This window comes from Marinobacter shengliensis (assembly GCF_003007715.1).
GTDB lineage: Bacteria > Pseudomonadota > Gammaproteobacteria > Pseudomonadales > Oleiphilaceae > Marinobacter > Marinobacter shengliensis.
The window spans coordinates 230,218-343,885 of record NZ_PXNO01000021.1 but is presented as its reverse complement, the minus strand read 5'-3'; the positions used below and the strand labels follow the sequence as shown (position 1 = coordinate 343,885).

Genomic DNA, 113,668 nt, shown 5'->3' with positions numbered 1-113,668 from the left:
CCCTGACCGGCGATTTTGGCGAGAGTTATTTCTGGAAGCAGCCGGTGGTACAGCTGATTGTGGACCATGCCCCGGTCACCATCACCCTGGCACTGGCGTCGCTGTGCGTCACCGTGCTGATCGCCCTGCCGCTGGGCATCAGCGCCGCCCTGAAACCCAACAGTTGGGTGGACCGCTTTGCCCTGTCAACAGCCGTTTCAGCCCAGGCCATCCCGAACTTCTGGCTGGGGCTGATGCTGATCATCCTGTTGGCGGTAACCTTCCCGATTTTCCCGGTATCGGGTGACGCTACCTGGCGCCACTTTGTGCTGCCCTCGCTGGTTCTGGGCGCCAGCTCTGTGCCAGCGGTCATGCGCCTGACTCGCACCGGTCTGCTCGACGTGCTGTCTTCCGACTATATTCGCACGGCCCGGGCCAAGGGCTTCACCGGCTACCGGCTGATTGTCCAGCAGGCCATGCGCAACGCTCTGTTGCCCATTGTCAGTGTGCTGGCCGTGCAGCTCGGCAACAAACTGGGAGGGTCGGTGGTCACCGAATCGGTATTCAGCATGAATGGCCTTGGCCGGCTAGCCGTTGAGTCCATATTCAATTCCGATATCCCGACCGTTCAGTCACTGATCCTGATTTTTGTTTTGACCTTTGTATTGCTCACGCTGGCGGCTGACCTTATCAACGCCTGGCTTGACCCGCGGATCCGGATGGGGTGAACGATGACGACCAATCAAGCAATCAATGAATCCGGCCTTACACCAACCACCGCCGTTCAGGAAGACAACAGCCTCGGCCTGAGCCCCACCATGGCCGCCCTGAAACGCGCGCGCAGCCATTACGGACTGAAGATCGGCCTGGGCATTCTGCTGGTGATGGCGATCTTTGCCCTGTTCGCACCCTGGCTGGCACCTCACGACCCTTACATGCAGAACCTGCCAATGCGCATGTTGCCACCGGTCTGGGGGGAAGGCGGTCAATGGCAATACCTGCTTGGCACCGACCATCTGGGTCGTGATTACCTGAGCCGACTGATCTACGGCGCGAGAATCTCCATGACCATCGGAATCGGTGCCGCCACAGTCGGCATGATCATTGGCGTCACGCTCGGCCTGATTGCCGGCTACTATGGCGGCTGGCTGGATCAAGCGGTCAATTTCCTGGTGACCTGCCAGCTCGCCGTTCCCAGCCTGCTGCTGATCATGGCTCTGGTGTTTGTGATCGGCCAGTCCGTCACCGTGGTGATCTTCGTGATCGGCGCCACCCACTGGGTGTTCTATCTGGTGGTCACCCGCTCTGCCACCCTGCGCCTGCGGGAAATGGACTTTGTCGCCGCCGCCCATGCCATGGGCTGCAGCAAGTTCCAGATCGCTGTGAAAGAAGTGCTGCCGAATCTGGCGAACCAGATCATGGTGATTTTCACCCTGGAAGTGGCGGTGGCCATCCTCAATGAAGCCACCCTGTCGTTCCTTGGTCTGGGTATTCCGTCGCCAATTCCGTCCTGGGGGCTGATGATTGCTGAAGGCAAACAGGCCATGTTCTTCCAGCCCTGGCTGGTGGTTCTGCCGGGGATCGCCCTGTTCGTTCTCGTGATTGCCATCAACCTGCTGGGCGATGGGGTTCGGGACGTGACCGTGACCAATCGGAGAAACTGATATGGGTACTGATATGAGCGGCGCATCCATACTGGACATCCAGAATCTGGCGGTCGAAATCCCCACCGACTCCAGCACCCTGCGGGCGGTCCGTAACATCAGTCTTGAGCTGAAACGGGGCCAAACCCTGGGCATTGTGGGCGAATCCGGTTCCGGCAAATCCATGACCGCCCTGGCGCTGATGAACCTGCTGCCGCCTGCGGCAAAGCGCTCGGCGGCCTGCATCAATTTTGACGGCGCCGACCTGACCCACGCCACCGAACAGGAGCTGGCCAGCAAGATTCGCGGGCAGCGGATTGGCATGATCTTCCAGGAGCCAATGACCAGCCTCAACCCGGTCTACTCCATCGGCCGCCAACTGCGGGAAACCATGACCCTGCACCGCAAGGTGTCCGACGCCGACGCCCAGAAGCGCGCCATCTACCTGCTGGAAAAGGTTGGCCTGCCTGACCCGGCCAGCCGGCTGAAGCAATACCCCCACGAGCTTTCCGGCGGACAACGCCAGCGGGTGATGATCGCCATGGCCCTGATGAACGAGCCGGAACTGTTGATCGCCGACGAACCCACCACGGCATTGGACGTAACCATTCAGGCCCAGATTCTGCATTTGCTGCAGGATCTGCAGAAAGAATTCGGTATGTCGATGATTCTGATCACCCACGACCTGGGCGTGGTCTCCCGGGCGGCCGACCAGATTGCGGTGATGTACGCCGGTGACATTGTGGAGTCGGGCAAAACCGCTGATGTGCTGAAAAACCCGAGGCACCCTTACACTCAGGGCCTGCTGGAATGTATCCCGGGTTACCAGGGCGCCGCCCGGAAACGCCTCGGCGCCATTCCCGGCATCGTGCCGTCAATGACCGGTCGGATCTCCGGCTGCGCCTTTGCCTCCCGTTGCCCCCGTGCCGCGGATGTGTGCAAAACCGATACACCGCCCACCAGGGAGCTCCATCCCGGGCGGTATTTCGTGTGCCACGAACCGGAGGCAAACGCCGTTGAAAAAGCCGGGGCACCAGACCTGGCCGGAGTGCATGCAAGGCCCTTCAGCGGCCAACCGGTTCTGACCGTTGAGAATGTCAGCATCCGCTTTTCCGTCCGGCGAGGGCTGTTTGGCAAGCGGCGCCCCTTACAGGCACTCGATAATGTCAGCCTGACCCTGAACAAGGGGGAGGTACTGGCCCTGGTCGGGGAATCCGGCTGCGGCAAAACCACCCTGACGCGCTCCATCATGGGGCTTCAGCAGCCTGACACCGGCTCGGTCACTCTGAACGGCCGGCACATCGGTCAATTGCCGCCCATGGAACGGGCACGGATGATTCAGCCAATCTTCCAGGACCCCTATTCCTCTCTGAATCCCCGCAAAACCATTGGTGAGATCATCACCAAACCGCTGGCCGTTCATAAGCTGGGTGCCCGCCAGGAACAGCGAGAAAAAGCCAGGCGAATGATGGAACTGGTCGGGCTGCCCTTGCGGGTATTCAACAGCTACCCCGATCAGCTCTCCGGAGGGCAGCGCCAGCGTGCCGCCATCGCCCGGGCGCTGGTACTGAACCCGGAAGTGATCATCTGCGACGAACCCACCTCGGCACTGGACGTGTCCGTGCAGGCCCAGATTCTGAACCTGCTTCTGGATCTGCGGGACGAGCTGGACCTGACCTACCTGTTTGTGACCCACGATCTGTCCGTGGTGCAGCACATGGCCGACAGGGTGGCCGTGATGTACCTGGGCGAAATTGTGGAATGCGGCAACCGTGACCAGGTGATGTCCGCACCGAAACACCCCTACACCCACGCGCTGATGAACTCGGCACTGAGTATTTCGCCCGGCGAGTCCATACCCGATCCCGGCTTGTCCGGTGATTTCCCGAATCCGATGAACCGGCCCAGTGGATGCCCGTTTCACCCACGTTGCCCGATCGCCAATCAGCAATGCCGTGAACAGGCGCCTGGCCCAGAAATCATCGACAACACGCTGGTTCAGTGCTGGAAGGCGAAAACCGCCGGCAGCCAGCTCAAATCCTGACCCAAACAAAAACACAGAGGGCTAGCGCCATGAAACTCATCGCCATTCTGCTTGCAGGGCTGCTGTCAGCCCTCTCCGGCTGTGCCTCGGTGCAACCGGGTAATGCGGCACTCAGTGAGGACGACGAATCCAACCTTTTCAAGCTCCCAACGTTTGAACGTTACGGGTCTTTGGTTGTACCGGCCGGTACCGAAGCAAAGCCCATTAACATGCGGCTGTGGTACTCCGCCCCCGATCAGATCACCCCTGACACACCGGTTGTCATGGTCATGCACGGCGGCCGCCGCGATGCCGACCAATACCGGGATTACTGGGGCAGCTACGCCAGGAAATACGGCGCTCTGATCGTTTCGCCGGAAATATCCAGGAAGGACTTCCCCACCGGATGGGGCTACCAGGCCGGCAACTGGGTCACTCCAGATTCCAGCTCCACAGACGCAACCAAAGGCCAGCGGGTACCCGTAGAAGAAACCTCGTTTGCCGCCCTCGAGCGAGCGTTTGACCAACTCAAAGAGCGCTTTGACCTGAACGCTGACACCTACGACATCTGGGGCCACGGCAGCGGTGCCCAGTTTGTCTCCCGCATGGTCATGTTGTATCCGCAAGCGCGCATTGGCACAGCCATCGCCGCCAACGCCGGCACCTACACCTTTCCGGACTGGACCCTGCCCCTGCGTTACGGACTCAAGAACACCGGTGTACAACCGGAAGACCTGAAAGCCGCCTATCAACATCACCTGGTCATCATGCTGGGCACGGAAGACAACGACACCTCCCATCGCCTGCTGAGTCAGCTCGACATCGCCAAAGCGCAGGGCGAGCACCGCGTGGCAAAAGGCAGGAACTTCTTTCAGGCAAACAAGGCCCAGGCAGAAAAGCTGAACACCCCTTACAACTGGGAACTGCAGACGGTCTATGGCATTGGCCACAGTGGCCGGCGAATGTCGAAGGCGGGTGCCGAGTACCTGCTGGAGGGGAAAACCGAACAGCCCCTGTTCACCAACGACATGGAAGTGAGCGAGCCCTATCGCCGGTCCGGCAAGCCGGGAAAAACCAACGATTTACTAAAAGGTTCGGACGACGGTGAAGCGTCACCCTTCTAGGGAAAGGCGCCTCCATCTCTGGACCACTCAACCATGAGCGAGTCAAACATCATGAAACAGCCAATCCCCCGGTCGATTGTCCGCCTCGCGCATGGTCGACTCAGCTATCTACACCGCGGCAGCGGAACACCGGTGCTCTTTCTTCACGGCCTCAACGGCAATGGCTCTAGCTGGGTCGACCAGCTGTCAGCGCTGGCCCCATTCATGGAAATGTGGGCCTGGGACGCTCCCGGCTACGGTGAATCCGATGTGGCGGGTAGTTCGGTCACGGCGTTGGCGCGAGTTGCCATCGAGTTTTTATCGCACTGTCATCAAGGACCGGTCAATGTCGTCGGCCACTCCATGGGCGGGCTGGTCGCCATGAAAATAGCCATTCTGAGGCCGGATCTGGTGAACCGCCTGATACTCTCGTGCACCCATCCCGGCCACGGCCTTACCGACGGAGCCAACGAGCGATATCAAAGACGGTTGCGGGAACTGGCGGACTTGCCGAAAGCAGAATATGGAAAGCGGCGGGCCACCGGGATGCTGCCCGAGGGTACCGATGATACGATTTTCCAACGCGTCGCTGACATTGCAGCGGAATCAAGGCAGGAGGGTGTAGCAAATGCTGCCCTTGCCATTCAAACCGCCAACCTGATACCGGAGCTCGCGCGAATTCAGGCCCCGACACAGGTGATTACCTGCGACCGGGATTCCGTCGCACCACTGACAAAAGCCCAACCGCTGTTGGACCATATACCTGACGTACACCATTTGGAGCTCAGGGGCCTGGGCCACGCGCCTTACCTCGAAGACGCAAAACAGTTCAATTCTGCGGTATCCAGCTTCCTGCTGGGCTGATCAGCCAGACCCGATCGCAATGGCCGACATTGCGACAATCAGGTTGAAGGCCATATGCATCATGATGGGCGACACCAGCCGCTGGTGACGTTCAAAAAAGTATCCGAAACAAATACTGGGAACAATCACACCTGCCGCGAGGAGCAGCCCACCTCGCGGCAAGTGTGCGATGGCGAACAGTGACGAGGTAACAATGTTGGCCAGGGTAATGGGCCCGTAGCACCGCCGTCCTATCGACGTTTTGAGCAGCCCGCGCTGCATCATCCCCCGAAAGACGAATTCCTCCAGAAACGGAAAAACAACCACGAATACGACCAGTGGTAGTACACCGGCGTCGAAAACCCCTGCCGTTGGCTCTATCCACCATACCCACAGAAAGCCGATGGGGATTGCAACACTCATGGCTGCCTGAAACTGCCAATCCCTTAGTATGTCGATACTGGACCACGCCACGCTGGTTTGACGGCCTTCTCCGCTACGTTGCATTAAGTTCCTGCCTTGCGTTCATTCAATCGCATCATGCCACACCATCACTGCCCGGGCTGAAAAGATCAGCGCATTCCCCCTGCCGGGCACAAAAAAAAAGCTCCCTGCCGACGACAGGGAGCAAAGATGACGGCCGGACTGATCGTCAGGCGTTAGTCCGCCGCGCACCCCTCGCCAAACCGATCAAAGCCATCAATACCAGCATGGGCAGCACAGGGTCCTGACCGCCACCCAGGCTGCAACCGAATGAACTACCGCTGCTTTGACTGCCAAGCTCTGAGCGATTAAGACGGGTATAGACTGCGGACTGTATCTCTGACACCGCTTGCCCGTCTGACGCCAACGCCCGGAGCTCTGTTGTCTCGATTAACTCGATGGTCTCCCCAGGCTGCAACGCCAGGCTGCTGGTATCCGGATCAGAACCGTCTGTGGTGATATACAGCGTGGTCCCCGGGCGGCCGTTCACGGTGACGACCAGCCTGTCCAGGAAACTCTGACCGCCGTCCGGGCTGAAGGTAGGTCTGGCAAGCGTCAAGGCCGATAACTGTACGTCATCCACGAACACGGTACGGACCATACCGCTATCCGGAGCGCCACTGCCGCCGGACTGATCGCGGACGCTGAGGGTAAGACGCATGGAACCGCTGCCAGCAATGCTATCGGCATCGATATCGTCCGTGGTCCTGATGAATAGCCACTGCCGGGGATCCGCCGTGATCTCCAGCTCCCCTTCGAGGTCATCCAGGGTGTCCTCATTGACACAGGCATCGTCCGTGAAGAACTCCGCACGTAAGGCGGCCATCAACCCAACAGCAGGTTCATCGCTTGAGACATTGACCGACGGCTGGAGTACACCGGACGGGATATCATCCCGGCTGATGCACTGAACCAGTCTGGCATCCTCGTATTCGCCGGTCAGACGCTTGAAGTAAAGGCCATTATCACCACTCAGCGCAAAAGGAAGGGGACCCGCCGAAGCCAGCGGAGTGATGCTGTTACGGGGTGACAATGCCAGCTGCCAGCCACTGGCATCGGCTGTTACGAAGTCTCCATCCTTAAGGGCCGGATGGCTGAAATCGTTATTGATCAGCACATTTTCGCCATTCTGCTCCACCCGAATATCGTCCAGCCAGATTCGCACTTCCTCGGGATCACTGACGGCATTAAGGCTAAAGGGGCGAATGGACAGGCGAACCGCCTTTGCTCCTTCCGAAATCTGGTCGGCGGGGTGAACCATCGGGCCGGTTGTCTCGCGATTCGCCTCCTCGACGAACGCCCATTGATTTTGCTCAACACCACCATCACCAAGGTGAAATCTGCGGTTTACATCAAACTCACCGTCCGTTAACCGGTTGTCGGTGCTGTTGGCTTGTATGTCCCTGTTGCAGGTTTCCAGATCACTGTAAAAGTTGGTGTTCAGCTGAACCCGGAGACTGTTGTTGACCGCACTACGATTAGTGAACACCCAGTAGCTGAACTTGATGTCAAGGTTCTCATCAATGGCGACACACTGCTCCAGTCTGTTGGCATCGAAATCATTGGTTATTTGCTCAAAGGAGAACACGCCCGTGCCCGATACCGGTACTGGTGAGTCGGTGATGACAGACCCCTCTACAGACACGGTCGCGGATGGATCTCGGGTAGCGAGAGTCAGGTCCCTCAGGAAGGTCCAGGACGGAAGAAAACCAAGGCCAACATCGCCGCCGATGTCCACCACCTCAAAATTGGTATCTTCCGGGAAGGGGGTTACGTCTGAAAAATCACCGTTAGGTGCAGCCAGTGCCAGACTCGACAGACCAGCAGTCGCTAAAATGAACAAGCCTTTAAGGGGGGGATGCATAATCACGCTCCACTTTTTTGTTTTCGTAAGGTCTCCTCGGTAGATGTCACCTTTTATCTTCAGCAGACTTGACTACTATCCCGGTAACAAATCTGGCTCAATTGGCGCGGTCTACCCCCTATTTGTCCGCCATTACCAATACCAAAGTAAATTGAAATAATACGATATACCTATGCATATTTTGCATTGAAATCGAAAAGCCACAACATATCAGGACACTGGGAAGGTGTCGGGGGCTAGGACAAAATCGGCAAACAGAACACAGGAAACGCCACGCTCAGAGAACCAGCCAACCGCCACCTCGTCACATTGCCGGACAATATGACATTTTTTTGAAACTTTTCCTGCTCCCCTTCGTATCAATAGGTAGTGGTCGCATAGACCACTGCATGCCAAACAAATACAAGATAAGGGAGCATACGATGAATAGAACAAAAATCGGGTTTTACAGGGGCGTCCCCATTTTGTTGGGCGCTGCCTATCTTTCAGCCTGCGGCGGTGACGGCGCTGAATCGGGCAATACCGCCGACACACGCACCGAAGCGCCAGCAGTCGCGGACGCGGCTCAACCGTCGCCCAGGCCTCTGCCCGCCATCCCGGAGAATTACTCACCTATCGGTGTGTTCAGCGCACCGTTCGCCGAACCCACCATCGTGGTAGATGGTGAAGTGGTCGAAACCGACGAAAAATGCATCACCACCGAAGACGGTCTGCAGGAATGCAAGCCAGCCGCCGGCACCATGGCGCTGCTTCCTGACGACCGCCTTCTTTACCTGAATGCGCTGGAGGGAACCGAAAACGTTGAGTTGTCCATTGTTGCAGAATTCGGCGAGGTATCGGTAAACGACCAGACCCGTGTGCTGTCACTGGGTAACGACGATCGCCCCGACTGGCTGAAACCCTCTCCGCTACGCGGTGGTGCCAACCCGGACGGCAACGACAGTGAGACGTTGCTTGGCGGAACGCCGCTGGACGGTTTGCTGGACACCGCCGACAACACCAACCGGAATGATGGCGCCCTGTTCTGCTCTGACGTGATCGGGCTCGCGGATGGCAGTGTCATGGCCGTAGGCGGCACCGACTATTATTCCGAGCCGGGCATTGATGGCTTACCCCTGGGGGTAGCTGAGCTGGAAGGCATCAAGAATTCCCGGATCTTTGATCCGACCACCAATACCTGGCGACAAACGGGAGACATGAACTTCGGCCGCTGGTATCCCTCCATGGTCACGCTGCCAGACAGCAAAATCTTTGTTGCCAGTGGCGTCACCAAACTGCTGAAGCCGGTTTATCCCGAGGAGCCCATCAACTCCGGCCGCAACGTGGTGCAAACGGAAACGTTCAACCCCTGCACCGGCGTGTGGACCCAGAACCCCAGCACCGCTGATCGTTCTCTGCCTTTGTACCCCCGCTTGCACCTGCTGCCCAACGGCCACGTGCTCTACAATGCCGGCGGCCAGGCCTTCAATCCGTTTGGCCAGGGTTATGACCAGGCACTCTGGAACATTGTCGCCACCTTTGACCCTGCCAGCCAGCGTTGGAATGACATTGGCTATGCCGGCCTGCCGTTGCGGCTGGACGAAGTCGGGTTGGGACAACTTGCCAGCACGCTCAATCTGACCAACCTGACCGAAGAGCAGCTCCGGTTGTTTACCGAAGACCTGTTATCCAGCACGGATGGACTGATCAGCTCCGTCACGGATCTGCTGACCAGCCCGGACGATTCGCTCCTGACAACTGACACGCTGATCAAAGCCATCGGCGGTGGTATGCGGGGCTCCACCTCCTCGACCATGCTGCCGTTAAAGCCGGACGAAAATGGCGAGTACAACAACGTTGAACTGCTCACAGCCGGTGGCGTGCCCAGCTATGCACTGCTGACCAGCCCTGGCGGCTACCTGCCGACCGATCAGAGCCGGATTGACCGGATTGAAACCAACGGCGACCAGATTGGCTATGAATCACGGCTGACCGGCGCCCTGAACCAGCCCCGCTGGTATGGCACCAATGTGGTGATGCCTGACGGCAGCGTGATGGTATTCAGTGGTGGCACCCGAGACGGCGTTGTCTTACCGGGGCTTGAAGGCGCCATCATGACCGCGGAGCGATTTGATCCGGACACCGAAACCTGGACCGAAATGGCCAGCGGCCATCGCCCAAGAACCTATCACAACACCGCCGTGTTGATGGCCGATGGCCGGGTCATGATTGGCGGGCACGCTCCGATCAACACAGCGTATTTGTCTCACATCAGCCTGGAAGACTTCGGACTGGCCCCGAACGATGGCCGGGACCCAAGCTTCGAGATCTACACACCGCCCTACGCCATGCGTAATGATCGGCCCACCATACTGTCTGCACCCGAGCAGCTCAGTGTTGGCGATAGCTTTACCATTCAGGTGGACCAGGCCCTGGACATCGACAAGGTGCTGCTGATCCGAAGAACGGTGATGACTCACCTGATTGATGGCGATCAGCGGGCGATTGAGCTGCCGGTCAAGGCTCGCAACGGCCGCAACCTGCAACTGGAAATGCCCGGAAAACAGAGCGTTGTGCCCGCCGGGCAGTATATGTTGTTCGTCAGCAAATCCACGCCGGAAGGGCGGGTACCCTCGGTTTCTGCGCCAATTGCGGTGGTAAACGAAGCGTTCCAGTGCCAGGGCGATGCCACCATGGCGCAGCTGGACCAGGACATGCTTGAGCTGTTGACTGGTGCATCCGGCTAAGGAGGCGATCATGCAGATGACGAAAAAGGCGCGGACATTGGCTGAGGCCGCTGTGTTTGCACTGCTAGGCACAGCTTTACCCTCAACCTTGCTGGCGCACGGAGCCGTTGAGGTAGACAACGCGCCCGAGCACATCCTGCAGGCGAGCATCAGCCAGCCTGCAGCGATCCCCGGGCTGTCTGCGGTTATCCTGGATGCGCCACAACCGGGCATACTGGTGTCTTACCGTGGGAGCAGTGTTCTTACCGTGGAGGACACAGAAGGCGAGGGGCTGCTGAGGTTCGGCCCGGAAGGTGTGATGGCGAACCGTTCGAGCGCGGACTGGCCCGGCCTGAGCGAGGCAAGACCGGGTATGGTCAACAGCCACAACAAGGACAGTTCCTGGGTAAAGGTGTCTGCGACGCCAAGCTTTGGCTGGCTGGATCCACGCCTGGGTGTTGAAAACGGGGAGGGACTCTGGCGAATTCCCGTCATTACAGATTCGGGCGCTCAGTCTGAGATCAGGGGGCGCCTAACCAGAAACCCACTACCCAAGGATGACCACCACTGATCCGCACAAAATAAAACAGCCCCTTTATGAGGGGCTGTTTTATTCATCCAAACATTCTCAAGCCGAATTACTGGCTCTCATCAATGATGTGCTCAATAGCAGCAACGATTTCCTCATCGGAGCAGCTGGCACAGCCGCCTTTGGCCGGCATGGCGTTGAAGCCGTTAATGGCATGATCAATCAGAGTATCCATGCCCTTGTCAATGCGAGGCGCCCACTGGTCGGCGTTGCCGATAACCGGAGCACCGGCGGCACCGGTGGTGTGGCAAGCCATACAGGCTGCATCGTAAACTTCGCTACCGGAGCGAGGGCCAGAGCTGGCGGCGGCCGGAGCAGCTGCTGCTTCACCACACTCCTCACCCTGCAGGCACACTTCGCCCACTGGTTTGATGCGGTTACGGATCTCATCTTCAACACTTGCCAGTGCAGCACCAGCGGCCAGGCCAAAACCCAGAACAACAACAGCCAGGACTCTCTTCATCTTCACAATGCACCTCGCATTTGAGCGTTATAATCTTTCGGTGGCAGCATTATAGCGATTGAGCCCCCGCAAAAAAACCAAAGGTCAGAAACAGAATTTGATTTCAACCATTTTAGTGACAGTTTCGTAGACTATAACGGAACTGAAGCTATTTCCGGTTACCATACCTGCTGGCCGTGTGGTTTAACATTATTCCGGCAGAACAGGGAGTCATATGTCCGACAACAACCCCCACCGCCTGCGCAAACCGCTATTGATCGTCGAGTTCTCCAGCCTCGCGATTCTGTTGGTTTCGATGGCCTGGTTTGGCAACCAGTCCACTGCTGAGACGCCGATGAGCGCGGCTTGGCTGCTTGTTCCAGCGGTGGCCAGCCTGGGCGTATTCCTGAGTTTTATCGGCCTGATGTATCTGCGCTGGGTTGCGTCTGCCAGCAACGAAGGCAACGCCCGGCACAAGCTGATTTTCCTCCTGCTGGCCCTGAGCCTGCTGGGGATCTGGATTTACAGTATTGCCAATACCTGGCTCAGCCTGACCGCCACCAATTGAGAGGATTCGATGAAAGGAAATCACAGCGGTTTGCCGGCCAAGGTGCTGGCCATGATTTTGGTGGCTACAAGCAGTGCTGCGCCGGCCGATGAGCGCACCCCATCCGATCAGAGCGCTGTTAACTGCGCCCTGATTCGAGACGGCATACAGCGCTTGGCCTGCTACGACGCCCAGAACGACCCGGGGGCAGCAAGAGAGGCGGCTGACGAGGAGGCATTAGAACAGGCCGACGAGGAAGCTGCCGAACTGGTGGCAGATGACGCCACCCGCGAGGATATGGTTGGTGATGCCCTGGGAGATGATCCGGATGCCGGCGTGATGGCAGCTTTGGTTGATAATTATCTGACCGCAGAAAAAGCAATCTTCTCATTCACCGGCAGCTTTGTTACCCATCGGCCCAACTATATCCTGCCGATTACTTACGTAGACGACCCGAATCCAAGGCCCGTCAGCCCGCGATTGGGCACCGGTGGTTATGACTACGGTCTGGAGCAGGAGGAAGCGAAATACCAGATCAGTTTCAAGATACCGTTGCTGACCGGCATTTTTGATGATCGCACAACCTTCTGGTTCGGTTACACCCAGCAGTCCTACTGGCAGGTTTATAACACCAAAGAATCCGCGCCTTTCCGGGAAACCAACTACGAGCCTGAGATTTTCTTTCGGCAGCGACTGGATTGGAAGGTGGGGCCAGGAACCCTAAGTGGTGTCTCTATCGGGCTCAATCACCAGTCAAATGGTCAATCAGACCCCCGTTCACGAAGCTGGAACAGGATAAAGGGCGGGCTGGCTTACAGCTATGACCGCTGGCTGTTTATGGCAAACCCCTGGTACCGGCTGCCGGAGAGCAGCAGCGATGACGACAACTCGGATATCGAGAAATATCTGGGGTATGGCAGTTACCATGCCGTCTATAAGCTGACAGAGGACCGGACGTTCTCGCTGAAGCTTTTGAATAATATGCGGTCTACCAATCGGACGTCGGTTGAGTTTGGGTACAGTTTCCCGATGGGGGATACGTTGAAGGGCTTTTTCCAGTACTACAACGGGTATGGGGAGAGTCTGATTGATTATAATGAGCGTATTGAGCGCTTTGGGGTGGGTATTATGCTGAATAACTGGCTGTAGTAAATATAGTGCAAGACCGGGGTAAGGGGGAGGGCTTCCAAAACGGAAACCGTGGCTTTCCTGATAGTTTTGGAAGCCCTCCCCCTTACCCCGATCCCGAAGCCCATCCGTGGTTTCAACTCACAGTCTTAATTCTTGTTCAGTCTGTCCATTTCCTGCAGTAAGTCTTCCGTTTTCGCCTCCATCAACGCTTTGTCTGCCCTGGATTCCACGTTCAGGCGAACCACCGGTTCGGTGTTGGACATCCGGAGGTTGAAGCGCCAGTTGTCGAATTCGACGCTCAGGCCGTCTACGAAGCTGACGCTCTTGGCTCCCACGGAGTATTTGGCTTCGATGGCGGCGATGACCTTGGGGGGATCGTTGATGGTGCGGTTGATTTCGCCGCTGGCGGGGTAGGCTTCGATTCTGGCGTCGATCAAAGAAGACAGCGTCTGGCCGGACTGGCACAGGCGCTCGGCGATCAATAGCCAGGGAATCATGCCGCTGTCGCAATAGGCGAAGTCGCGGAAGTAGTGATGGGCGCTCATTTCGCCGCCGTAGACGGCGTCTTCGTCGCGCATTCTCTGCTTGATAAAGGCGTGGCCGGTTTTGCTTTCGATGGCTTCGCCGCCGGCGGCTTTGACCAGGTCCAGGGTGTTCCAGGTGAGGCGGGGGTCGTGGATGACTTTGCCACCGCCGGTTTTGCGCAGGAACTGGTCAGCCAGCAAGCCCACCACGTAATAACCCTCTATGAACCGGCCATTTTCGTCGAAGAAGAAGCAGCGGTCGTAGTCGCCATCCCAGGCGATGCCCATGGCGGCACCGTGTTCGATCACGGCATCTGCGGTGGCGGTGCGGTTCTCCGGCAGGATCGGATTGGGTACGCCGTTGGGGAAATGGCCATTCGGCTGGTGGTGCACTTTCACGAATTCGAATGGCAGGTGCTGTTCCAGCTCGTCAATTACCAGGCCGGCACCACCGTTGCCGGCGTTGCAGACAATGGTCATGGGCTTGAGGCTGGCCGCATCGATGTAGCCCAGCAGGTGGTCTACGTAGGCACTCATCACTTCCAGCGTCTCGTAACGGCCCTGCTCCGGCGCATTGGCGAAGGGCTCCAGAACCCGATCCCGAATGTCGTTCAGGCCGTTGTCGGAGCTGATCGGCCGTGACTGGGGGCCAACCATTTTCATGCCGTTGTGGTCTTTCGGGTTGTGACTGGCAGTCACCATGATGCCGCCGTCCATGCCGTAGTGGCTGGTGGCAAAATACACCTGCTCGGTGCCACACAGGCCGATGTCATATACATCCGCGCCGGCGGCCATCAGGCCGGAGCTCAAGGCTTCTGTGATTTCCGGGCTCGAGAGCCGGATGTCGTAACCCACGATGACTTTTTTTGCGCCGGTAATGGCCACGTAGGCCCGGCCAATCTTTTCAGCCAGCGTGGGGTTAAGCTGGTCCGGCACCCGACCGCGAAGGTCGTAGGCCTTGAAACAGGACAGGTCCATTGTCAGTGCTTACTCCGCTGCAGAAGATTGAAGCTGAATGTAATTCTGGATACCCATCTGCGAAATCATTTCCAGTTGGGTTTCCAGCCAGTCGATGTGCTCTTCTTCGCTATCGAGGATGCTGCGGAACAGTTCACGGCTGGTAAAGTCCTGCACCTGCTCGCAATAGAGGATGGCTTCTTTCAGATCGGTGTGGGCAATGTGCTCGAGTTTCAGATCGCACTCGATCATTTCCTGGACGTTTTCGCCGATCAGCAGCTTATTCAGGTCTTGCAGGTTGGGCAGGCCTTCGAGGAACAGAATGCGCTCGATCAGCTGATCGGCGTGTTTCATTTCATCGATGGATTCTTCATATTCCTTGGCCGCCAGCTTGGTAATACCCCAGTCCTTGTACATGCGCGAGTGCAGAAAGTACTGGTTGATCGCCGTCAGCTCGTTGGCGAGCACTTTATTCAGGAACTGAATGACCTTTTTATCGCCTTTCATAGCCGGAGTCCTTTGATTTGCTGAGTTGTCAGCTAGTCAGGATAGCCGGTTTGTAGCCGATAAAAAATGTCTGTGGCATTTTTAAGAGGGTTTCGCGCCCCAAGATGAGGAGTCTGGCGCCCGCCAGTGTCAGGCGGGCTGGGCCAGCATGTTGGCAAGGGTCAGGTAGTCAGGAGAACGTGCTTCTTTCAGGATTTCCCGGGCCGTACAGGCGCAACGACCACACTGGCGACCAACACCCAACTCCTTGCCCAACTGACGCATGGAGCTGATACCGTTATCTGCCGCTTCGCGGATTTCTCTGTCTGTTACCCCGACACACAGGCATACATACATAGGAGACACTCACCAACTGAAAAACGTTAGTGATAATTATTGTCATTACAAACGAGAATTGCAACCATTTGTACTTAACTTTTTGCTAATAAATGTATCAGATCATCCAGAAGGCCAGCGGCAGGAACAACGCCGTGAATACGCCCGTCAGCCCCATCCCCAGAGAAGCAAAGGCGCCGGCAGTATGACTGATCTCAAACGCACGGGCCGTGCCAATGGCGTGACCATTGAGGCCAAGGGCAAAACCGATGATGCGGTCGTCGGTAATCCGAAGCCAGCGGGCGCACCAGTCCACGAACAGAGAGGCCAGCACACCGGTGATCAGCAGCCCGCCCAGTGTGAGCGACACCGACCCGCCCAACTCCTCAGTGATACCCATGGCAATGGGTGCGGTAACCGACTTGGGCGCCAGCGATGCCAGAACCATGGGCGCCGCTCCCATCAACCAGGCAATAGCCAGGGCATAGAACGCCGCCAGGCTTGCGGCCAGGGGCAGCGTCACCATAATCGGCCGCCACAGCGCCCGGATGTGATGCATTTGTTGATACAGGGGAATACCAAGCGCAACCGTTGCCGGCCCCAGCAGCACCGTTAGCCAACGCGCACCCGCCTCGTAACGTTCAAAGCCCAGGCCACTGGCGGCCACCACCGCCGCCAGCAACAGCGCTGCAATCATCACCGGCGGCAACCACAACGGGCGCCGCAGCCTGGCAAACAGCCACTGGGCCACGATAAAGGCGCCCAGGGTCAGACCGATGGACAACATGGGGCCAGCCGTCCATGCCGCCAGCAAAGCGTTGAATCCGCCCGGTTGATCAGTCATGTTGATCACCTCGGGCTTGCTCGGTCGTCAGTTTCTTCATCAACAGCAACGTGGTGAATACACTCATCAAGGTGCCTAAAACCAACGCCACCACCACGGCTGTCCAGTGTCCGGCAAACTGATCCGCAATAAAAAACACACCAACAACACCGGGCGTGATCAGTAACACCAGAACCGATATCAGCCCCTGGCTGGCTGCCGCCAGCTCGTCGGTTACCCGCCCGCGAAGCATCAGGGTAAAGGTTGCCATCACCATACCCAGAACACCACCGCTGATGGGCAGCCCCACCAGTACACGCACCGCTTCACCCAGCAGAAAAAACACCACCAGAACCAGAAAACCCCGCAACACCACCATGCCGCTATGCCCTGCCAAGTCAAAATTGCTCTACACTATTGCCCTGCCACCCAAAACACAGGACGCTCAATGGCACTGAAAGCCACTATCTTCAAAGCCATACTCCATATCGCGGATATGGACCGGCATTACTACGCCGACCACCACCTGACCATCGCGCGCCACCCGTCAGAAACCGACGAGCGAATGATGATCCGGCTGCTGGCCTTTGCCCTGAACGCCACAGATACGCTGGAGTTTACCAAAGGCCTGAGCACCGATGACGAACCGGAGCTGTGGCAGAAATCCCTGACCGACGACATCGAACTCTGGGTAGAGCTGGGCCTGCCAGACGAAGACCGGGTTCGCAAAGCCTGCAACCGGTCCCAGCAGGTCATTCTGTATACCTATGGCGGCCGCGCCGTGCCGGTGTGGTGGGAGAAACACCATAACAAGCTGGAACGATTTGGCAACCTGACCATCGTCGACCTTCCCGCCGAAAACACCGCAGCGCTGGCCCGCCTGGTGGAACGCTCCATGACCTTCCAGGTGTCGATGCAGGACGGCGAAGTCACCTTCAGCAATGACACCGATTTGGTCAGCATCACCCCGGAACAGAAACTGCCAAAGGTATGAAAACAGAGTTACCGCAAGGGGCTGGACAGACGCCCCCGGCGCACGTAAGATTGCGCACTCGAAATTGACGAGCAATCCGCAGTTTCGAATGCGCCCGTAGCTCAGCTGGATAGAGCGCTGCCCTCCGGAGGCAGAGGTCAGAGGTTCGAATCCTCTCGGGCGCGCCATATTCAATAAAAAAGCCCACCTCGCGTGGGCTTTTTTTGTGGAACTCTGGTTCACCCGAGGGCCGATGCAGAACTTTCGTTCGCCCCTCCCCCTCACGCGTTATAAACCACCCGCCCCAACTCACTGATGTCATACCCCCCCAACGCCTCTGCCCGCTGACCAAAACGCTCGCATCGGGCGAACGCCAGCAAGCGCTGCATGGCGGGCTCAAAGTAGTGACGCCGGCGCATGGCGAGATCAAAATGCTCCTGCTGCAGAGGAATAAACGCCAAGCCCTGGCGGCGTGCTGCCGCTTCGATACCCAGACCAATATCCGCTTCGCCCTGGCGAATGGCCAGCGCTAGGTCGTCCTCGCTGAGTGACGGGTGAACAGCCCATCTGAGTTGTTTCGCGTCAATACGGTGGCGAGCGAGTAAACTCTGCAGCAGGTGGCTGACGCCGGCGTCGGGCTGGCGATGGGCAACCCGGATGCCGGGGCGGGCGATGTCCTCTAGCCGTACCAAGTGGTGGGGGTTGTCGGCGGCCAGTAAAAGCCCCTGCTGACGTTTTGCCCAGCGGATCAGCACCAGGTCGCGCATGCCGCTCAGGCCCAGGGTGGTCGGGTCGTTGTAACACTGGCTGTCTTCGTGCCAGATATGCATACCGGCGAGCATGGCACGCCCGTCAACCAACCTCTGCACACCATCGCCACTACCCTGGCACAGCATCGCCAGTTCCGCGCCACTTTCCTTAACCGCCCATTCCAGCAGCGGGTCCTGGCTGCCCGCCAGGACGGGCGGGATCGGCGTGCTGACGGCGTCGTCACCCTCCAGGTGGTTCATCAACCAAAGATCCAGCCGCTGGCGTGGGAAGAGAAGCTTGCCTGTCACCCGGACACAGGGAATCACGCCCTGGCTGACCAGGTCGTAAACCTTGCGCTCTTTAAGCCGCAAATACTCGGCGGCTTCAGCGGTGGTGAGATAAGCAGGAAGGGGCATCATTCTCTCCAACTGCGCGGGGAAAGCACAGGACTGTTTCAGGCTGCATGAATTCCGGAAGGCTGTGCAAAGCGTAGTTAAAAACGCCACGATGCTCAAATAATAAGGAGACGCAGCAGTGGAAAATAATGCGTTCTATGTGGCGTTGTCGTTGCTGTTAAGCCTAGACGCCTCGCTCATCCAGATCGTCGCGCTCTCGCTACAGGTGTCGCTTCTGGCCGTGCTGATTGCAGCGGTGCTGGGGTTTCCGCTTGGCGCTGCAGTGGCGCTGTGGCGCTTCCCGGGGCGCGGCGCCGTGGTCGTGATGCTCAATGCATTAATGGGGCTGCCACCGGTGGTGGCCGGGCTGATGGTGTATTTGCTGCTCTCCCGCGCCGGGCCCCTCGGTGAGTGGGGACTTCTGTTTACTCCCGGCGCCATGGTGATCGCCCAGGTGGTGCTGGTGCTGCCCATACTGGCGGCGCTCTCACGCCAGAAAGTGGAAGAGATGCTGGGCGAGTACCGGGAACAGTTCGTGTCTCTCGGGATGTCTCGGGCACGCATGATGCCCACCCTGCTTTGGGATGCCCGTTTTGCGCTGTTGACGGTACTGCTCGCCGGGTTTGGCCGGGCCAGTGCCGAAGTGGGTGCGGTGATGATGGTTGGCGGCAATATTGATGGGGTCACCCGGGTCATGACCACCGCCATCGTGCTGGAAACTGGCAAAGGCAATCTGCCCCTGGCGCTCGGGCTCGGCATTGTGCTTTTGACGCTGGTCATGCTGATCAACGCCGGCGCCTATCTTGTGGGTGAACTGAGCAGGAGGCGGACAGGATGACCTCACTGAACGCCCCCTACTTTTACAAATCCATCCTGCTTCCACCACCGGCCCTGTCCTTTCAGGGTGTCGCCTTCCATCACGAGGAAAAGACATTGCTGGGCCCCTGTTCCTTCACTCTCGACGGCCCCGGCCCTACCCTGGTGATGGGCCCCAACGGCGCCGGCAAAAGCCTCCTGCTGCGACTGGCCCACGGGCTGCTATCGCCAACCCAGGGCCGGATTATCTGGTCGGATGAGGGCACTCCCCGCCAGGCCATGGTATTCCAGCAACCGGTGCTTCTGCGCCGCTCGGCGGTGGCTAATCTGAGGCACGCGCTGGCGGTCAACAGCGTCCCCCGCCGGGCACGGGCGAAACTGGCACTGGATGCCCTCGAGCGCTTCGGCCTGGCTGCCAGTGCCCACAAACCCGCGCGGGTGCTGTCGGGTGGCCAGCAACAGCGCCTTGCGTTGGCGCGGGCCTGGGTGCTTTCACCACAGGTGTTATTTCTTGACGAACCCACCTCGGCGCTTGACCCGGCCGCGATCAAGGCCGTTGAGGCCGCCGTGCTGGATTTTCACCAGCGAGGTACACGCATTGTGATGACCACCCACGACCTGCACCAGGCCCGGCGGCTGGCCGGAGACGTTCTGTTCCTGTCTGGAGGCAAAGTGCGCGAACACACTGCTGCTGACGCCTTCTTCAGCAAACCCGTGTCTCGCGAGGCACAGGCATTTGTTAGCGGAGAACTGGTGGAATAGCTCCGTTATCAGGATTCGGATAGGAAGTGATCTGAAAGACGCTCCCAGTGCACGCAAGGAACAACAAGATGAAAAAGGCCCTGAACCTGCTGTTTGCAAGTGTGCTGGCGGTGGGCATGCTGCCCACTGCGCACGCCGGGGAATACATCATTCTCGCGTCTACCACCTCAACGGAAAGCTCGGGGCTTTTTGACACTATCCTGCCAACATTCCGAAACGCCACCGGCATCGATGTGCGGGTTGTAGCCGTTGGCACCGGCCAGGCCTTTGAGCTTGCCCGCCGAGGCGACGCCGACAGTCTGCTGGTGCACGACACCACCGGCGAACAGCGATTTATTGAGAATGGCCACGCCACCGGGCGAGCGGATGTCATGTTCAACGACTTCGTGCTGATTGGTCCAGCAAGCGACCCCGCCAATGCCCGCAACGCCAGAACCGCCGCCGAGGCCTTCGCAGCCATCGCCAGTGCCCGGGCCCCGTTCACATCACGGGGTGATGACAGCGGCACCAACCGCGCCGAGTTGCGCCTTTGGGAAAACGCCGGCGTTGAGCCCGATGGCGACTGGTACCGGGAGCTTGGCAGCGGCATGGGGCCAACGCTCAACACCGCCGCGGCCATGGACGCCTACGTGTTGTCGGATCGCGCCACCTGGGTAGCGTTCGGCAACCGCCAGAACCTGACCCTGCTGTTTGAAGGCGACGACGTGTTATTCAACCAGTACGGCAGCTTGTTGCTCTCGGAACAGAAGCATCCGCACCTTAAACACAATCTCGCCCGACAGTGGCACAACTGGCTGATTTCCGAAGAGGGCCAGCAAGCGATTGCTGACTTTAAAGTGAATGGACAACAGCTGTTTTTCCCGAATGCCAAATAGGCTAATCTCTGGCTATGTCCGTAAATAATGCGGTATGCGGAATCCCTGAAAGAGCCAGAATAACAATGACGATTGATTCCATACTTCCCGATCCTAAAGATCCCAGATTGTCCCGGGCAGTCGAAGGCGTTGATGAAACCGGCCAACCCAAGTCCATCAGTGTTATCGAAGAGCGCCCCCTGACCATTTACCTGAACAGCCAGGAAATCGTCACCGCCATGACCATTGGCGATCACCCGGAATACCTGGCCCTCGGTTTCCTGTTGAATCAGGGCATGCTGAAAGAGACCGATCAGGTTACCGGGATTGATTTCGACGAGGAGCTGGAAGTGGCCGTGGTACGCACGGCCGGCATCACGGATGTTGAGGACAAACTGGAAAAGAAAACCCGAACCTCCGGCTGCGCCGTGGGTACGGTGTTTGGTGACATGATGGCAGGGCTGGACGGGCTTTCACTGCCAGACACCCCGGTACACACCAGTACCTTTTACGACCTGTCCTACCAGATCAACCATACCCCCAGCCTGTATATGGAAACCGGCGCCATCCATGGCACCGCGCTGTGCCAGGGCCGCAGGATTCTGGCGTACATGGAAGATGTCGGACGCCATAACGCGGTCGACAAGATCGCTGGCTGGATGCATCAGAACAAAGTGCCCGCGGACGATAAGGTGCTCTACACCACCGGCCGTTTAACCTCCGAAATGGTGATCAAAACGTCCCTGATGGGCATCCCGACCCTGATCAGCCGGTCCGGTTTCACCGCCTGGGGCGTGGATATTGCCCGGCAAGTGGGGCTAACCCTGATCGGTCGGATGCGGGGCAAGAAATTCACCTGCCTCAGTGGCCAGCACCGCCTGGTGTTTGATCAGGACCTGTCTCAGGTTCCGGATGAGGACAAGAAAATGCGTCGTAAAGGGGCTGAGCATGACTGAGTGCGCCGTGATTCTGGCCGGGGGCCAGGCCAACCGTATGGGTGGTGGCGATAAAGGCCGGTTGATGCTGGGGAGTCATTCCCTGATTCATCGGGTTATCGAGCGGATAACACCGCAGGTAGACGCCGTGGTACTGAATGCCAATGGCGACCTTTCCCGGTTCGATGATCTGGGGTTACCGGTGGTTGCCGACTCCATACCGGACTATGCCGGCCCCCTGGCCGGCATTCTGGCGGGCATGGACTGGGCGGCGGAACAGGGCCATGAGTGGCTGATCAGCGTTGCGGCGGATACCCCATCGTTCCCCCTGAACATGGTAGAGCGCCTGTCCGCATCTGGCGCCCCGGTGGTGCTGGCAGCCACCCCGGACCCAGAGCGGGGGCGGATTCCCCAGCCCACCTTTGGCCGCTGGCAAGTCGCGCTGCGGCATGACCTGAGAGCCGCCCTGAACGACGGCGTGCGCAAGATTCGCCAATGGACGCTGGCCAAGGGTGAAACCCTGGTGATGTTCGAGGAGGCCGACTTCTTCAACATCAATACACCGGAAGACCTGGCTTGGGCGGAGCAGCATCTGACGTGAACGTGATAGGTATCGTAGGCTGGAAGAATTCGGGCAAGACCACCCTGGCCAGCGCCGTGATTCACGAGTTGTCCAGCAGAGGTTTGACCGTTAACGCCATCAAACACGCCCATCACCTGGTGGACATAGACCAACCCGGAACCGACAGCTACAAGCACCGGGAGGCTGGCGCTCAGGAAGTCATCCTCGCGGGCGGCCAACGCTTTGCGATCATGCATGAACTCCGGGGCGCCCGGGAGCCAACCCTGGATGAGTTGCTGGCCAGGCTGGGCCCCTGCGACTGGGTCGTGGTTGAGGGATTCAAAACCAACGCCCATCCCAAAATTGAAGTTCACCGGCAGGACAGCTCCCACGCCCCCCTGTACCCGCAGGACCCAAGCATTGTGGCGGTGGCGGCAGACTATGCCGCGGATTTCCCGGGCCCGGTCTTCGACATCAACGATGTCACCGGCATCACTGACTTTATTCTGAAGCGTGAACAACCATGAGCAACGCCGCCAATAACGGGAGCCCCACGAAACCGCTCCGTAACGACTGCTTTGCCCTGCCTCCCGGGGTGAACTGGACACCGGTGGACGAAGCGCTGGCGCGGCTGCGTTCCCGCCTGCACCCGGTGGTGGGGGTGGAGCAAGACGTCCCGCTGTCTCAGCTCAACGGCCGAATACTGGCTAAAGATGTCCATGCACCCAGAGCCCACCCGCCAAGCAGCAATTCCGCCGTCGATGGGTATGCCCTTGCCGGCCCTCTAACCGAGGTTCCTTGTGTGCTGCCACTGGCCGATGGCCGCAGTGCTGCCGGTGAACCTTACACCGGGCAGGTTCCCGAGGGATACGCCATCCGCATACTCACCGGCGCAGTGATGCCGGCAGGCACAGACACCGTAGTGCTGGAAGAAGACTGCGAGGTCATCGATGGCCAGCTGCACCTGAACGGCACGTTAAAGGCGGGTGCCAACCGGCGCAAAGCCGGCGAGGATATCCAGGTACAGGATTGCATTCTGACCGCCGGTACCCGGCTGACACCTACCCAGATTTCGGTACTCGCCAGTGTCGGCATCGAATCGGTGGATGTTTACCAGCGGCTGCGTGTTGGCGTGTTGTCGACAGGAGACGAAGTAAAGCCCGTCGGTGCCCCGGTGACCGACTGGCAGATTTACGACGCCAACCGCCCGATGCTCAGCGCCATGGTGACGCAACTGGGCTATGAACTGGTCGACCTGGGCCATGCGCTGGACCGGGCTGAGGACGTTAAAGCAGCACTGGAGCGCGGTGCGGACCAATGCGACTTGATCCTCACCAGCGGCGGCGTTTCCGCCGGGGATGAAGACCATGTCTCGAAAACCCTGAAAGCCCACGGTGACATCAGCAACTGGCGCATTGCCATCAAACCGGGCCGCCCCCTGGCGCTGGCCATGTTCAAGGGCACGCCCGTGGTGGGTCTGCCGGGCAACCCGGTGGCGGCCTGGGTCTGCGCATTGCGCTTTGGGGTTCCGGCCATGGCACTGCTGGCCGGGGGTGAGTGGTTTGAACCAACGAGTTACCTGATTCCCGCCAACTTTTCCAAGAACAAAAAACCGGGGCGCAGTGAGATGTTGCGGGCACGGGTGCGGGACGGGCAGGTTGAAGTGTTTGGTTCCGAAGGCTCCGGGCGGGTGACCGGCCTGGCCTGGTCTGAAGGTCTGGTGGAGCTGGACGAGAGCGCCCAGGAGATCGAGCCGGGAACGCCCGTTCGCTTTATACCTTATGGCAGCTTCGGGCTGTAATCACTCAACGCTGCCGTGCACGGCGAAGGCTTCCAGTGAGGCATCCTGCGGGGCCCGGGAACGGTAGGTTTCCTCAACCCCCAGTTCGGTCAGGGTTCGGCTGACCATCAGCAGGGTATTGTCCTCGAAGTCCTCACACATGCTGCGCATCTGGTCGATTTCTTCGCAAGCCACGGGGTAGGCCGCCTCTATGTCTGGCGCCCCGTATTGCTCGACAAAGGTTTGCGCCAGGGTCCGGCGCAACCCCTCCAGTTCGGTTTCGGTAATGTCACACACACCCACGAAACTGGCTCGACCGCCGGATTCGATGCTGTACCAACCATTACTGAAGGCCTGCCGGGCTTTGCCCTTCAGCTCCGCGTCGGTCCAGTTGGAGAACTCGAATCCGCCCGAAATAGCCCATTCGCCGCTCGGCGCCGGATTCTCGAACACATTGTCATCAGACACATCCAGTCGCAGGCTTCGGGCCAGTTTCATAGGTGCTCCGCGAATTCAATCAGGCTTACGGTTTCTGTCATCACATCTTCCCGTAACAACATCCGGCCTTTGTCATCCAGGCCAACGAAGAGTCCCGGCCTCGGGTAGTCAATCTGCATGCCAAGGGTGTCGCAACGTGGTCGCCAGTCGGTATGTATGCGCTCGAATCCGCTATCCAGAAAGTAGGTCAGCCAGAGCAATGTGTGCTTGGACCAGCTTTCCAGCAGCGACATGGGGGTGATATCCACACAGCCTTCTTCACACAGGCAGGTTTCGTCCGGATTGTCACCGGGTTCGTTGCCGGCCATGGTGAACGGCACATGAATACCGATCACCAGCCAGTTCGGGTACGCCTTCGGGTCTGACACATCCGCGGCAAAGCGAACACCGCCGCACACGGCACCATTCACCTTGATACGATCCGGCCACTGGAAATGAACCGGCACCTCTGGCGGCGCCAGCGCACCCAGGCTCTCAGCCAAGCCGATCTGGGCCACGTAGACAGCCTGAATGGCCTCTTCCAGTGGCGTTTCCGGTGCCAACACAAGCGCGGCACGCAAGGTATCCTCCCCTTGCGAGTAGAAGATGGTGCCAGAATCGACCCCGGCGATGGCACGGCTGACCGCCTTGTCAAAAGGGTCGGTATGTCTGGGCACTACTTCGCCCGTCAGCAGTGGCGGGAATTGAGGAGCAGGCAGATTCATAGCACGGCCCGGGCGTACACATCGGAAGCCACAATTTCATCGGCGATTCGCTGAAAGGCCCTGGCCTGGGGGCTTTCCGGTTTCGACACCACAATCGGCACACCTCCGTCCGAGCCGATACGGATATCCAGGTCCAATGGGATTTCACCCAGGAAAGGCGCTCCAAGCTTTTCCGCTTCCGCCCTGGCGCCGCCAGAGCCGAAGGGATGATGTTCTTTGCCACAACCGTCACAGACGAACGAGGCCATGTTCTCGATCAGGCCAAACAGCGGCACATCCATGCGGTTGAACATGTCGATGCCCTTGCGCGCGTCCATCAGGGCAATGTCCTGGGGCGTCGACACCACGACGGCGCCGGCCACAAAGAATTTCTGGCTCAGGGTCATCTGGACATCGCCGGTGCCGGGGGGCAGATCCACCAGCAACACGTCCAGCCTGCCCCAGTCCACCTGGTTCATCATCTGTTCCAGGGCGCCCATCAGCATCGGCCCACGCCACACGATCGCTTCGTCTTCCGTGGTCATCAGGCCCAGTGACATCAGTGTTACGCCATGATTGCGCAAGGGCAGAATGGTGTGCCCGTCCGGGCTGGACGGGCGGCCGGAAACCCCCAGCATACGGGGCTGGCTGGGCCCGTAGACGTCCGCATCAAGCAGCCCCACTTTGAGCCCTTTCGATGCCAGTGCCACCGCCAGGTTGGAGGCCACGGTGGATTTGCCAACACCGCCCTTGCCCGAGGCAATGGCGATAATCCGGCTGATGCCTCTCGGATTCTTGTCCTGCGGCCGGGGCGCATCGGTTCCGATCAGATTGCTTTTGTCGGCATTAACGTATTGAACCATACAATGTCCCGATCAGATTTAGTGGTCGCGATAGTCATCACTGGTGCGAACCCGGGGCCGCTCACCGCTGGCCATGGGCGCACTGTCGCCATGGAACTGGGCCTTTACCCGGCAATCGTCGCACATCTTGATAAGCTGGACGTTGTCAGACTTGGTGTACATCCAGTGTTGGTTTTCCAGCTTCTCAACAATCCGGTTAATGGTGCTGGCAACACCGAAGGGTTTACCACACTGGATACATTCGAAGGGATCTTCACCGTGCAGGGCGCGGGCGCTCAGCGCCGCCTTGGACAGGTCCAGCTGTGGCTTCAGAGTGATGGCGGTTTCCGGACAGGTGCTTTCGCAGACGCCGCACTGCACACAGGCGTTTTCGGTGAACTGGACTTCCGGCCTGTCCGGGTGATCGCCAAGCGCGCCGGTTGGGCACAGGGATACACAGGCAAGGCACAACGTGCACTTGTCTGAATCAATTTCGATGGCGCCGTAGGGCGCGCCCGCCGGCAGGGGAATGGGCCCATCAATCTTGTCTGCCATCGCGGTGGCGGCAACTCTGGTGATATCCCGGCGGCCGCCCACCAGCAACACAGGTTCACTCAGGCGGCCGGCATTGTCACCGGCTTCGCCGAGATGTTCCGCGGCAATAACCCGAATCCGGCTGGGGGAATTGTGGGTACCCACCAGCATGGCCTGGGCCAGTTCCACTTCGGCAGCGACAGCCCGCCGATCCAGTTCGTTATCTGCCAGCATCAGCACTTCGGCGTAGCCCGCACCAAAGGCCGCCAGTATCTCTGCATGGCCTATGCGGTCAATCTGCTCCAGGCCAAACGGAATCAGGTCGTCCGCCAGCCCGTCGTGATACCTGGCCAGGTAGGCAATGGCCTCGGCGCCCGCACCCAGGGAATGAAACACCAGCCGTGGTGCCTCGCCCGAGTGCTCCCGGTAGGTCCTGGCCATCACATCCAGAGCTTTGGTAATCGACTCAAAGGGGGTTTCGTTCATGGTGATGGCGGAGGTCGGACAAACCGCCGCACAAGTCCCGCAACCGGCGCAGATATCGGAATCAATCTGAATGTGGTCGCCGGCGGAAAAGATTGCCTCGGTGGAACAGACATCCAGGCAACGGGTACAACCGGGCTGGTTCGCCCGCGAGTGGGCGCACAGGGATTCTTCCAGCCGGAAATACACGGTTTTCTCAAACTCACCCACCCGCTCTCTGGCGGTCAGGGCAATGCGCTCCAGCTCACCGTTTTTGGCAGGATCAGCCCAGAAATAGCCGTTGCGCTTCTGGTAGTGTGGAAATGCCGGGGCACCGCCCCGCAGATCGATAAAAATGTCGCACTCGCTGCGGGCCGTGGCCTTTGCGTCACCATAGGCCGGTGCACCCCGGCCCGCCGGATTCAGCATTTGCAGCTGGGCAAATTCCAGCTCGAAGTTGCCCAGCGCCCCTTTGGCCGAGGTCAGTTTACCCCTGGCTACGTCGTACCTGGCGGAGGGTAACTGGACAGGGCCGGCATCACTCACAACGCAGGTAACGCCAAGCTCATCCTGCACCAGTTCCGCCATCCGGATGGCCTGGTCGGTTGGGCCAACGATACAGCAGACGCCACTGGACTGGATGAGCTTTGCCGGCGCCATGGCCGCCGGCAGCTGCGCCCCGGCCATCAACGCGGCCTGCTTGGCATGCAGACGTTTGGGATTGGCATCCGGCGCGCTCCAGCCGGCACGGTCCCGGATATCGATGGTGCTCAACGGCGCGGACTGGCCCACTTCCGCCTGCACATCCTCACCCAGGCGCTCGAATAACGCCGCTTGCTGGCCGCAGGCAATGAGCACTTCACCAGTACCGCTCAAGTGTTCGGCGGCCGTAGCCATGTCCTTGCCACACAACTCATCCACAACAATCACCTGCCCGGCCGCCGAAGCCGCTTTCAACGCTTCAGGGCTGACGGACTGCGTTTTTTCGCAGGTGCATAAAAGAAGGGTTTTAGTTGGTGTCATCAGGAAAATTACTCTTTTAGTTATTTTTGTACGTATTGATTTCAACCGTGGCTCTTCGAGCATGCCACAGCTGTTTGGCCTTGGACAATCGGATAATTGGATAATTGCTCTGGCTCTGCTAGCTTCAAGAGATAATAAGAAAGAGAAACATCATGAGCAGTCGTACGGACAGTTGGAAACGAGAATTGCCGGTCGGCGCGGTGGTTCGGCGTACCCCCGGGGTCACCCGCTGGGCCCGACATATCTGGACACCGGTTGCGGTTATACCTGGTGCACCGGAGGCTTTCTGGAAAGAAATGGTCCGGGAGGGCGAGGTGGTGGATTACCACGCCGGCACGGTGACCATGCAGCTGTATCGTGCCGACGCAGAGGCCTACCTTGTCTCCCTGAACATGATCACCCCGTCTGTCTGGGTCATCCTTGATCGGGACCAATCCGGACAATCTCCGTCAGGGTGGTTTGTCAGTGATATCACCGCCAGCGCCTATGAGGCGCAGGATGCTTTGGACAGCGGCGAGAGCATTGTTGAACCCGTGCCCATTCCCGAGTCACTGGCCGCCTGGATCAAGGAATTTATCGATCTGCACTACATTGAGGAACCGTTCAAGAAGCGCCGTCGCGACAAGAAAAGCGTCGATGGCAAAGAAGACGGCAAAGGCGACCCACGAATCCGCCAGCAGAGCGACGTTTACCGCGCACCCACCAACCTCAAAAAACGGAGGGTGCCGTAATGACAGAGTCACGCCTGCAACGATGGTCGCGCAAAAAAGCTGAGCACAGTCACAAGACTGAAGCCTCTCCCGCTTTACCAGTGGAAAACGAACCGTCCGCTGAAGAGCAGGAGCTTGCGATCAATCAGACCCTGCCCGAGCATGAGGTTCTGGCGAAATATGGATTACCCGATCCGGATGCAATCCAATTGGGCACCGACGTTACCGGCTTCATGCGCAAAGAGATCCCGGAACTATTGCGCCGCAAAGCCCTGCGTGCACTCTGGAGATCGAACCCCGTCCTGGCCGTGCTTGATGGTCTGAACGACTACGACGAGGATTACACGAACGCTGCCACCGCCGGCCAAACCGTCAAGACCCTGTATAAGGTCGGCCAGGGCATGTTCGACAAAACCGCAAAGAAGGCTGAGCAAGCAAAGCCGCCTGCCAAGAGTCACTCTGGAATTGCGGAGCTCGTGGAACCCGTTGACCCCGTTGAACCTCCGGAACCGGCAGCACTAACCGAACAGCCGCACATTCAGAATACGGCTGAGCCACCGAGCGCGCCACGACAGCCGCTGCCTGAAGCGGAGGTGGAAGAGGCAGAACCCGCTCCGCTCTACCGACCGAGGATGCGATTCGAGTAGAAGCGACCATAAATCCGACATGTCTCGAGACTGGTTGCGCCTTTGCCTTTTCGGGACTATAAATCTGAATAGCACAAAAATTAAACAACAACGTAAAGGAACGAGACTTGGTCAACACCGCTGAAAGCCTATGTCCTCGCTCGATCACTGAAGAGGATCGCGCCAGGGCCCAGATTTACCAGTTGCTCGGCAGCCTGCTGAGCAACCCGCCTTCGGCTGAGCTACTCAAGGGTTTGGCAACGCTTCAGGGCGACGATACGCCCATCGGGTCGGCCTCACGGAACCTCGCTGCTCTGGCACAACGCACCAGGGCCGAGGACGCCGAGCGTGAGTTCAACAATCTGTTCGTGGGGCTCACCCGCGGGGAGCTGCTGCCCTACGCCAGCTATTACCTCACCGGATTCCTGAACGAAAAGCCCCTGGCAAATTTACGCAGCGATCTTTTATCCAGGGGCATCAGCACCCGTAACGACGTAAAGGAGCCCGAAGACCACATGGGCATCCTGTGCGAGATCATGGCAGGCATTATCAGTGGCGAGTTTGGTGGTGCGAGCGACGTAACCTCGCAAAAAGCCTTTTTTGAAGCCCATCTGGCAAAGTGGGCGCGATTATTTTTTACCGATCTGGAGGAAGCGCAAAACGCCATCTTCTACGCACCGGTGGGCTCGCTGGGTCGAGCCTTTATGACCGTAGAAGAAGAAGCCTTTGCAATCCAGTAACCGGGATCGCTCTGATCCCTCAAAACAGGTGGAGATGTCCTATGGACAACCAAAATGAGCAAAACAGCCGCCGCCAGTTTCTGCGAATGGCGGTCGTTGCAGCCCCGGCTGCAGTCGCGATGGCCGTTGCACCGAACGCTGCGGCCGATGTGGTCAAGGACGCCCCGAAGAGCAACGGACTGCGCGATACAGATCACACACGCAAGTACTTCGAAACAGCTCGCTTTTAACGAATCTGCACGCCATTCAAGGTTGCGAAAGGCTCTTGAATGACCGCACCTTCTGAAAACGAGAACAATAAAAGAGAGAGGTATTCGACATGTTAAGGAAGAGAACCAACGGGGTAGCGAAAGGCCCCCGTGCTGGATCTTTACTTTCATCCCTCGCTACCAAAACCATGGACCGTCGTAGCTTCCTGGCGGCCTCGGGCATCACGGTAGGTGGACTGGCAGCACTATCACTGCCAACAACCCGGGTAGAAGCGTCAACGCCCTCAACGGGAGGCGGCGAAGTCGTTCGTAAAAAATCCGTCTGTACCCACTGCTCGGTCGGCTGCACGGTTGAAGCCGAAGTCCAGAATGGCGTCTGGACCGGGCAGGAGCCCGGCTGGGACAGCCCGTTTAACCTGGGCGCCCACTGCGCCAAAGGTGCGGCGGTTCGTGAGCACGCCCACGGCGAGCGTCGCCTGAAGTCGCCCATGAAAATGGTCAACGGTGAGTGGCGTAAGATCTCCTGGGAAGACGCCATCAACGAAATCGGCGACAAGATGCTGCAAATCCGCGAGGAAAGCGGCCCCGATTCCGTGTACTGGCTCGGCAGCGCCAAGCACAACAACGAACAAGCCTACCTGTTCCGCAAGTTCGCCGCTTACTGGGGCACCAATAACGTTGATCACCAGGCCCGAATCTGTCATTCCACCACGGTTGCTGGCGTAGCCAACACCTGGGGTTACGGTGCCATGACCAATTCCTACAACGACATCCACAAGTCCAAGGCGATCTTCCTGATCGGTGGCAACCCGGCGGAAGCGCACCCGGTGTCTTTGCTGCATATTCTGAAGGCCAAGGAAGAGAACAACGCACCGCTGATTGTGTGTGATCCGCGCTTTACCCGCACCGCCGCCCACGCAGACGAGTACGTGCGCTTCCGTCCGGGTTCGGACGTTGCCCTGATCTGGGGCATCCTGTGGCACATCTTCGAAAACGGCTGGGAAGACCGGGAATTCATCCGCACCCGCGTTTACGGCATGGAGGACATCCGCGCCGAAGTGGCGAAGTGGAATCCGGAGGAGGTTGAACGCGTCACCGGTACTCCGGGCGCGCAACTTGAGCGCGTTGCCCGCACCCTGGCCAACAACCGCCCGGGTACCGTAATCTGGTGTATGGGTGGCACCCAGCACACCAATGGCAACAACAACACCCGCGCTTACTGCATCCTGCAACTGGCCCTGGGCAACATGGGGGTTACCGGTGGCGGCACCAATATCTTCCGTGGCCACGACAACGTGCAGGGCGCTACCGACTTCGGCGTAGTCGCCGACAGTCTGCCAGGCTATTACGGCGTTGCCGCCGGTTCCTGGGCACACTGGGCGCGGGTCTGGGAAGAGGACCTGGACTGGCTGAAAGGTCGTTTTGCCACCTGGGACAAAGACGGAAAATCCCGCGCCATGATGTATGAAAAAGGCATTCCAGTGTCTCGCTGGATTGACGGCGTTCTGGAAGCAAAGGAGAACCTGGAACAACCGGACAACACCCGAGCCATGGTGTTGTGGGGCCACGCACCCAACTCACAGACCCGTATGCTGGAAATGAAGGAAGCCATGGAGAAACTCGACCTGCTGGTTGTGGTGGATCCTTTCCCGACCGTGTCTGCCGTATTGCATGACCGGACAGACGGCGCCTACCTGCTGCCGACAACCACGCAGTTCGAAACGACGGGTTCGGTCACCGCCTCCAACCGTTCATTGCAATGGCGTGAGAAAGTGATGGAGCCGCTGTTCGACTCCAAGGTGGATCATGAAATCATCAAACTGTTTGCGGACAAGTTTGGCTTCACTGATCGTATGTTCCGCAACATCGCCATTGAAGGCGACGAGCCGGTAATTGAAGACATCACCCGCGAGTTCAACCGTGGCATGTGGACCATCGGGTATACCGGCCAGTCTCCTGAGCGGCTCAAGCTGCATATGGCCAATCAACATCACTTTGACAAAACCACCCTGCGCGCAGTGGGTGGGCCCTGCGATGGTGATTACTATGGTTTGCCATGGCCGTGCTGGGGTACCCCGGAGATGAACCATCCGGGCACCGCCAACCTGTACGATATGTCGTTGCCGGTATCCAAGGGCGGCCTGACCTTCCGGGCCCGATTTGGTGTTGAGCGTAACGGTGAGAACCTGCTGGCTGAAGGGGTTTACTCCAAGGATTCGGAAATCAAGGACGGCTACCCGGAATTCACCATGCAGATGCTGATGGACCTTGGCTGGGACGGCGATCTAACTGCCGAAGAGCGTGCGGCCATCGACGCGGTTGGCGGACCGGAAGCCAACTGGAAAACCGATCTGTCTGGCGGTATCCAGCGTGTGGCGATCAAGCACGAGTGCGCACCCTTCGGTAACGCCAAGGCCCGCGCCATTGTCTGGAACTTCCCGGACCCGGTGCCACTGCACCGCGAACCGCTTTACACCAACCGTCGCGACCTGGTGGAAGACTACCCGACTTACGCCGACAAGACCTTCTGGCGTGTGCCGACCATGTACGAGTCGATTCAGAAGAACGACTTCAGCAAGGACTTCCCCATCATTCTGACTTCTGGCCGACTGGTGGAATACGAAGGTGGCGGCGACGAAACCCGGTCAAACCCCTGGCTGGCAGAACTCCAGCAAGACATGTTCATAGAGGTGAATCCACGCGACGCCAATAACTTGAACATTCGCGATGGCAGGGATGTCTGGGTGTCTGGCCCGGAGGGCGCGCGCATCAAGGTAAAAGCAATGGTTACCGAAAGGGTTGGCGAAGGCGTGGCCTTCATGCCGTTCCACTTCGGCGGTCACCTGCAAGGCGAGGATCGTCGGCATAAATACCCTGAGGGTGCCGATCCGATCGTGTTGGGTGAATCCACAAACACCGTTCAGACATACGGGTACGACTCGGTCACGCAGATGCAAGAGACCAAGTGCACCCTGTGTGCCATCGAACCAGCATAACAAGAGGTGTAGACCATGGCACTTGAAGGACAAGCAAGAGCAAAATTCCTTTGTGACGCCGAGCGCTGCATCGAATGTAATGCTTGCGTGACAGCCTGTAAGAACGAGCACGAAGTCCCCTGGGGCATCAACCGCCGCCGCGTGGTCACCATCGAGGATGGCAAGCCAGGCGAGCGTTCCATCTCGGTAGCTTGCATGCACTGTTCAGACGCGCCGTGTATGGCCGTTTGCCCAACCGACTGCTTCTACCAGACGGCGGACGGCATCGTGCTGCACTCCAAAGACCTGTGCATCGGGTGTGGCTACTGCTTTTACGCCTGCCCCTTCGGCGCGCCCCAGTTCCCCCAGGCGGGTAACTTTGGCAGCCGGGGCAAGATGGACAAGTGTACGTTCTGTGCAGGTGGTCCTGAGGAAGACCATTCAACAACGGAGTTCAACAAATACGGTCGCAACCGTATTGCAGAGGGCAAGTTGCCGCTCTGTGCGGAAATGTGCTCAACCAAAGCCCTGTTGGCCGGTGATGGCAACACGGTTTCGGACATCTATCGCCAGCGAGTGGTGAACCGCGGTTTCGGTTCCGGCGCCTGGGGATGGGGCACAGCTTACGAGAAGAAGGGCGCTTAAGCTCACCCGTGGATTCCGGAGCCTCAGGGCTCCGGAATCGATCGGGATAACTTATTCTTTTTGTTCATTCCGCTGGAGCGCTCTCATGAACCGAAAACTATTGGGTGCCGCCCTGCTTGCAATGGCGACACTGCTTTTTAATCCTGCCTGGGCAAGCGATGCCCCGGCGGTTGATCGAACCGCGACCGGGGGCGCGCAAACCCTCGAAGATATCATGGCTCGCCAGCAACAGCTGAAAATGGACGAGTCGTTCCGTTCTGAAAACCTCGGCAACCCGGCCAACGCCAAACCGATCACGGAGCAACTGGGCACCCGGGGCGGCGTGTCAGACTCCGATGTCTGGCGGGGCATCCGCTACAACCAGAGCGATATCAAAACCCAGGCCAGGGGCCCGGGGGCTGATGTGCTGATTCAGGACGGCGGCATGCCCTGGTACAAGCTCCGGGAAGGCCCCATGATCACTTACGGCGGTGGCGCCCTTCTGGGCATCATTCTGCTGCTGGTAGTGTTCTACTTTGTTCGCGGCAAAATCATGATCGATGGCGGCCCTTCCGGCACCAAGATCGAACGATTCAAAGCCATCGAGCGCTTTGGCCACTGGTTATTGGCGGGGTCGTTTATCGCCCTGGCGCTGACCGGCCTGATCACGCTGATGGGGCGAAGTTTCCTGATTCCCGTGATTGGGCACGAGGCCTATTCAACCCTCGCCGTGGGTTCCAAGTGGTTGCACAATAATGTCGCCTGGGCCTTTATGCTGGGCCTGGTCATGACCTTCGTCATGTGGGTCGCGCACAACATACCCAACAAGCTCGACTGGCAGTGGATCAAGGCGGGCGGTGGCATCTTCACCAAGTCCCACCCCTCCTCCAAGAAGTTCAATGCCGGCCAGAAGATCATTTTCTGGACGGTGATGCTGCTGGGCGTCTCGGTGTCCCTGTCGGGCCTGTCGCTGCTGTTCCCGTTTGAAATGCCCATGTTCGCTGGCACCTTCAGCGTTATTAACAGTGTTATCGGTACCGACTTCCCGACTGCGCTGACGCCCCATGAAGAGATGCAGTACGCCAACATCTGGCACTCTATCGTTGCGTTCGCCATGATGGTGGCCATCATCGCCCACATCTACATCGGCTCTGTCGGTATGGAAGGCGCGTTTGATGCCATGGGCAACGGCCAGGTTGACCGCGAATGGGCCCGCCAGCATCACGACCTGTGGGTAGAAGAGGTTGAGGCGAAACAAGGCAAAGGGGGTTCATCATGAAAGTTATGGCAGCCGCGTTTGTCGTGGCCCTGGTCATTGCCTTTTGTGCGCCCGTGGTACTGAACCAGTTTGGCTGGTCCTCTGCGGAACAAGGCAGTTCCACGAGTGTGCGCCTTGACTGACCAGGCAGAGGTATACCGGATCGACGCTGTCGGTCTGGTATGCCCGCTTCCGGTTTTGCGCTTCAAGAAACGCACCCAGGGGCTGCCCAGTGGCACCCGGGTGGAATTCCTGGCGGATGACGTCAGTGGCCGCCGCGATTTGCAGGCCCTGTGCGAGATCACCGGCCACCAGATTGAATCGGTCCACGAAGAAGATAACGGCGTCATTCGTTATCGTATTTGCCTGGCCTGAAGCAAAGCGCCCAATACCTCTGGCCACAGATCATGTTTGCGATGCACTACGACGTCGATATTGGTCCGGTGTAACGCCAAACCACCGCTTGAATGCCCGCCGGAAATTCGCGCTGTCGTGATAATTCAGCAACTCCGCAATGGCCTCGACGGACACCGAGCTGTCCCGCAGATAGCCTATCGCCTGCTGCGACAAAATGCCGTCTCTCAATTGCCGAAAACTGGCGCCTTCCGCTTTCAATCTTCTCGCCAACGTGCGCTTGCAGATAAACAGCGCGGCGGCGGCCTCTTCTTCAGTCAACACCCCGGGCGGATGAGACAGCATCATTTTCTGTACCCGGTATTTGCAGCTCTCACGGTCGGACTGCAATTGCGCCAGCATGCATTCACACTGCTTCAGCGCCATCATGTAGTTCTCATGGTTGGCGGACGCATTGGGCACCTTGCACACGTCGAGCGGAATGTTCAGCGCGAGTGAGGTTGCGCCAAACGTTATCGAACCCGGAATGTAGTCCGCGTAGCAATGGCTGTACCCAGGCTCCTTGTGCAGAAACCCGCATACCACCTCCCCCACCGGTCGGCCCACAATAAATTCCGCACAATCAAAGAAGATCACCGCAAAGCTCTCACTCAGAACCTTTAAAAGTGATTCCGACAATTCCACATGAAAGCGGCAAGTCACCTCCAACCAGTTGTCCCTGGCGGCCATCTCAAGGCGGGCCAGGTTCATGCGGGTTGGCAGGAAGACCTGAAAAGCCCGAATGGCAGTCAGCAGGTCCGGGCTGCTGTTGACCAGAAACCCCATGGCACCGTGGGTAGGCGACGTCAGCCGCCGGCCCAGGCGCAATCCGAAGGTATCGTCATTAGCCAGCTGCAAACTGTTATCCAGTATCTGCAATTGCTGTTGCGGGGTCAGCAGAGTGTCCTCCTGCAGAAACTGATCCACTGTCAGCTGGGTCATCGCCAGCAAATCCGGGACATCGCGGGTTTGTAAAGCCAACTCCCGGGCAATCAGTCGGCTGTAATTGGAGGGAATACACGGCTGGCTCAGGTCAATGTCGCGCATCATTATTCTTGTGTCCTTGAGTGAGCGCCTGAAGACCGGCGCACACCTTGAGTGTCTTTAAATGACCCCTCGCTGTCAATTAATGACCTGCCACCCGAACATCGCTGATCGTAATCTGGCTTCCACTGAAACCACTCCAAAAACAACAGAGGTGAAACGCGTATGGGTCAGATTACATTTATTGAACACAACGGTGCCGCACATGTGGTCGAGATTGCCGCAGGCCAAACGCTGATGCAGACCGCCGTTGATAACGGCATCCCGGGAATAGACGCGGATTGTGGCGGCGCCTGCGCCTGTGGCACCTGCCATGTAATTGTTGATCACGACTGGATTCAGGCCACCGGCAACATCAACGCCGATGAGCAGGGCATGCTGGGTCTCACGCCCGAAAAAGCCGATACCTCACGCCTGTCTTGTCAGATCACCGTCTCGGAGGCCCTGGATGGCCTGATCGTGCGCCTGCCCGAGTTTCAGATGTAATCCACAAGAACTCTGCTGCATGTCGGCTTACCCGCGCCGGCAATAACGAAACAACTGTGTTAACCGAGGTATCCTATGAACCTGCTGAATTCACTGATTGAGCCTGCCCTGAAGCCGGTTATGGATAAGGCTGCGGCGGTTATTCCTGTTCATTGGCAAGTCCGTGGCGCTCATGCTATTCAGAGCATCAAGCAGCGTACCGGCAGGAGCCGCGAAGTGCCGGTGTTCAATGAAGTCCCATTACCCGATGTATCCACTCTTGCGTTACAAGACATCGACCTGAGCAATCCGTTTCTGTACCGGCAAGGCCTCTGGGTTTCCTATTTCAAGCGGTTGCGGGATGAGTGCCCGGTGCACTTCCAGAAACAGAGCCCGTTCGGCCCGTTCTGGTCGATCACCCGCTACGAGGACATCATGTTTGTGGATACCCGCCATGACCTGTTCTCCGCCGAGCCCATCATTTCCATTGGCCCCCAGCCTGAAGGGCTGGAAATCGAAACCTTTATTGCCATGGACCCACCCAGGCACGATGCCCAGCGCCAGGCTGTGCAGGGTGTGGTAGCACCGAAAAACCTGGCGCAAATGGAGGCGCTGATTCGCAGCCGCACAGCCGATGTGCTGGACCAGCTGCCGGTGGACGAACCCTTTGACTGGGTACAACGGGTATCGGTTGAACTCACTTCCCGTATGCTGGCCACCCTGTTCGATTTCCCCTTCGAGCTACGTCACAAACTCGCTTACTGGTCGGATGTGGCCTCCGGCGCCCCGGAATCCACCGGAGGGCACGCCAACCGTGACGAGTTTTTCCGGGCGGCCGCCGATATGGCGCAGCAGATGTCGTTGTTGTGGCGAGAAAAGGAGGCACGGAAAGCGGCCGGCGAAGAAACCGGATTCGATCTGATCAGCTTGCTGCTGGCCAACGAGGACACCCGAGATATGATCAATCGCCCCATGGAGTTTATGGGCAATATGGTGCTGCTGATCATTGGCGGCAACGACACCACCCGTAATTCCATGACCGGCGGCGTGCTGGCGCTTAACCAGTTTCCGGACGAGTTCACAAAACTCAAACAGAATCCCGAGCTGATTCCCAATATGGTGTCGGAAATCATCCGCTGGCAAACACCCCTGGCCTACATGCGCCGAGTGGCCAAACAGGACGTAACACTCAACGGCCAGACCATCAAACAGGGTGACAAGGTGGTTATGTGGTACGCCTCGGGCAATCGGGATGAGCGGGCCTTCGAGCAAGACCCGGACCAGTTCATTATTGATCGGAAAAACGTGCGTAAGCATCTTTCCTTCGGTTTCGGCGTGCACCGCTGCATGGGTAACCGCCTGGCAGAATTGCAGCTCAGGATCTTATGGGAGGAAATACTGAAACGCTTTGACCGTATTGAAGTTTTGGCAGAGCCCGAGTACGTTCAGTCCAATTTTGTACGCGGCTACAGTGCGATGACGGTAAAACTCTCCGCCAAGCCCTGACCAGGAGGGTTAACACCGGATGGGCATCACCTGTTAAACTGCTTTCGGAGCAGGCCCGCAGGGCGTGCAGTACGCAATCAGGTTTAAAGCTTGTCGGAACGGTTTCAGGGCGAGCGGGGTTTATTGAACGATGGCAAAGCAACAGGCATTCACTCCAACTCACAAGGTGCTGCTTGGCATCACCGTGCTCATGGTGTTGATCGCCAGCTTCTGGTCCACACAAAGCTCATCCGCGAAGATACCCGCCCTTCCGGTTGAGCCCCTGGTTACCCCTACAGATCCCTCTGCCAGCGTTGAGACGCTGCCCGATACGCTTGCCGAATCCCGTTCAGATACCCGCACCCAGCACCACGAAGTTCAGCCCGGCGATACCCTGAGCAGTATTTTCAGCCGCTACGGGGCACCCACGTCTGATCTGTACAGAATCATGGAAACGGATGTGGAATACCTGGCCCTGGAAACCCTGCAACCCGGCACCCAGCTGCGGCTGACCTTTGACGATCAGGACAGGTTCACCGAGCTTGCCCTTGTGCTTGATTCCGCCCGCACCGTTTTCTACACCCGCACAGACGATGACCAGTTCGAATACCGCCGGATGGAAGCAGACACTCACTGGGTGTCTGAAGTGCTAAGAGGTTCCATTGAAGGCAGCTTCTACGTTTCTGCGGTAAAAGCCGGGCTCACCGCGCACCAGATTGCCTCGGTCAACCAGTTGCTTGAACACCGCCTGAATTTCCGGCGGGATTTACGTGCCGGCGACCAGTTTGCCGTAATCATCAGCCATGAAATGACCGATGATCAAAGCACCGGTAAAACCCGGGTTGAAGCGGTTTCGCTGAAGCGGGGGAGCCGCACACACACCGCATTCCGGTTTGAGGACGGCAATTACTACGACCAAAACGGCAAAAGTGTGCTGCCCGCGTTTCGCCGCTGGCCCACCCAGACGCCTTACCGGGTCAGTTCCCACTTCAATCCGAACCGCAAGCACCCGGTCACCAAGCGAATCGCCCCACACAACGGCGTTGATCTGGCCACCCCCGTTGGCACCCCCATTTTCAGTACCGGCGATGGCATTGTGCAGCGCGTAGGTAACCATCCTTTCGCAGGCAAGTACATCGACATCGACCACGGCAACGCTTACAAAACCCGTTACCTGCATCTGCACAAGATTCTGGTCAAGAAAGGGCAGTCCATTCAGCGGGGTGAGAGAATTGCGCTGTCTGGCAACACCGGGCGCAGCACCGGCCCTCACCTGCATTTTGAGCTGCATGTGAATGGACGGCCAGTGAATCCTCTGAAGGCAGATATACCTACCGCAGCGGACATCCCCAGTGAACACGCCAAAGCGTTCAAAGAGGACGCTTCCTACAAACTCGCTGTTATGGAGCGGGCGGGTAGCCGTTCGAATCTGATGTTGGCGGGTGCTCGGGTTTCGTTTGAGTGAACCCGACCATTCAGCACGGGTAACCATCAACCGCTTATAGCCCAAGGATACTAGCTATGCCCGAGAGCCTGGCCTGGTTTCCAGACAACCTCAGCCTGCCGGAGTCGGCCTTACCACTGCTAATCAGCACCACACTCCTGATCCTTGGTGTGATTGCCCTGAGGGTTGTCATCGCAGGGGTTATCCGGCGCAACGTGGCGTCATCTGAGCTGCGTGGCCGGCTCTTGGTCAATTCCCGAAATGCACTGGTGTTACTGGCGGTGTTCGGCCTGGTCTTTATCTGGGGCGAGCAGCTTCGTTCCCTGGCGCTGTCGATCGTCGCCATCGCGGTAGCGTTTGTGGTGGCCACCAAGGAACTGATTCTTTGTGTGTCCGGCTCCATTCTCAAAGGCGGTGCCGGCTCATTCAGCATTGGCGATCGTATTCAGGTAAAGGATTTTCGGGGTGATGTGATCGACCAGACCCTGCTGACCACCACACTGCTGGAAGTTGGGCCCGGCAAGGCCAGCCATCAGCGCACCGGGCGCATGATCGTGTTGCCCAATGCGTTGTTTGTATCGGAGCCAGTCACCAATGAGAGCTTCACCGACCACTGGGATTTCCACGTTTTTACTGTGCCGTTCAAACGTGAAGACAACTGGCCAGCGGCCCGGGAGGCCCTGTTAAATGCCGCAAACCGCCACTGCGAGTCGTACCTGGATACCGCTCGCAAATACATGAGCAAAGTGGGTACGGCCCGAGGACTGGAAGTGCCCTCTGTCGATCCCAGAGTCACTATCCAGGCTCCCGCCGCCGGAGAGATTCACCTAACCGTCCGATTACCCACCCGCACTGGGCAACGCAGTTATATCGAGCAGGCCATTCTGTCAGAGGTTTTTCTGAACAATGATTTTTCTGCCAAGAAAGCTGAGCCCGAACCAAGCGAACCCACGAAGGAATAATTGAACCTTCCAGTTGTCAAAAGTAGTCGAACCTTATCGTTTTGATCTGCTCGCAGTTGTTGCGTCTGCTGGTCAGATCCTCGCAACTACCTTCATACCCCGTTCGCATCCCCCCAGATAACCGGCACCAAACAGGTTGTAGTGATTCAGGTAATGGTAGAGGTTGTAGATCTCGCGCTTGGTGGTATAGACCTCCGAGCGAGGATAAACACTGTCATAAGCGCGATAGAAGGCCGCACCGAAGCCGCCAAACATTTCTGTCATTGCGATATCCGCTTCCCGGTCACCCTGATAGACCGCAGGGTCAATCAGCCAGGGGCCGTCGTGATCGAACAACACATTGCCACGCCACAAATCACCATGCAGAAGGCTGGGGTGCTTGCAGTGACTGTCCAGCCAGCGGGTAAGCGCAGCGCTACTTTGGTCAACAACGCGTTGAAATCTTTCTCTAATAACCGGATCAGCAATCCGGCTGACCTGGTACCGGAGTCGATAGTCGACAAAGAACTGCCCCCAGGATTCCGTTAGCCCGTTGGGCTGTGGTGACAGACCGATATAATTATCCCGGCCCCAGCCGTAGTGTTCCCGCTCTTGCTGGTGAAGTCGGGCCAGGCCCTCACCGAGCAGGGCCTGGCCCCTTTCGTCCGGAGCAACCGACACGATCTGGGTCATCACCAGCTTGTACTGATCGACCTCAGCCACTTGCGGAATTCTCAGATGCTCCACACCAACCTGCACCAACACTTCGCGAAGGCTTTCCAGCCCCTCCGCCTCACAGGTTAATGCATCGGCAAAGCCGGTGGTGTTGGTTTTGACAAACATAACGTCGCCCTATTGCTGCTGGCGCAGCAAGGCATTCACAGTAAAGGTATACGGCGCATCCACACCCAGTTGCGCACACCGGCGCAGCACGGCCCCGGCGATGCTGTCCAGCTCCAGCGGACGGCCTTTTTCGTTGTCCACCAGCATGGAGGTTTTGATGGCGTTGAAGTTGCTGATCAGCTCGAACATGTCATCCAGGTCTTGCCGTGTCAGGTTCACCCCGTCTGCTTCCGATGCCTTAACCGTTTCCGCCATCATGCCGTAGACCACTTTGCCGAACTCCGGGTGATGAGTCAGGCTGCGGGTATCCAGATGAGTGAGCGCTGACAACGGATTAACTCCATTGTTGATGACCAGCTTGCGCCAGAGTTCGTACCGGATGTTTTCCGATACGGTGGTGGGAATGCCCGCCTCGTTAAAAGCCAACGCCAAAGTCTTGAGCAGTTCCACTCGTAGGTCGTCAGTTTTTGGTATGGGCCAGGCGCCCATCACGATCTGGGCCACGCCTTCGGCGAACACCTTGCCCGGCTCGGTTATGTGGCCGCCAATGCGCACCGCAAGGCCGCCGAGCACACGTTCTTCGCCCACCACCTCGGCAATCAGGGGTTCATTATCAATACCATTCTGGAGAGACAGCACCGGAACGGAGCCTGCACACAGCCAGTCAGAAAGCTCCGTCATCAAGGCACCGGTCGCCGTCGATTTGAGGGCAATGGCAACCAGATCAAAATCATTCGGGTGGTAATCCCGAATGAGCTCCTGATGATCGCAGGCCGGGAGGCGATGCTGGAGAACCTGCCCTTGATAATCTACGGTCAGGCCTTTTGCTCTCAATGCCTCAAGGTGATCGCCACGGGCCGTCAGCACAACCTGGTGACCGGCGTCAGCCAACCTTGCGGCGTAGTAACCTCCGATGCCACCAGCACCGATCATCAGAATCTTCAAAGCAACCACGGCAACCTCGATCAGTCAGGGCGTTGGTCAGAGAGCGTTCAGGGACAGCAGCCCAGAGTATATCAGGCCCGCAGCGCCGTCAGCTCGCGAGGACCTCCGCTGCAGAAAGGGCGCATTCAATGTCCTCATCTTCACTGCCACCAGATACCCCAATGCCGCCTACCAGAACGCCTTCCCAGTACAGCGGCACGCCGCCGCCAATCACGGTGAATTCACCGGCCTTGGTGAGGCCTTCAAGCACTCTCGCGGGAGCCGACGCGAGCATATTTTCCAGATCAACCGTGTTAACGCCCATACCTGCGGCCGTGGTGGCTTTTTTCCGAGCCAGTTCGGAGGACACCAGGAACGACCCGGCCATTTTAATGAACGCCAACTGGCGCCCGGACGTATCCACAATTGATACCGTCGCCTTGATGCCCAGCCCACTCGCCTTGTTGACGGCAGCCTGGAGCAGGCTTAACGACGCTTGCTCAGTCATAGAAAACGAGGGTTGTACGAGTGTGAATTGCTGATTGTCATTCATGGTTGCTATCTCATCCAGCCAAATCCGGACAGCATCTGTGCCGCATTGTTCATTCCACTGCTGAACATCCGTTGGGGAAACTGCGAGCCCCCCAGGGTAAACGCGGCATTGAGCAGGCACACCGTCGGGTCATCCAGGCGATTATTCTGGGCGGAGCCCGCAGCATCTCCCTTGAATGACATCACGGCCCCCCACTGCTGATCCTGTGCCCAGGCGTTGAGTAGCTCCCGTAAATGCCGGTCATGCAGGGAAATACCGTCCGCTTCTCTATGGCAGGCCTTGTCATCAAGGCAGATTAAAAGGACATCCTGTTCCCGAAGCACCTCCAGACAACGTCCGACTCGCCGGTATTCAAGCTCACTCATACCGGTATTAAGGATCAGCTCCGTTAACTCCCCGGGCTCCTCTGCCAGAAGCACCCGGAACAACTGGTGCCGGCTCGAGACATCCCGTGAATGCACTTCCGGCTCAAAACCCTGGTCTGAGAGCAGGACCTTTATCCTGCCAGCGGTGCCTCCGTGGCCTTTAAGCTGCAGGATTTCCGGGGCTTTTTGATCGGCACGGGAGCTGATCACCACCACGCTTTTGTACTGCTTGCCCCAGATCATCCGGGCAGGCCCGGAACAGGTCTGTTCCCGGGACCGGATGCTGTCAGCGTCACAGGAGACAAATAACACCGGAAGTTTTGTCATGTGTCTTCTCCTAATAAGACGGCGGAATTGCCGGGGCTTATCGCCCCAGCTTTTTTGCTGACTGCCCGCCGATGCCGAAATGTTGCTTGGGCATTTCGTTGAGAATGACACGAACACTTTCAACCGGCGCTCCGAGAGAGCGGACAATGGCGTCTGTCACCTCGTGGATCAGCATCTCCTTCTGCTCGTCCGTACGGCCTTCCAGAATGTTGATTTGAGCAACGGGCATAAAACCTCCTTATGCGAACCGGGCCGTGACTGTTCCCAGGCCCTGGTACCGAACGCTGATGTTGTCACCGGCTTCCACCGTAATCGCCGCGGTGATGCCTCCTGTCATGATGAAGGTACCGGCCGGGATGTGCTCACCGCGCTCAGCCAGCAGGTTGGCCAGCATGGCCACGCTGGAGGCGGGATGACCCAGGACCGCAGCGCCGGCGCCGACGTCGACAATCTCACCGTTCTTTTCAACCACAACACCCAGGGTTTTCAGGTCCAGGTCGGCAATATTCGACATGGTTCCGCCGGTGATAAACCGGCTGGAGGAAGCGTTGTCAGCGACCACGCTCACCAGGTCAAACTTGAAGTTCTCGTAGCGGGAATCGATCACTTCCACCGCCGGAATCACAAAGTCGGTGGCAGCCAGGACGTCACCGATGTGACAACCCGGGCCGTGCAGAGGCGCCTTGGTCACAAAGGCGATCTCGGCTTCGATTTTCGGGTGGATCAGCTCCTTGGTGTTGACCACACCGCCGTCCGGCACGCTGAAGTAATCCGCCAGGAATCCGTAGATGGGGGTTTCCACGCCCATCTGGGCCATCTTGGCCCAGGAGGTCAGGCCCATCTTCATGCCGACCACCTTGTTACCACGGGCCTCCTTGCGACGGCGGATTTCCCACTGCACGTCGTAGGCGTCTTCAAAGGTCATATCCGGGTAATCGTTGGTGACCTTGGTGATGTCGTGGGCGTTCAATTCGGCGTTTTCTACGTGCTCGGCCAGGGCCAGCATCTGGTCATTGCTCAGGGTCTTGCTCATGCTTTTTGCTCCTCTTGCGCCTTCAGCAGGTCCAGCGCCACGTCCACGATCATGTCTTCCTGGCCACCCACCATTCGGCGCTTGCCCAGTTCAACGAGAATATCCACGGTCTTCAGGCCATACTTCTGTGCAGCCACTTCGGAATGGCGCAGGAAGCTGGAGTACACGCCGGCATAGCCCAGCGCCAGGGTTTCACGGTCCACACGCACCGGGCGGTCCTGCAACGGGCGCACGATGTCATCAGCCGCGTCCATCAGGGCGTACACGTCGGTGCCGTGATTCCAGCCCAGCTTGTCGAAGGCGGCAATGCACACTTCCAGCGGCGCGTTACCGGCGCCGGCACCCATGCCGGAGAGGCTGGCGTCGATGCGGTCACATCCTTCTTCCACGGCGACCATGGAGTTGGCCACACCCAGGGCCAGGTTGTGGTGGGCGTGGATACCGGTCTGGGTTTCCGGCTTGAGTACGTCTTTCAGGGCGCGGAAGCGGTCACGAATATCGTTCATGTTCATGGCACCGCCGGAGTCGACCACATAGAGGCAGGTGGCGCCGTAGTCTTCCATCAGTTTTGCCTGTTCGGCCAGGCCCTGCGGGGTCTGCATATGGCTCATCATCAGGAAGCCGACGGTGTCCATGCCCAGCTTTCTGGCGTGCTCGATATGCTGTTTGGAGACATCCGCTTCGGTGCAGTGAGTTGCCACGCGTACGATGCGGGCGCCCGCCTTGTAGGCGTTGTCCAGGTCGTGAACGGTACCGATGCCGGGCAGCAGCAGGGTCGCGATCTGGGCATGCTCGATCACTTCTGCCACGGCTTCGATCCACTCCAGGTCGGTGTGGGCGCCGAAGCCGTAGTTGAAGCTGGAACCTTGCAGGCCATCGCCGTGGGCGACTTCGATGGAATCCACCTTGGCCTTGTCCAGGGCGCGGGCGATGTCTTGCACGTTCTTGATCGAGTACTGGTGGCGGATGGCGTGGCTGCCGTCGCGCAGGGTCACGTCGGAGATGTAGAGTTTTTTACCAGGGTTAAAGGTCATGATTCAGTCTCCTCACTTGACCAGCGATTCGGCGATGCGCTCGGCGGTACCGAGGGCGGCGGAGGTCATGATGTCCAGGTTGCCGGCGTAGGCCGGGAGGTAATGAGCAGCGCCTACCACTTCCAGGAAGATGGAGGTTTTCAGGCCACTGAAGCGGCCCAGGCCGGGCACGTTCATGGGCTGGTCTTCGGGAATTACGTCGAACTGCACTTTCTGCTTGAGGCGGTAGCCGGGTACGTAGGACGACACGGCTTTCACCATTTCTTCTACCGAGGCTTCCACCTCGGCCTGGTCAGCGGCCTCAGACAGCACATACACGGTGTCGCGCATCAGCAGCGGCGGTTCAGCCGGGTTCAGGATGATGATGGCTTTGCCCTTCTGGGCGCCACCGACCACTTCAATGGCCTTGGAGGTGGTTTCGGTGAACTCGTCGATGTTGGCGCGGGTGCCGGGGCCGGCAGACTTACTGGAAATCGAGGCCACGATTTCGGCGTAGTGCACCTTGGCGACGCGAGATACCGCCGCCACCATCGGGATGGTGGCCTGGCCACCGCAGGTGACCATGTTGACGTTGCCCTCACTCAGATTCTGCTCCAGGTTCACCACCGGGACGCAGTAGGGGCCGATGGCTGCCGGCGTCAGGTCGATGACCTTCAGGCTTTCCTTATGGCCACGCAGGAACACTTCGTTGTGCATGTGGGCGCCAGCTGAGGTGGCATCGAATACGATGTCGATGTCGGCGAATTCCGGCATCTTCACCAGGCCGTCCACGCCTTCGTGGGTGGTGGCTACGCCCATGCGGTTGGCGCGGGCCAGGCCGTCGGATTCCGGGTCGATACCGACCATGGCACCCATTTCGATGTGCTGGCCGTTACGCAGGATCTTGATCATCAGGTCGGTGCCGATGTTGCCCGAGCCGATGATGGCGGCTTTCAGTTTCTTGCTCATAATCTTGTCCTCATTCGGGCCGGATCAGACAAAGCGCACAGACGCGCTGCCAATCCCGCCAATGTCCACACGCATGGTGTCACCGGCTTTCACCGGCTCCAGCGGTACCAGGGAGCCCGACAGGATGACTTCACCTGCCTTCAGGGAAATACCGAACTCGCCCAGGGTGTTGGCCAGCCAGGCCACGCAGTTCACCGGGGAACTCAACGCCGCTGCGCCGGCGCCGGTGCTGATGATGGAACCGTTCTTCTCCACCACCATGCCGCAGGTCACCAGATCGATATCCCGGGGAGAGACTGCTTTGTCGCCCAACACAAACAGGCCACAGGAGGCGTTGTCGGCGATGGTGTCCTGAATGGCGATCTTCCAGTCCTGGATGCGGGAATCGACAATCTCGAAACAGGGCATCACACACTCGGTGGCCGCCAGCACGTCTGCGTTGGTCACGCCCGGACCGGTCAGGTCCTTCTTCAGGATGAAGGCGATTTCGCCTTCGGCACGTGGGGCAATCAGGCGGTCGCTGATGGGCACCACTTCACCGCTGTTGAACACCATGTCGTCGGTCAGGTAACCGAAATCCGGCTGGTGTACGTTCAGCATGTTCATCACCGCTTTGCTGGTGACACCGATCTTCTTGCCGATGATCCGGGCACCGGCCTGTTGCCGGCGCTCGAGCATGCGCAGTGAGATGTGGTAGGCGTCGTCAATGCTGATGTCTTCGCCACGGCTGGTCAGGGGCGAAACAGCTTCCCGCTTGACCATGGCTTCATAGAGTTCGTCGCCGAACTGCTGGATCTTCTGCTTATCCATTACTTGTCTCCGGCAGCGGCCTGATCCGCTTCGTTCAGGAAATCGTTGACCAACCGGGCGAACCGGTCGGCGTGTTCAATCTGGGTCCAGTGGCCGCAACGGCCGAACACGTGCAGCTGGGCACGGTCAATCAGTTCAGCCAGCTTGTAGGAGGCGTCCAGTGGAATGACTTCGTCTTCGCGGCCGTGGATGATCAGGGTTTCGTGTTGCAGGGCACGGATATCGTCCTCGTTGCTGGCCAGTCCATCCACCCAGCGCTGGCGAGGTGCCGGGAACATGGCCGCAAAAGATTCCTGGAAGCCGGGGCGAACGCTGGCCTGATACCGCATTTCCGCCAGCTCGTCGGTCAGCAGCCCCTTATTGAAGGCAAACACATCCATCAACCGACGCATGGCGTCCAGTGACGGCTGGTAACCCCAGACTTCGTCCAAACCCTTGGTGATCGAAAAGCTGACACCTACAGACCCCATCAACACCAGCCGGCGAACCCGTTGCGGGTGTTCGATAGCGAGGGCCAGAGCGAGACCACCACCAAAGGAGTTACCCACCAGGTCCACCTGTTCCAGGCCCAGTTCATCCAGCACACCGTTGGCGTGTTTAACCCAGCGTTCACGGTTGTAGACCTGGTCTTCGGGGCGTTCGCTGTAGCCGAAGCCCAGCATGTCCGGGGCGATCACCCGGCGATGCTTGGCCAGCTCGGGAATCACCAGGCGCCAGTTGGCCCAGGCGGTCACGCCGGGGCCGGAGCCGTGGATCATCATCAGCGGAAATCCGCCTTTGCCGTGATCATGCAGGTTGGTCCGGTAGCCGGCGGCGGTAATCTCGCGCCCGATTTCCGGGCTGTCTACAGGTGCGTTCATGGCTACCTCACAGTTTGATGCATACGTTCTTCATTTCGGTGTAGAACTCCAGGGAGTGCACACCGCCCTCGCGGCCAATACCAGACTGCTTGCTGCCACCAAACGGTGTGCGCAAGTCCCGCAGGAACCAGCTGTTCACCCAGATGATGCCCGCCTCAATCTGACCCGCCACACGGTGGGCACGGCTCACGTTCTCGGTCCAGATGGCAGAGGCCAGGCCGTAAGGAAGGCTGTTGGCCAACTCAATCGCTTCTTCTTCGCTGTCGAACGGGCGAATGTGGCAGCAGGGGCCGAAGATTTCGTCGGTAATTACCGCTGAATCGTCCGGAAGGCCGGTCCAGATGGTGGGCTGCACCCAAGCGCCACCGGCATACTCTTCCGGCATATCGGGAACACCGCCGCCAGTCACCACCGTAGCGCCGTCGTCCACCGCTTTCTGGTAGTAGGACAGCACTTTCTCGCGGTGCTTCAGGCTCACCAGCGGGCCGAAGTTGGCTTTGTCATCATCGGGCGGGCCAATGCGCAGTTGTTCCGCTTCGGCTTTCAGGCGAGCCACGAACTCGTCGAAGATGGAACGTTCCACGTACACCCGCTCAGTACCCAGGCATACCTGGCCACAGTTGACGAACGCAGAACGCATGGTGCCTTCGATGGCCTTGTCCATATCGCAGTCGGCAAACACCAGGCCGGCGTTCTTGCCACCCAGTTCCAGGGAGATATCCCGGATACCTTTGGCGGCCGCTTTCATGATCACTTCGCCGGTGCCGGTTTCACCGGTGAAGGTGAAGCCGTCTACGTCCGGGTGGGCCGTGAGGAAAGCGCCGGCGGAATCGCCACCGAAGCCGTGCACCACGTTGTACACGCCATCCGGCACGCCGGCTTCCTTCATCACTTCGCCCAGCAGAGCGGTGGTGGTCGGGGTTTCTTCCGACGGCTTGACCACCACGGTGTTACCACAGGCCAATGCAGGGCCCACTTTCCAGGTCATCAGCAGCAACGGCAGGTTCCAGGGACTGATCACACCAATCACACCCTTGGGACGGCGCACGGCGTAGTTCAGCGCACCGCTGCCATCAGGTGTGGCCATTTCAAAGGATTCCGCCGGCACGTTCTTGACCATGTCGGCGAAGACTTTGAAGTTGGCGGCACCCCGGGGGATGTCGATGTGGCTGGCCATGGACTTGGGCTTACCGGTGTCCAGGCACTCCGCCTCCAGAAACTCGTCAAAGCGGTCGTTAATGCCGTCGGCCACCTTGTGCAGAATCCGGGTGCGCTCGTCCAGGGTCATCTTGCCCCAAGGGCCTTTCAAAGCGGCTCTGGCCGCTTTGACGGCCGCATCCACTTCATCGCGGCCAGCCTCGTGAACCTTGGCAATCACCTTGCCGTTCACCGGGTTGACGTTGTCAAACAGCTTTCCGTTGGCAGAGCCGACGTATTGGCCGTTGATGTAGTGTTTGATCTCTTTCATTGCTGCCTAGTCCTGTAAAGTTGAATCCTGTTTGGGCGTTCTCAGATCAGGTCAACACCGTCAAGAAACGCTCGTTCAGTACCCGGTCGTGGTAGAAAATGGCCTTACCAAGTTGTTCGGCCTGCCAGGTCACTGGTTTGTGGTCCGGGTAGAAGTAATCGCCGCCACAGAACACTTCGTTGCGGTTGCCGGACGGGTCAAAGAAGTAAATGGTCTTGCCGTGGGTCAGACCGTGACGGGTCGGGCCGATATCGATGGAGGTGTCGGTCATGGAGATCAGGTCCGCCGCCCGCAGCACGTCTTCCCAGGTTTCCAGGAAGAAAGACGCGTGGTGGAACTTGCCCTTCTCTTCATGGTGAATGAAGGCAATGTCGTGCTCTTTCATGGACACGGTCAGGAACTGCGCTATCCGGGTGCCCTCAGGGTCCAGGACTTGTTCGGCCAGATCGAAGCCCAGAACATTCACGAAGATGTCGTAAACGGCGGCAAGCTCCGGTCCGTAGAACAGGCAATGGTCGAAGCGCACGGCCTTCATCCCTTGCAGGCCGCGAGGCCAGGCTTCCGGGTTGACGCTGGAAACACCCCACTTGCCGGTGTACTTCTTGTCGGCATAGAGTTCAAAAGCGTGGCCGGAAGGCACGGTGAAACGAACGCGGCGGCCGCAATCCTTCAGTTCTTCCGCCGGCACCTGCTCCACCTCAACACCGTAGGCCACCAGGTCTTTTTCCAGGGTGACCAGGGTGTCTTCGTCCACCACCTTGAAGCCCATGAAGTCGCAGCCCGGCTCATCTGCCTCACGCAGTACCAGGGAGAACTTGTCTACCTCGGTCCAGGCTTTCAGGTACACCCGGCCCTGGTCATCACGATCGGTTTCGATCATGCCCAGCAGCTCGGTGTAGTGTTTGACGGCTTCGCCCATATCGAGAACCCGGATCTGAACGTGGCCGGGACGCATTACACCTTTTTTCATGACAATCACCTCAACGGTTTTGTTGTTGTTTGCTTCGCAAGCGCCGCCTCAGGCAGAGGCACACACTCGATGATCAAATCGGTCCTCGGGTAGATCCGGCAAGCCAGGACCTCCCCTTTTTCAACGGCTTCAGGAGGGGCATGCGCCTTGCTCATCTTGCCGCACTCGAAATCCCCCTCCAGAACCCGGATCTTGCAAAAGCCGCAGCCACCGCCCCGGCAGCCCACGGGCACACACTTCATACCCAGCTGTTCCATAGCCTTGAGCACGCTCTGGCCTTCCTGGCAGGTGAAGTGGTCACCCGTTGTGCGGTTGAACACCTGGAACCCGGCCATACCGCCTCCCGGTCAGATCTTCTTGAACAGGGCTGAACGCTGGGTGTCTTCCGCACCGTCGGCCGCTGTCAGGAATTTCTCCATGAAGATGTCCCGCTCGAACAACCGGCCTTGCATCAGGGCGGTGATCGCTGCATCAATCATCGGAGGTGGGCCACACAGGTAAGCCTTGTTACCGGAAAACCGGCCATCAAAGTGCTCCTTGGCGGCGTCGTGCACGTAACCCCGGAAGCCCTGCCAGTCGGCATCGTCTTCGGCCTGGCTCAGGGCCGGCACGTAGGTAAAGTTGTCGTGGTCGCGATCCAGTGCCTCGAACAATTCACGGTTGTACAGTTCGGCCAGGTTGCGGGCGCCCTGGAACAGCACAATCTTGCGTTCGTCGTTCTGCTCCAACAGGTCGAGAATCATTGATTGCGGGCTGGAAAGCCCTGAACCACCCGCAATGAAGATCAGGTCGCCAGGCTGGGAACTGCGCACAAAGAACTGCCCATAGGGGCCGGACAGGTTGAGATCATCGCCCGCTTTCAGCTGTTCGTGGATGTAGGTGGTTGCAGCGCCACCCTCCACCAGGCGGATGTGCAGTTCCACTTCATCGGGTTTGCCCGGCGGGTTTGCCAGGGAAAATGCACGGGCACCCTCAACTCCGGGCACTTCAATGTTGATGTACTGGCCGGCCTGGAAGGTCATCGGCCGGTCCAGTTTCAGGTGCAGACCCTTGATGGTGGGCGACAGCTCAACAATGTCCGTTACTGTTGCCACGTAATCCTCCACCGGGTAACCCTCGAAATCCGGGTCGACATCAATGTCGGCTTCGATGGTGACATCACTTTCCACCGTGGCGCAGCAGGCCAGTACCTTGCCTTCATCCCGCTCTACATCCATCAGGGCAAAGGGGGAAGCGTCGCCAATTTCAACATCGCCTTCCAGAACCTGAACCTTGCAGGTAGCGCAGGTGCCGTGACCGCAGGCAAAGGGCAACCACACGCCCTGGCGCAGGGCCGCCTGTAGAATGGTCTGGCCATCTTCCACTTCAATCTGCTCGCCAATCGGCTCGATAGTAACGGTATGACTCATCGCTCTGCCCTCAGTATCCGGCGTTCGCCATGCCTTTCAGGCCCGGCGTGGTGACCGTCAGCATGCTCTTGTGATCAATGCCCTGGTCTTTCAGGCTGGCGTCAGCCTTGGGCGTGAACGGCTCATCGTTCAGCACCCACTCGGCATTGAGGAAATCGGCCTTGACGGAATCCGGATGCGCGGCCGTGGCAGGCTTGAGGATGTCGTCCACCAGGGCACGGAAGGTCATGTCCGGCTGCACCAGCAACGCAAACGGTGCGCAGAACAGCAGATGGTCGGGCCAGTAGACATACAGCAGCTGCATGCCGTGGAAGTTTTCAACCTTGTCTTTCGGTTCAAACTTGTAATCGTAAAGTGCGTTTACACTCATGATGGTCACCTTGTTGTTTTTGTGGGTGTGTCACCCGGCGCCAATGGCCGCCGGGTAACTCCCGAGTCAATATCAGGCGGCGTCCTGGTTGTCGTCCGCAGGCTTCTGGCCCTTGATGGTCATCCAGTGCTTGTGGTCCGGAGACCCGAGGTACTCGAAATTGTCCTCGCCGATGTTAATGTGGTAGTACTTCTGCACCACGGTCTCCACATCCGCACCTTCACAGTTGCCCTGATAGATCTGATGTACTGGCAACCAGGCCTGGACGTACTTCTCCGGCTCATGCTCGAAGATCTCGCAGCAGGCCTCAGAGCAGAAGTGGTAACGCTCGCCCTCATGCACCACCTGGCGATGGCTCAGCTTGGTGGGAGCGCCCATTTCGGTGAACAGCGTCGGTACCTGGCACACCTGGCACAGCTGCGGCAGGGTGTTGTTGTAGAAGCGATGGCCAGCGGCGGCTTCTTTCGCCAGGTACTCGTAACGCGGGCGGTAATACTTGTCGAAAGACTCCGGGTACTTCTCGGACATCCAGTCCATCTCTTGCTTCTCCGGAATCCAGGTGTGGAAGTTGGTGGCCTGGCTATACTGATAGAAAGTGGTCCACAGCTGATGGCTCAGGTGATGCTTGGCATCGTTAGCCACGTCCTGGTACTTGGGCGGGCGAATGCCGTAGCGCTCAAGATCCTTGAACAGGGCACCACCGTTCTGCTCGTAATACACTTCCCAGGCCTCGGCCCAGCTCATCACCTTGTTCGGCAGCATGTAGTCCATCATCATGCTGACCAGGCTGAGCAGGCGGAAACCACGCCAGAACCACTTGTCGATCCAGCGCTGAACGATGGGCACGTTGTCTTCGTGCTGCTCGAGGATGAATTTGATCACCTCCAGGCCCAGGGTCATGTGGCGGGCTTCGTCTGACTGGGCGGAGAAACCGAAAGTGACGGTGGCCATGTCGCCGTTGTAGGCGGCACCGGACATGAACGGAACGAACAACAGGTTGGTCAGCACGTACTCGAACGAGAACGAAATCGCCGTCAGGAACTCGAACGGGCCGGCGGTGCGGGCATCGTCAAAGAACGACTTGGGAACGGACAGGAACCACACCCGGTCGTGCATGTGCGGGGCATCGTGCAGGCCGTTGAAGTGCTTGTTGTAGTGGCTCATGGCGTGCTGCTGGGTCTGGGAATGACGCAGCTCGTCAATCGCCTGCATCTGGCAGGCCACCCGGGCACCGGCACCACTGAACTGGCGGCCAACCTTCGCATACCCCTGGAAGGCAGCGTGCTCGAGTGGGGAAACACCGCTGAGGAACAGTTTCAGGGCGTTCACGTAACGGGCATCGGAAATGTTCTGGTGGCCGTTGTTCTGGGCAAAGGCGTCGAAGATGGCGTACAGCTTCTTCTCTTTCTCGGCCTGGTACTTCCAGTAAGCGTCCATGGTCAGGCGGAACGGGTCTTCCCACTGGGACCAATCCACAATCTTGATGCCTTCAAACCGCTCGTCCGGATAGATGTCTTCCATCTTCTGGTAAGTCGGCTCCCAGGCCATATCCCGGGTCAGGTACTGGTATTTGTCTTTAAGGTTCAGCTTTTTGTTTTTAACAGCCATGGTCATTCTCCCGATTATTTCCACTCAAGGATGAAGTGGTCATCGTCTTCGTCGACGTTGCCGCCAATACTGATGACATCGATAAGCATTTCCTGAACGTCCCAGTCACGCCCCAGTTTCTCTTCCATGGTTTCCCGGTTGATCACCAGGCGCTTCTCAGCCTGGATCCGGATCATGGCGGGCTGGTGCTGAATCTCAGCCTCAGGGTTATCTTCCATCACGGCTTCCGCCAGATAACGGGCGTTATCGTTGTCCTGAAATACAATGAATACGAGCTGGCTCATGCGGATACTCCCCGGCTCTGCAGTCCGACTTTCTTCAGGCGGGTAGACAGTTCCGCCCGGGCTTCGTCCAGTGCTTCAACGCCAACCGAGGCCTCTGCCAGGGGTTTAAGCGCGCTGTAAACCTGAGGCTCCCAGTGGTCGACCCACTGCTGGAGTTGTGCAACGTTGGCGTCGCTTTCACCGGCCACGGCTTTCATCATGGCGTTGGTCCAGCGCAGGGTGTCCTTGTACCAGTCGCGCATGAATTCGGTGAGCATCGAAACATCTTCGGCGCCCTGGCTTTCCAGCCACTCGTCCATCTTGTGGTACACCAGCGGGAACATCAGGCCGTCCATCAGGATGTTCTGGAGCAGGGTCAGTTCGAACCAGTCCTGCACCACCAGTGAGTCTTCCACCAGTTTGCGCATGGGCTGCCACAGCTCGTCGTCCATCCAGTAACCCTTGGATTCGTCCAGGGCGGTGCCGGTGCTGCCATCAATCATCAACGCGATGCGGGACAGGTACTGGCCAATGCCCAGTCGGTCCATGGCCTGATAGATGTGCATCTGGGACACGGTGGTGGCGGTGGCTTCGCCGGCAATCTTGCTGTTGTTCATGTTGGCGCCCAGTTCCACATGGCGCAGGGGCACCATCAGGCGCAGCAACAGCTTCTGGGTTTCTTCCGGCAGGCGGGTCAGCAGGTTGCGCTTGTCACAGAAGCCGTAGCTGGTTTCAGCCTGCTCCTGCATCTTGGCGCGGTTGCCCACATAGGCGCCGTAGTAGAACTGGCGGGGGTCAGACACCGCATACCAATCTTCCATCCGGATGGCGGTGCGGCGCTCGTCGTTGAGCTCGTAGTTCGCATCCCACTGCGGGCGATAATGGAAGTTGGTTTTCGCTTCCAGGTCGTAGCTGGCTTCCTGGTAACGGGTAGCCGGCTTCTCGCCAAAACGACGGGCGATGTGGCTGTATGTCTGGCGAATAGGTTCCACCGAGGTGGTTTTGATTTCGATACTCATATCAACCTTTCCGTTTTGTTTTTGTGGATCAGATCGTGGGTGTTGCTGTTGTTCAGTAACGCTGACCGCGCTCGCCGAAGCGCCACTTGATCATGTCTTCGTCGATCTCACGGATCATGTCCGAATCCATATGGACCACGTTGTTGTGCTTGCAGAAGATCTCGAAGGCTTCCCGTGGCAGCACAAGCTCAACGAACAGCTCCGGATAACCAATCGCAAAATCGAATTCCACGAATTTGTCACCTGGCTCGCTGCGGACCCGGATATAGCGGGTCATTTCGTTAAAGGTCTTGGCTTCTGGCTGGTTCGTCATAGTGAGCCCCGTTTATGTTTGTGGTCGGCTTGCAGTGTACTGAGCAACGGCTGTGCCACTTCGGGGAAACGATCATGATAGGAGACCTAGAAGACTGTTTTGGATGGATTTTTTCAGGCGAATACAAGCGCCTTGAGCGGGCAAGGCGAGCCAGCCCCCAGCTTGAGAAGGGCTCTTTTTTTCACCAAATGATCAAAATCACGGGTGATCTGACCAAATGCTCAGACCAAGACCCAATTCAACGATTACCTCCATTTTTTTACTATTTGGTTGATTTTTGACTTTGATCAGGTGTTAGATGATCAATTAATGAGCTCCGAATGAGCTGTTCCCCGCCTACAACTATAAAAGGGGTCTCCGACCATGGCTGTCAGTTACAAGCCACAACTGAACTACACCGATTTCAAGGATCTGACGGAGCAGATTCATTTCCAAAGCTCGGAAGGCAAGATCTGGTTTGGCGAGCAGCGGATGCTGCTGATGAACCTCACCTCACTGGGTGCGTTTCGCCGTGAGATCGTCAACAGCATGGGCGCAGAGAGAGCCAAGGGGTTCTTTCTGCGGCTGGGTTATCTGTCTGGTCTGAAAGATGCCGAGCTGGCCCGCAAACTTCGCCCGCATTGCAGTGAGCTGGACATTTTCCTGGCAGGCCCCCAGCTACATTCGCTCAAAGGCATGGTCAAGGTGATCCCGCTGGAAATCGATCTGGACCAGGAAACCGGCGATTTCTATGGCCGCTTTGAATGGATTGACTCCTGGGAAGTGGAAATCTGCAAAACCGAACTGGGTCAAATGAGCGAGCCGGCCTGCTGGGTGTTGCTGGGGTACGCCTGCGCCTATACATCGTCATTCATGGGGCGGGAAATCATCTTCCGGGAGGTGAGTTGCCGGGGTTGTGGCGACGAGAAATGCATTATTGAAGGCAAACCGGCAGAGGAATGGCCGGATGCAAAAGAATTTTCCCGCCACTTCAAAGCAGACCCGATCATTGAAGAGCTTTACGACCTGCAGGAGCAACTGAACTCCCTGCGCAGTACCCTGCAGCGACAGCAGGGCCAGTACTACGGCATCGGCCAGTCGGCCTCCTATAACAGAGTGTGCAAGATGATCGACAAGGCAGCCCAGGGCAAGGTGTCTGTGCTGCTGCTCGGTGAAACCGGCGTTGGTAAGGAAGTCATCGCCAAGAGTGTTCACCTGCGCAGCGAGCGGGCTGACGGCCCGTTCATTGCCGTCAACTGCGCCGCCATTCCGCCAGACCTGATTGAAGCCGAATTGTTCGGGGTGGAAAAAGGCGCCTATACCGGTGCCAACCAGGCCCGTGAGGGCCGCTTCGAACGCGCCCACGGCGGCACGATTTTTCTGGACGAAGTGATTGAGCTGACCCCTCGGGCCCAGGCAACCCTGTTAAGGGTTCTGCAGGAGGGCGAGCTGGAGCGGGTAGGCGACAACCGTACCCGCAAGGTCAATGTCCGGGTGATCGCCGCGACCAACGAAAGCCTAGAGCAAGCAGTCGAGCAAGGCCGGTTCCGGGCTGACCTGTTTTATCGCCTCAATGTATTCCCGGTACAGATTCCCGCCCTGAGGGATCGCATCGAAGACCTCCCGCTGCTGGCCGGGCACTTTCTTGAGAAGTTCCATGCCCAGTATGAGAAGCGCACGCTTGGCCTGTCCGACAAGGCGTTGTCGCTGTGCATGAGCTACCACTGGCCGGGCAATATCCGGGAACTGGAAAACGTGATTGAGCGGGGCGTAATACTGACCGACAACAACGAAACCATCAGTCAGGATGCCCTCTTTGTGACTCCGCCCGCGACGGACAAACAGCCCGGTGAGCGTATTGATGAAGAAGGCAATATGCGTTCCGGCAGACCGGAAGGCGGCACGGGCAGCTGGTCCGATACCATTCTGGGTTCCGGAATTAGCCTTGATGAAGTGGAAGAAACCCTGATGCGCCAGGCAATGGAACAAGCCAATCAGAACGTTTCCAAAGCCGCCAGACTCCTGGGCCTAACCCGCCCGGCCCTGGCCTATCGCCTGAAGAAATCCGGCATTCTTGCCGAAAGCTGATCAGCAACCTGATTCATCCAGCAACAGGGATGTTGCACCACCTTTCCGTCGCCTTACGAAATGGACAACCCGCCAGATCACTTGATCATTTGATTAAAATCAAACCCTGACACCCCCCCTCTGCTTTTGCCTCCAACCCTTCTAGAAACAAAATATTTACATATTATTCAATGCGTTAATTAATCACCATTCCAAATGGCACAGCCGTTGCTGATGGCATTGTCAGTCGCTTTTCACAACAACAAAGACGGTGACAAAACAATGCAAAACGCTTTCCTGCGCTCGAAGCGCAAAACGGCGGTGGCTGTCGCGATGGTCGGCGCATCGTCGCTCATCCTGACCGGGTGCGAAGCACCGCTGAATCTCGAATCCGTCAGGGCGGTTTCAGAGCAATCCTCAAAACGCACAGATTTCTACCAGGCCATGGCCAGCAACCACCAGGTGATTGTGGTGTCTGGCAATGATGGGGTTCTCCTGGCCAGTGATGACCAAGGCGATACCTGGAAGCGGCTACCGGTCGGCGCCGCCAGCAGTTTCCTGGCCATGGATGTGTGCCCAGATAACTCCTTTGTCGCGCTGGCCTTCGACAACCACATCTGGCACGGCACAGCCGATGCATCCGAGTGGACAGCCCACGCCATGCCCAGCCAGGAGCAGATGATGACCGCGGCCTGCGGGCCCGATGGTAGCTGGCTCGCCGCAGGCAGCTTTACCACCGTTCAGTTCAGCACCGATCAAGGCGAAAGCTGGGACGAAACCTCCCTCTACGAAGACGCCATCATCAACAATCTCCAGTTTGTCAGTGACGAGCAGGTGATCGCCACCGGCGAATACGGGCTGGTTCTGCGCAGCGACGACAGTGGCATGAACTGGGAAATCGCCGGCCGTGCTCCGGACGAGTTCTACATTCACGCCAGTTACTTCGCATCTGAGTCTGAAGGCTGGGTAGGTGGCCTGAACGGCTTCATCTATCACACCACGGACGGCGGTGAGAGCTGGGATCAGGTGCCGGCCGAAACCTCCGCACCGGTGTTTGGCTTCATTCCGGGTGCAGGTGCCGTCTACGCCCTGGCCGATAACGCCACGGTACTGAAACTGGGCGATGCCGGCTGGAGAAAGATCTCGGAATCCAGCCAACCACTCTACCTGAGAGCCGGGCTGGCTCTGCCAGACCATCGCCTGTTGGTGGCCGGTGGCCGGGGCCTGCTCTTCGACCTTGAACTCCCCACGGCCCTTGCCGCCAGTAAAGACTGAGGATTCCCACCATGTCCCAACTGCATCGTTTCACGCATTTGCTGCACCTGTTGGAAGTGTGGATCTTCAACAATCCACGCAAGGTGTTGTCGTTAATTGCCATTCTCACCCTGGTGTTTGCCCTGCGCATTCCGGGGCTCAAGATTTTCACCGATTTCGCGGACCTGTTGCCGCAACAGCACCCCTACATTGAGCTGCACAACAGCATCAAAGACAGCTTTGGCGGTGCCAACGTGTTGGTTGTCGGTGTTGAGTTCGAAGAGGGGGATATTTTCACCAACGAGAACCTGGCGCGGATTGATCGCATTACCCAGGCGGTGGACAGCCTGCCGGGGGTCAACCACAACCTGGTGTCCAGCGTTACCCACCGCAATTCCCGGAAGGTGTGGCTGACGGAAGTCGGCAGCATCAACTCCGAGCCTTACTACGATTCCACCCGGGGCCTGTACTCACCGGAGGCTCTTGAAGCCATGCGTGCGGATGTGGCTGCCAACCCGCGGGTTTACGGCCCCCTGGTGTCACCGGACCTGAAGATGGCCCTGGTGAAAGCTCAGCTGATTGAAGGCCAGCTGGACTACGAAACAACCTTCGCTCAACTCCAGCAGCTTCGGGCCAATGAAGCCGCCGAAGGCATCAATATCTACGCCACCGGCCAACCAGTCTTGGTGGGCTGGGCCTATACCTACATGGATCAGATCCTGCAGATCTTTATTTTCACCGTGCTGACCATGCTGGCCCTTCTGATCTTCCATTTCCGTAAAGCGTACGGTGTGCTCATCCCCCTTGGAGGCGTTCTGGTCTCAACGATTTGGGGGCTTGGGATTATCAGCCTGCTGGGCTACAACCTTGACCCCCTTGGGCTGGTAATCCCCTTTTTGATCGCCGCACGGGCCATGAGCCACGGGGTGCAGCTGGTCGAGCGCTACTACGCCGAAACCCTGGTACTGGGCAGTGGCCCCAAGGCGGCAAAAGCCACCTTCGACAGCCTGTTCCGCCCCGGCTCACTGGGCGTGGTGTCAGATGCCATCGGCCTGTCCCTGATTGCCATTGGCTCGATTCCCCTGAACACCCACCTGGGCATTTACGCGTCCCTGTGGGCTATCACCGTGGTGTTCACGGTGTTGATTGGTGTGCCGCTGCTGCTCTCCATTCTGCCCACCCCGAAAAATCCGGAAATCCGGGAAACCGCATTGCGTCACATTGGTTCCACCTGCTCCCGTACGGTCACCAAACCGGGGGCGGCACGGTTGATACTGGCGTTCGCCGCGGTCGCCATGCTCGGTGGCTTGCTGGCGTCTTCCAATGTGCAGATTGGTGACTCCGAACCGGGCTCTCCCATTCTGTATCCGGACCACGATTACAACCTCTCTTCCAGAATCGTTAACGACCGCTTTCCGGGTTCCGAGGAACTGTACATCGTTGCCGAAACCAGCGAGAACGGCGGTCTGAAGCGGCCGGAAGTGCTGGCGGCACTGTCCGATCTGCAAGCTCACATGCTGCTCGACCCGGAAGTAGGCGGCACCAAGGGCCTGCCAGACCTGATCAAGCAGGTTAACCGCCTGATGCACAACGACGACCCCCGCTGGTACCAGATTCCCCACGATGCCGGCTACGTGGGCGGATTGATGTTCACTTACATGGCTTCCAGCCCGGTTCCCGGAGCCCTGGACGAATTCAACGATACCGACGACCGCATCGCCAACCTGGTGTTCTATTACAAGGACCGCCAGGGCGAGACCATCCGCCGCGCCATTCATATGGCCAAGGAGTGGATTGACGCGCACGGCGACAGCGTGGAAGGCCTGACCATCCGCCTCGCCGGTGGCACCCTGGGTGTGGCTGCCGCCATGAACGAGTCCGCGTTCGAAACCAACGTGATCGTACTGCCACTGGTGTTCCTGCTGATTTTCATCTTCGTGATGCTGTTCTACACCTCCTGGCACGCCGGGCTGATGATGCTGTTGTCGATGCTGTTCGCCACCACGCTGACCTACGCCTACATGGGCATCAAGGGGCTGAGCATTGATATCAACACGGTACCGGTGATTGCCGTTGGCATTGGTGTGGGTATCGATTACTCCATCTACATGATGGATCGCATCCGGGAAGAAATGGCCAAGTGCCAGGATCTTCGCGAGGCGGTGCGTCGCGCAATATCCACCACCGGTATGGCCATCAGCTTTACCGCCCTCACCCTGATGGCCGGCATCGTGATGTGGGTGATCTTCTCTGACCTGCGCTTCCAGTCCGATGCCGCGTTGCTGCTGTGCGTGATGATCGTGATCAACGGCCTGGCCGCCATGCTGCTGGTGCCTTCCTGGGTGCTGAGTTTCCGCCCCCGCTTCATCACCGATGTGTACGCCGATGAAGACGGCATCCTGCATTCCGACCACAGAACCCCGAAATCAACTCCCTCTGCTGCTCCAGCCATGAAGCAGGAAGACGGATTTGTGCCAGGAGAACCGTACCGGGCCTGAGCCAGGTACCAACTCCCAAAAACCTGTAACGAGGACAAGCCATGCAAATAAAAACAAGAGGCCTGAGATTCTGGTGCTACACCCTGGCGGGTGGGGCCAGCCTGGCGCTGCTACCAATGACCACCACCGTGGCCGCGGAAGACACCCGCTTTAACGGCTACGTGGAGAACGCAACCTACGGGCGGGAGGGCGTTGGCCTTTCCAAGTTCCGTAACACCCTTCAGTTAGAGGCTCAGAAACGCGCTGGCGACATGGGCATCTTCAGTAACGTTCGCTTCAACGCCATCCTGCGGGGTAGTTACGATGGTGTTTATGATCTGAATGATGACGAGTATGGCCGTAACGCCGGCGGGCCGATTCAATTACAGGATCTTGCCCAGGGCTCCGTACCCCATGGCAGCGGTGTTGGCAGTCCTGCCAGCGCGATCCCCTTGCCGCCGGGAAACACCTTCGGCTTTGACACTACCCAAAACCCGAACGACGGCATGGTGGTACTGGGCGAACACCTGCACGGGCAGGACAACGGCGTAGCCTTTGGTGTTCCCGTCCGGCCCTGCGACAAAGACGACCGGGGCTGTATCCAGGGCTACCTGGATAAAGATTCAAACGAGATGAGGTTCCAGGAATTCAACGACCGGGCCGACTTCATCCGTGAACTCTACGCCGATTTCGACATTAACTTCTCCAACGGTAATATCCTGAGTACTCGTGTGGGTAAACAGCAGGTGATCTGGGGCCGAACCGACCTGTTCCGGGTGCTCGATGTGATCAACCCGGTCGACTTCTCCCGCAACAACATCTACGACGAACTGGAAGATATCCGGATTCCGATGTGGATGGTTCGTACCGACTACCGCATGGGGCCCACCGAAGTCTTCGACGGCCTGGCGTTCGATGATCTGAACTTCCAGGTGGTCTGGAACTTCGACAAGTTCCGGCCCCATGACATTGGCCAGTGTGGCCAGCCAAATGTGATTCTGGATGCCGGCTGCTTTTTCCGGGGCATGAATAACCTCTGGGAGAATGGTGGCACCGTGGCCAACTTCGCGGGCGCCACACCTGACGGGGGGCTGGCAACAGACTTTGGCCCTGGCCAGATCGGTATCCGCAAGGCGCACATGCCCAGCTGGAGCCTGTCCAACACCCAGCTTGGTCTGAAGATGGAAGGGGTCTACGGCGATCTTGGCTTCTCGCTGAACGCGTTGACCTACCGGTCGCAATTGCCTTCGCTCCGCGGCGGCATTCCCGCCCAGAACGCGTTCACAGGCGAAACCGGCGTTTGGCCAAGCCTGATTGCGTTCGACATTCACTTCCCACGGGTCAACCTGGTGGGCGGCTCCCTCGATTACTACTCGCAAGGCATCGACACCGTATTCCGGGTCGAAACCGCCTATACCTCCGGTGAGGAGTTCGCCAACACCCTCCGTGAACGGCTCTACTCCGAATCCGATGTTCTGCGTTACGTGATCGGTGCAGACAAGAACGTCTTCATCCCGGCGCTGAACGAAAGCCAGGCGTTCCTGTTCTCAGGCCAGATCTTTGGTCAGCACATTCTGGATCACGAACGTGAGCAGCGCACCTATGGCGAGGCCGGTATCCCCGACTGGGAACACAACTGGACCGCGACGCTTCTGATCAAGGGCTTCTACATGAATGGCCGGCTCAGCCCCCAGCTCATCACCGCCCACGATTTCCGTGCCCAGGCCACCGCCCTGGCACCGTCGATTGAATGGCTGGTGACCGATCGCTTCAAGCTCACCGCCGGCGGCAACTTCAAGGTCGGCACGGGCGCCCGCAAGTTTGACGACTGCCGCTCCTGCAACCCCTGGGATCCGTTCACACAAACCCCGGGCGTTGTCGGACACCAACCGGGTGAATCCGCAGGTCTCTCCGGCTATGAACCCCTCGGTCGTTTCCAGTCTGGCCCCATCGGCATGGCCCAGAAAGAAGACGAAATTCAGCTGACCGCCCGTTACAGCTTCTGATAACAAGAGGACAGAACCATGAAAACCACAACCAAACCAACGCTGCTTTCCCGGTGCCTGGCCGCTGGCCTGGCCACCGGCATGCTGGCCTCACTGGCCCATGCCAGTGACGACGTTATTGAGAATTCCTTTTTCCCATATAACGATTCGGTTCCCACGAAAGAGGGCCTGAACACCGGCCTGGTGATCGACCAGTCTAACGTGGCCGAATTCAAAGACGTGATTGACCCGGCCTTCTACACGTTTATCGAGAATGGCTGGACCTCCATCACCGTGGGTGACACCACCTCCTTTGGCCTGAACGAAGGCTACATCGAGGCCACCCGCGCCACCCTTGGCCAGGTATCGCTGGGTGACCAGGTGGGTGAGATCAACGGCTGGCAAGCCGGCCGCCCGTTCCCGGAAGAGCCGGATGCCAACGACCCGCGCGCTGGCGAGAAGCTGGCGTGGAACTACAAGTACGGTTACAACTGGGGCGACAGCGCCGCCATTTACCCGTTCTACTGGAAGTACCGGGACATGAACTCCGGCAAGCTGGAGCGCACCATCAAGTTCAACTTCCACTTCCTGAACTTCAAGGGTCGGGTAAACCAGGAACCGACGCCGGAAATCACCCCCAACCCGTCTGACCTGTTCCGTGCCATCTACGTGCAGGTACTGGACCCGGCCGATGTGCGCAACACCCAGTTGCTGATTCACCGCGCCGCAGATGACCTCAAGCGCGACAACTCCTGGCTGTACCTGGGCTTCCAGCGCCGGGTTCGTCGCCTGGCCACCGGCCAGGTAACCGATGCCTTCCTCGGCTCAGACCTGATGATCGAGGACTTTGAGGGCTACAACGGCCGAATTTCAGACATGAACTGGACCTACAAAGGCACCCGGAACATGCTGATGCCGTTCTACAACCACAACGACCTGGAACTGGATACCGAGACCCACCAGGACAGCGATGGCTACCAGGTTGTGGCCTTCGGCGGCCAGGGTGGCTGCTTCCCAAACATCACCTGGCAGCTGCGCAAGGTCTACGAAGTGGAATCGGTGCCGGTGGATGACAGCCACCCGCTGTCGCGCCGGGTTCACTACATGGACGCCCAGACCTTCACTATCCCGCGCACGGTGTCTTATGACCGCAAGGGCAGCATGTGGAAAACCTTCACCATTGGTCAGGCGCATCCGGACCATCACCTGCCCAAGAACAAGGGCAGCGGCGTGTCTATCGATGACAGCTTTAGCATGATCGATGTTCAGGCCAGCCACTGCACCACCGGCCAGTTCAAGGGCCAGGTTGACCCGGAGATGTCACCGCCACAAATGTTCAACGTGCAACACATGCGCGCAACAGGCAGCTGATCGGCAAGTCGTAGTTGCTCTCCTTTGGGCCCGCTGTGCGGGCCCCTTTTTCATTTCGGAGGATGAAAAAAGATGTCCCGATATGAACCATTACCAGGGAACGCGCAGGACCAGGATCAACTTCTGGTACTGACCGATGACAAAGGCAGAATTACCTACGCAAGCAGTGCTTTTTGCCGGCTGTGCGGCTTTGATGAAGACACGCTGAAAGCCGAAGGGTTCAGCCAGCTTCGACACCCGAACATGCCCAAAGGCCCACTGAATGATCTGTGGGAAACCCTGGGGCGGAATGACTCCTGGATGGGTATGATCCGGAACCGCAACGCCCGCGGCAACGATCTCTGGCTCGATGCCTTTGTCACTCCAATCTCGGACGAGCACGGTCGGGTCGTCGAATACCAGGCCATTTATCAGGTACCGGACGGTGCCACGGTTCAGCGCACCCAGCAGGTTTACCAGGCCCGGGCCAGGGGCAAACAACCACTGGCCCTGAAGCTTCCCGGGCTGGCGCCGGCCACTCAGCAATGGCTTCTGGCAACGCTGTTGTTCAGCCCCCTGTTGATAGCCGGGCTGATGGCCCAACCCGCACTGTTCGCCGTTCTGTTTACCCTCAGCAGCGCCCTGTGTGGCCTGGCGCTTTTCCTGCTGAACCGCCCCTTACAAGCGCTGTCCCGGTACTGTCAGGGCATTGTAGACCACCCCATCAAACAACTGGTGTACACCGGCCAGGCCGGCACCGTCGGCAAGATCCAACTGGCCATGCGACTGGTGGAAACCCGGCTGAACGTGATGATCGCCCGGGTACGGGACAGCGGCAGCCAGATCGAAGGCTATGTCGGCGAGGCCAATACACTGTTGCAGGCCAGCACCCGAGCGTCTGAACAGCAGCTCTCCGGCTTGGGTACCGTCGCGGCCTCGGTGGAAGAGTTCAGTGCCACCATCCGGGAGGTGTCCGAAAGCACCCATCAGGCCGCCCATCTGAGCACCCGCAACCGGGAATCCGGTGACGACAGTGCCCGCTCCGCCGCAGCCGCACAGGAAAGTATTCGCACCCTGGCCCGGGAACTGGAAGAGGCCGGCGATATTGTCCAGGAGCTGGACCAGAACAGTCAGGCCATCGGGCGTATACTGGATGTGATCAATGCCATCGCCGAACAAACCAACCTTCTGGCGCTGAATGCGGCGATTGAAGCCGCCAGGGCCGGTGAAAACGGGCGAGGGTTTGCGGTGGTTGCCGACGAGGTTCGATCCCTGGCCAAACGAACCCAGCAATCCACCGATGAAGTTCGCGAGATGATCAGCGCCCTGCAGGAAGGGTCTGCCCGGGTGGTTGAATCCATGGAAAAAGGCAAGCGCCAGTCGGCGGCCAGTGTTGAACAAGTGTCCGCCAGCGCCGAAGCGCTTCAAGCCATTGTCGCCGGCATTAACGAAAGCGATGGCCTGAACCAGCAGATTGCCGCCGCCACCGAACAGCAGAGCCAGACCGTCAGCCAGCTGAGCCAGGAGATCCACACCATTCACCAGCTGGCCAGCCAGACCTGTCACCAACTGGCAGATACGGTAAACGCCGGTGAATCCGTTGGCCACCATGTGTTCCGCCAGAAGTTTCTGATCAAACACCTGATGCCCGCCAGCGCCAGCAATGCTCGGCAAGTACAGCTCAAGGAGAAGGTATCGTGACAACGCACACCAACCAGGACACCCACACTCCCCTCACGGTGGTGGTTTCCCGCCGGGTAAAAATAGGTGAGGAATCGGCCTTTGAGCAACTCAGCAGCCAGATGACCGAAAGGGCCGCCAGCTTCCCGGGTTATCTGGGTGCCACCATGTTCCGGCCCTCCTCGCCGGATGACCCGGAATACCGGATTGTCTTCAAGTTCCGGGACCGGGACACCCTGACCGCCTGGGAAGACTCCCCCGAAAGAGCCGAACTGCTTGAGCAGATTGAAGCGCTGCTGGCAAAACCCAGTGAGCGGGAAGTCACCTCTGGCATTGTCACCTGGTTTACCCTGCCCGGTCAGAATCCGGTCAAACCGCCACCCAAGTGGAAAATGACCTTCGTCAGCTGGCTGGCCCTGTATCCCGCCGTCACCCTGGTGTTCCTGCTCTTTGGCGACCTGCTGGCACAGATCCCGCTGCTGCTGCGCACCATGGCGGTCACCATCGTGGTCATGCTGCTGATGAGCTACGTGCTGATGCCACGGATGACCCGCTGGTTTGCCTTCTGGCTGTTTCCGAAAAAGAACCACGATGTTCGTTAACGGCAAGAAGGATCTTACCCGGCAATGACCAACCTGCCTGTTAACCGGTCCCAGCGGCTCGCGCTGGCCCTGATTCCGTTGTTGTCTACAGGGTTGCTGCTCAGCCCGGTGGCGGGCTGGTTTGAAGGCCCGCAACTTCTATCAGCTTTGCTGGTGATGGCCGGGCTTGTGCTGTTCGCCACCGGCGCCGTGCCGGAGTTTGTCACTGCCCTGCTGGTGCTGACCCTGGCCATGCTGTTGTCACTGGCCCCGGCCGAGGTGGTGTTTTCTGGGCTCACCTCAACCGCCTGCTGGCTGATTGTGTCCGGGCTGGTGATCGGCATTGCCATCTCGGAAACCGGCCTGGCCCAGCGGGTGTCAGACCTGTTTACCCGCCACCTGGATAACAGCTATACCCGGTTGATCGCCGGCATCGTGGTGATCGGTATTGTGCTGGGCTTTGTCATGCCATCCTCGGTGGGGCGTATTGTTCTGTTTATCCCCATCGCGCTGGCCATCGCCCACAGTTGTGGCTTCGAGCCTGGCAGCAACGGCCAGAAAGCCGTCGGGCTGGCGGCGGCCTTTGGCAGCCATCTGCCCACCTTTGCCATTCTACCCGCCAATGTCCCGAACATGATCATGATCGGCTCTGCCGAGAAGATTCATGGCTGGAGCCCGATGTTCGGGGAATACCTGATGCTGCACTTTCCGGTGCTGGGCATCCTCAAGGCCATCCTTCTGGTGGTTGTGCTGGTGCGGTTGTACCCGGACAGCCCGAAACCTGTTCCGCAAGCGGGCCCAAGCCGGCCGTTCGATTTCACGGAATCGCGGCTGATGGTGATCCTTCTGGTGACCCTCGGGTTCTGGCTGACCGACACCTGGCACCAGATCTCGGCTGCGTGGATTGGCCTGGCGGCAGCCACCCTGCTGCTGATGCCCGGTATTGGCATGATCTCCACCCAGAGCTTCAACCAGAAAGTGAATATCAGCTCGATTCTGGTGGTGGCCGGCCTGCTGGGCATTGCCGGGCTGATCAACCATCAGAACATCAGCGGCATTCTGGGCAGCCATGTACTGGCCTGGCTGCCGCTGGAGCCGGGGCGGGATTTCGCCAACTTTCTTACCTTGTCACTGACGGCGACCGCGACCGGGATGGTGACCACCCTGGCCGGCATTCCGGCAACGCTCACGCCCCTGGCCGGCGCCATGAGCGAGATGACCGGTTTCAGCCTGGAAGCGGTACTGATGACCCAGGTTCTGGGCTTCTCCACCATCATCTTCACCTACCAGTCCGTACCCTTGATGATGGCCATGCCCCTGGCCGGCATTCCCATGCGCCATGCCGCCCGGTTGTGCCTGATACTGGCCGCCCTCACCATCGTGATTCTGTTTCCGCTGGATTACCTGTGGTGGAAATGGCTGGGGTGGATCTGAGGCGACGGAGCGCCCCAGCCCCGGTTCTGGTTGTCCCTACAGGTGGTTCATCAGCGCCCGCAATTGCGCGTTATCGGGGTATTGTTGCAACAAGGCCTGGGTCACTTGCCGGGCTTTGTCCTTCTGGTCCAGCTGGAACAGTGCAACCGCGTACCGGTAGCCAAACAGCCACTGGCCGGGCGCCAGTGCATGGGCCCGTTCCAGATCCGCCAGCGCCGCCGGATAGTCTTGCAGGCGAATGCGGATCAGCCCCCGCAGGTGAATCAGCTGGGGTTCGTCAGGGCTGTGTTCCAGGGTTTGATCAATGGCCCGGACCGCTTCCAGGTTACGGTCGCCGGAACGGAGAATATCGGTCAGCAGGATGGTGGCGGGCACATAGCCCCGGTCTTTGGCCAGTGCACGTTTGAGTTGTTGCTCAGCCTTGTAGACATAATCCCCGGCCATCAGGTATCGGGCTTTCAGCACACTGCCCGCGGGCAGGTCTGACTGCATATCAACATAGTGCTCGTATTCCCGCTTGACCCCGGCCCAGCGTTCGGAGTCCGGCAGGCTGCCGCTCCACACCATGGATTCAAAGGCCGCCAGCCTGACCGCCAGTGATTCATCAGCCAACCCCTGCTCGGCAAGGCTCCGGACCCGGCCCGTCTCGCCATGCCTGAGCACACGATAGGCGCTCTCGCGGATCACCGCATGATCGCTCTGGGCCAGACGCGCCACCACCGACATGTGCCGGGCCACGAGGGCGTCCCCGTGCTGTTCCAGCAGCGTTGCCCGGCGAATGGCAGGCTCGCCCTCATCGGCCAGATAGGCCAGAACCTCTGCCAGGTTACGTTGCTGAACGTGATGCCAGGTGTCCGGCTGGTAAAGATCCGGATACCAGATCCCGACGGTGTCCATCGACCAGGCACGATCCCGGTCTGTGTGGCACGCCAGGCAAACATCAGGGCTGCCGGATGCCTTCGACACATCTGGCCGGGGCACCATGAAACTGTGCTCCCGCCGGTCATCGATTCTCATAAACGTGGCTTCGGGCATGTGGCAGCTTACGCACTGCGCACCCTCGCTGTTGCGGGGGTGATGGTGGTGATCCGGGGTATCGTAGTCACCGGCGTTGTGGCACTGGGCACAGACACCGTTGCCTTCAATCTTGAGCTTGCCGGTATGGGGGTTATGGCAGTCGCTACAGACAACACCAGCCTGGAACATCTTGCTTTGTTCAAAGGAGCCCAGCACAAATACCTCTTCCCGGACTCGCCCATCAGAGTAATACAGCGGTTGATCCAGCCGGCTCAGGCTGAACTGGTCGTGTACCTGGCCACCGGCGGAATCCGTCAGGCTGGTGCGCAGGGAATGGCACTGGCCGCAGGTGGCCACCTGTTTGGAACCAGGCTTGGCCCCTTTCAGGCGAGGTGGCTGTTTTCCTTCGCTCACCAGCCAGGCCCCCACCGCCGCCAGCTGCACGCCGGCGGCCAGGGAGTCTCCGCTACTCTGGGCAGAGGCATGGTCCAGAGCCGCATCATGGCACGCGGTGCAACTCACGGCCACGTGCTGCCACTCGGTGTGGTAGCGGTCTTCCACCGGGTCGTAATGACGCTCCAGCCCGGTGGAATGGCAATCGGCGCATTGGTTGTTCCAGTTCTGGTAAATGCCGGTCCAGTGCATGGCATCACCGGGCCGGTTCTGCCCCGGTTCATCCAACCGGAACCAGCGCTGACCGCCGTCGGACTTGCTGCGGGTATCCCAGGCAATGTTGAAAGCCTGAAGGCGGCCATCGCCAATATCAATCAGGTACTGTTGCAGCGGGTAAACCCCGAAGGTGTAGCGGACGGTCCACTGGCGTTTTTCGTCACCCTCCCGGGTGTGAATAAGAAATTGCCCGTCTTTCTCCAGGAATTGAACGGCGAGCTCTGAGTCTTGAAAGCGGGCGCCGGAGAAATCACCGGCCACCGCCTCCGGGCTGGCTTCCGCCATGGCGACGGCATGCTGGGAGCGGGACCATTCGGCCACTTCCCCTTCATGGCAATCCACACAAACAGAAGGGTCGGCCACGGCCGTGCCGCCGGCCAGCACCAGCAGGCAAATGGCTAATAGCCTGCAGCCTCGCTTCATCATATCGTTCAATTCCATGTTACTTCAGCACCCATTTCACCAGATCATAAACCCGAATTCCCGGAATATCCTGCGACCACCCCTGTAAGCCCACGACTTGCAAAGGCTGGCCCAACTTTCGGGATGTGGCCTGCCGCTTGCTTGATCTATGATAAAGATCGCTAAGATCCCGTTGGCTGAACACACAAAAACAACGACTCCGCCATGAACGAAAAACAGGTTCCATTCCGATACAACGTGGGTGTGCGCTCTCCCGATTTTGAGGAGGCAAAGGCCTTTATCAATGCCCACATTGAAGACCGCGAGGTTACCCCTCTGTCTCACAGCGGCCGGGCCGAGAACCTGCTAACCTTACAGCCCGTGGGCAGCAGCTCGCTGTTCGGCGCCATGTGGTCCGAGAAGGTTCACATTCAGTCCGAAACCCAGCAGACCTTTCACGCGGTTCTGGTGCTGTCCGGCAACATCTATTGCAAATCCCTGGATACCAACGTGCCAGCCGACAGCCTGGTGTTGACGGCACCGGGCAAGCAGGCAGACCTGGTCTGGGAAAAAGGCACCCGGGCCGTGGTGATGAGCCTGGCGCGCCAGAAACTGATCGACACCCTGGGTGTTCCGGACCTCAGCTTTCTCAGGGAAACCAACGCCTTTATCCCCGGTAATCATCAAGACGCCCTGGTGTTGAGAAACGCCATTACCTGCCTGGCGCAACAACACGAAATCTGTCTGGGGCGGATCGACCCGGCGGTTCAGTCCCAGTGGGAAGGTTTGCTACTGGCCCAGTTTGCCAACCAGTTGCATCGGGAGGGTCTGGAAAACCCGTCGATCCTTCCTGGCCGGATTCGTTTGGCAACGGAATGGATACTGGCGCATATTCGTGACCCCATCTCGGTGTGCGACCTGCTGCGGATCACCGGCGCTAGCCGTCGGTCCCTGGAATCCGGGTTTCGTACCTACCTCCACACCACGCCGGCAAAGTTTATTCTGTGCCACAAACTCAAAGGCGTTCGGGAGTTACTCCGAACCAGCCCCGACATCAATATCGGCGACGCGGCGTTTTCCTACGGATTCAACCACCTGAGCCACTTTACCCGCCAGTACCACGAAGCCTTTGGCGAGCTGCCTTCGGAAACCCTGCGGCAGTGCCGTGCATCCCGGGTTGTGGTCAGTAAAAAGGCCCGGCTCGATTCGGTTTAATGCCGAATCTCCCCGGGCAAGACGCTTTCAGAGTCAGAAGGTTAGGTTAAAGCCAACGGCGTAGTTGGTATCGGTCACGAGCGCCCCTTGCGGGCTGACAACCGGCTTATCGTATTGGCCGGTTTCTGCCCATACCTTCACCTGAGGGGTGATTCGCTGCTCGAGCTTCAGGGTGTAAACGGAGTTGTCCGCCGCCGAGTAATCGTGATCCTTTTCCTTGTAGCCCACCGCTATGCCAGCACCGCCTTCGGTGATGTACTGGGCGGAGACACCGTAGGAATCAAAATCGGCCTTGCCTTGCGGATCCAGGGGGTATGGGGAATTGCGGTTGTTTTCCCAGACCGCACCCAGGGCCAGGCCACCCAGCTGATAGCTCAGACCAGCCGCGGTGATCAGGTAATCATCCGTGGCAAACGGCGGCAGTTGCTCTTGCACCAATTGAGTGGTGCCGATGGCAAATCCGAGGTTGTCGCCCTTGTGCACCAGCCGCACCGAGCGACCATCGGCATCTTTGCCGTTGCTGTCATTCAGGGTGATGGCTGCAAACACCAGCTTGGTCTTCATAAACCATGGGGTGTGATAGGCAAAGGTACCGGAGGTCCGATCCGGCTGGGCGAAGATACCATCGGGCCGTGGGTCCGCCCGGGACACGTTGTATTCGTAGTGGTTGATTGGCCCGTAGATTTCTACCCACTGGCCACTGGTACCCCGGGGCGCCGCCACGAACAGGCCATAACGGGTCGGCAGCCAGAATTTGGCCTCTTTCACATGCACATCGGCTTCACCGTCCCGGCCGGTGGTGGGGTCATCGGCACTGTTGGCGGCCCAGGCAAGGTCCACCTCAACGGCGTAGTTCAGGTTCAGGCCTTGATCGATGGCCGCTTTGCCTTGCACCCCGAGTTCAAGTTCAAACGCTTCTGCTTCCGCGTCTTTTCCTTCGATCTTCAGGGCACCGGCATTCAGGTTTCCGTAGAAGTTCGGTTTATCCAGCTCGACCGCGAGGGCCGGGGTGGCGGCGACTGCGCATATCGCAGCCGCAAGAAGTGTCTGTTTCAGTTTCATGGCGTATCTCCTGTTTTCTGACATGGGGTCGGGTTACTCAACACACTTGCCGTACAGGCAGGTGGTGAAGCTGTATCCAACTCTCCGCATGTCGGCAGGGTCAGCTGCGATCACGCCATTGCGCTTGACGTACTTGTCCCACTCAGCCAGCAGTTGTTTCAGCTTTTCAGGTTCCTTGCTGGCCAGGTCCGTGGTTTCAGTAGGATCAACAGCCAGATTAAAAAGCTGCCATTCGCCCGGGCCATAAGGTGGCTCCATCAGTCGAATTTTCCAGTCACCCATGCGCACCGCGGAACGGCCATAGAGTTCCCATCCAACAACCCGGTTTTCCGGAGCCTTGCCGTTCAGGCCGGGCACCATCGAAATGCCTTGAACCTCGAACACTTCCCGGCCTTTGTAAGGGCTGGTAGGAACATCAATACCCGCCAGTTCCAGGAACGTTGGCATGATGTCCATCACATGGAAAAACTCGTGGTTGATTTCACCGTTGGCGTCTTTGCCCGGCAGGCTGAGGATAGCCGGCACCAGAAAACCACCCTGGGTTGGGTAGCCTTTCCACATCGGCCAGGGCGTGGCACTTACCTGTCCCCACTGGGCGCCATACCAGATGTAAGAGTCACGACGGCCCATGTTCTCGAAGCTGTTGTCGTACTCAGCAGCAATCCATTCCTTGTTGCGGGGCAGCACTTCCGGGCTGTTGCCGTCAGCACCGTTATCGGACATGAACATGACCACGGTATTGTCGAGCTTGCCCGCCTTTTCCAGATGGGCGATAACCCGGCCGATGTTCTCGTCCATGTTGTCCACCATGGCGGCGTAGATTTCCATCTTTCGGGCTTCGATCCTGCGCTGCTCATCGGTCAGCTCATCCCAGGTCGGCAGCTGGTCAAAAGGGACGTTGGCCGCCAGTTCATGCCCAACCAGCCCCATGTCTTTCATCTTGCCCAGACGCTGCTGGCGAATGGCTTCATAGCCTTCGTCGTAACGACCCTCGTATTTCTTGATGTAGGAATCCGGCGCCTGCAGTGGCCAATGGGGTGCTGTGAACGAGAGCACGTGGAAGAACGGTTTGTCGCCGGCCGCGTTAACGTACTCGATGGCCTTGTCGGCGTAGAAGTCGGAAGAGAAGAAGCCCTTGGGCACTTCTACCTGCTTGCCGTTCTCCAGGTAGATAGCTTTCGGATCGACACCGATAATCGCCCGGCCATCATCAAAGTGGCTGGCGCCACCCTGCACCAGCACCCAGGATTCGTCGAACCCACGCGCATTGGGGCTCAGCGCCTCAGTCCGGCCAAGATGCCATTTACCGGTGGTGGATGTGTGGTACCCGTTATCCCGCAGTACCTCAGGCAGAGTCACCACCAGATCATTCAGGTGGCCCTCGTAGCCTGGCTGCCCTTTCTGTTCCGGCGTCAGCAGCTCGGCCATGTTGCCGATACCGGCGCGGTGGTTATCGGTGCCGGAAAACAGCATGGACCGGGTCGGGGAACAGGTGGGAGCGGTGTGGAAGTTGGTCATCCGGATGCCTTCATTGGCCAGGGCATCCAGGCTCGGGGTTTCAATCTCGCCCCCGAACGCGCCGATGTCTGAATAGCCCAGGTCATCGGCGATAATCAGCAGGAAGTTGGGTTTTTCAGCCTGGTTGGCCGATGCCAGCGTAGACGCTGCCACCAACCCCATGGCCAGCCCCAACCGACGAAGCAGCGTGTTGTTTTTGTACATGCTATGCCCTCAATCAGTTCGTTGTTGTGCCACCAGTGTGTGGTCAACACCATTCTGCTGAGGGTTTGTGGGCAGGGGTTATCCCGTATGCGCAGGCGTTGTCATAAATGCGCAACATTCTCTGAGACGCAAAATACCCGACTACAATACATAATGGTGATATTCGTCCGCCTTGCACGAGGAGTCTTCATGGAACTGCCCGCCTACCTGAAAGTCATGGCCGACAAGGGCGCCTCTGACCTTTTATTTTCTACCGGTTCACCGGTGATGATGAAGGTTGAGGGGAAAACCGGCCCAATCACCCAGAACCCCCTGGCCTCTGGCGCGGTCCGGCAACTGGCCTATTCGGTGATGAACGACAAGCAGCGGGCCGAGTTCGAGAAGAACCTGGAACTGGACATGGCGGTCGGGGTGAACGAGGTTGGACGCTTCCGGGTGAATGTGTTCTGGCAGCGCGGCGAAGTCAGTATGGTGGTGCGCCATCTGCGCAACGACATTCCCTCCATTGAGAGTCTTGGCCTGCCAGCGGTGCTGAAAGAGCTGATCATGGAACCCCGTGGATTGATACTGGTGGTGGGCTCCACCGGCTCCGGCAAATCCACCACCCTGGCCTCGATGATTGACCACCGCAACGGCAAACAGTCTGGCCACATTCTGACGGTGGAAGACCCCATCGAATACACCCACAACCACAGGAAAAGTGTGGTTAACCAGCGGGAGGTGGGGGTAGACACCCGCTCCTATAACGAAGCGTTGCGCCGGGCCATGCGGGAAGCGCCCGATGTGATCATGATCGGCGAGATCCGCGACCGAGACACCATGAAGCATGCGCTCACCTATGCGGAAACCGGCCACCTGTGCATCTCAACCCTGCACGCCAGCAACGTGGACCATACCATGCGCCGGATTGTAAACTTCTTTCCCGAACACGCCCACAAGGAGCTGTTCATGGATATGAGCATGCACTTGAAAGCGGTGGTGGCCCAGCGTCTGCTGAAGGGCAAAGACGGCAAACGGGTGGTGGCCGTGGAAGTGATGCTTGCCAGCCCCTACATTCGGGATTTGATCTCCAAGGGTGAGATAGATGGGATTGCCGACATCATGACTCGGGGCGGCGAACAGGGCATGAAAACCTTCGATCAGGCCATTCTCGAACTCTACAACGCGGGTAGGATTACCCGGGAAGAGGCTCTCAGCAACGCCAACTCCAGGCACAACCTGGAAGTCAAGATTCGCCTGGCCAGCGGTGGCCTGCAATTGCCCAGCGACCTGCTGAGCATTGACGAAAGCTGACCCCTGTTTGAGTCAGCAGGACAGTGACAATGTCACTGACCCTATACCTACGAAGCTCTATATTGAGCGGTGAAAACCTCACTCAAGGAGCTCAACCAATGACCAATATTCTCAAACTTTTCACCCTGGCCGTTCTGGTGACACTGGCACCGATGCACGCGATGGCCGCCAGCCACGGAAACAAAGGCAGCGCCGTAGAAGAAGTTCTGGTGATTCTGTCCAGCGACTCCCTCCAGACCCAGGGCATGGCCATGGTGCTGGCCAATACCATGGCGGAAAAAGGCGCCAAGGTTAACGTGCTGCTGTGTGATGAGGCCGGAGACCTGGCCCTGAAATCCTATGAGGGTGAAGCTCTGGCACCGCGCAACGTGACGCCTGGGCAAATGCTGCGCGGCCTGCTGAAAGCGGGTGGTACCGCCAGCGTTTGTGCTCTCTACTTGCCGAACAACGACAACAGCAAAGACGACCTGATTGACGGTGTTGGTGTCGCCATGCCGCCGCAGATGGCCGACCAGATGCTGAATCGCAATATGCGTGTCTTCACGTTCTGAAATGACAAGGACTTCGGGTGCCTTCCGCGGCAGGCACCCGAATAATCAAGGACGATAGATTTTTTCGGGGTTTGCCTTGGTGGTCCAGGGCATACCGGAGTTCTGCCAACCGTTCTGCAGCCGCATGCCCTTCTGGGGGCCTTCTTTCAGAGAGTCACCCTGGAAGCCGTGGTCCACGTACTTCACGTTGCTGAATCCACGCTCCATCAGATACTCGGCACTGGGCTTTCCTCGCGCAGAGCCGGAACGACACATGGTGATGATTAACGCATTCCGGTCCAGCCCCTTTTCAGCCAGCGCGGCATCCACCTCGGCAACAAAATTTTCGTTGATATCCATGGCGAAGACGGCTTTGTCTTCGTTGAACCGGGTGCGGTCCACCACCTGGAACGGAATGTTCAGGTCCACCGCATCGGTAAAGCCGATGAACATGATTTCCACCGGGTCCCGCACGTCAATGAACAACACCTGATCGCCCTGCTCCTGGACCATGTCGTGGGTTTCCTGTGGCGTGACTGACAGCGCTTCCTCTGCCTGGGCCGTTGTCACCAGGACAAAACTGAACAGCAACATCACGAGTAACGATTTCATGGCAATCTCCTGTTTTGGATCTGGACTTTATCTTTGAGCATAACGATATAACTGATCATTTGACACCCGCCAAACCGCTTCGTTCAGCGGCGAAATGTCGCAGCTAACCCTGAATATCCCCGACAAAAAGTGAAAATTGACAGACATCAATTATGACGCCAACTCTGACCGGTTTTCCGTGAAGTTCCCGGTGCGTTTGTTAACTTTGGTTCAGAGAGACCAGACCTGTCTCATAAGGAGAGTGAACCATGATGAAACGTCCGTTAACCAAAGCCCTGATTCTGAGTCTGGGCGTAATGGCGGGTTCTGCCGCCGCAGATGACCTGCTGGACCGGGCCAGAAGCACCTTCGAGCCGATTCCCAAATATCCACCTGTGATCGACGGCAACGAGCTGACCCAATCCAAGGTGGAACTGGGCAAGATGCTGTTCTTCGAACCGCGCCTGTCTTCCAGCCATCTGATCAGCTGTAACACCTGCCACAACGTCGGTTTAGGCGGAGATGATTACCTGCCGCTGTCCATTGGTCACGGCTGGCAGAAAGGCCCCCGGAACTCCCCGACGGTATTCAACGCGGTGTTCAACGCAGCGCAGTTCTGGGATGGCCGGGCAGCAGACCTTGCCGAGCAGGCCAAGGGCCCGGTTCAGGCGGGCGTGGAAATGAGCAGCACTCCGGAGCGGGTGGTTTCTACCCTGAAGAGCATGCCGGAGTATGTTGAACGCTTCGGCGATGCCTTTCCGGGGCAGGATGATCCGGTGACATTCGACAACATGGCCGTAGCCATCGAAGTTTTCGAGGCAACGTTGATCACTCCAGACTCTGAATTCGACAAGTACCTGCGTGGCAACACGGCCGCTCTGAATGACAAAGAAAAGGAAGGTCTGGCCCTGTTCATGGACAGAGGCTGCGCCGCTTGTCACAGCGGTGTGAACCTCGGTGGCCAGGAATACTACCCGTTCGGTTTGGTCGAGCGTCCGGGCGGTGCCATTCTGCCTGAGGGCGACCGCGGCCGCTTTGAGGTCACCCAGACAGCCTCCGATGAATATGTATTCCGTGCCTCTCCGCTGCGGAACATTGAGCTGACAGCCCCCTACTTCCACTCTGGCGCCGTCTGGAGCCTTGAGGAAGCGGTTGCGGTTATGGGTACTGCGCAGCTGGGTACAGAGCTGAACGACAGCGAAGTCCAGTCCATTGTTGCCTTCCTCAAGACCCTGACTGGCAACATTCCGGAAATCCGCTACCCGATTATGCCGCCGAGCACAGCCACCACACCTCGCCCCACCGACATGGTGCCTTGATCACCTGACCGGCAGGTGTCTTTAGCAGCGCGCCTCAGGGCGCGCTGTTTCGTTGAGCACCAGGACCATACGAACAAATCCCCACCTTTGTCCTGTTGTGCCAATCCTGATAAGCAAGCTATCGTCTGTTTTTACCTGCAGCAGACGAGGCCCTATGAATCCGACCATCGAACTCCTGAAATCCCATCGCTCCATCCGGAAATTCAAGGATCAGAAGATTCCGCGGGAACTGTTTGAAGACCTGATCCGTGCCGGGCAATGCGCAGCCACCTCCAACCATGTCCAGGCCTACACCATTATTCATGTGGTCAATCCGGAAAACCGTCGGAAACTCGCAGAACTGGCAGGCGGGCAAATCTACGTGGAGACCTGCTCGGATTTCCTGGTGTTCTGTGCCGACATGAAGCGGGCGACCGAATCGGCAGCGAAAGCCGGTGCGGAGGTGATTCGAGGCATGACTGAGCAACTTCTGGTGGCCAGCATTGATACCGCCCTGATTGCGCAGAATGTGGTGGTAGCGGCTGAATCGGAAGGACTGGGCATCTGCTACATTGGCGGTATTCGCAACAACCCGCAGGAAGTGAGCGATCTGCTCAAATTACCGGAACATGTGTATCCGGTATTTGGCCTGTGCCTTGGCTATCCGGACCAGCAACCGGAGGTGAAGCCGCGCCTGCCCCTGGCAGCCATTCTCAAGGAAGACAGCTACAACGATTCCAGTGACGAGCAACTGGTGGCCAGCTTCGACGACACCATGGCGCGCTATTACCGCGAGCGTGCCGGCGGCAACAAGGACACCAACTGGTCCGAGCAGCTGAAGCCGCTGTTTACCAGCAAGCTCCGGCCTCACATGAAGGAGTTCCTGAACAAGCGAGGGTTCGGGGTCAAGTAACCCCGCCCTCAGGCGTCCTCAAGGATGAGAACCACCAGCTCTTTCGGGCCATGGGCACCGTAAGCCAGCACCTGCTCGATATCCGCAGTCTTGGACGGGCCGGAGACCAGCAACAGGTTCGTGGGCAAACCCGCGGACCAGTTGTGTTTTTGCATCATTCCGTACAGGTTATCTTCCACCTTACTGGCCTTGAGCAGGGCTATGTGCAACGGCGGCAGCAGGCTCATCAGGCGCGGTTCATGACGGTCCGGCCAGAGCACCAGGGACCCGGTGGCTGCAATGCCGCCCACAGTACCGGTTATGCTGGCATCCACCTTCCAGAACAACTCATCTTTCCATTCCTCGATGGGCCGGTCGTAGACCATCAACTGAACTTTCGCACAGCTCCTCTGCCAGTGCACCGCCAGCTGTCTGCCATGGCCGGTGCCTGGGGCATATAGCAGGTTGCCCAGACCTCGGCTCTCCAGCAATTCCTGCACTTTGGCAGGCCACTGGGCGCTGGTGACCTGATGAACCTCGGTGTGTACCGCTTCCATCAAAGTGCGCAGGCGGGTAATCCGGTCTTCCGCGGCGTACTGCCAGGGAGTTGTAACCAGACCCTCGTCAAAATCATCAGGCCGGGGCGTGGTGCCGGCCAGGCCGGCACGAAGTTTGTTCAGAATATTGCTGCGAGCGCTCATCACCGATCCCCCTGATTCAGATGGGCTTTGGCCAGATCGTGCAACGACCGGCGGGCCGGCACCGGTGCTGAGTGGTTCTCAGTCCATGGGCCGACGTTTTTCGGTGCCAGCTTGCGCAAGCGGGTCGCGCCCCACAGGAACAACCGGTAGAACACCGGCGACGTGTTCAGTCTTGCCCAGAAGCGCCAGATCGCCCGCTCCTTGCGGGAGTATTTGGCACCGCCATCTTTCACTTTCGGCTGCTCCGCCGGGCTTTTCACGTTTTCCTGCCGCAATCGCTGCAGCATTTCCGGAATCGGAATCTTCACCGGGCACACTTCGCCACAGGCACCACACAATGACGACGCGCTGGGATGATCCGGAACCTTGTGCAGGCCCACCATGTGCGGCGTAATGATCTTGCCGATCGGCCCCGGATACACCTCACCGTAGGTATGGCCGCCCACCCGGGTATACACCGGGCAATGGTTCATACAGGCGCCACAACGGATACAGTTCAGGGTCTGGCGCAACTGGGCATCGGCAAAGGCGCCGCTGCGGCCATTATCCAGCAGCACCAGGTGGACTTCTTCCGGGCCATCCAGCTCATCCGCCTTGCGGGGGCCGGAGATCATGTTCACGTAAGTGGTGATGGGTTGGCCCAAGGCGGAACGGGTCAGCAATGACAACAAAGGCACCACGTCCCGCAGGTTTTCCACCACCTTTTCAATGCCGGTCACGGCAATGTGCACCGGCGGCGCAGTGGTACTCATGCGGCCATTGCCCTCGTTCTCCACCAGCAGCAGGGTGCCGGTTTCGGCAATGGCGAAGTTCACGCCGGAGACACCGACATCCGCTTCAAGGAATTTCTGGCGCAGGGTGCGCCGGCCGATCTGGATCAGCTCGTTCACATCCTCGGTTTCCTCCACGCCCAGCTTGTCGTGGAACAGCTTGGATACCTGAAAGCGGTTTTTGTGAATGGCCGGCATGATGATGTGGGAGGGCTTCTCACCATCCAACTGGACAATGTATTCGCCCATATCGGACTCCAGGCACTCGATGTTGCGCTCGGCCAGGTAGTCGTTCATCTCCATTTCTTCGCTGACCATGGATTTGCCCTTCACCACCTGAGCGCCTTTCTTTGCCTCGATGATGGAATGGACAATCCGGTTGGCTTCTTCGGTGGTTTCCGCCCAGTGGACCTTCACACCATTGTCGGTCAGTTTGGCTTCCAGCTGCTCCAGTAAATCCGGCAACCGAGACAGGGCCCGGGCCTTGATGTGGTTACCCAGTTCCCGCAAGCCTTCGCGCTCGTCTTCATCCGGGAAAGCATCGGCGCGCTTTTTCATCAGCGAATCCATAGCCACCCGGAAGTTGGTGCGCAGCTGGTCGTCCGCCAGGGCACCCACGGCGCGGCCACGGAAGCTGTCGGTCAGCTCCTTAATGGGTATGCGCTGGCTCATGGCGTCACCTCACCGCTGACCCGCTCCCACAGGAAGCTGGCCAGGTGCCGGCCCCGGAAGGCCTGTTGCTGTTTTTCCAGCGAACCATTGATGTTGAGCAGGCAGCCACCATCGGCGGTGACCATTTCCGCCGCGCCGGACTCCCGTAGCGAACGGGTTTTGTCCAGCACCATGGCGCCGGAGACTTCCGGCATGCGCACCGAGAAAGTGCCGCCGAAACCACAGCACTCGCTTTCATGGTCGTGGTCCAGTCGCTGCACGTTGGATAGCTTGCCCAGCAGTTCCCGGGCGTGCAGGTGGGTGTTCATTTCCCGGCGGGCAGAACAGGAGGTGTGCAGGGCAATCTGCGTGGGCTGGCCCAGGTCCTGCCAGTCCACTTTACAGACGTGCAACAGGAATTCGGTCAGCTCGAAAGTGCGCTCGGCCAGGCTTTCAACACGCTCGAGGGTATCCGGCTCTTCGGCAAACACTTCCTGATAGTGCTGGCGGAACATACCGGCACAGGAACCCGAGGGCACCACCACCGGCATGCCGTTATCCAGCAGGTTGAGCTGTGCCCGCGCCACCTCCCGGGCCTCATTCACGTAACCAGAGGTCCAGGCCGGCTGGCCGCAGCAAGACTGCGCCTGCGGAAAATGTACGCGAATACCCTCCCGTTCCAGCAGGCGGATGGCGTCCAGCCCAGCCTCGGGGAAGAACAAGTCCACCACGCAGGTGCCAAACAGCGTGACCTCGGCCGGCTTTGCCGGGTAGGTCCGGGGCTTGGGGCGCTCCGGAGCCACACGGGTGGCATTGGGGGCGGCATCGTAGAACAGCTCACTCATCAGTCATTGCCTCCGGGCGATACGGCCACCGGCCGCCCGCCCGTCATCGTTATGTCAGCGTTACCGGCCCATTAACGGGTCCATCACACCCAGGCCATAGGCCGCCAGCAATGCAATCAAACCGGTCGCCAAGAGGTAGTATAGGGTCGGCCACACGGTCTTGCGCAGGGTCTGTCCTTCACGGCCCAACAGCCCCACCGTGGCTGAGGCGGCCACCACGTTATGAATGGCCACCATGTTACCGGCAGCGGCACCCACGGCCTGCACCGCCACCATCAGGGCGGTGGACAGGCCGAGGCTTTCAGCGACACCAAACTGGAACTGACTGAACATCATGTTGGATACGGTGTTGGAACCCGCCAGAAAGGCACCCAGCGCACCCACGGTCGGTGCCAGCAGCGGATAGATACCACCCACGGCATCGGCGGCCCAGGTGGCCATGGCCAGCGGCATACTGGGCAAATCGGACATGTTAACGCCCGAGTTGATCAGGATCCGCACCATCGGCACCGTAAACAGAAGAACAAAGCCTGCGCTCAACAGCACACCACTGGATTCCTTGACGGCATTCCCAAGGGCACGAGCGCTCATGCGGTGAATGAAGAAGGTTGCCAGAACAACCATCACCAGGATACCGCCCGGCAGGTACAGAGGCTGAACACCGGCATTGATGCCTGCCTCACCCAGAATATTCGAGAACGATACACCAACGCTGGTGAAGGCCTGTTTGATCGGGTCGACGGTCCGGCTCAGCACCAGCACGACGCCCACCAGTACATAGGGCACCCAGGCGCGGAAACCGCTCATGGGCTTGGCCGCGATGTCTTCGAGCTTCATCTCGATACTGCCCAGCCACTCCGAGGGCCAGTCCTTGCGGTCGGCAAAATCCCAGGCGTTTTTGGGCATCAGGAAGCCCTTCTTCGCCGCCATGGTCACGATCGCCAGGCCAATCAGGCCACCCAGCAGAGACGGGAATTCCGGCCCCAGAATCACACCGGTCAGCGCGTAGGGAACCACAAAGGCAACACCTGCAAACAGGGCAAACGGCAGCACCTCCAACCCTTCTTTCCAGCTTTTGTTCTTGCCGAAGAAGCGGGTCATCATGGTCACCATCAGCAACGGCATAACCACACCGACAACGGCGTGGGTGATGGCCACTTCCGAGGTGATCAGCTGCAGGTACGCATCCCAGTTGGAGCCCAGAGCCTCCAGTCGCTCGGTAATCGTGGCACGGTCGAGACCCGTGGTTACACCAACCACCACCGGGGTGCCCACGGCACCAAAGGACACCGGCGTGCTCTGCACCATCATGCCCAGCATCACAGCCGCCATGGCCGGGAAGCCCACAGCCACCAGCAGAGGCGCGGCAATGGCCGCCGGCGTGCCGAAGCCGGAGGCGCCTTCGATGAAGCTGCCGAACAGCCAGACAATGATAATCGCCTGAATACGGCGGTCCGGGGTGATGTTGGTAAAGCCCGCCCGAATGGTGGTGATGGCCCCCGAATGTTTCAGCGTGTTCAGCAGTAAAATAGCGCCGAAGATAATCCACAGCAGTCCAATGGTAATCACCAGACCCTGCAGGGTGGAGGCAAGAATACGGTTCAGGGTCATATCCCAGGCGCTGTAACCGATCAGCGCAGTGACCAGGAACACCACGGGCATGGCGCGGCGGGCAGGCCAACGCAGGCCAATCAGAAGGATTCCGGCCAGCAGAATCGGGGCAAATGCCAACAGGGCGAGCAATCCGGACGACATGATTTTCTCCAGAGTATTGTTGTTGGATACTATTTTTGGATAATTGGTAATACCAATTTACAAGTCTGTCCAAGTACGTTATTTGAACACCCTTTGGGCTGTCAAAAGCAGGGCGTTCGACATTCGTCTAATTGCCTATGGGTTTTACTGGGAAAACAAGAACAAAGCAGGCTAATATTTATTGGTAAGACCAATTTATTTATCAACCGGAGCCGTACATGGCCATCAATCAGGTGGCGCCCAGGCGCCTCGCCGACACCATCGTTGAGCAACTGGAAACCATGATTCTGGAAGGCACATTGCAACCCGGCCAGCGGTTACCTCCGGAGCGGGTGCTGGCAGAGCAATTCGGTGTGTCCCGACCATCGTTGAGAGAAGCAATCCAGAAACTGGCCGCCAAAGGCCTGCTCCACAGCCGCCAGGGAGGGGGCAACTTTGTCACCGAAACGCTGGGTGCCAGTTTCAGTGACCCACTGATCAAGTTGCTGGAGACGCACCCGGAAGCCCATCGCGACCTGCTGGAATTTCGCCGCACGCTGGAAGCAGACTGTGCCTTTTACGCAGCGCAAAGAGCCACCGAAGTTGACCGCCAGTACCTCACTCAAGCCTGGACCGCACTGGATGCCTGTTACCGCGACAGCTCCGGCAACAACCTGGAAGCCGAAGGCGCAGCGGACGCCCGCTTCCACATGGCCATCGCCGAGGCCAGCCATAATGTGGTGCTGATGCACACCATGCGTAACCTGTTCAACATGCTCAAGAACAACATTGTGACCAACATCGGCGGCATGTATGCCAGAGCCGCCAAAACCCGGCAGGGCCTGGTAGACCAGCATTCCCGGCTGTTTCAGGCAATCATGGAAGGAAGGGCCGAGGATGCCCGGGCCATTGCCGGCCACCACATCGAATTTGTCCAGCAGACCATCTCGGAACACTCGGAAAACGAACGGCGCAAACAGAGGGCCTTGCGCCGGGAACGGCACAACGCTGACGAACAGGCATAAAAAAGCCGGGGGAGTTCCCCGGCCAAAGTATTCACACGATGCACCAACACAATGCGTGTCGTCCTGATGAGTCTTTAAATTAGCACCCGAACATGACCGTTCAGTGACAGCGCTCGTCAGGCCGGCAACTTTTCCCAGATAGTCAGTTCGGAAAAGCTGTGCTGGAATTTGTTGCGGGTTTCCCGGATCACGAACGGCAGGCTTCTGGGCTCGCCCAGCAGCCTGAAATGAGGCGCCAGCATGTTCTTCAGGCCATCGAGCGTGGTGAAAGGCTCACCATTTTTCAGGTAACCGCCCACCCACTCGGATTTCGGCGTGTAGTCTTCCAGCCAGGTGTAAGGTGATGCGATCACCAGCAAACCCAGATCATTGATCCGCTCGTGGATGGTTTCAAGAAACAGGGACGGCTTGTATAACCGGTCGATCAGGTTACCCGCCAGCACCAGATCATAATCCCGGTAGTCCTGCCCCAGATCGCAGGCATCGCCCTGGTGGAAAGCGACGCGTTGAGCCGCTTCTGCCAGACCCAGTGCCGCCAGTGAGCGCTCCTGATAACTGACCAGCTCACCCTCTTCCGGCCTGGCGTAGCGGGCCCTACCGCTGGCCACAACATCCCGGCAGGTGTTCACAAAGGTCTGGGAAAAATCGACGCCATCGACATGATCAAAATGGCGGGCCAGTTCCAGCGTGGTTCGCCCCACCGCACAGCCGATATCCAGCGCCCGACAGGTTTCACGGCCATTCAGTGCCTCCAGGGCGGCCTCCGCCAGCTCTTTCGGGAAATTCGCCTCGCCATGCCAGGATTCACCAAAGTGAAACTCCAGATACTGGGCCAGGGTGGTATCGTTTTCATAGTAATCGCTGGGATTGTTCACCTATTTCTCCTCTGCTCGGTTCGCATAGCACGGTTTCACTGTACCGCGAATCCTCGATACTGACAGCCTGGGGCTGGAGTCCCGTTCGTCGGGCACGCCGAACTCATGTCACCATCCGGCAAAACACCCTTCACACAAATCACACGCCATCGTCACAGATGTTCGCCAGATTGTCCGTAGCGGACTTCCCGCTAACCAACAATGACTCAGGGACAGAACCATGACGATGAAGCATACACTGCTGGCCACTGCCATCAGCGGTTTTCTGGCCGGCCCAATTCAGGCGGGGCTGGTTATCAGCGAATACGTTGAAGGCTCCAGCAACAACAAGGCTATTGAGTTACTGAACACCACCGATGCCAGCATTGATCTGGCCGCCTGGGAACTTCAGGTTTACTTCAACGGGTCAGACGTAGCTGGTCAGACCTTCAATCTGACCGGCAATGTGGCACCTGGCACCAACTTTGTGTTCGCCCACAGCAGCGCAGATCCGGCGATTCTGGCCGTGGCCGATCAAACCACCGGCGCCGGGCTGTTCAACGGTGACGACGCCGTCGTGTTGCTAAAGGGTGGCGCCGTGGCTGACAGTATCGGCCAGGTCGGTTTCGACCCCGGCAGCTACTGGGGCTCAGGGGATACCCGAACCCAGAACCGCACACTGCGCCGAAAAGCCGGTGCAGTGGCAGACACCAATCCGTTCGATACCTACGACCCGGCCATCGCTTACGACGGTTTCCCACAGGACGATTTTTCAGACCTCGGTAAAGCCGGCGGCAGCGATGGCCCACTTGAGCCAGAGACACCAGACCTCACCTGTGGCGCTGAGGCAACCCGTATTTCCGAAATCCAGGGCCTGACGGACCAGAGCCCGCTGGCTGGCCAGACGGCGGTTATTGAAGCGATCGTCACCGCCAGTTTCAACGGAGACGGACAACTGGGCGGCTTTTTCATGGAAGAAGAACTGCAGCACCGGGATGACGATCCGAGGACATCCGAAGGCATTTTCGTCTTCGCTCCCAATCTTGCAGTAGAGGCCGGCCAACGAATCCGAATCGCCGGCAAGGTACTGGAATATCAGGGGCTGACCGAACTGACCGACATCATCGACAGCACCCTCTGTGGTTCCGGCGAGCTACCCCCGCCCGTGTCTTTGACCCTGCCATGGCCGGATCTGGATTCTCCGGAAGCCTTCGAATCCATGCGCGTCATCTTCAATGAGGCGCTGGTGGTTAACGACAACTACGATCTTGGCCGATTCGGCAGCCTGACCCTGGGTAGCGGACGGCATTTCATTCCCACTAACGTGGCGCTGCCAGGCCCAGATGCCGCACTGGTCGCCGAAATGAATGGCCTGGACAGGATCATTCTGGACGATGGCAGTAATCGACAGAACCCCGCCATCGTGCCTTACCCGTCACCCCAGCTCAGTGCCAGCCAGACTGTCCGCGCCGGTGATACGGTAAACGACCTGCAAGGCATTCTGGATTACCGGTTCTCCGAGTGGCGATTGCAACCAACCACCGCTCCCAGCTTCAGCCAAACCAACCCACGACCAACCGAACCACGGCTTGAGAATCGGGGAAACCTGCTTGTAGCGTCGTTCAACGTGCTGAACTTTTTCAATGGTGACGGCATGGGCGGGGGTTTCCCGACCGCCCGCGGTGCCAACAACGCGGAAGAGCTCAGCCGGCAGACTGCCAAGCTCGCCAGTGCCTTAACCGCCCTGGATGCTGACATTATCGGCTTGATGGAAATTGAGAATGACGGCTACGACAACAACAGTGCCATTGCTGAGCTGACGGCGGCCCTGGGAAGCCAGTGGCAGTATGTTAACCCGGGCCTGACGCAGTTAGGCGGGGACGCGATCGCCGTAGGTCTGCTTTACCGGGCAGACCGTGTTGAGACGGTTGGCAGTGCCGCCACTATCGGCGCCGCCCCGTTCAACCAGCTGAACCGTCAGCCGCTGGCACAAACCTTCCGGTTGATCGGATCTGAGGATGGCCTGACCATCGCCGTTAACCACTTCAAATCCAAGGGCTGTGGTAACGCCGACGGCGCCAATGCTGATCAAGGTGATGGCCAGGGCTGCTGGAACCCGGAGCGAACCCAGGCCGCCAACGCCCTGGCGGACTGGCTGGCTAACGATGCCACGGGCACCGGCGAACAGGATGTACTGATCATCGGTGACCTCAATGCCTACGCCAAGGAAGATCCGATTCGCGCCCTGAACGCACGGGGATATCAGGATCTCGTAGCCGTCCACGAAGGCGAACAGGCTTACTCTTACGTGTTTTTCGGCCAGGCAGGTTACCTCGATCACGCCCTTGCCAATGAAGCACTGGCAGGCAAGGTCAAAGACACCAGCATCTGGACCATCAACGCTGACGAACCCCGGGCGCTGGACTACAACACCGAGTTCAAGACTCCGGAGCAACAGGCCAGCTTCTATGCGCCGGACCCCTACCGCGCCTCCGACCATGACCCGGTGCTGGTGGCGCTTGAGATGGACACCCGCACCGCAGCCGACCGGGCAGACCTGAACGGCGACGGCCGGGTGAATGGCCGCGACCTCGCCCGCTTTATTCTTGCAACCCTGTTCGGTAAGGCCCCGGCGCCAACCTACGACATCAACGCAGACGGCAAAGTGGATGGCCAGGACTTCCTGGCCCTCGTACACGCCATTCGAGGCCGATAATCCGGTCGCACAACACCTGCCAGCGGGCAGGTGTTGTGCCCTTCAAACTGCAACAAAATCATCACGGCTTTGACACCTCAACAACGCAGACTCCCTGTAGTCACCCAACAAGGAGTTCAGGCATGATCCGCAAAACCCTATGGATTGCATTACCCCTGGCCGCACTGGCCGGTTGCAACAGCGACAGCAATAACAACACCCCGGAAGCCGGCAGCTTTACCGCCAACATCCTGCACATCAACGACCATCATTCCCATCTGGAAGAGGGCTCACAGTCCCTGATGATTGCTGGGCAGAGCACGTCCTTTCCGATTGGCGGCTTTCCACGAGTGGCCGGAAAGATCGCAGAGCGTGAGGCGGCCCTGGACAACGTCCTGAAACTTCATGCCGGCGATGCCATCACCGGCACCCTGTATTTTTCGTCGTTTGAGGGAGAGGCCGATGCCCGACTGATGAACCAGGTGTGTTTCGATGCATTTGCACTGGGCAACCACGAGTTCGACCGGGGCGATGAGGGGCTGAAGAAGTTCCTTGATCTGCTGGATAGCGGAAGCTGTCAGACGCCGGTACTGGCCGCCAACGTCAAGCCCCAGGTTGGCACTCCCCTGGCACCGACTGCCGAAGATGACTACATCCAGCCCTACGTCATCAAATCAATCGGTGGTGAGCAGGTGGCCATAGTCGGCATCGACATAGCCAATAAAACCCGCAACAGCTCCAGCCCGCTGGAGACCACCGAATTCCTCGATGAGATGGAAACGGCGCAGGCCATGATCGACGAGCTCGAGGCGGCCGGCATCAACAAGATCGTGCTGCTGACCCATTATCAGTACGAGAACGACCTGAACCTGGCAGCGTCGCTGTCCGGCGTGGATGTCATCATCGGTGGTGATTCCCACAGCCTGCTGGGAGACTTCGATGCCTACGGACTGTCTGCTGCAGGGCCCTACCCAACAGAACTGACCAATGCCGATGGTGACAAAGTATGCGTAGCCCAGGCGTGGCAGTATTCCCGAGTGGTTGGCGAACTCAGCGTTACCTGGGACGAAAACGGCGTAGTGACGTCGTGCAGAGGCACGCCCCACCTGCTCCTGGGTGATAACTTCACGCTCAAAGATGCGGAAGATAACAACTACGAGCCGGAGGGCAGCGAGCGCGCCGACATCCTGGCGGCCATCGACGCCGATGACCAGCTCAGCCTGGTAACGCCAGACCCGACATCCGCACAGCTGCTGGCCTACTACACCAACCAACTGGATGATTTCCGCAACCGGGTAATCGGAACCGCCACCGAAGATCTCTGCCTGGCCAGAATTCCCGGCCGGCCCTATGGGGATGACACGTGCGACGGCGAAGACCCCAACCGCGGCAGCGACATCTCCAACCTTGTCGCCCAGGCCTTCCTGTTCCTGAGCAAGAACGCCGATGTGGCCATCCAGAACGGTGGTGGCGTCCGAACCGACCTGTTTGCTGGCAGCATCACCATCGGCGACGCCTACACGCTCCTGCCGTTTGCCAACACCCTGACGGACCTGGCCATGTCCGGCGCGGAAATCCGGGCGGTGTTGAACGAAGCGGTTGAGTTTGCCCATGTTGAGGGCGGCTCCAGCGGCGCCTACCCCTACGCGGCAGGGCTGCGCTGGGAAGTGGACATGAACCGACCGGAAGGCGAGCGCTTGTTCAACATTGAGGTCAACCCGCGCAATTCGGCCGAATGGCGAGCCCTGGCCGATGACGAGGAATTGAACGTGGTCACCAACAGCTTCACCGCCGGCGGCCGCGATGGCTATGTGACCTTTGGCGCCGTTTCTGACGACGGCCGGGCAACCGATACGTTCCTGGATTATGCCCAGTCGTTTGTCGATTACGTTCTTGAGGTAGGCTCCCTGAGCAAGCCGTCCGCAGACGAATATTCAACCCAGAACTATATACCCGCCCTCTGAAGCAGCGCCTTGGTAACCTCCGGTCAGTCGCCCCCGACTGGCCGGACTTCAGCTACCCTCCCGGTATACTTCTTCGCTATTCTTGAAATAGGCCGCCGACATCACCATGGTTGCCTGTCCATTGATTACAACAGCCACCGGAGAACTATGCCTACCCTGCCCGATTATTCCCTGCTCGAACTGGCCTCCGTCCGCGAAGGTGATTCGGTGAGCACCACACTGGCAAACAGTGTTGCCTACGCCCAACATGCCGAAACACTGGGCTTCAAGCGGTTCTGGCTGGCCGAGCACCACAACATGGAGGGCATATCCAGTTCCGCCACGTCTGTGCTGGTGGGTCATATCGCTGGTCGAACCAACACCATTCGGGTTGGCTCTGGTGGCGTCATGCTGCCCAATCACCCGCCGTTGGTGGTGGCTGAACAGTTTGGCACCCTGGAATGTCTTTATCCGGGGCGCATTGACCTTGGCCTTGGCCGGGCGCCGGGTACCGACCCGATCACGGCCAGGGCGCTGCGCCGTGAAGGCCTGGGAGCAGAACAGTTCCCGGAAGATGTGGCCCGCCTGCAAAGCCTGCTCGGCCCCCTGCAACCGGACCAACCGGTCAAGGCAATTCCCGGGGCGGGCACCGAGGTGCCCATCTGGCTTCTGGGCTCAAGCCTGTTCAGCGCCCAGCTGGCAGCTGCCCGGGGCTTGCCCTATGCCTTCGCCGGGCACTTCGCCCCAAGGCTGTACCGGGAAGCCCTGAGGGTTTACCGGGATAATTTCCAGCCCTCACCCCAATTGGACCGGCCCTACGCCATGCTTGCCATTCCGGCCATTCCGGCCGACTCACTGGATCAGGCAAAGTTTCTGGCCACCACCAGTTACCAGCGCATTCTGTCTCTGTTCCGGGGCCAGCCCTTGTGGATGAAACCGCCGGTTGAATCCATGGACGGTCTGTGGAATGCCGGTGAGAAGCTCAGCGTACTGGATTTCCTGGCGTTACAGGTGACGGGCGACGCCGATGATATCCGCCACCAACTCGATAACCTGCTGGCGGATATCCGCGTAGACGAACTGATGTTCACCGTCGATATCTATGACCCGGCACAGCGCCGTCATGCTCTCGACATCCTGGCGCAAACCCGGGATCAGAGCACCTCTTCAATGGCTTCCATTAACTGAGGATCGTCCGGGCGAACCCGGCTGGGGAAGCTGGCGGTGACCTTGCCGTCCCGGTCCAGTACGTATTTGGTGAAGTTCCAGCGCGGCGGCTGGCTCTGACGGTTGATCTCGCGGAACACCGGGTTCGCCTGGGTACCGGTCACCGGCCCGGGCGCGATCATCGTGAAGGTGACGCCAAAGTTGACGAAACAAACCTCGGCCGCTTCTTCTTCGGTGCTCGCCTCCTGCCGGAAATCATCGCTGGCGAAGCCCACCACAACCAGGCCCTTGTCGCGGAATGTCTGATGCAGCGCTTCGAGCCCCTCAAACTGGCCGGTATAACCGCAGCGGCTTGCGGTGTTCACAACCAGCATCGGCTGGCCGGCGGCCAGGTCACACAGGTTGACGGAATCCCTGGAGTGCAGCTTGCGCTGGTCATGGTCGAGAAACGCGGGGCACTCGGCGGCCCATGCTGGCAAAGCAGCAACCATAAGGGCGATCAGCGGCCACCGCTGCCATCGTGTCGTGTGCATTGTTAGACTCCTGTTCTGCTGACAAGAAGGAATACGATTGCGAGTGGCAATCCGCTCATAACCCGACTTAACGCCAAAGTTCCTGACCAACCACCGGAGTAAATCCCGTGTCTGCACCCGAAACTTTCGTTTTTCTTTCCCATGGGCTCGAAAGCGGCCCCGGGAGTACCAAGATCCAGGCCCTTAAAACGGTGGCGGAGTCGTTCGCCGGCGTCCACGCTGAAGCCATTGATCATCGTAGCACCAAAGACCCGGCCCAGCGCCTTGGGCAAATGCGAGATGCCATGGCGGCAGCGGGTGCTGACCCGGCCCGGACCATTCTTGCCGGTTCCAGCATGGGCGGCTGGGTGTGTGCGCAAACCAGTGCAGACACACCGGTACTGGGCTGTTTCCTGTTGGCGCCAGCCCTGGCCCTCCCCGATTACCCCCAAAGCCGGCCTCGCATTCAGGCCCGGCATACCCAGATCATCCACGGTTGGCAGGACGACGTGGTGCCACCTATGCCGGTCATTGAACTGGCGCAAGCGCAGAACCTGCCAATCCTGCTGTTACCCGACAACCACCGGCTGGAGCACAGCGTTACCCGGGTTGCCGATGAGTTCCGTGCCTTTCTCATGAACACCGGATTAAACCCGCGTCATCATTGACCGATGTCATCCAAACGCCGTGCATGACCGAATCATTTTGGTAGGGTGGTTCTGCTGCCCTCGCCGTTGCCTGAACCCCGGTTCCGGCAGGGCAATCCATAAATGATGAGAGAGAAAGGAGTTACCAATGAGCGATTTCAATAAAAGTCGACGGGTATTCCTGCGCACTGCCGCGTTAGGTGTCGCTGCCGTTCCACTGGCACGGGTGGCCACACACGTTCCGGCAGCCCGAGCCGAAAAGCCGAAAGCGGAGGACGGCCATGCACTGGACTACGTGAACGACGGTAGTACCAGCGATCATGAGAAATATCAGGATGGAAACAAGTGTTCCAACTGTGCGTTTTGGGCCGGGGAAGTTTCCGGGGGATGGGGCGGTTGCCGCCACCCGCAGTTCAGCGATGTACTGGTCAATGCCGATGGCTGGTGTAACACCTGGGTACCGGGCGGTTAACGTAACATGACAGGCGGCCACAAGGCCGCCTGTCATCCACCTGCCCGCCATCAAAAATTCAATTTTTTCCTCCCCTGAGTAAGACAGAAAACCGAATAAATCGAAAATTCATAGACTTGCGATACCAATAAAACCTGTCGCCTGAATTATCTGATTTTGGCCATTTCCTTGCGAAAACCCTCATGTTTTGCCAGTCTTTAATAATGTAACAAAGGATTTCAGCAAAAAAACAAACGGAGACAGCGCGATGAGCAACACAAGTAAATTCAGGAAACTGGCCGGTTTTTCGGCGTTCGCCTTTGCAGCGATCACTGCGGCAAACTCGGTAAACGCAGCTAACTGGCGCTATGCCCATGAAGAATACGAGGGTGATGTTCAGGACGTTTACGCCTACAAATTCAAGGAATACGTTGAGGAGAATTCCGACCACACGGTCCAGGTGTTCCGCTTCGGCGAGCTGGGCGAGTCTGATGACATCATGGAGCAAACCCAGGCTGGCATTCTCAACTTCGTAAACCAGTCACCAGGCTTCACCGGCTCCCTGATTCCCGAAGCACAGATCTTCTTCATTCCCTACCTGATGCCGACCGACATGGAAACGGTTATCACGTTTTTCCGGGAATCCAAGGCCATCAACGAAGACTTCCCGGAGCTCTATTCCGAGCAGGGCCTGGAACTTCTGAAGATGTACCCCGAGGGTGAAATGGTGGTCACGGTAGATGAGCCAGTCACCTCACCGGAAGAATTCCGCAACAAGAAAATCCGGGTAATGACCAACCCGCTGTTGTCGGAAACCTATTCTGCCTTTGGTGCCACACCCACGCCGCTGCCCTGGGGTGAAGTGTACGGTGCCCTGCAGACCAACATGATCCAGGGTCAGGAAAACCCGATTTTCTGGATTGAATCCGGTGGTCTGTACGAGGTATCCCCGAACCTGGTATTCACCGGCCACGGCTGGTTTACCACCGCCATGATGGCGAACCAGAATTTCTACAACGGCCTGTCTGATGAAGACAAAAAGCTGGTTCGCGATGCTGCGGACTACGCCTTTGAGGAAATCATCGTTCACATCGATGGCCTGGCCGATGAAGCCCTGGAGAAAATCCAGGCAGCCAGTGATCGGGTTACCGTTACCCGCCTGAACGACGAGCAGATTGAAGCCTTCCGCGCCCGCGCCCCGCAGGTGGAAGAGCGCTTCATCAACATGACCGGCGAACGTGGCCAGCAGCTGCTTGACCAGTTCAAGGCCGACCTCGAAGCCGTTCAGGGACAGTAAAACGGCAGGATTCAAAGGGTGGCCCGGTGCCACCCTTTGATGTCCGGCCCTGGTTTAACCCCCGCCCCGCCGGGGTCTTTACCGGCCGGGAGCAAATGATTCTGGAGAGGAATCCATGTCTGAACATCCCCAGGAGGTTGTTGAAGACGATACCGGTACCTACGAGTCCGGTTTACCGGGCTTTCTGGGCACCATCGACGAGTGGATCGCCAAGGTCGAGGCAGTCATGCTCGCCGCCGGCGTCATCCTCATGGCCATCAACACCTGCGCCAACGTTATCGGGCGTTTTGTGTTCGGAGAAGGCCTGTTTTTCTCTGGTGAGATCAACCGCATCCTGATCATTCTGATCACCTTCGCCGGGATTGGTTACGCCGCCCGCCATGGTCGCCACATCCGAATGTCGGCGGTATACGACGCCCTGCCCGCCAAAGGCCGAAAGGTTCTGATGATCTTCATCGCCCTGTTCACTTCGGTGGTGATGTTTTTCCTGTGTTACCACGCCTACGGCTACATCGAAACGCTGTATAGCCGTGGCCGCATTTTGCCTGCCCTGGGCATACCTATCTGGATCATCTATATATGGGCGCCCATCGGTTTCGCCATTACCGGAATCCAGTATTTCCTGACAGCCATCAAGAACCTCACCAGCAAGGACGTCTACCTCTCGACCGGCGTGGTGGATGGCTACGCTGATACCGAGTCCGAGGTCTGAGACAGCCGTAACCCGATAAGGAACAGGAAGATTACTTATGGCAACCATTCTGATGTTGATCATGATCGGGCTACTGCTGCTGGGCTTCCCGATGATGATCCCACTGACCACCGCGGCGGTGGTTGGCTTTGTAATGATGTTCGACGGCTTCGGCCAGATGCAAACCTTCATCCAGCAAATGATGGGTGGTATCCGGCCGGCGTCGTTGATTGCGGTACCCATGTTTATTCTGGCCGCCGACATCATGACCCGGGGCCAGTCGGCCGACCGGTTGATCAACATGGTGATGTCCTTCATCGGCCACATCAAGGGTGGCCTGGCCATCAGTACCGCCACCTCCTGCACCCTGTTTGGGGCGGTTTCCGGATCTACCCAGGCCACGGTGGTAGCGGTTGGGTCGCCTCTGCGCCCGAAGATGCTGAAAGCGGGCTATTCTGACCCGTTCACGCTCGCGCTGATCATCAACGCCAGTGATATCGCATTCCTGATTCCCCCGAGCATCGGGATGATTATCTACGGGGTTATCTCCGAGACCTCCATTGCCGAGCTGTTCATTGCCGGCATTGGTCCGGGCGTTCTGATCCTGTTCATGTTCTCGTTGTACTGCCTGTTCTATGCGTACAAGCACAATGTGCCAACCGAAGAAAAGGCCACCTGGAAACAACGGGCGCTGTCAGTGCGGGATGCCTCCTGGCCGCTGATGTTCCCGGTGATCATTGTTGGCGGTATCTACGGCGGCATATTCAGCCCCACCGAAGCCGCCGCCGTGTGCGTACTTTACGCCTTCCTGCTGGAGTTCGTGATCTTCCGCTCCCTGAAGCTCAACGACATCTACAAGATCGCCAAGTCCACCGGTCTGATTACCGCCGTGGTATTTATTCTGGTTGCCGTTGGTAATGGTTTCTCCTGGATTATCTCCTTCGCCCAGATTCCCCAGGCCATTCTGGAAACCGTCGGCGTGAACGAAGCGGGCCCGGTGGGTGTGCTGATTGCCATCTGTATTGCCTTCTTTATCGCCTGCATGTTTGTTGACCCGATTGTGGTCATCCTGGTGCTCACCCCCATCTTTGCGCCAGCCATCCAGGCAACCGGGCTGGACCCGGTTCTGGTAGGGGTGCTGATCACCCTGCAGGTAGCCATAGGCTCCGCAACGCCGCCGTTTGGCTGTGACATCTTCACCGCCATCGCCATCTTCAAACGCCCCTACATGGAAGTGATCCGAGGCACGCCACCGTTTATCTTCATGCTGGTGGCCGCCGCCGGGCTAATCATTGCCTTCCCGGATATCGCCCTGTTCCTGAGGGACCTGGCTTACCGAGACTGAGCCGGGTTCCCCGGCCAGTAACAGGAGAGACCTATGTTCAAACGGATTCTGGTAGCCGTGGATGGCTCCAAAACCTCGCTGAAAGCACTGGATAAGGCGATTGACCTGCAGAAGCTGATCCCGGATGCCGAGATCTTCATCCTGTGCGTCTACAAGCATCACAGCCTGTTCGAGGCGTCCTTATCGATCGGACGCCCCGACGACATGGACATTCCGGACAAGGTACTGTCGGATTACGCCAAGGGAGTGGTGAACCATGCCAAGGAACTGGCCAAGGAACACGGCGCGACCAAAGTGCGCGGCTTTGTGAAAGCCGGCCGGCCATCCAAGGTGATCGTAAAATTCGCCCAGGACAAAGAGGCGGATCTGATCGTCGTTGGTACCAAGGGCACCAACAGCGACAAAGACGGCATGTTCCTCGGCAGTGTTTCCCACCGGGTGGCGTCCCATGCCAAATGCCCGGTATTGGTGGTCTGAACAGACATTGATGCTGCAATCTCGGGCCGGTATTGCAAAATACCGGCCCTCTGGCAATCACGGATTTCCGCAGTCTGATCAGATTTTCACCGTGCTAGACTCCCCCGCCTTGCGTTTCTTTCAATTCACAAAACTCAAATCACAAGGCGTCTACCCATGACTGCAATTGTCGATTTTCTCAACTCGATTCTCTGGGGTTATGTCCTCGTCTACGGCCTGCTGGCCGTCGGTGTCTTCTTCACCATCCGCCTGGGTTTTCTGCAATTCGTCAATTTCGGCGAAATGGTCAGGGCCATTCGCGGCTCCCGTGAAAGCGACGTTCACGGTATCTCACCTTTCCAGGCGCTGTGTACCAGCCTGGCCTCCCGGGTCGGCACCGGCAACCTGGCCGGCGTGGCCGTAGCCCTGTACCTCGGCGGTGCCGGCGCCATTTTCTGGATGTGGATGGTCGCACTGGTGGGCATGGCCACGGGCTATGCCGAAAGCACCCTGGCGCAGCTTTACAAGGTGCGTGACGGCAAGGGCCAGTATCGGGGCGGTCCGGCGGTTTACATTGCCAAGGGCCTGAAAGCCCCCTGGGCAGCGGCCATCTTCGCGGTTTGCCTGATCATCTCGTTTGGCCTGGTGTTCAACGCTGTGCAGGCAAACTCCATCGCCGACGCCATGGAGGGTGCCTTTGGTGCACCCAAACTGGGTGTTGGTGTGGTCATCGCGGCGCTCGCCGGCATCGTGATTTTTGGTGGTCTGCGCAAGATCGTTCGCTTTGCCGAGTTCGTAGTGCCGTTTATGGCGGGCGCCTATGTGCTGCTGGCGCTTGGCGTGATGGCCATGAACATCACCGAGGTACCGGGCATTCTGACGATGATCGTCAAAAGCGCCTTCGGTCTGGAAGAAGCCGCCGGGGGCGCCGCCGGCTCGGTGACCGCCGCGATGCTCAACGGCATCAAGCGGGGCCTGTTCTCCAACGAAGCCGGCATGGGTTCTGCCCCCAATATCGCGGCCACCGCAACACCGGCACCGCACCACCCGTCGTCACAGGGCCTTGTTCAGGCGTTTGGTGTGTTTGTCGACACTATCATTATCTGTACCGCCACAGCCGTGATGATTCTGCTGGCCGGCGTGCTGGAACCCGGTTCTGGCATCACCGGTACGCAACTGACCCAGCAGGCCATGGAAGTCCACCTGGGTGAATTTGGTGGCTACTTTATTGCCGTCGCCATCCTGTTTTTTGCCTTCACGTCCATCGTGGCCAACTACACCTATGCCGAGAACGCTCTGATCTACCTGAAAGGCGGCAGCACCCTCGGGCTCACCCTGCTTCGCCTGGCAGCTCTGGCCATGGTGATCTGGGGCGGCTATGAAGCGGTGGTTACGGTATTCAACGCCGCGGATGCCTCGATGGGACTAATGGCGGCCATCAACCTGGTGGCGATTGTGCTGCTGTCCGGCACGGTAGCCAAGTTGACCAAGGACTACCTGGCCCAACGGAAAGAGGGACTGGTACCCCACTTCAAGTCAAAGGATTACCCGGAGCTGCACGAGAAAATCGACAGCAACATCTGGCATTAAGCTCAAACACTGGCCGTAACCACCCGGTTACGGCCAGCGGCCTTGGCCTGATACAACGCCCGGTCGGCTGCCCGGAACAGCTCGTCGAACTCCGGGCTGCTTTCCGGCCAGCATGCAATACCTGCCGATATCGTCAGATTGCCCAACTGCTTTCCAAGGTATTCAACCTGAGATTCGGCAATGGTTGCCCGAAGATTTTCCGCCCTCTGGCGGGCTTCCTCCCGTGACGCCCCAGGCATCAGAACCGTAAACTCCTCTCCCCCATAACGGCATACCGTATCGCTCCCGCGAAAGCAGTTCTCAAGGACTCTCCCGACCATTCGCAAAACCTCATCGCCGGCATCGTGCCCATGACTGTCGTTGAAGCGCTTGAAGTGGTCGATATCGAAGATCAACAGGCTCAGTGGGCGCTCTGAGCGGATGGCGACTTCCCGCTCATGTCGGAATAACTCATCAAAGTAGCGCCGATTTTTAAGACCCGTCAGGCTGTCCTCATAGGAAAACCGTTGCAATTCGGATCGCAGGGCCAACCCTGACAGGGTAATCCCGATCTTCTCGACAGACTGATACACCCAGGCAACCACCCGGGCGGTGCCGTAATCCTTCACGACGTCTGGCAGATTCGGTCGCTCCAAAAGCAACACGCCCTCAGGAACATTCCCGAACTGGGCTGGTTCAACCCGGAGCAGAAAACAGAGTTGTGCAGGTACGTCCTGGCTCCGCACGGGCAAAACGGTCTCCGTCAGGCCGGAAAGATCCTGCGTCAGGCTGGGTGGAAAGGTATTGGCAGCAGATCTGCCCCAGAGGCAGGCCCGATCATAGCCGCCACCCGGGTTGCGCCGGTAGAAACAGCCAGCAATCGGCAAGTACAGTTGCGGCAGCGCCTGAAGCAAAGGCTGGAAAGCCTCTTCCACACCCGCACAGTCCTGCAGGGCAGCAATGGTGTCCGCCAATTTCTGACTTTTCTTGCTCTCCAGCGCTAACAGCCGTGACCGCTCTACCTCTCTCTCGGCCAGCGCTTCAGCTCGAGCAGTTCGCTCAGCCACCTTCTGCTCCAGTTGAACGGTCAACTGATGCAAGGCCTGTTGGGTTTTGCCGTAATGCCACACAGAAATACTGATAAGCGCCAGCGAGAACGCCAGCGCCCCCCAGCTGACCGGCACCCGCCCCCAGGGGAGAAAGCCATGAGCAACCGCCATATCCAGAATCAGCAGAACGATAAACACGCCACAGGTAAACAGAAACACCTGCTGTTCCCGATACAAGCTACTGAAATTCCTGACAACCACCGCCACCATTAATGCCAGGGAGATCAGCAAAACACCGTCAAACACCGGGAATGTAGAGGACAGGTTCACTAACCCGAGCAGCGCCAGCATAAGGGCAAGAGCCGCAAACACCAGATGCAGCCACATCAGCCAGCGAACCAGGCGGGGGCGACGGGCGTCGAGCCACTGGCTTAGCAAGAGCGCCAGTGCAACCGGAATCAAATAATAAGAGCCCGCTGCCAGATAGTCCCACAGCAGTGGCTGATACAGGATCAGCAAGCTGGCCTGGCTTTCCGCCAGCAGCATTACGCCGGTCAGGAATGCAAACAGGGCAATGCTGGCGAAACTTCTCTGGCCTCGCTGGATCAGGGCAAATACCAGGGCAAGGAGTGCAATCAGTCCGGATAACGCCGCAATAACCAGACTCTCGGCCGAGTTGCCAACGATGTGCAGCACCAGGTCCGGGTGATCGAGAATGGCCACCTCCCCCCACAACCCGATATCCGTGTAATTTGAGAACACGCGGAAGTACATGGTTTCGCCTTCGTAGCCATCGGGCAATGGAATCTCGTGCCAGGGCCAGCCTTCAAATTTGCCACGGCCGTGCTCGTCGAAGGTGCCGTACTGATACAGCAACTCGCCCCGGAACCAGACCTGCAGGATGATATCGACGCTGTAGATGTATAGTGCCGGCGCGTACCACTCCCCTTCCGGTAATGTCACCCGGAACCAGGCATGTTCTTGCCCTTTTCGGCCGGGAGGGTTGGAAGGGAAAGCAATGTCATGCCAGTGTTTGTCGCTGTCCGGTTCGTCCAGCCAAAGCGGTGTGCCGTCAGCCAGGAAAGGGGAGTCGCCCCAGCGATATTGCCACCCTTCATCCACTGGCTGCATGGCAGACAACGCCGGTTGGGACAGGCAGAGCGCCAAAACGAGTGTGGCAAGGCAGAATAAAGTGCGACAGGAAGAGGGGCGCAAAGCGAAACCTGCTGTTGGACGCTATGTTTTCAGTATAAACCGTAGGCAGCAGTTACAGAACTATTCTGGCGGGAAGAATTCAGGGCGGCACTGGGCCGCCCTGGTAGGAGTCCTCAACGGCCGGATTTCAGCATTTCCCAGAACTTTGCGTAGATCTGCAAAGCATCATCACCGATATCCGCCTGGAATTCAGCATTCTCCATATCCGCATCGGTCGGGTAGCTAGCTCGGTCGTTAGCAACGGACTCATCCAGCAACTCAAGCGCGGCCTGATTAGGCGTCGCGTAACCAATATCTTCGCTGATCAGGGCTGCGATTTCCGGCTGCAACACAAAGCTGATGAACTGGTGGGCCGCTTCCGGGTTACGGGCATTCTTCGGGATCACGAAGCTGTCGAGCCAGGCAATGATGCCTTCCTCCGGGTACACGTATTCCAGGCTCGGCATGGTTTCCTTACCCATCACCGCCTCGCCGTTCCAGATCATGCCCACGTCGGCTTCGCCTTCCAGGTAGGGCATGCGGGGCGCATCAGAGTTGAAGGTGCGCACAGACGGCATCAATTCCGCCAGTTTTTCGTAGGCTTCTTCGATTTCCTGCGGGTCAGTGCTGTTACCGGAATAACCCAGTACCCGCAGGCCCACGTGGAACACTTCGCGCATGTCGTTGGTCAGCATGACACGGCCCTGGAAGCGCTCATCCCAGAGATCTGCCCAGGCCGTCACCTCGCCTTCCACGTCATCGGTGTCCACCGCGATGCCAGTGGTGCCCCAGAGATAAGGAATGCTGTACTGGTTGTCCGGGTCAATATCCAGGTTCACCAGATCGTCGTCCAGGTTACCAAAGCCTTCAATCTTGCTGCGATCAATGGGCATCAGGAGGTCTTCCTGGCGCATTTTGCTGACGTAATAGGTGGAAGGCACAGCCAGGTCATAGGCAGCGCTCTCGTCCAGCAACTTCAGCCGGGCATACATGGCTTCGTTGCTGTCGTAGGTGGTGTAAACCACCTGAATACCGGTTTCCTCGGTGAACCTGTCCAGGACTTCCTGGGGCATGTACTCGGACCAGTTGTACAGGTTCAGCACCTGCGGGTCTTCAGAGCTACACCCGGTCAGGCCTATGGCCAGCATACCGGCCAGTGCCAGTTTCTTCATCGTCTACTCCTTAGCAATATCCATTGAGACAAGATCAACATGAACAGTGAGAACACCAGCAACAGCGTACCCAATGCATTCACTTCCGGCTTCAGCCCTACCCGCACCATGGAGTAGATGCGCAGGGGCAGAATTTCATAACTCGGGCCGCTGACAAAGGTACTGACGACCACATCGTCCAGTGACAGTGTAAACCCCAACAGCCAGCCTGCCACCAAAGCCGGCATGATCACCGGGATCAGCACCGTGCGGGTCATGGTGAAATCGCTGGCACCCAGATCCCGCGCGGCTTCCGGCAGGCGTTCGTCAAAGCCGCTCAGGCGTGCCATGACCGTAATCACCACAAACGGCAGACAGAAGGTGACATGGGCCAGCAGCAACGACACATAGCCCAGTTTCAGGCCCACTAACAGGAACAGCGCCAGCAGTGAAATCGCCAGCACGATCTCCGGCGACATCATCACGATAAACAGCATGCCATTGAGCAGCTTCTTGCCCCGGAACCGGTACCGATGAAGGGCCAGGGCGGTGAGGGCACCAATCATGGTCGACACAGTGGCGGCAGACAACGCCAGCCACAGGGAGTTCCACATGGCCTGCACCATGGCCCGGTTATTGAACAGCGCCTCATACCAGCGCAGGCTAAGACCACCCCATTCGTAACCGCTACGGGAATCGTTGAAGGAAAACACCACCAACACGATGATGGGTACGTACAGCAGAACATACACCAGGGTCAGGTAGGTGCGGGGCAACCAGCGGCTCATACACCGTCCTCCCCGATCCGCCGCTTACTCAGGCGGTGAGCAAACATCAGAAACGCCATGGCCAGGGTCAACACGATGCTGGCGGCGGCGCCGAAGGGCCAGTTACGAGCATCCAGGAACTGGTTCTTGATGACGTTACCCACCAGCAAGTTGCGGGAGCCGCCGAGAATATCCGGCACAAAGAACAGCCCCATGGCCGGCAACAGCACCAGCATAACGCCCGCCAGCACACCGGGCAGGGTAAGCGGCACAATCACATGAACAAAGGTCGCCAAGCGGCCGGCGCCAAGATCGTGAGACGCCCGAAGCAAATCTTCCCTCAGGTCATCAAAAACCGCATACAGCGGCAGGATCATGAACGGCAGCAGCAAATACACCAAGCCGACAATCACGGCTCCCTCGGTGTAAAGCATCCGCAGGGGCTCTTCGATTATGCCCAGGGACATCAGCGCGTTATTCAGCAGGCCATTGGTGGCCAGCAGCAGCTTCAGGGCATAGGTGCGCACCAGTGAATTGGTCCAGAAGGGTACGATCAGCAGGAAAATCAGCAACATTTGCCGCTGCTTGCCAACCTTGGTCAGCGCCCAGGCGAAAGGATAGCCGATCAGCAGGCAGATCAGGGTGGTCATGGCCGCCATGTACAGGGAGTGCAGGAACACGTCCAGGTACAGGGGGTTCATCAACTGCCGGTAGGCGTCCAGGTTCAGAGGCAGGGACAGAAAGCTGCCTGGGTCCCGGGTCATCACGCTGGCGCCCACCACCAGCAGATTCGGGGTCAGTACCAGGAACAGCAGCCAGCCCCAGACCAGCACCAGTACCGCCGTGCGAAACGGCTGCTGCGTGACGCTACTCATCCAGGTTGGCTTCCGCTTCAGCTTCCGGGCTCTCCATGGGAAGCAGCCATTCCCAGCCATCTACCCAGCTCACCTTCACCGGCTCACCCAATCGGTAGTCAAAGGTGGGATCGTCTTCGTCGAAGAATTCCGACGCCAGTACCTCGGTGCTGTCCTCAAGGTGAATAACCGAATCCAGGGTGCTGCCCTTGTAGTTCCGCTCCACCACCTTGCCGGCCACACCGTCATCGTCATCCGGCGCCAGAACCCGGATGTCCTCCGGGCGCAACAGAACGTGCAGGGGCTGGCCGGCGGCCACCGGGAAGTCGGGTTTGCGAAAGGTGCGTTTCAGGCCAAACACATCCACGGTAATGGTGTCATCGCCGTTGGCTTTGTCGATGCGGCCCGGGAAGAAATTGGTCTCGCCCACGAACCGGGCGGTGAACAGGTTGGCCGGCCGCTCGTAGACTTCCCTGGGAGTGCCCAGTTGCTGGATCAGGCCATCCTTGAGCACCACGACCCGGTCTGACATGGACAAGGCTTCTTCCTGGTCGTGGGTCACGAATACGAAGGTAATCCCGAGTTCCCGCTGCAGGCGCTTAAGCTCCACCTGCATGGTACGCCGCAGTTTGTAGTCCAGGGCTGACAGGGGCTCGTCCAGCAGCAGCATCTTCGGCCGTTTGACCACCGCTCGGGCAATAGCCACGCGCTGCTGTTGGCCTCCGGAAAGCTGGTGTGGTTTGCGCCGGGCAAACTCCTCCAACTGGACCATGGCCAGGGCTTCGTCGACCCGCTGACGGATCTCTTCCTTCGGGCGCTTTTCCATTTTCAGGCCATAAGCCACGTTGTCGAACACCGACATATGGGGGAACAGGGCGTAGTTCTGGAACACGGTGTTGAGCGGGCGTTTCTCCGGCGGGGTGTGGGTCAGGTCCTGGCCACCCAGCAGAATGGTACCGTCATCCGGATGCTCAAAACCGGCCATCAACCGCAACAGGGTGGTTTTGCCACAACCGGACGGCCCCAACAGGGTAATGAACTCGCCATCAAGGATCTCCAGATCCAGCGAATCCAGTACCGTTTTGCCGTCAAATTGCTTGGAGAGGTTGCTCAGAGATAGCAGTGTCTGTTTCATCGGCCCTGCCCACAGAATGAGCGGCTTATTTTTCCAGAAACAGGGGCAAACAGAAAGGGGCGTCGGGATAATCCGCAATCCCGACGCCCCTTGATCTCAGCTCACTTCGGCAGGTTTGCCAACATGCTGCTCACTGATCTGCAACGCTATCCAGATAGGCTTTGTCAGAAATGTTGGTCCAGGGCCGTACCTGTCCGAGGTAGTCGCGCTGGGAGGTGATGATTTCACGGGCCAGCTCGTCTTTCTCCGCGAACTCATCCAGCAGGCGATTGGTGGTGTCACGCAGGGCGTTGATCACTTCCGGCGGGAACACTTTGTGGGTGACGTCCGGATAGTCCTCGGTCATGCGGCTCCAGGCGACACCGCTCTCGTGGGTGCTCTGGATGTACATGTCATAGGCTGCGGTGCGCATGGATACCCGCAGAATTTCCTGAAGATCGGCCGGCAGCGAATCCCAGGTTTTCTTGTTGATCAGGAACTGCACCTCGGCATTGGGCTCCTGCCAACCGGAATAGTAGTACTTGGCGATCTGGTGAAAGCCCATCTGGAAGTCCAGCGCCGGGCCAACCCATTCCACAGCATCAATGGTGCCCCGCTCCAGGGCGGTGTATAGCTCGCCTGGCGGCAGGTTGGTAACCGCTACACCCAGCTCGGCCATCACTTCTCCGGCAAAGCCCGGGGTGCGCATCTTCAGGCCTTTGAGGTCGTCCAGGGAGTTGATTTCCTTGCGAAACCAACCACCCATCTGGTTGCTGGTATTACCGCCCGGAAACGACAGCAGGCCATAGGGCTCGTAGACCTTCTGCATCAGCGCCATGCCATCATCGTGGTAGAACCAGGCATACATTTCCGGCGTGATCATGCCAAACGGTATGGTGGTGAAGTACATGGCGTTGGGGATGGTGCCCTTGTAGTAGTACGAGGCAGTGTGGCCCATGTCATACTGGCCGTTGCGCACCAGGTCAAAAATACCGAAGGGCGCCTTGTGCTTGTTCGAGGAATCAATTCGGAACTTCAGACGGCCGTTGGACATCCGCTCTGCCATCGCGGCCATATTGCGGGGAGTCTCACCGAGGATTTTGGAGTTCGGGCCCCAGGTTTCAGCCAGGCGGATGGTGTAGGTTTTCTCGGCCACCGCAAACGGGCTGGTCAGCAGGGCAACCATCGTAAGGGCCGCCACGAAGATTCTGAGCATAGACATGGTGTTGGCTTCCATTGTTATTGCTTTGAGGGTAAAACGAACAAATAACGGAAAGCCATGATAACCGTGGAGGCCAGCCACGCCAATGCGGCAGGCCGGCCTCGCCGGTATCAGACCTTGAACTGGCTCACCAGCTCGCGCAGGTTTTCACCCAGCCGCGCCAGCTCGTGAATGGCTTCATTGGTCTGGGTAACACCGGTGTCACTGCGCTGGGCCGCATCCACAATACGCACCACGTTCTGGTTGATTTCTTCCGCCACCTGGCTCTGCTGCTCCGCGGCCGTAGCAATCTGGGTTACCTGATCATGGATCTGGGTCACCGACGTCACAATGGTGTTCAGCGCACCAGTGGCGTGATTGATGCGCTCGACAGTGGCTTCGGAACTCTTGCGGGAATGATTCATCCGTTCAACAGACGCCTTGGATTCGGCCACAAAGCCATCAATCATTTCCCGAATCTGATCGGCGGATTCCGCAGAGCGTTTGGCCAGCTGCCGAACCTCGTCCGCCACCACCGAGAAGCCACGACCGTGCTCACCCGCCCGTGCCGCTTCGATGGCCGCGTTCAGCGCCAGCAGGTTGGTCTGCTCGGTGACGGCATGGATCACATCCAGAACCTGCTGGATATCATTGGACTTCTCCGCCAGGGCGTTGATGCTGGCCGCCGTGCTCTCCATTTCTTCTGACAGCTGGTTGACGGCTCCTTGCGCGCTGGTGATGGTTTCACCACCCTCACGGGCCATGCGGTCGGCGTCTGAAGCGGCGCTTTCCACTTCATTGGCATTGCCGGAAATCTGCTGGATGGTGGCTGCCATCTCGTTGATCGCCGACGCAATCTGGTCTGTTTCCGAGCCCTGTTCCTGAACCGACTGCCGGGTTTCGTTGGCCACACGGCTCAGCTCTTCGGCGGCCGAGGCGACCTGATCGGTGGTGGAGCCCACTTCACGAATAGTATCCTGAATCTTGACCACAAAATGATTGAACCGGCGGCCAAGTTCCGCCAACTCGTCTTTGCCATCCTCCGGCAAACGCTGGCGCAGATCGCCATCGCCATCGGCAATTTCCTGCATGATGTTACTGACTTTGTTCAGTGGCGCTGTCACGGTGCGGCCAATCACCAGGCCGATGATCAGGGACACCGCAACCACAATGAAGGTCACCAACAGGATAAAGCCCATGGCCGCCGCCATGGCCGAATCGATTTCCTTTCGTGCCTCAACCAATACCCGCTCAATATCGGTGACGTAGATACCGGCACCCATCATCCAGTCCCAGCCCGGGATGATGCTTGAATAAGACACTTTCGGCTCTACCTCGCCCGAGGCGGGGTTTGTCCAGTCATACTCATAGAAGCCGTCGGTTCCCGCCGCGGAGAACAGATCCCGAACCAGTTTCTGTGTCGTGGGGTTGGTCGTCGGGCCCTCGCGGGAGGGGTCCGGAGCGTAGGCGAGATTATCCAGATTACGGGCGTAGGCAAAAACGTAGTTATCCTGCCCGAATGTGATGGAGCGTAGCCGTTTGCGGGCTTCCTCGCGGGCTTCTCTATCCGATAACCCGGAGTTGTTCTTGGCATCCATGACCACTGCCCGGGCCGTTTCCACGAGATTCTTCAGGCCTTCCTTACGGGCATCCAGAAGCTCTTCCTCCAGGCGTTCTAACTCGGCTTCTCCGTTTGCCTGAATCTGGCTGGCGGTGATCCAGGCAATGGTACCCGCCGTAATCAGTACGGGCACTAGTACGCCAATCAACAGGCGGGCTCGGATGGTCAGGTTGCTCAACAATGTCATGGTTCTGCTCCGGATTGTCTGCTCAGGCCTCGGGATTATCCACAGTGCCACGTACAAGGCTGTTCCAGTTTGTCAACGCCTGTATACCAATACTTAAGTACAAACATGTCGACTTTGTTGCCAGGCCATTTGTATCAAGCCTTTCGGGTAGTTCGGGTATCGGCCGTCATGTAAACGACTTGAGCTTGTGTCAGACTAAAGTTTCATGTCAGCCGTGCCGGGGAGAGCTCACCGTGAAACACCTTTTTCTCATCCGCCATGCCAAATCCAGCTGGGATAACGACAACCTCAGCGACAAGGACCGCCCGCTTAACCCAAGAGGCGAGCAACAGCTGGCACCGCTGGGGCGGGCACTGCTGCGTTACGGGGCCATGGCAGGAGAGATTCACGCAAGCCCTGCCCTGCGCGCCCAACAAACGCTGAAAGGCATCCTGCCTCCCTCGATTGGTGAAGCACAGATTTACACTAACCCGGAACTCTATACCTTTGATTACCGGCGTCTATTACAGTGGCTGCAGAACTGTGACGATCAGGCGCAAACACTGGCCATTGTCGGGCACAACCCGGCTCTTTTGGAGCTGGCAGCAATCCTGGTGCCGCACGCTCCCTTTGAACTCCCAACGGCCAGCTTTATTCACATACGGTTGCCAATCAAACACTGGCGCAAGCTCGGCAAACGGGAGGGGCGGCTTGAAACCTTCCTGACCCCTGTGGATTTCAGTTTCGAGGCGTTCAATCGCAAGAATCAGAAACGGCACAAGAACGCCGGCAAAGCGACGGTCAAAGACACTCCGTCAGTGCTTTTGGGGCAGGCCGAGAGTCTTACCCAGTTACATCGGGGGGTGATGCTCGGCCTGGACGATGAGTTTCTCCACCAGTATCGCATTGCCCTTCGTCGCAGCCGCGCCGTGGCCGAATCCCTGGCCGAGGTAACCGGAAACAAATCACTGAAGAGCCACATCTCCCACCTGAAACGACACGCCCAGGCCACGAGCAACCTGCGGGACCTGCACGTATTCAGCCAGGATCTGCCGCAGCTATGCAGTGACCAGCCAGAACTCCTGCGGGCACTGGAGCAATGGGTCTGCGCGCGGGTGGACAAGGAACAGAAAAAACTGGCGAAACGGCTTGCAAGCAAACGTTACCGGCAGAGCCTGCACAGCTGGGAAGACGAGCTGCAGTCACGGCAATTCCGCAAACTGATCGACAAACTCAGTACCAGGGACATTCAAAAAAGCGTTGAGCACCGGCTACGAATGTTCAACCGGAAAACCGCAGAACTGCTGCACGACTCGCCAGATGAGGACATCCACAATCTGCGCAAACTCCTGAAGCGCATCCGCTACCTGATGGAACTGGACATCGACAGCTGGAAATCCGCCCTTAAGACCCTGCGACAGCGCCAGGATCTCTATGGCCGGTTCCAGGATCTGCATGTCCAGATTGAGCTGGTCAAACGGTTTGCTTCAAACTACCCGGAGGATCCAAACGGCGCACTTCAGGCACTGCTGGACCACCTGATCATCAAAAAGGACGACACCCGCAGACTGATTCTGTCCATCGGCGGGCTGAAAGCTGGCTGATGCCAGAACATCAGATTCAGATTCTGACCATACGAGCTTCCAGGAGCAGGTTGGGGCCCAGCTTCGCCACTCTCACCTGGCCCGGATTCAAGCCAAGGTCTTCCAGGGTTTCCTGGATATCGTCCATGGCCTCTTCCGAGGGTGCCGCCAGCAGCAACTCCCGCACTGACTCCAGAATCATCTTCACCGGCACGGTCATGAAATACACCGAGATCACCAGCATCATCACCGGGTCTGCGTATACTGCCAGCTCTGACCACTGACTTTTCTCCAGCATCCAGGCGGCGGCAAAACCGATCATCACAGCAGCACTCAGGGCGCTGTCCATCAGCCACTGCCTCTGCTCGGCCCTGACCAGGCCAGAGTCGTTCTGAAAGCTGGACCAACGCAGGTACACCCACACGGCCAGGCAGCCCACCACGTTCACCGCACCAAACACCATGGCCATATCAGCGGCCACCGCACGGCCTCCCTGCAGCAGCGAAACCACCGCCGAGGCCAGCGAAAGCACACACACCAGGGCAATAACCAGGCCTTTCACCGCAATCACCAGCGGCTCCACCGCACCCAAACCAAACGGATAGTCTTCTGTTGCTGGCCGACGCACCAGGCGAGCGGCATAGAGAGAAAGCAGGGACAGCGCCAGGCTGATCAGTGAGTAGGCGCCATCGAAAAGAATGACCAGGGAATCAACCCAAAGCCCCCAGCCGATACCGACGACAGCAAACAAGCCCGCACCGGCCGCAGATAATGTCAGCGCCATATTTTCCCGCGCCAGAGAAGTAAACATTTTGACCTCCTGAGAATTGCCGGCCATATTATCGGCATCACCACGAAGGCGTGAGTCGCTGAGCGACGGAAAATCCGGCGCAACGAGATAAGCATGAAAACTTCCCAGATTAAAACCTTTCTATCCGTAGTCCGGAACGGCAGCGTGGCCGCGGCCGCCCGCGAGCTGAACCGCAGCCGGACGACGGTCAGCACTGTGTTGGCCTCGCTGGAGGATGAGCTGGGGGTTGAATTGTTTGAACGCAGCGGTAACCAGCTGCATCTGACCTCCATCGGCCAGTCCATTCTCACCGACTGTCGGCGCTTTGATCAGGTCGCCGGCCAGATACAGGCCCGCTGCCAGCACCACCTGAGCGGCGCCGAATCGGTGTTGCGCATCGCCCGGGACGATGCCATTCCCGAGGACGTGTGGCGAGACATCCTGCGCCGCCTGAAACAGCGGTTTCCGCAAACCAGCCTGTCGATCTATCTTGCGCCTCCGCGAGAACTGCCCTCGCTGGTCCGTAACCAGTCGGTGGATGTCGCCTACGGCCTGATGCCGGAACTGATGAATGAGGGCTACCAATGGTTCCGCGAGCTGGCTGACGTGCGCATGCTGACCGTCGCTGCGCCCGAGCATCCGCTTAGCCAGCTCAAACGGGTAACCCAGGACGATCTGATCAGCCACACCGAAATCACCATCGCCTACATGCAGGATTCAGTGCTGGTGGCAGACTCACCGGAAACCGCCAACTACCTGGCGTTTACCCAGTACGAGTTGATCCGGGATGCGGTGATGGACGGTGCCGGCTGGGCCGACCTGCCGTTACCGTTAATTGCTGAGGCACTGCGGAAAGAACAACTGAAAACCATCCACCACCGCAGCGCGCGCTGGTGGAAGGTGTTCAGCGCCCTGGAATCAGAACAGGCCCAGGGCGGCGCCGTGGTAGGCTGGCTAGCCGACGAACTGGAAGCCTATCTGGAGACGATGGCCTGAGGGCCCGGCTGCTCATCGGCCGGAGCACCCTCGTCACACTTTTTGCAGTCCAGCTCAACTCCCAGCATGGCCTGCCGCCCTTCCGGGGTAACAACCCATGGGCGGTTCACCCACGGCGGATCGTGGCGCACATGCTGGTTATGCCCGCAGGCCAGCTGCGCCACCCAATGGTTTTCGTCGTCTTGGTGATAGCCGATGATGCGCTGTTTCATGATCTCCCCCTTTGATCCCAGGCCGACCAGGAATAAATCCCCAGCGCCACCCAGATCATGCTAAAGCTCACCAGTTTTGCGGTGCTCAGGGGCTCGTGGAACACAAAAAGCGCAATCAGGAACTGGATAGTGGGGTTGATGTACATCAGAAACCCCACCGTCGAGAGCTTCAGCCGCCGGGCGGCACCGGCGAAGGCCAGCAGGGGAATGGCAGTAACCGCACCGCTGGAAAGCAACAGCAAGGTACTGTAGCTGGTGCCACCAAAGTGAGACAAACCCGCCAATGACAGCCAGGCCAGCGTCAACAGCCCCAGCGGCAGCAACAGCAGAGTTTCCACAAACAGGCCGGACAGCCCATCCAGCTCGACTTTCTTTCGCAGCAGCCCATAGGTACCAAAGCTGAACGCCAGCACCAGAGTAATCCAGGGCAGCTCTCCCAGCAGGACAAACTGGTACAGAATCGCCACCGCCGCAAGGGCCACCGCAACCACTTGCAGGCGTGAAATTCGCTCCCCCAGGATCAGCAGCCCCATCGCCACGTTCACCAGTGGGGTAAGGAAATAGCCCAGGCTGGCCTGCAGCACGTGCCGGGTTTCCACCGCATAAATGTAGACACCCCAGTTCAGGGCAATAAACACCGCACAACCGAGTACGAAACCCAGCCTCTTTGGCTGCTTCAACGCTGCGATTACCGCCGGCCAGCGTGTGAGAAGGGAAATCACGATGGCGAGAAACAGGCAGGACCAGATTACCCTGTGAATCAGAACTTCCCAGGCGGGAATTCCCTCAAACAACGCGAAGTACAGGGGAAAACTGCCCCACATGGTGTAGGCAGCCAGCCCATAGAGAACGCCTTTGGTGGTTTCCGGGTTAACCGGGGTCTTTGAGTGCATAGGTTCCTCATCACTGGACGAGATAATCTAGCACACCAAGGGTGACGGGAACCCCATGAATTATCCTAACCCGGCACTAACGTCTGACCTCCTCAATGTTGCAGGATTTCCTGTTATCAGCCTTTCAGGCAACAGGCTTTGTACTTTCTCCCGCTGCCGCACGGGCAAGGTTCGTTGCGGCCGGGTTTGAGGGCACCCTCGCTCGTTTCGCCGGCCACGTAAAACCAGCGATCGCCTTCCCGCACAAACTCCGAGATTTCCTCCAGATAACCCCAACCAACTCCGGCCCGGTAGAGCGCACGGAAGTGGACACGGCCACGGGCGCCCTGCTCACTGGCATCCAGAACCTGCAGTGATGCCCACTCCGGAGAGTTTTCCAGCCCCAGCTCCGTGGGCCGGGTATCCGGATGCCAGGTGGCCATCAGGTAGTCGGGATTGCGCAGCACAAACGCCGCATAGCGAGAGCGCATCAGCGCCTCGGGGGTAGGTGCCGGCTGCCCGGAATGCCAGCGCTGGCAGCAATCCTGGTAGGCCTTGCCGCTGCTACAGGGGCACGGGCTTGATGATGTCATCGTGGTCATGGTGGCAGGCTCATGAGGTCCGTTTTGCCGGCAGTCTAGCAAGCCGGCCCCGGCCTGTCCCGCAGGCCGTCAATCTGCCCACAGCCTGGCGCGAAACCCGCTGCGCCGCCACAGCAAAGCCAGCCAGAGCGCGTGCAGGTTGATCAGCAGCGCCAGCACCCACTCAAAGGCATCGTCTTTCTGGCTGTACCAGTCCGGCACCACCGCCGTCAGAATCACCGAGAGAATGCCTACTGCCAGCGTCAGCTGACAAAGACGTAACAAGCG

The 113,668-nt window shown here is 58.5% G+C and carries 111 protein-coding genes and 1 tRNA gene (2 of these 112 running past the window's edge); 57 read left to right on the top strand and 55 right to left on the bottom strand.

The annotated features are described in order from the left end of the window. The 5 genes in view from C7H10_RS07715 to C7H10_RS07695 are tightly spaced (at most 33 nt apart) and all read left to right on the top strand, a layout consistent with a single transcriptional unit that may run on beyond the window. Window positions 1-707, top strand: the 3' portion of a protein-coding gene (locus tag C7H10_RS07715) for an ABC transporter permease (RefSeq protein WP_106694401.1). 211 nt of this gene lie to the left of the window's left edge; 707 of the gene's 918 nt are visible here — the last part of the coding sequence; its start codon lies beyond the left edge, outside the window; it ends in the stop codon at window positions 705-707. Window positions 708-710: 3 nt separating this feature from the next. Further along, entirely contained in the window at window positions 711-1,643 is a 933-nt protein-coding gene (locus C7H10_RS07710) for an ABC transporter permease (RefSeq protein WP_167392885.1), read from the top strand. A gap of 1 nt (window position 1,644) precedes the next feature. Further along, window positions 1,645-3,666, top strand: coding sequence for an ABC transporter ATP-binding protein (locus tag C7H10_RS19470; protein WP_425269118.1), 2,022 nt, complete (start codon window positions 1,645-1,647; stop codon window positions 3,664-3,666). 29 nt (window positions 3,667-3,695) lie between these two features. After that, window positions 3,696-4,769, top strand: a complete 1,074-nt coding sequence (locus C7H10_RS07700; protein ID WP_106694400.1) for an alpha/beta hydrolase family protein — start codon at window positions 3,696-3,698, stop codon at window positions 4,767-4,769. A gap of 33 nt (window positions 4,770-4,802) precedes the next feature. Next, the gene (locus C7H10_RS07695) at window positions 4,803-5,612 is read left to right on the top strand and encodes an alpha/beta fold hydrolase (RefSeq protein WP_106694399.1); all 810 of its coding nucleotides are present in this window, start codon (window positions 4,803-4,805) and stop codon (window positions 5,610-5,612) included. Here the strand turns inward: C7H10_RS07695 and mrtJ are convergent, their stop codons facing one another. Both mrtJ and C7H10_RS07685 read right to left on the bottom strand, forming a co-directional pair. Further along, window positions 5,613-6,098, bottom strand: coding sequence for a JDVT-CTERM system glutamic-type intramembrane protease MrtJ (gene mrtJ / locus C7H10_RS07690; RefSeq protein WP_106694398.1), 486 nt, complete (start codon window positions 6,096-6,098; stop codon window positions 5,613-5,615). It abuts the gene before it with no gap. 145 nt (window positions 6,099-6,243) lie between these two features. Further along, a complete protein-coding gene (locus tag C7H10_RS07685) occupies window positions 6,244-7,938 on the bottom strand; it encodes a JDVT-CTERM domain-containing protein (RefSeq protein WP_106694397.1) in 1,695 nt (564 codons plus the stop codon). A gap of 422 nt (window positions 7,939-8,360) precedes the next feature. Between C7H10_RS07685 and C7H10_RS07680 the strand changes: the two genes are divergently transcribed. Further along, window positions 8,361-10,664, top strand: a complete 2,304-nt coding sequence (locus C7H10_RS07680; RefSeq protein ID WP_106694396.1) for a galactose oxidase-like domain-containing protein — start codon at window positions 8,361-8,363, stop codon at window positions 10,662-10,664. A gap of 10 nt (window positions 10,665-10,674) precedes the next feature. Further along, a complete protein-coding gene (locus tag C7H10_RS07675) occupies window positions 10,675-11,214 on the top strand; it encodes a hypothetical protein (RefSeq protein WP_106694395.1) in 540 nt (179 codons plus the stop codon). A gap of 67 nt (window positions 11,215-11,281) precedes the next feature. Here C7H10_RS07675 and C7H10_RS07670 read toward each other — a convergent pair whose 3' ends face one another. Further along, window positions 11,282-11,695: a c-type cytochrome gene (locus C7H10_RS07670; RefSeq protein WP_106694394.1), complete on the bottom strand. Its 414-nt coding sequence runs from the start codon at window positions 11,693-11,695 to the stop codon at window positions 11,282-11,284. Window positions 11,696-11,909: 214 nt separating this feature from the next. On the opposite strand from C7H10_RS07670, the gene C7H10_RS07665 reads away from it, so the two are divergent. Both C7H10_RS07665 and C7H10_RS07660 read left to right on the top strand, forming a co-directional pair. Next, the gene (locus C7H10_RS07665; protein WP_106694393.1) at window positions 11,910-12,242 is read left to right on the top strand and encodes a hypothetical protein; all 333 of its coding nucleotides are present in this window, start codon (window positions 11,910-11,912) and stop codon (window positions 12,240-12,242) included. Between the two features lie 9 nt (window positions 12,243-12,251). Continuing rightward, on the top strand, window positions 12,252-13,370 hold the full coding sequence (locus C7H10_RS07660; protein ID WP_106694392.1) for a phospholipase A: 1,119 nt from the start codon (window positions 12,252-12,254) through the stop codon (window positions 13,368-13,370). Window positions 13,371-13,498: 128 nt separating this feature from the next. Here C7H10_RS07660 and C7H10_RS07655 read toward each other — a convergent pair whose 3' ends face one another. The 5 genes from C7H10_RS07655 to C7H10_RS07635 all read right to left on the bottom strand — a co-directional run bounded on the left by C7H10_RS07655 (window position 13,499) and on the right by C7H10_RS07635 (window position 16,857). Next, the gene (locus C7H10_RS07655) at window positions 13,499-14,854 is read right to left on the bottom strand and encodes a phosphohexomutase domain-containing protein (protein ID WP_106694391.1); all 1,356 of its coding nucleotides are present in this window, start codon (window positions 14,852-14,854) and stop codon (window positions 13,499-13,501) included. Window positions 14,855-14,863: 9 nt separating this feature from the next. Further along, the gene (gene bfr, locus C7H10_RS07650; RefSeq protein WP_061333471.1) at window positions 14,864-15,340 is read right to left on the bottom strand and encodes a bacterioferritin; all 477 of its coding nucleotides are present in this window, start codon (window positions 15,338-15,340) and stop codon (window positions 14,864-14,866) included. A 129-nt stretch (window positions 15,341-15,469) separates the two neighbouring features. Continuing rightward, window positions 15,470-15,676 carry a bacterioferritin-associated ferredoxin gene (locus C7H10_RS07645; protein WP_061333472.1) on the bottom strand — a complete coding sequence of 69 codons (207 nt, stop codon included), beginning with the start codon at window positions 15,674-15,676 and terminating at the stop codon, window positions 15,470-15,472. A 97-nt stretch (window positions 15,677-15,773) separates the two neighbouring features. Then, window positions 15,774-16,499, bottom strand: a complete 726-nt coding sequence (locus C7H10_RS07640; protein ID WP_106694390.1) for an LrgB family protein — start codon at window positions 16,497-16,499, stop codon at window positions 15,774-15,776. Continuing rightward, entirely contained in the window at window positions 16,492-16,857 is a 366-nt protein-coding gene (locus tag C7H10_RS07635; protein ID WP_106694389.1) for a CidA/LrgA family protein, read from the bottom strand. The genes C7H10_RS07640 and C7H10_RS07635 overlap by 8 nt, the downstream gene beginning before the upstream one ends. A gap of 69 nt (window positions 16,858-16,926) precedes the next feature. Between C7H10_RS07635 and C7H10_RS07630 the strand changes: the two genes are divergently transcribed. After that, window positions 16,927-17,472: a YaeQ family protein gene (locus tag C7H10_RS07630; protein ID WP_106694388.1), complete on the top strand. Its 546-nt coding sequence runs from the start codon at window positions 16,927-16,929 to the stop codon at window positions 17,470-17,472. Window positions 17,473-17,562: 90 nt separating this feature from the next. Next, window positions 17,563-17,639, top strand: a tRNA-Arg gene (locus C7H10_RS07625). 93 nt (window positions 17,640-17,732) lie between these two features. Here C7H10_RS07625 and C7H10_RS07620 read toward each other — a convergent pair. After that, a complete protein-coding gene (locus tag C7H10_RS07620) occupies window positions 17,733-18,617 on the bottom strand; it encodes a helix-turn-helix transcriptional regulator (RefSeq protein ID WP_106694387.1) in 885 nt (294 codons plus the stop codon). Window positions 18,618-18,735: 118 nt separating this feature from the next. Between C7H10_RS07620 and C7H10_RS07615 the strand changes: the two genes are divergently transcribed. From C7H10_RS07615 to C7H10_RS07585, 7 genes are all read left to right on the top strand, one after another. Next, window positions 18,736-19,434: an ABC transporter permease gene (locus tag C7H10_RS07615; protein WP_106694386.1), complete on the top strand. Its 699-nt coding sequence runs from the start codon at window positions 18,736-18,738 to the stop codon at window positions 19,432-19,434. Next, window positions 19,431-20,174 (top strand): ABC transporter ATP-binding protein, encoded by a 744-nt coding sequence (locus tag C7H10_RS07610; RefSeq protein WP_106694385.1) that lies wholly within the window; start codon window positions 19,431-19,433, stop codon window positions 20,172-20,174. The genes C7H10_RS07615 and C7H10_RS07610 overlap by 4 nt, the downstream gene beginning before the upstream one ends. A 68-nt stretch (window positions 20,175-20,242) precedes the next feature. Then, window positions 20,243-21,049: an ABC transporter substrate-binding protein gene (locus C7H10_RS07605; protein ID WP_106694384.1), complete on the top strand. Its 807-nt coding sequence runs from the start codon at window positions 20,243-20,245 to the stop codon at window positions 21,047-21,049. Window positions 21,050-21,114: 65 nt separating this feature from the next. After that, a complete protein-coding gene (locus tag C7H10_RS07600) occupies window positions 21,115-21,984 on the top strand; it encodes a formate dehydrogenase accessory sulfurtransferase FdhD (RefSeq protein WP_106694383.1) in 870 nt (289 codons plus the stop codon). Then, window positions 21,977-22,564 carry a molybdenum cofactor guanylyltransferase MobA gene (mobA, locus tag C7H10_RS07595; protein WP_061333158.1) on the top strand — a complete coding sequence of 196 codons (588 nt, stop codon included), beginning with the start codon at window positions 21,977-21,979 and terminating at the stop codon, window positions 22,562-22,564. Before C7H10_RS07600 ends, mobA begins: the two co-directional genes overlap by 8 nt. Then, window positions 22,561-23,052 (top strand): molybdopterin-guanine dinucleotide biosynthesis protein B, encoded by a 492-nt coding sequence (gene mobB / locus C7H10_RS07590; RefSeq protein ID WP_061333159.1) that lies wholly within the window; start codon window positions 22,561-22,563, stop codon window positions 23,050-23,052. The genes mobA and mobB overlap by 4 nt, the downstream gene beginning before the upstream one ends. Then, window positions 23,049-24,326, top strand: coding sequence for a molybdopterin-binding protein (locus tag C7H10_RS07585; RefSeq protein WP_106694382.1), 1,278 nt, complete (start codon window positions 23,049-23,051; stop codon window positions 24,324-24,326). Before mobB ends, C7H10_RS07585 begins: the two co-directional genes overlap by 4 nt. Here the strand turns inward: C7H10_RS07585 and C7H10_RS07580 are convergent, their stop codons facing one another. From C7H10_RS07580 to C7H10_RS07565, 4 genes are read right to left on the bottom strand one after another with little or no spacing between them, the layout of a single operon-like run. Then, the gene (locus C7H10_RS07580) at window positions 24,327-24,803 is read right to left on the bottom strand and encodes a DUF6505 family protein (protein ID WP_106694381.1); all 477 of its coding nucleotides are present in this window, start codon (window positions 24,801-24,803) and stop codon (window positions 24,327-24,329) included. Next, window positions 24,800-25,507, bottom strand: coding sequence for a biotin/lipoate--protein ligase family protein (locus C7H10_RS07575; protein ID WP_106694380.1), 708 nt, complete (start codon window positions 25,505-25,507; stop codon window positions 24,800-24,802). Before C7H10_RS07575 ends, C7H10_RS07580 begins: the two co-directional genes overlap by 4 nt. Beyond that, entirely contained in the window at window positions 25,504-26,349 is an 846-nt protein-coding gene (locus C7H10_RS07570; protein WP_106694379.1) for an Mrp/NBP35 family ATP-binding protein, read from the bottom strand. The genes C7H10_RS07575 and C7H10_RS07570 overlap by 4 nt, the downstream gene beginning before the upstream one ends. An 18-nt stretch (window positions 26,350-26,367) precedes the next feature. Next, window positions 26,368-28,347, bottom strand: a complete 1,980-nt coding sequence (locus C7H10_RS07565) for a 4Fe-4S binding protein (protein WP_106694378.1) — start codon at window positions 28,345-28,347, stop codon at window positions 26,368-26,370. A 152-nt stretch (window positions 28,348-28,499) separates the two neighbouring features. Between C7H10_RS07565 and C7H10_RS07560 the strand changes: the two genes are divergently transcribed. From C7H10_RS07560 to C7H10_RS07525, 9 genes are all read left to right on the top strand, one after another. Further along, window positions 28,500-29,078, top strand: coding sequence for a DUF3305 domain-containing protein (locus C7H10_RS07560; RefSeq protein WP_106694377.1), 579 nt, complete (start codon window positions 28,500-28,502; stop codon window positions 29,076-29,078). After that, window positions 29,078-29,704: a DUF3306 domain-containing protein gene (locus C7H10_RS07555; protein ID WP_061333165.1), complete on the top strand. Its 627-nt coding sequence runs from the start codon at window positions 29,078-29,080 to the stop codon at window positions 29,702-29,704. Before C7H10_RS07560 ends, C7H10_RS07555 begins: the two co-directional genes overlap by 1 nt. Before the next feature lie 107 nt (window positions 29,705-29,811). Beyond that, complete coding sequence (locus C7H10_RS07550) at window positions 29,812-30,423, top strand: TorD/DmsD family molecular chaperone (protein WP_061333166.1); 612 nt, start codon at window positions 29,812-29,814, stop codon at window positions 30,421-30,423. 41 nt (window positions 30,424-30,464) lie between these two features. Then, the gene (locus C7H10_RS07545) at window positions 30,465-30,653 is read left to right on the top strand and encodes a hypothetical protein (RefSeq protein ID WP_106694376.1); all 189 of its coding nucleotides are present in this window, start codon (window positions 30,465-30,467) and stop codon (window positions 30,651-30,653) included. Between the two features lie 89 nt (window positions 30,654-30,742). Continuing rightward, window positions 30,743-33,628: a formate dehydrogenase subunit alpha gene (locus C7H10_RS07540; RefSeq protein ID WP_106694375.1), complete on the top strand. Its 2,886-nt coding sequence runs from the start codon at window positions 30,743-30,745 to the stop codon at window positions 33,626-33,628. 15 nt (window positions 33,629-33,643) lie between these two features. Next, window positions 33,644-34,252: a formate dehydrogenase FDH3 subunit beta gene (gene fdh3B, locus C7H10_RS07535; protein ID WP_058092956.1), complete on the top strand. Its 609-nt coding sequence runs from the start codon at window positions 33,644-33,646 to the stop codon at window positions 34,250-34,252. An 85-nt stretch (window positions 34,253-34,337) separates the two neighbouring features. Next, entirely contained in the window at window positions 34,338-35,510 is a 1,173-nt protein-coding gene (locus tag C7H10_RS07530; protein ID WP_106694374.1) for a formate dehydrogenase subunit gamma, read from the top strand. Then, complete coding sequence (locus C7H10_RS19415; protein WP_264754036.1) at window positions 35,507-35,632, top strand: hypothetical protein; 126 nt, start codon at window positions 35,507-35,509, stop codon at window positions 35,630-35,632. The genes C7H10_RS07530 and C7H10_RS19415 overlap by 4 nt, the downstream gene beginning before the upstream one ends. Then, window positions 35,625-35,864: a sulfurtransferase TusA family protein gene (locus C7H10_RS07525; protein ID WP_106694373.1), complete on the top strand. Its 240-nt coding sequence runs from the start codon at window positions 35,625-35,627 to the stop codon at window positions 35,862-35,864. The genes C7H10_RS19415 and C7H10_RS07525 overlap by 8 nt, the downstream gene beginning before the upstream one ends. Window positions 35,865-35,894: 30 nt before the next feature. On the opposite strand, the gene cypR is transcribed toward C7H10_RS07525, so the two are convergent. Further along, entirely contained in the window at window positions 35,895-36,932 is a 1,038-nt protein-coding gene (gene cypR, locus C7H10_RS07520; RefSeq protein ID WP_106694372.1) for a transcriptional regulator CypR, read from the bottom strand. Between the two features lie 159 nt (window positions 36,933-37,091). On the opposite strand from cypR, the gene C7H10_RS07515 reads away from it, so the two are divergent. From C7H10_RS07515 to C7H10_RS07500, 4 genes are all read left to right on the top strand, one after another. After that, on the top strand, window positions 37,092-37,412 hold the full coding sequence (locus C7H10_RS07515) for a 2Fe-2S iron-sulfur cluster-binding protein (protein WP_106694371.1): 321 nt from the start codon (window positions 37,092-37,094) through the stop codon (window positions 37,410-37,412). A gap of 75 nt (window positions 37,413-37,487) precedes the next feature. Then, the gene (locus C7H10_RS07510; protein WP_106694370.1) at window positions 37,488-38,897 is read left to right on the top strand and encodes a cytochrome P450; all 1,410 of its coding nucleotides are present in this window, start codon (window positions 37,488-37,490) and stop codon (window positions 38,895-38,897) included. A gap of 130 nt (window positions 38,898-39,027) precedes the next feature. Then, window positions 39,028-40,341, top strand: a complete 1,314-nt coding sequence (locus C7H10_RS07505; RefSeq protein ID WP_244178218.1) for a peptidoglycan DD-metalloendopeptidase family protein — start codon at window positions 39,028-39,030, stop codon at window positions 40,339-40,341. A gap of 56 nt (window positions 40,342-40,397) precedes the next feature. After that, the gene (locus C7H10_RS07500) at window positions 40,398-41,282 is read left to right on the top strand and encodes a mechanosensitive ion channel family protein (protein ID WP_106694369.1); all 885 of its coding nucleotides are present in this window, start codon (window positions 40,398-40,400) and stop codon (window positions 41,280-41,282) included. A 72-nt stretch (window positions 41,283-41,354) separates the two neighbouring features. On the opposite strand, the gene C7H10_RS07495 is transcribed toward C7H10_RS07500, so the two are convergent. The 19 genes from C7H10_RS07495 to C7H10_RS07405 all read right to left on the bottom strand — a co-directional run bounded on the left by C7H10_RS07495 (window position 41,355) and on the right by C7H10_RS07405 (window position 56,378). Next, on the bottom strand, window positions 41,355-42,104 hold the full coding sequence (locus tag C7H10_RS07495) for a fructosamine kinase family protein (RefSeq protein WP_106694368.1): 750 nt from the start codon (window positions 42,102-42,104) through the stop codon (window positions 41,355-41,357). A gap of 9 nt (window positions 42,105-42,113) precedes the next feature. After that, the gene (locus tag C7H10_RS07490; protein WP_244178217.1) at window positions 42,114-43,058 is read right to left on the bottom strand and encodes a ketopantoate reductase family protein; all 945 of its coding nucleotides are present in this window, start codon (window positions 43,056-43,058) and stop codon (window positions 42,114-42,116) included. Between the two features lie 79 nt (window positions 43,059-43,137). Next, window positions 43,138-43,581: a GlcG/HbpS family heme-binding protein gene (locus tag C7H10_RS07485; RefSeq protein WP_106694367.1), complete on the bottom strand. Its 444-nt coding sequence runs from the start codon at window positions 43,579-43,581 to the stop codon at window positions 43,138-43,140. Between the two features lie 5 nt (window positions 43,582-43,586). Beyond that, window positions 43,587-44,273, bottom strand: coding sequence for a hypothetical protein (locus C7H10_RS07480; RefSeq protein WP_106694366.1), 687 nt, complete (start codon window positions 44,271-44,273; stop codon window positions 43,587-43,589). Between the two features lie 37 nt (window positions 44,274-44,310). Then, window positions 44,311-44,502, bottom strand: a complete 192-nt coding sequence (locus C7H10_RS07475) for a 2-hydroxymuconate tautomerase (RefSeq protein WP_027951160.1) — start codon at window positions 44,500-44,502, stop codon at window positions 44,311-44,313. 9 nt (window positions 44,503-44,511) lie between these two features. Next, window positions 44,512-45,306 (bottom strand): 2-oxo-3-hexenedioate decarboxylase, encoded by a 795-nt coding sequence (gene dmpH, locus C7H10_RS07470; protein ID WP_106694365.1) that lies wholly within the window; start codon window positions 45,304-45,306, stop codon window positions 44,512-44,514. Further along, a complete protein-coding gene (gene dmpG / locus C7H10_RS07465) occupies window positions 45,303-46,340 on the bottom strand; it encodes a 4-hydroxy-2-oxovalerate aldolase (protein ID WP_106694364.1) in 1,038 nt (345 codons plus the stop codon). The genes dmpH and dmpG overlap by 4 nt, the downstream gene beginning before the upstream one ends. A 12-nt stretch (window positions 46,341-46,352) precedes the next feature. Further along, complete coding sequence (locus tag C7H10_RS07460; protein ID WP_106694363.1) at window positions 46,353-47,288, bottom strand: acetaldehyde dehydrogenase (acetylating); 936 nt, start codon at window positions 47,286-47,288, stop codon at window positions 46,353-46,355. A 24-nt stretch (window positions 47,289-47,312) separates the two neighbouring features. Next, window positions 47,313-48,098: a 2-oxopent-4-enoate hydratase gene (gene dmpE, locus C7H10_RS07455; RefSeq protein ID WP_106694362.1), complete on the bottom strand. Its 786-nt coding sequence runs from the start codon at window positions 48,096-48,098 to the stop codon at window positions 47,313-47,315. Continuing rightward, window positions 48,098-48,958 carry an alpha/beta fold hydrolase gene (locus C7H10_RS07450; protein WP_106694361.1) on the bottom strand — a complete coding sequence of 287 codons (861 nt, stop codon included), beginning with the start codon at window positions 48,956-48,958 and terminating at the stop codon, window positions 48,098-48,100. The genes dmpE and C7H10_RS07450 overlap by 1 nt, the downstream gene beginning before the upstream one ends. A gap of 7 nt (window positions 48,959-48,965) precedes the next feature. Next, window positions 48,966-50,426, bottom strand: coding sequence for a 2-hydroxymuconic semialdehyde dehydrogenase (locus C7H10_RS07445; protein WP_106694360.1), 1,461 nt, complete (start codon window positions 50,424-50,426; stop codon window positions 48,966-48,968). A gap of 46 nt (window positions 50,427-50,472) precedes the next feature. Beyond that, complete coding sequence (locus tag C7H10_RS07440; RefSeq protein WP_106694359.1) at window positions 50,473-51,396, bottom strand: catechol 2,3-dioxygenase; 924 nt, start codon at window positions 51,394-51,396, stop codon at window positions 50,473-50,475. 5 nt (window positions 51,397-51,401) lie between these two features. Beyond that, window positions 51,402-51,731, bottom strand: a complete 330-nt coding sequence (locus C7H10_RS07435; RefSeq protein ID WP_106694358.1) for a 2Fe-2S iron-sulfur cluster binding domain-containing protein — start codon at window positions 51,729-51,731, stop codon at window positions 51,402-51,404. A gap of 12 nt (window positions 51,732-51,743) precedes the next feature. Then, window positions 51,744-52,805, bottom strand: a complete 1,062-nt coding sequence (locus C7H10_RS07430) for an NADH:ubiquinone reductase (Na(+)-transporting) subunit F (RefSeq protein WP_106694357.1) — start codon at window positions 52,803-52,805, stop codon at window positions 51,744-51,746. Window positions 52,806-52,815: 10 nt separating this feature from the next. Next, entirely contained in the window at window positions 52,816-53,175 is a 360-nt protein-coding gene (locus C7H10_RS07425) for a phenol hydroxylase subunit P4 (RefSeq protein ID WP_106694356.1), read from the bottom strand. 72 nt (window positions 53,176-53,247) lie between these two features. Beyond that, window positions 53,248-54,783, bottom strand: coding sequence for an aromatic/alkene/methane monooxygenase hydroxylase/oxygenase subunit alpha (locus C7H10_RS07420; protein ID WP_106694355.1), 1,536 nt, complete (start codon window positions 54,781-54,783; stop codon window positions 53,248-53,250). Window positions 54,784-54,797: 14 nt separating this feature from the next. After that, window positions 54,798-55,067: an MmoB/DmpM family protein gene (locus tag C7H10_RS07415; RefSeq protein WP_106694354.1), complete on the bottom strand. Its 270-nt coding sequence runs from the start codon at window positions 55,065-55,067 to the stop codon at window positions 54,798-54,800. Further along, a complete protein-coding gene (locus C7H10_RS07410) occupies window positions 55,064-56,065 on the bottom strand; it encodes an aromatic/alkene monooxygenase hydroxylase subunit beta (RefSeq protein ID WP_106694353.1) in 1,002 nt (333 codons plus the stop codon). The genes C7H10_RS07415 and C7H10_RS07410 overlap by 4 nt, the downstream gene beginning before the upstream one ends. A 52-nt stretch (window positions 56,066-56,117) precedes the next feature. Beyond that, entirely contained in the window at window positions 56,118-56,378 is a 261-nt protein-coding gene (locus C7H10_RS07405; protein WP_027951174.1) for a phenol hydroxylase subunit, read from the bottom strand. Window positions 56,379-56,741: 363 nt separating this feature from the next. Between C7H10_RS07405 and C7H10_RS07395 the strand changes: the two genes are divergently transcribed. The 8 genes from C7H10_RS07395 (at window position 56,742) to C7H10_RS07360 (ending at window position 69,185) form a co-directional block, all read left to right on the top strand. Continuing rightward, window positions 56,742-58,445: a sigma-54-dependent Fis family transcriptional regulator gene (locus tag C7H10_RS07395; RefSeq protein WP_106694351.1), complete on the top strand. Its 1,704-nt coding sequence runs from the start codon at window positions 56,742-56,744 to the stop codon at window positions 58,443-58,445. Window positions 58,446-58,706: 261 nt separating this feature from the next. Continuing rightward, window positions 58,707-59,699 (top strand): WD40/YVTN/BNR-like repeat-containing protein, encoded by a 993-nt coding sequence (locus C7H10_RS07390; RefSeq protein WP_106694521.1) that lies wholly within the window; start codon window positions 58,707-58,709, stop codon window positions 59,697-59,699. 11 nt (window positions 59,700-59,710) lie between these two features. Continuing rightward, window positions 59,711-62,176, top strand: coding sequence for an efflux RND transporter permease subunit (locus C7H10_RS07385; RefSeq protein WP_106694350.1), 2,466 nt, complete (start codon window positions 59,711-59,713; stop codon window positions 62,174-62,176). 41 nt (window positions 62,177-62,217) lie between these two features. Beyond that, the gene (locus C7H10_RS07380; RefSeq protein ID WP_106694349.1) at window positions 62,218-64,161 is read left to right on the top strand and encodes a DUF1302 family protein; all 1,944 of its coding nucleotides are present in this window, start codon (window positions 62,218-62,220) and stop codon (window positions 64,159-64,161) included. A gap of 18 nt (window positions 64,162-64,179) precedes the next feature. Then, window positions 64,180-65,511: a DUF1329 domain-containing protein gene (locus tag C7H10_RS07375; RefSeq protein ID WP_106694348.1), complete on the top strand. Its 1,332-nt coding sequence runs from the start codon at window positions 64,180-64,182 to the stop codon at window positions 65,509-65,511. A gap of 72 nt (window positions 65,512-65,583) precedes the next feature. Continuing rightward, window positions 65,584-67,191, top strand: coding sequence for a methyl-accepting chemotaxis protein (locus tag C7H10_RS07370; protein ID WP_106694347.1), 1,608 nt, complete (start codon window positions 65,584-65,586; stop codon window positions 67,189-67,191). Next, the gene (locus C7H10_RS07365; protein WP_244178216.1) at window positions 67,188-67,772 is read left to right on the top strand and encodes an antibiotic biosynthesis monooxygenase; all 585 of its coding nucleotides are present in this window, start codon (window positions 67,188-67,190) and stop codon (window positions 67,770-67,772) included. The genes C7H10_RS07370 and C7H10_RS07365 overlap by 4 nt, the downstream gene beginning before the upstream one ends. Window positions 67,773-67,796: 24 nt before the next feature. Then, a complete protein-coding gene (locus tag C7H10_RS07360; RefSeq protein WP_106694345.1) occupies window positions 67,797-69,185 on the top strand; it encodes an SLC13 family permease in 1,389 nt (462 codons plus the stop codon). Window positions 69,186-69,221: 36 nt separating this feature from the next. Here the strand turns inward: C7H10_RS07360 and C7H10_RS07355 are convergent, their stop codons facing one another. Beyond that, window positions 69,222-71,312 (bottom strand): tetratricopeptide repeat protein, encoded by a 2,091-nt coding sequence (locus tag C7H10_RS07355; protein ID WP_106694344.1) that lies wholly within the window; start codon window positions 71,310-71,312, stop codon window positions 69,222-69,224. Window positions 71,313-71,498: 186 nt separating this feature from the next. Between C7H10_RS07355 and C7H10_RS07350 the strand changes: the two genes are divergently transcribed. Beyond that, window positions 71,499-72,488 carry a helix-turn-helix domain-containing protein gene (locus tag C7H10_RS07350; protein ID WP_106694343.1) on the top strand — a complete coding sequence of 330 codons (990 nt, stop codon included), beginning with the start codon at window positions 71,499-71,501 and terminating at the stop codon, window positions 72,486-72,488. 33 nt (window positions 72,489-72,521) lie between these two features. Here the strand turns inward: C7H10_RS07350 and C7H10_RS07345 are convergent, their stop codons facing one another. Together C7H10_RS07345 and C7H10_RS07340 are read right to left on the bottom strand one after the other, a co-directional pair. Next, the gene (locus C7H10_RS07345; protein WP_167392884.1) at window positions 72,522-73,550 is read right to left on the bottom strand and encodes a porin; all 1,029 of its coding nucleotides are present in this window, start codon (window positions 73,548-73,550) and stop codon (window positions 72,522-72,524) included. 33 nt (window positions 73,551-73,583) lie between these two features. After that, entirely contained in the window at window positions 73,584-75,272 is a 1,689-nt protein-coding gene (locus tag C7H10_RS07340) for an arylsulfatase (RefSeq protein ID WP_279629204.1), read from the bottom strand. Window positions 75,273-75,461: 189 nt separating this feature from the next. Here C7H10_RS07340 and C7H10_RS07335 point away from each other — a divergent pair, with 189 nt between their 5' ends. Beyond that, window positions 75,462-76,565: a PilT/PilU family type 4a pilus ATPase gene (locus tag C7H10_RS07335; protein ID WP_106694341.1), complete on the top strand. Its 1,104-nt coding sequence runs from the start codon at window positions 75,462-75,464 to the stop codon at window positions 76,563-76,565. Window positions 76,566-76,663: 98 nt separating this feature from the next. Then, the gene (locus C7H10_RS07330; protein ID WP_106694340.1) at window positions 76,664-77,116 is read left to right on the top strand and encodes a DsrE family protein; all 453 of its coding nucleotides are present in this window, start codon (window positions 76,664-76,666) and stop codon (window positions 77,114-77,116) included. A gap of 45 nt (window positions 77,117-77,161) precedes the next feature. On the opposite strand, the gene C7H10_RS07325 is transcribed toward C7H10_RS07330, so the two are convergent. After that, window positions 77,162-77,707, bottom strand: coding sequence for a rhodanese-like domain-containing protein (locus C7H10_RS07325; protein ID WP_106694339.1), 546 nt, complete (start codon window positions 77,705-77,707; stop codon window positions 77,162-77,164). A 248-nt stretch (window positions 77,708-77,955) separates the two neighbouring features. On the opposite strand from C7H10_RS07325, the gene C7H10_RS07320 reads away from it, so the two are divergent. Both C7H10_RS07320 and nfsA read left to right on the top strand, forming a co-directional pair. Next, window positions 77,956-79,005: a cytochrome-c peroxidase gene (locus C7H10_RS07320; RefSeq protein WP_106694338.1), complete on the top strand. Its 1,050-nt coding sequence runs from the start codon at window positions 77,956-77,958 to the stop codon at window positions 79,003-79,005. 154 nt (window positions 79,006-79,159) lie between these two features. Further along, entirely contained in the window at window positions 79,160-79,897 is a 738-nt protein-coding gene (gene nfsA, locus C7H10_RS07315; protein ID WP_106694337.1) for an oxygen-insensitive NADPH nitroreductase, read from the top strand. An 8-nt stretch (window positions 79,898-79,905) separates the two neighbouring features. Here nfsA and C7H10_RS07310 read toward each other — a convergent pair whose 3' ends face one another. From C7H10_RS07310 to C7H10_RS07295, 4 genes are read right to left on the bottom strand one after another with little or no spacing between them, the layout of a single operon-like run. Then, complete coding sequence (locus C7H10_RS07310; protein ID WP_106694336.1) at window positions 79,906-80,577, bottom strand: LutC/YkgG family protein; 672 nt, start codon at window positions 80,575-80,577, stop codon at window positions 79,906-79,908. Then, on the bottom strand, window positions 80,577-82,019 hold the full coding sequence (locus tag C7H10_RS07305) for a LutB/LldF family L-lactate oxidation iron-sulfur protein (protein ID WP_106694335.1): 1,443 nt from the start codon (window positions 82,017-82,019) through the stop codon (window positions 80,577-80,579). The genes C7H10_RS07310 and C7H10_RS07305 overlap by 1 nt, the downstream gene beginning before the upstream one ends. Further along, window positions 82,016-82,843 carry a (Fe-S)-binding protein gene (locus tag C7H10_RS07300; RefSeq protein ID WP_106694334.1) on the bottom strand — a complete coding sequence of 276 codons (828 nt, stop codon included), beginning with the start codon at window positions 82,841-82,843 and terminating at the stop codon, window positions 82,016-82,018. The genes C7H10_RS07305 and C7H10_RS07300 overlap by 4 nt, the downstream gene beginning before the upstream one ends. Before the next feature lie 60 nt (window positions 82,844-82,903). Continuing rightward, window positions 82,904-84,598, bottom strand: coding sequence for an L-lactate permease (locus tag C7H10_RS07295; RefSeq protein WP_106694333.1), 1,695 nt, complete (start codon window positions 84,596-84,598; stop codon window positions 82,904-82,906). Between the two features lie 218 nt (window positions 84,599-84,816). Here C7H10_RS07295 and C7H10_RS07290 point away from each other — a divergent pair, with 218 nt between their 5' ends. Further along, window positions 84,817-85,602, top strand: a complete 786-nt coding sequence (locus tag C7H10_RS07290; RefSeq protein WP_106694332.1) for a GntR family transcriptional regulator — start codon at window positions 84,817-84,819, stop codon at window positions 85,600-85,602. A gap of 116 nt (window positions 85,603-85,718) precedes the next feature. Here C7H10_RS07290 and C7H10_RS07285 read toward each other — a convergent pair whose 3' ends face one another. After that, on the bottom strand, window positions 85,719-86,477 hold the full coding sequence (locus C7H10_RS07285; protein ID WP_106694331.1) for a putative 4-mercaptohistidine N1-methyltransferase: 759 nt from the start codon (window positions 86,475-86,477) through the stop codon (window positions 85,719-85,721). A gap of 220 nt (window positions 86,478-86,697) precedes the next feature. Between C7H10_RS07285 and C7H10_RS07280 the strand changes: the two genes are divergently transcribed. From C7H10_RS07280 to C7H10_RS07270, 3 genes are all read left to right on the top strand, one after another. Next, complete coding sequence (locus C7H10_RS07280; RefSeq protein WP_106694330.1) at window positions 86,698-89,172, top strand: ExeM/NucH family extracellular endonuclease; 2,475 nt, start codon at window positions 86,698-86,700, stop codon at window positions 89,170-89,172. Between the two features lie 122 nt (window positions 89,173-89,294). After that, the gene (gene nadN / locus C7H10_RS07275) at window positions 89,295-91,115 is read left to right on the top strand and encodes an NAD nucleotidase (protein ID WP_106694329.1); all 1,821 of its coding nucleotides are present in this window, start codon (window positions 89,295-89,297) and stop codon (window positions 91,113-91,115) included. A gap of 147 nt (window positions 91,116-91,262) precedes the next feature. Continuing rightward, complete coding sequence (locus C7H10_RS07270) at window positions 91,263-92,282, top strand: LLM class flavin-dependent oxidoreductase (RefSeq protein WP_106694328.1); 1,020 nt, start codon at window positions 91,263-91,265, stop codon at window positions 92,280-92,282. On the opposite strand, the gene C7H10_RS07265 is transcribed toward C7H10_RS07270, so the two are convergent. Continuing rightward, the gene (locus C7H10_RS07265; protein WP_106694327.1) at window positions 92,249-92,794 is read right to left on the bottom strand and encodes a glutathione peroxidase; all 546 of its coding nucleotides are present in this window, start codon (window positions 92,792-92,794) and stop codon (window positions 92,249-92,251) included. The two genes, C7H10_RS07270 and C7H10_RS07265, sit on opposite strands and share 34 nt — an antisense overlap. Before the next feature lie 107 nt (window positions 92,795-92,901). Between C7H10_RS07265 and C7H10_RS07260 the strand changes: the two genes are divergently transcribed. From C7H10_RS07260 to C7H10_RS07230, 7 genes are all read left to right on the top strand, one after another. Further along, window positions 92,902-93,441: a YqiA/YcfP family alpha/beta fold hydrolase gene (locus C7H10_RS07260; RefSeq protein WP_106694326.1), complete on the top strand. Its 540-nt coding sequence runs from the start codon at window positions 92,902-92,904 to the stop codon at window positions 93,439-93,441. A gap of 127 nt (window positions 93,442-93,568) precedes the next feature. Beyond that, a complete protein-coding gene (locus tag C7H10_RS07255; protein WP_106694325.1) occupies window positions 93,569-93,892 on the top strand; it encodes a high-potential iron-sulfur protein in 324 nt (107 codons plus the stop codon). A 247-nt stretch (window positions 93,893-94,139) separates the two neighbouring features. Further along, window positions 94,140-95,168, top strand: a complete 1,029-nt coding sequence (locus C7H10_RS07250; protein WP_106694324.1) for a TRAP transporter substrate-binding protein — start codon at window positions 94,140-94,142, stop codon at window positions 95,166-95,168. A 115-nt stretch (window positions 95,169-95,283) separates the two neighbouring features. Next, the gene (locus C7H10_RS07245; RefSeq protein WP_072678710.1) at window positions 95,284-95,880 is read left to right on the top strand and encodes a TRAP transporter small permease; all 597 of its coding nucleotides are present in this window, start codon (window positions 95,284-95,286) and stop codon (window positions 95,878-95,880) included. 37 nt (window positions 95,881-95,917) lie between these two features. Further along, window positions 95,918-97,204 carry a TRAP transporter large permease gene (locus C7H10_RS07240; RefSeq protein WP_106694323.1) on the top strand — a complete coding sequence of 429 codons (1,287 nt, stop codon included), beginning with the start codon at window positions 95,918-95,920 and terminating at the stop codon, window positions 97,202-97,204. Between the two features lie 33 nt (window positions 97,205-97,237). Beyond that, window positions 97,238-97,681, top strand: a complete 444-nt coding sequence (locus C7H10_RS07235) for a universal stress protein (RefSeq protein ID WP_061332500.1) — start codon at window positions 97,238-97,240, stop codon at window positions 97,679-97,681. A 156-nt stretch (window positions 97,682-97,837) separates the two neighbouring features. Then, a complete protein-coding gene (locus tag C7H10_RS07230) occupies window positions 97,838-99,250 on the top strand; it encodes an alanine/glycine:cation symporter family protein (RefSeq protein WP_058093010.1) in 1,413 nt (470 codons plus the stop codon). Window positions 99,251-99,252: 2 nt separating this feature from the next. Here C7H10_RS07230 and C7H10_RS07225 read toward each other — a convergent pair whose 3' ends face one another. The 7 genes from C7H10_RS07225 to C7H10_RS07195 all read right to left on the bottom strand — a co-directional run bounded on the left by C7H10_RS07225 (window position 99,253) and on the right by C7H10_RS07195 (window position 108,367). After that, complete coding sequence (locus C7H10_RS07225) at window positions 99,253-101,409, bottom strand: GGDEF domain-containing protein (RefSeq protein ID WP_167392883.1); 2,157 nt, start codon at window positions 101,407-101,409, stop codon at window positions 99,253-99,255. Window positions 101,410-101,606: 197 nt separating this feature from the next. Next, entirely contained in the window at window positions 101,607-102,644 is a 1,038-nt protein-coding gene (locus C7H10_RS07220) for an extracellular solute-binding protein (protein ID WP_061332502.1), read from the bottom strand. Beyond that, entirely contained in the window at window positions 102,641-103,411 is a 771-nt protein-coding gene (gene potC / locus C7H10_RS07215) for a spermidine/putrescine ABC transporter permease PotC (RefSeq protein ID WP_058093013.1), read from the bottom strand. The genes C7H10_RS07220 and potC overlap by 4 nt, the downstream gene beginning before the upstream one ends. Then, window positions 103,408-104,265 (bottom strand): spermidine/putrescine ABC transporter permease PotB, encoded by an 858-nt coding sequence (potB, locus tag C7H10_RS07210; RefSeq protein ID WP_106694322.1) that lies wholly within the window; start codon window positions 104,263-104,265, stop codon window positions 103,408-103,410. The genes potC and potB overlap by 4 nt, the downstream gene beginning before the upstream one ends. Next, window positions 104,258-105,379 (bottom strand): spermidine/putrescine ABC transporter ATP-binding protein PotA, encoded by a 1,122-nt coding sequence (potA, locus tag C7H10_RS07205; protein ID WP_106694321.1) that lies wholly within the window; start codon window positions 105,377-105,379, stop codon window positions 104,258-104,260. The genes potB and potA overlap by 8 nt, the downstream gene beginning before the upstream one ends. 130 nt (window positions 105,380-105,509) lie before the next feature. Further along, entirely contained in the window at window positions 105,510-106,574 is a 1,065-nt protein-coding gene (locus tag C7H10_RS07200; protein ID WP_106694518.1) for a TRAP transporter substrate-binding protein, read from the bottom strand. Window positions 106,575-106,690: 116 nt separating this feature from the next. Then, entirely contained in the window at window positions 106,691-108,367 is a 1,677-nt protein-coding gene (locus C7H10_RS07195; protein ID WP_106694320.1) for a methyl-accepting chemotaxis protein, read from the bottom strand. A gap of 233 nt (window positions 108,368-108,600) precedes the next feature. On the opposite strand from C7H10_RS07195, the gene C7H10_RS07190 reads away from it, so the two are divergent. Then, window positions 108,601-109,950, top strand: a complete 1,350-nt coding sequence (locus tag C7H10_RS07190; protein ID WP_106694319.1) for a CHAD domain-containing protein — start codon at window positions 108,601-108,603, stop codon at window positions 109,948-109,950. 16 nt (window positions 109,951-109,966) lie between these two features. Here C7H10_RS07190 and C7H10_RS07185 read toward each other — a convergent pair whose 3' ends face one another. After that, entirely contained in the window at window positions 109,967-110,740 is a 774-nt protein-coding gene (locus C7H10_RS07185; RefSeq protein WP_058093018.1) for a cation diffusion facilitator family transporter, read from the bottom strand. A gap of 93 nt (window positions 110,741-110,833) precedes the next feature. Between C7H10_RS07185 and C7H10_RS07180 the strand changes: the two genes are divergently transcribed. Beyond that, on the top strand, window positions 110,834-111,715 hold the full coding sequence (locus tag C7H10_RS07180; RefSeq protein ID WP_106694318.1) for a LysR family transcriptional regulator: 882 nt from the start codon (window positions 110,834-110,836) through the stop codon (window positions 111,713-111,715). On the opposite strand, the gene C7H10_RS07175 is transcribed toward C7H10_RS07180, so the two are convergent. The 4 genes from C7H10_RS07175 to C7H10_RS07160 form a co-directional block, all read right to left on the bottom strand. Further along, the gene (locus tag C7H10_RS07175; protein ID WP_106694317.1) at window positions 111,694-111,927 is read right to left on the bottom strand and encodes a DUF3565 domain-containing protein; all 234 of its coding nucleotides are present in this window, start codon (window positions 111,925-111,927) and stop codon (window positions 111,694-111,696) included. The genes C7H10_RS07180 and C7H10_RS07175 overlap by 22 nt on opposite strands. Beyond that, window positions 111,924-112,820: an EamA family transporter RarD gene (gene rarD, locus C7H10_RS07170; RefSeq protein ID WP_106694316.1), complete on the bottom strand. Its 897-nt coding sequence runs from the start codon at window positions 112,818-112,820 to the stop codon at window positions 111,924-111,926. The genes C7H10_RS07175 and rarD overlap by 4 nt, the downstream gene beginning before the upstream one ends. 116 nt (window positions 112,821-112,936) lie before the next feature. Further along, window positions 112,937-113,401 carry a YchJ family protein gene (locus C7H10_RS07165; protein WP_228263862.1) on the bottom strand — a complete coding sequence of 155 codons (465 nt, stop codon included), beginning with the start codon at window positions 113,399-113,401 and terminating at the stop codon, window positions 112,937-112,939. A gap of 69 nt (window positions 113,402-113,470) precedes the next feature. Next, window positions 113,471-113,668, bottom strand: partial view of a Frag1/DRAM/Sfk1 family protein gene (locus C7H10_RS07160; protein ID WP_106694315.1) — the 3' end only. It continues 477 nt past the right edge of the window; only the last 198 of its 675 coding nucleotides appear in the window; its start codon lies beyond the right edge, outside the window — the gene reads right to left on this strand; the stop codon is at window positions 113,471-113,473.

Coding starts and splice junctions, on each gene's coding strand:
- C7H10_RS07710 (WP_167392885.1), top strand. CDS start 711: ATGACGACCAATCAAGCAATCAATGAATCCGGCCTTACACCAACCACC.
- C7H10_RS19470 (WP_425269118.1), top strand. CDS start 1,645: ATGGGTACTGATATGAGCGGCGCATCCATACTGGACATCCAGAATCTG.
- C7H10_RS07700 (WP_106694400.1), top strand. CDS start 3,696: ATGAAACTCATCGCCATTCTGCTTGCAGGGCTGCTGTCAGCCCTCTCC.
- C7H10_RS07695 (WP_106694399.1), top strand. CDS start 4,803: ATGAGCGAGTCAAACATCATGAAACAGCCAATCCCCCGGTCGATTGTC.
- mrtJ (WP_106694398.1), bottom strand. CDS start 6,098: ATGCAACGTAGCGGAGAAGGCCGTCAAACCAGCGTGGCGTGGTCCAGT.
- C7H10_RS07685 (WP_106694397.1), bottom strand. CDS start 7,938: ATGCATCCCCCCCTTAAAGGCTTGTTCATTTTAGCGACTGCTGGTCTG.
- C7H10_RS07680 (WP_106694396.1), top strand. CDS start 8,361: ATGAATAGAACAAAAATCGGGTTTTACAGGGGCGTCCCCATTTTGTTG.
- C7H10_RS07675 (WP_106694395.1), top strand. CDS start 10,675: ATGCAGATGACGAAAAAGGCGCGGACATTGGCTGAGGCCGCTGTGTTT.
- C7H10_RS07670 (WP_106694394.1), bottom strand. CDS start 11,695: ATGAAGAGAGTCCTGGCTGTTGTTGTTCTGGGTTTTGGCCTGGCCGCT.
- C7H10_RS07665 (WP_106694393.1), top strand. CDS start 11,910: ATGTCCGACAACAACCCCCACCGCCTGCGCAAACCGCTATTGATCGTC.
- C7H10_RS07660 (WP_106694392.1), top strand. CDS start 12,252: ATGAAAGGAAATCACAGCGGTTTGCCGGCCAAGGTGCTGGCCATGATT.
- C7H10_RS07655 (WP_106694391.1), bottom strand. CDS start 14,854: ATGGACCTGTCCTGTTTCAAGGCCTACGACCTTCGCGGTCGGGTGCCG.
- bfr (WP_061333471.1), bottom strand. CDS start 15,340: ATGAAAGGCGATAAAAAGGTCATTCAGTTCCTGAATAAAGTGCTCGCC.
- C7H10_RS07645 (WP_061333472.1), bottom strand. CDS start 15,676: ATGTATGTATGCCTGTGTGTCGGGGTAACAGACAGAGAAATCCGCGAA.
- C7H10_RS07640 (WP_106694390.1), bottom strand. CDS start 16,499: ATGACTGATCAACCGGGCGGATTCAACGCTTTGCTGGCGGCATGGACG.
- C7H10_RS07635 (WP_106694389.1), bottom strand. CDS start 16,857: ATGGTGGTGTTGCGGGGTTTTCTGGTTCTGGTGGTGTTTTTTCTGCTG.
- C7H10_RS07630 (WP_106694388.1), top strand. CDS start 16,927: ATGGCACTGAAAGCCACTATCTTCAAAGCCATACTCCATATCGCGGAT.
- C7H10_RS07620 (WP_106694387.1), bottom strand. CDS start 18,617: ATGCCCCTTCCTGCTTATCTCACCACCGCTGAAGCCGCCGAGTATTTG.
- C7H10_RS07610 (WP_106694385.1), top strand. CDS start 19,431: ATGACCTCACTGAACGCCCCCTACTTTTACAAATCCATCCTGCTTCCA.
- C7H10_RS07605 (WP_106694384.1), top strand. CDS start 20,243: ATGAAAAAGGCCCTGAACCTGCTGTTTGCAAGTGTGCTGGCGGTGGGC.
- C7H10_RS07600 (WP_106694383.1), top strand. CDS start 21,115: ATGACGATTGATTCCATACTTCCCGATCCTAAAGATCCCAGATTGTCC.
- mobA (WP_061333158.1), top strand. CDS start 21,977: ATGACTGAGTGCGCCGTGATTCTGGCCGGGGGCCAGGCCAACCGTATG.
- C7H10_RS07585 (WP_106694382.1), top strand. CDS start 23,049: ATGAGCAACGCCGCCAATAACGGGAGCCCCACGAAACCGCTCCGTAAC.
- C7H10_RS07580 (WP_106694381.1), bottom strand. CDS start 24,803: ATGAAACTGGCCCGAAGCCTGCGACTGGATGTGTCTGATGACAATGTG.
- C7H10_RS07575 (WP_106694380.1), bottom strand. CDS start 25,507: ATGAATCTGCCTGCTCCTCAATTCCCGCCACTGCTGACGGGCGAAGTA.
- C7H10_RS07570 (WP_106694379.1), bottom strand. CDS start 26,349: ATGGTTCAATACGTTAATGCCGACAAAAGCAATCTGATCGGAACCGAT.
- C7H10_RS07565 (WP_106694378.1), bottom strand. CDS start 28,347: ATGACACCAACTAAAACCCTTCTTTTATGCACCTGCGAAAAAACGCAG.
- C7H10_RS07560 (WP_106694377.1), top strand. CDS start 28,500: ATGAGCAGTCGTACGGACAGTTGGAAACGAGAATTGCCGGTCGGCGCG.
- C7H10_RS07555 (WP_061333165.1), top strand. CDS start 29,078: ATGACAGAGTCACGCCTGCAACGATGGTCGCGCAAAAAAGCTGAGCAC.
- C7H10_RS07545 (WP_106694376.1), top strand. CDS start 30,465: ATGGACAACCAAAATGAGCAAAACAGCCGCCGCCAGTTTCTGCGAATG.
- C7H10_RS07540 (WP_106694375.1), top strand. CDS start 30,743: ATGTTAAGGAAGAGAACCAACGGGGTAGCGAAAGGCCCCCGTGCTGGA.
- fdh3B (WP_058092956.1), top strand. CDS start 33,644: ATGGCACTTGAAGGACAAGCAAGAGCAAAATTCCTTTGTGACGCCGAG.
- C7H10_RS07530 (WP_106694374.1), top strand. CDS start 34,338: ATGAACCGAAAACTATTGGGTGCCGCCCTGCTTGCAATGGCGACACTG.
- C7H10_RS19415 (WP_264754036.1), top strand. CDS start 35,507: ATGAAAGTTATGGCAGCCGCGTTTGTCGTGGCCCTGGTCATTGCCTTT.
- cypR (WP_106694372.1), bottom strand. CDS start 36,932: ATGATGCGCGACATTGACCTGAGCCAGCCGTGTATTCCCTCCAATTAC.
- C7H10_RS07515 (WP_106694371.1), top strand. CDS start 37,092: ATGGGTCAGATTACATTTATTGAACACAACGGTGCCGCACATGTGGTC.
- C7H10_RS07510 (WP_106694370.1), top strand. CDS start 37,488: ATGAACCTGCTGAATTCACTGATTGAGCCTGCCCTGAAGCCGGTTATG.
- C7H10_RS07505 (WP_244178218.1), top strand. CDS start 39,028: ATGGCAAAGCAACAGGCATTCACTCCAACTCACAAGGTGCTGCTTGGC.
- C7H10_RS07500 (WP_106694369.1), top strand. CDS start 40,398: ATGCCCGAGAGCCTGGCCTGGTTTCCAGACAACCTCAGCCTGCCGGAG.
- C7H10_RS07495 (WP_106694368.1), bottom strand. CDS start 42,104: ATGTTTGTCAAAACCAACACCACCGGCTTTGCCGATGCATTAACCTGT.
- C7H10_RS07485 (WP_106694367.1), bottom strand. CDS start 43,581: ATGAATGACAATCAGCAATTCACACTCGTACAACCCTCGTTTTCTATG.
- C7H10_RS07480 (WP_106694366.1), bottom strand. CDS start 44,273: ATGACAAAACTTCCGGTGTTATTTGTCTCCTGTGACGCTGACAGCATC.
- C7H10_RS07475 (WP_027951160.1), bottom strand. CDS start 44,502: ATGCCCGTTGCTCAAATCAACATTCTGGAAGGCCGTACGGACGAGCAG.
- dmpH (WP_106694365.1), bottom strand. CDS start 45,306: ATGAGCAAGACCCTGAGCAATGACCAGATGCTGGCCCTGGCCGAGCAC.
- dmpG (WP_106694364.1), bottom strand. CDS start 46,340: ATGACCTTTAACCCTGGTAAAAAACTCTACATCTCCGACGTGACCCTG.
- C7H10_RS07460 (WP_106694363.1), bottom strand. CDS start 47,288: ATGAGCAAGAAACTGAAAGCCGCCATCATCGGCTCGGGCAACATCGGC.
- dmpE (WP_106694362.1), bottom strand. CDS start 48,098: ATGGATAAGCAGAAGATCCAGCAGTTCGGCGACGAACTCTATGAAGCC.
- C7H10_RS07450 (WP_106694361.1), bottom strand. CDS start 48,958: ATGAACGCACCTGTAGACAGCCCGGAAATCGGGCGCGAGATTACCGCC.
- C7H10_RS07445 (WP_106694360.1), bottom strand. CDS start 50,426: ATGAAAGAGATCAAACACTACATCAACGGCCAATACGTCGGCTCTGCC.
- C7H10_RS07440 (WP_106694359.1), bottom strand. CDS start 51,396: ATGAAAAAAGGTGTAATGCGTCCCGGCCACGTTCAGATCCGGGTTCTC.
- C7H10_RS07435 (WP_106694358.1), bottom strand. CDS start 51,731: ATGGCCGGGTTCCAGGTGTTCAACCGCACAACGGGTGACCACTTCACC.
- C7H10_RS07430 (WP_106694357.1), bottom strand. CDS start 52,805: ATGAGTCATACCGTTACTATCGAGCCGATTGGCGAGCAGATTGAAGTG.
- C7H10_RS07425 (WP_106694356.1), bottom strand. CDS start 53,175: ATGAGTGTAAACGCACTTTACGATTACAAGTTTGAACCGAAAGACAAG.
- C7H10_RS07420 (WP_106694355.1), bottom strand. CDS start 54,783: ATGGCTGTTAAAAACAAAAAGCTGAACCTTAAAGACAAATACCAGTAC.
- C7H10_RS07415 (WP_106694354.1), bottom strand. CDS start 55,067: ATGAGCCAGCTCGTATTCATTGTATTTCAGGACAACGATAACGCCCGT.
- C7H10_RS07410 (WP_106694353.1), bottom strand. CDS start 56,065: ATGAGTATCGAAATCAAAACCACCTCGGTGGAACCTATTCGCCAGACA.
- C7H10_RS07405 (WP_027951174.1), bottom strand. CDS start 56,378: ATGACGAACCAGCCAGAAGCCAAGACCTTTAACGAAATGACCCGCTAT.
- C7H10_RS07395 (WP_106694351.1), top strand. CDS start 56,742: ATGGCTGTCAGTTACAAGCCACAACTGAACTACACCGATTTCAAGGAT.
- C7H10_RS07390 (WP_106694521.1), top strand. CDS start 58,707: ATGCAAAACGCTTTCCTGCGCTCGAAGCGCAAAACGGCGGTGGCTGTC.
- C7H10_RS07385 (WP_106694350.1), top strand. CDS start 59,711: ATGTCCCAACTGCATCGTTTCACGCATTTGCTGCACCTGTTGGAAGTG.
- C7H10_RS07380 (WP_106694349.1), top strand. CDS start 62,218: ATGCAAATAAAAACAAGAGGCCTGAGATTCTGGTGCTACACCCTGGCG.
- C7H10_RS07375 (WP_106694348.1), top strand. CDS start 64,180: ATGAAAACCACAACCAAACCAACGCTGCTTTCCCGGTGCCTGGCCGCT.
- C7H10_RS07370 (WP_106694347.1), top strand. CDS start 65,584: ATGTCCCGATATGAACCATTACCAGGGAACGCGCAGGACCAGGATCAA.
- C7H10_RS07360 (WP_106694345.1), top strand. CDS start 67,797: ATGACCAACCTGCCTGTTAACCGGTCCCAGCGGCTCGCGCTGGCCCTG.
- C7H10_RS07355 (WP_106694344.1), bottom strand. CDS start 71,312: ATGGAATTGAACGATATGATGAAGCGAGGCTGCAGGCTATTAGCCATT.
- C7H10_RS07350 (WP_106694343.1), top strand. CDS start 71,499: ATGAACGAAAAACAGGTTCCATTCCGATACAACGTGGGTGTGCGCTCT.
- C7H10_RS07345 (WP_167392884.1), bottom strand. CDS start 73,550: ATGAAACTGAAACAGACACTTCTTGCGGCTGCGATATGCGCAGTCGCC.
- C7H10_RS07340 (WP_279629204.1), bottom strand. CDS start 75,272: ATGTACAAAAACAACACGCTGCTTCGTCGGTTGGGGCTGGCCATGGGG.
- C7H10_RS07335 (WP_106694341.1), top strand. CDS start 75,462: ATGGAACTGCCCGCCTACCTGAAAGTCATGGCCGACAAGGGCGCCTCT.
- C7H10_RS07330 (WP_106694340.1), top strand. CDS start 76,664: ATGACCAATATTCTCAAACTTTTCACCCTGGCCGTTCTGGTGACACTG.
- C7H10_RS07325 (WP_106694339.1), bottom strand. CDS start 77,707: ATGAAATCGTTACTCGTGATGTTGCTGTTCAGTTTTGTCCTGGTGACA.
- C7H10_RS07320 (WP_106694338.1), top strand. CDS start 77,956: ATGATGAAACGTCCGTTAACCAAAGCCCTGATTCTGAGTCTGGGCGTA.
- nfsA (WP_106694337.1), top strand. CDS start 79,160: ATGAATCCGACCATCGAACTCCTGAAATCCCATCGCTCCATCCGGAAA.
- C7H10_RS07310 (WP_106694336.1), bottom strand. CDS start 80,577: ATGAGCGCTCGCAGCAATATTCTGAACAAACTTCGTGCCGGCCTGGCC.
- C7H10_RS07305 (WP_106694335.1), bottom strand. CDS start 82,019: ATGAGCCAGCGCATACCCATTAAGGAGCTGACCGACAGCTTCCGTGGC.
- C7H10_RS07300 (WP_106694334.1), bottom strand. CDS start 82,843: ATGAGTGAGCTGTTCTACGATGCCGCCCCCAATGCCACCCGTGTGGCT.
- C7H10_RS07295 (WP_106694333.1), bottom strand. CDS start 84,598: ATGTCGTCCGGATTGCTCGCCCTGTTGGCATTTGCCCCGATTCTGCTG.
- C7H10_RS07290 (WP_106694332.1), top strand. CDS start 84,817: ATGGCCATCAATCAGGTGGCGCCCAGGCGCCTCGCCGACACCATCGTT.
- C7H10_RS07280 (WP_106694330.1), top strand. CDS start 86,698: ATGACGATGAAGCATACACTGCTGGCCACTGCCATCAGCGGTTTTCTG.
- nadN (WP_106694329.1), top strand. CDS start 89,295: ATGATCCGCAAAACCCTATGGATTGCATTACCCCTGGCCGCACTGGCC.
- C7H10_RS07270 (WP_106694328.1), top strand. CDS start 91,263: ATGCCTACCCTGCCCGATTATTCCCTGCTCGAACTGGCCTCCGTCCGC.
- C7H10_RS07265 (WP_106694327.1), bottom strand. CDS start 92,794: ATGCACACGACACGATGGCAGCGGTGGCCGCTGATCGCCCTTATGGTT.
- C7H10_RS07255 (WP_106694325.1), top strand. CDS start 93,569: ATGAGCGATTTCAATAAAAGTCGACGGGTATTCCTGCGCACTGCCGCG.
- C7H10_RS07250 (WP_106694324.1), top strand. CDS start 94,140: ATGAGCAACACAAGTAAATTCAGGAAACTGGCCGGTTTTTCGGCGTTC.
- C7H10_RS07245 (WP_072678710.1), top strand. CDS start 95,284: ATGTCTGAACATCCCCAGGAGGTTGTTGAAGACGATACCGGTACCTAC.
- C7H10_RS07240 (WP_106694323.1), top strand. CDS start 95,918: ATGGCAACCATTCTGATGTTGATCATGATCGGGCTACTGCTGCTGGGC.
- C7H10_RS07235 (WP_061332500.1), top strand. CDS start 97,238: ATGTTCAAACGGATTCTGGTAGCCGTGGATGGCTCCAAAACCTCGCTG.
- C7H10_RS07230 (WP_058093010.1), top strand. CDS start 97,838: ATGACTGCAATTGTCGATTTTCTCAACTCGATTCTCTGGGGTTATGTC.
- C7H10_RS07225 (WP_167392883.1), bottom strand. CDS start 101,409: ATGCAGCCAGTGGATGAAGGGTGGCAATATCGCTGGGGCGACTCCCCT.
- C7H10_RS07220 (WP_061332502.1), bottom strand. CDS start 102,644: ATGAAGAAACTGGCACTGGCCGGTATGCTGGCCATAGGCCTGACCGGG.
- potC (WP_058093013.1), bottom strand. CDS start 103,411: ATGAGCCGCTGGTTGCCCCGCACCTACCTGACCCTGGTGTATGTTCTG.
- potB (WP_106694322.1), bottom strand. CDS start 104,265: ATGAGTAGCGTCACGCAGCAGCCGTTTCGCACGGCGGTACTGGTGCTG.
- potA (WP_106694321.1), bottom strand. CDS start 105,379: ATGAAACAGACACTGCTATCTCTGAGCAACCTCTCCAAGCAATTTGAC.
- C7H10_RS07200 (WP_106694518.1), bottom strand. CDS start 106,574: ATGCTCAGAATCTTCGTGGCGGCCCTTACGATGGTTGCCCTGCTGACC.
- C7H10_RS07195 (WP_106694320.1), bottom strand. CDS start 108,367: ATGACATTGTTGAGCAACCTGACCATCCGAGCCCGCCTGTTGATTGGC.
- C7H10_RS07185 (WP_058093018.1), bottom strand. CDS start 110,740: ATGTTTACTTCTCTGGCGCGGGAAAATATGGCGCTGACATTATCTGCG.
- C7H10_RS07180 (WP_106694318.1), top strand. CDS start 110,834: ATGAAAACTTCCCAGATTAAAACCTTTCTATCCGTAGTCCGGAACGGC.
- C7H10_RS07175 (WP_106694317.1), bottom strand. CDS start 111,927: ATGAAACAGCGCATCATCGGCTATCACCAAGACGACGAAAACCATTGG.
- rarD (WP_106694316.1), bottom strand. CDS start 112,820: ATGCACTCAAAGACCCCGGTTAACCCGGAAACCACCAAAGGCGTTCTC.
- C7H10_RS07165 (WP_228263862.1), bottom strand. CDS start 113,401: ATGACCACGATGACATCATCAAGCCCGTGCCCCTGTAGCAGCGGCAAG.